The sequence below is a fragment of the Nakamurella sp. GG22 genome (genome assembly GCF_052976845.2).
This window is the reverse complement of record NZ_JBRIIO020000001.1, coordinates 112,658-225,771: the sequence shown is the minus strand read 5'-3', so window position 1 is coordinate 225,771 and position 113,114 is coordinate 112,658. Positions and strand designations below refer to the sequence as shown.

The following is a 113,114-nucleotide window of genomic DNA, read 5'->3' as shown; positions in this document are numbered from 1 at the left end:
ATGTGCGGGCGGGTGACTGGACCGTCGCCCCGATCCCCGACTACCTGAAGGACCGCCGGGTCGAAATCACCGGTCCCACCGACCGCAAGATGACCATCAATGCGCTCAACTCCGGCGCCAAGGTGTGGCTGGCCGACCTCGAGGACGCGAACACCCCTGCCTGGAGCAACGTCATCTCCGGGCAGATCAACCTGCGTGACGCGGTCCGGCGCACCGTCGAACTGGACCAGGACGGGAAGTCGTACCGGCTGAAAGCCGACGCCGAACTCGCGGTCATCGTCCCGCGGCCCCGCGGTTGGCACCTCCCGGAGAAGCACCTGGCCGTCGACGGCGCGCCGCTGGTCGGTGCGCTGGTCGACTTCGGCCTGTACTTCTTCCACAACGCGGAGGAGTTGCTCGCCCGCGGTGCCGGGCCGGCGTTCTACCTGCCGAAGATGGAGTCGCATCTCGAGGCGCGGCTCTGGGCCGAGGTGTTCGCGTTCTCCGAGGAAGCGCTCGGACTGGACCACGGAACGATTCGGGCCACGGTGCTGATCGAGACGATCTGGGCCGCGTTCGAAATGGACGAGATCCTGTACGAGCTGCGCGACTACGCCGCCGGGTTGAACGCCGGCCGCTGGGATTACCTCTTCTCCATCGTGAAGACCTTCCGTGACGCCGGCGATCAGTACGTGCTGCCCGACCGCAACACGATCACCATGGCGGCGCCGTTCATGAAGGCGTACTCCGACCTGCTGGTGGCCACCTGCCACCGTCGCGGTGCCTACGCGATCGGCGGGATGGCGGCGTTCATCCCGTCCCGCAGGGACCCGGAGATCAACGCCGTGGCGTTCGACAAGGTGCGCGCCGACAAGACCCGCGAGGCCGACGCCGGATACGAGGGATCGTGGGTGGCGCACCCCGACCTGGTGCCGATCTGCCAGGAAATCTTCGACGCCGCCCTCGGCGATCGGCACGACCAGCTCGACAAGGTGCTGCCGCCGGTGCATGTCACCGCGAAGGGCCTGCTCGACATCCGGTCGCTGCCGCTCACCGTCACGGCGAAGGGTCTGCGGGACAACATCGAGGTGGCGCTCGAGTACACCGTCAACTGGCTCGCAGGCAGCGGTGCCGTCGGCATCAACAACCTGATGGAGGACGCCGCGACCGCCGAGATCTCACGCTGCCAGGTGTGGCAGTGGCGGCGGAACCGGGTGGTGATGGACAACGGCCGGCGAGTGAGCGCGCCGTTGATCACGATGTTGCTCGACTCGGCCACCGAGCGGTTGGCGGACACCTGGTCGGAGCAGCCACACGGGCGTGAACTGCTCGCCGACGGCCGCAACCTGATCTACGACCTGTGCACCGACGATGCGTTCGTCGACTTCCTGACTGTGCCCGCCTACGAGTTGCTGCCCTGACGGTGCGCGGCTACGGGTTGCTGCCCTGTCGGTGCCATCCGCGACGATGTGCTCGCCCGGCTACCTGATCCCGAGGCGCGGTTCCGGGCCTCCAGCATCGGCCTCGCGGATACCGGGGGTGTGCGTGGCCAGACGGCGGAGCACGACGCGACCCCTTCGCCGAGTCGACGGTGAGCAGGTCGGCGACGGGGTCGGTGGTGTCGGGGACGGCTGGCCGTGGACCATGCCGGCGGTCACCTCACTGGTGGGCAAGGGCCTCGACCTAGGGCCGCTGACCGTCCTGGTGGGAGAGAACGGCTCCGGCAAGTCGACCGTGGTCGGGCCATTGCGATGGCCTACGGGATGTCGCCCGAGGGCGGGTCGACCGGTGCGCGGCACACCACCCGGGAGACCGAATCGGAGCTGTGGCGCTACCTCCGGCTGGTCCGGGGCGCCGGCGCGTCACGGTGGGGATTCTTCCTCCGCGCGGAGACCATGCACGGCTTCTACTCGTACCTGGAGGAGCACCCGGGCGGCGGCGACCCCCAGTTCCACGAGATGTCGCACGGTGAGTCATTCCTGGCGCTGCTCGGTTCCAGCCGGTTCAAGGATGAGGGGCTGTTCGTGCTCGACGAGCCGGAGTCGGCGCTGTCCTTCTCCGGCTGCCTCGCCCTGGTTGCCCTGCTGCACCAACTCACCGTCAAGGGCCACGCCCAGGCCATCATCGCGACGCATTCGCCGCTGGTCGCGTCGGTGCCAGGCGCGAGGGTGTTCGAGCTGGGCGACTGGGGACTACGCGAGACACCCTGGGAGGACCTGGCTCTGGTGCGGAACTGGCGAGCCTTCATGGCGGATCCGGCGGTGTACCTGCGGCACGTCGTCGAGTGATCCCGGGTGAGACTGTGCGGAGAGTCGGCACCCGGCAGTCGTCAGCCGCGCACCGCCATCCGCGCACCGTCAGCCGACAGCCGCGCACCGTCAGTCGTCAGCCGCGCACCGCCATCCGCGCACCGCCAGCCGGCTGCGGTCAGCTGCGCACCCGGTCGAGGAAGGCGATCGTCCGCCGCAGGAGGTCGGCCAGCCGCTGGTCGACAGCGATGCCGGGCGCCGGCCAGACCGAGGCCGTGGCGGCCGGGAGCCGGGCGTACTTCGAGCACGCCAGATCGGCGCAGATGTAGGTACCGACGGTGTTGTCGTTCCGCCCTGCAGCGCCGGCCCGGCGGGCGACGAACAGGGCTACTCCGCCGCCAGAGTGCGTGGACCGGCACAGCGCGCACATGACCGTCTTGTTGGACACCCCCTCGGGTGCCCGCAGAGCCAGACCGCTGAGCCGCTCCCCCTCCCAGGCGACCAGGTACCCGCGCTGCGGCGCCTTCGGGTCGCGCCACCCGAGGTACTCGATGCTGTCCCAATCGAGCTCGGCGAATGCGGCGGGGAAGTTCATCCAGGCGGACTCACCGCGCGAACTGTTGATCATCGAACCGCGGATGTCCGACTGGCTGGCAGGTCTCACTGTGTTGCGCCTTTCCTGACTGCGTGATGACGCCGGCGCCTTGAGGGCCGCCGGGCCAGCAGGCGACGGTACGCCGACCGCATGCGGGCCGTCCGGTCTTTTCCGACCGGGACACTCCGCTGCCGACCCGGCCCGACACGCAATGGACACATGACTGATGCACAATCTCGCGGACCAGCGCCGAGCAGTCCGGTCCGTCGGGTTTGCGGGGCGGACCATCGGCCGCCGGACAGGATGAGCTGCACGACTGGCGACAGTTCCGGACCTCACGGTCCGGTCCCGACGAGGAGGCACCGGTGCACCTGACCCCCGCCGACACCGAGAAGCTGCTGCTGGCCGTCGCCGGCATGGTGGCCCGGGACAGGCTGGCCCGCGGCGTCAAGCTGAACTACCCGGAGACTGTCGCGCTGCTCACCACCTGGGTGATCGAGCGCGCGCGGGACGGCCGAACCGTAACCGACCTGATGAACAGCGGCCGCGAGGTGCTGACCCGCGAGCAGGTGATGGACGGGGTCGCCGAGATGCTGCCCGACGTCCAGGTCGAGGCGACGTTCCCCGACGGCCGCAAGCTCGTCACCATCCACCAGCCGATCGCGTAAGGAGCGTCATGGCTTCCACGTCCTCCAGCGGGCCGGGTGCGATCCGCACCGCCCCGGGCTTCATCGAGCTGAACGCCGACCGCAGCGACGCCGAGCGGATCGAGCTGCTGATCGTGAACACCGGGGACCGGCCCATCCAGATCGGCTCCCACCTGCACCTCCCGGACGCGAACACCGCGCTGGACTTCGACCGGGTGGCCGCGCACGGCTTCCGGCTGGACATTCCTTCCGGTACGTCACGCCGGTTCGAACCCGGCGCATCCCGGTCGGTGGCCGCCGTCGCGTTCAAGGGCCACCGCCGCATCCCCGGGATTCAGATCAAGCCCGCCGCCGAGCAGGAGCTGTAAATGGTGCAGATACCGCGTTCCGAATACGCCGCCCTCTACGGACCGACGGTCGGCGACCAGATCCGGCTCGGCGACACCGACCTGTGGATCGAGGTCGAGCAGGACCTGACCGCCGGCGGCGAGGAGGCGGTCTTCGGCGGCGGCAAGTCGATCAGGGAGTCGATGGCGCAGGGCAGCACGACCCGCGCCGACGGAGCACCGGACACGGTCATCACCAACGCGATCATCCTCGACCACTGGGGAATCGTCCGGGCCGACGTCGGTATCCGCGACGGCCGGATCGTCGCGATCGGCCGGTCCGGCAATCCCGATGTGGCCGACGGTGTGCACCCGCTGCTGCAGATCGGGCCGTCGACCGACGTGGTCTCCGGCGAGGGCAAGATCCTCACCGCGGGCGGCATCGACACCCACGTGCACCTGATCTCGCCGTCACAGATCGTCGAGGCCCTTGCCACCGGGCTGACGACGCTCGGCGGCGGCGGCACCGGGCCGTCAGAGGGCACCAAGGCGACCACCGTGACGCCCGGCGCCTGGCACCTGGAGAAGATCCATCGTTCGATCGACCCCTACCCGATCAACCTGCTGCTGCTCGGCAAGGGCAACACGGTCTCCATGGAGGGGTTGAAGGAGCAGGCGCTGGCCGGGGCCGGTGGCTACAAGGTCCACGAGGACTGGGGCTCCACCCCGGCCGCGATCGACGCCGCCCTGCGCGGTGCCGACGAGTGGGGGCTTCAGGTCGCACTGCACTCCGACTCGCTCAACGAGGCCGGTTATGTCGCATCCACCATCGCGGCGATCGCGGGCCGGTCGATCAGCGCCTTCCACGTCGAGGGCGCCGGGGGCGGGCATTCGCCGGACATCCTGACCCTGGCCGGGCTGCCGAACGTCATCCCCGGGTCGACCAATCCGACGCTGCCGCACACCGTCAACACCGTCGCCGAGCACCTCGACATGCTGATGGTCTGCCACCACCTCAACCCTGCGGTGCCTGAGGACCTCGCCTTCGCCGAGTCCCGGATCCGTGCGACAACCATTGCGGCAGAGGACATCCTGCACGACATGGGGGCGATCTCGCTGACCTCCTCCGATGCGCAGGCGATGGGCCGGATCGGCGAGGTGATCTGCCGGACCTGGCAGGTCGCGCATGTGATGAAGGCCCGCCGCGGCGACATCGGTGGCGGCATGCCCGCGGACAACTTCCGCGCCAAGCGGTACATCGCGAAATACACCATCAACGCGGCGATCTCGCACGGCATAGACGACGAGATCGGCTCCGTCGAGCCGGGCAAGCTCGCCGACCTAGTGCTGTGGGAGCCGAAGTTCTTCGGAATCCGGCCGGCCGTCGTGCTGAAGGGTGGTGGCCTGGTGTGGGGTGCGCTCGGGGATCCGAACGCCTCCATCCCGACACCGCAGCCGGTGCTGATGCGGCCGGCGCTGACCGACACCATCGGCGCGGAGCTGTCCCTGTCGTTCGTCTCCCCGTTCGCCCTGGAGGACGGACTGGGGGAGCGGCTGGGGCTGAAGCGGGGCTTGGCTGCCGTCAAGCCCACCCGCGACGTCGGTAAGGCGCAGATGATCAACAACGAAGCGCTCCCGGACATCGTGATCAAGCCCGAGACGTTCGAGATCAGCATCGACGGCGAGGTGGTCGTCCCCGCCCCCGCCGAGTGGCTGCCCCTGGCCCAGCTGTATGCGATGTTCTGAGCCAGTCCGGGTGATCGAGTTGGCGATTTCCGACCTTCCCCGGCCCCCGGAACGTCGGATATCGCCAACTCGAACCCGGGCGGCACCAGGATTGGGGACAAACCCGAGGGGACGCGTCCGAGCCGCGCGAACATGCGGCATGTCTCCCGAGCCCCGCAAGCCCCTGCCGCCAGTCCTGCGGACGGTTCCGTTCACCGTTGCGCAGGGGAAGTCGCTGGGCCTGGGTGAACGGCGGCTACGCGGGAATGACCTGAACCGGCCCTTCCATGGAGTCCGGGTTGTCCGCAAGAGGGATCTGGCTGAGGACGGGCCGGTCGAACCGCTCGCCCAGGGCCTGGTGGAGCGTTGCAGCGCTCTCCTCGTCGCACTGCCTGCCGGGGCTTTCTTCAGCCACCTGACGGCGGCACGGCTCTGGCCCGTGCCGGTCCCCCCGCCGTTTGGCGCAGAGCAGTTCCACATCGGGATCCGGAGGCCTCTGTACCCGCCGCGCCGGTCCGGAGTCGTCGGGCACCGGCTCTCCGCACCGCACGTTGCGGTCGTTGACCGGGGAGGGCTCCCGGTGGTCGATCCGGCCACCCTCTTCTGCCAGCTTGCTTCGGCGCTGTCGTTGCCTGACCTCGTTGCGGTCGGCGATGCCCTGGTGTTCGAACCCGTGTTCCAGGATTGGCGCGAGGATCGCCCCTGGGTGTCGCTCGGTCAGTTGACGAATCGGGTCGACCTCTTCCGCGGACGTGGCAAGGCCGCCGCGGTGACAGCGCTGAGCCTGATCCGGCCGGGCGCGGAATCCCGGCCGGAAACGCTCCTGCGCCTGGCGATCCTGGGGAATGCGCTGCCCGAACCCGAGCTCAACGTCGATGTCCGAGACGCTGCCGGGAGGTTCATCGGACGTGGAGACCTGGTGTACCGCCGGTGGCGCGTGGTCGTCGAATACGACGGCGATCAGCACCGCGCAACGACGAAGCAATTCGACCGTGACGTGCTGCGCCTGGAGGCGTTCGCGGCCGCCGGGTGGACCGTGGTGCGGGTCCTGGGGCGGTCGTTCTTCGGCGACAGGGACGCGTGCATCGCCCGGATCCGCAGCGCGTTGATCGCGGGGGGATGGCGAGCGTCATGATGACCGATCGAGTTGGCGAAATCCGCCCTTCGTTGGCCCCGGGAACGTCGGATACCGCCAACTCGATTCGGGTGGACAGGGTTTCGGCGGAGGTGATGATGATGCTGCTGGCGGACGCCCGGCTGCCGACAGGGGCACACACGCAGTCGGCGGGGTTGGAGGCGGCACTGCGGGGCGGCATGGCGCCCGTGGACGTCCCGCGGTACATCCGGGCGCGGCTGCGGACCGTCACCGCGGTCGAGGCTGCCGCTGCGGTGATCGCCCGGGTCCGGACCGTCGACGCAAGCCTAGGCCTGACGATGAACGGCATCCCCACCCCGGGCGGCGACCGCATCCCCGCCCCGAGGGATGACCGCACGCCCGCCCAAAGCCGCGACCGCACGCCCGCCCAAAGCCGCGACCGCACGCCCGCCCAAAGCCGCGACCGCACGCCCGCCCAAAGCCGCGACCGCACGCCCGCCCAAAGCCGCGACCGCACCCCCGCCCTGACGAGCCCCGACAACCCCGACCTACCCGCGGCGCTCGCGGCGGTGGACGCGGCGTGGCGGGCGCGGACGATCAGCCCGGCGCTGCGCGAGACGTCGGTCCTGCTCGGCAGGGGCTACGCCCGCCTCGTCCGGCGGCTCTGGCCCGGAAGCCGAGGCGCAGAGGCGTTGTCGGGGATCGGCAAGCCGGGCCGGGCGGTTGTGCTCGGGGTCGCGGCGGCGTTGGCGGGGTTGTCCGCGGCACAGCTGATCCGGCTGATCGGCTACGACGATGTCCAGACCGTCGCCGCCGCCACTCTCAAGCTCGAGCCCCTTGACCCGGTCGTCACCACCGGTTGGGTGATGTCGGCCGCTCCCGAGATCGAGCGACTGGTCGGCGAACTCGCCGCCATCGACGATATTGAACAGATGCCCGCATTCGGTGCGCCGCTGATCGAACAGTGGGCGCAGGTCCATGCCACCACGAGCCAAAGGTTGTTCCGTGCCTGAGAACCCCTCTCCCGCAGTAGAACCCGTCGCGACCCGGCAGACCCTGAGGCTGGGCGTCGCCGGACCCGTGGGCACCGGCAAGTCCTCGCTCATCGCGTTGATCTGCCGCGAACTCGCAGGCGAGCTGAGCCTCGGCGTCATCACCAACGACATCTATACCGACGAGGACGCCCGCTTCCTCCGGTCCGCCGGAGTGCTTGCCCCGGAGCGCATCCGCGCCGTCGAGACGGGGGCCTGTCCGCATACCGCCATCCGCGATGACGTCACTGCGAACCTCCTCGCGGTGGAAGACCTGGAGGCCGACTTCGCGCCGCTCGACATCGTTCTCGTCGAATCCGGCGGGGACAACCTCACCGCCACCTTCTCGCCCGCGCTCGTCGACGCACAGATCTTCGTCCTTGACGTGGCCGGCGGCGGCGACGTCGCACGCAAGGGTGGGCCGGGTATCGGCCGGGCGGACCTGTTGGTGGTGAACAAGACCGACCTGGGCCCGTACGTCGGGGTGGACGTCCCACAGATGGTGGCCGACGGTAAGGCGGCCAGGAACGGCCGGCCGGTGATCGGGCTGTCACGCCTCGACCGGGCGTCCATCGACGACCTGACGTCCTGGGTCCGCTCCGTCCTCCGACTGTTCCGGTCGGGCGGTCACATCGCAGTCGACCCGGGACCGATGGCGCCGCACAGCCACGCGGACGAGGGCGGCGCGGCCTCCGTCCACAGGCACGGCGACGGCCCGCTCCATACCCACGAGCACAAGCAACACGACCACGAGCACGACGAGCACGAGCACAACCGCGCGGAGCATGACCGCACCCCCACCACCGCGTGACGCTGATCCGCGTCCGCGCCGCACCCGGGCGGGCCAGGCTCACCATCACCGATGGCCCGATCGGCGCCCGCGTCATCACGACCGACGACACCGGCGCCCGGGTCGGCCTGGTGGCGACCGAGGCCCTGCTGCTCGGCGGTGATCACATCGAGATCGAGGTCGACGTCGGTCCGGGGGCGTGGCTGGAGTTGGTCGAGACCGCCGGCACCGTCGCCTACGACGCCGAGGGCCGAGCGTCGTCGTGGACGGTGCGAATTCGCATCGGCGACGGCGGGCGGCTGTTCTGGGCGGGCGAGCCGTTCGTCGTCAGCCACGGGGCGAACGTCCGCCGGTCGACGACGATCGAACTCGGCATCGATGCCGTTGCCTGCCTCCGGGAAACGCTGGTGCTGGGCCGGACGGGAGAGGTCGGCGGTGCGCTGGAGTCAACGTTGTCGGTCCGGCAGAACGGCACGCTGCTGATGGCGGAGCACCTCGACCTCACCGGCATCGACGAGCGCGTTCTGCCGGGCATCGTCGGCGACGCCAGGGTGCTGGACACGGTGAGCCTGCTGGGAATGGGGGCGCCCCAGGAGCCGGAACTGGCTGCGGGGAACCGATTCGACCTCGACGGACCCGGCGCCGTGGCACGGTGGCTCGGCGCCGGCTACGCGGCGTCACCGCTGGTCAGCATCAGGACCTCATGGGAAGCAGCCGCCGCCGGTCGGCCCAACAGGCAGGCGGTTGCCGCCGCAATGACCTTGTAACGCGCCAGTCATCACCGGCGTCATCGCGCTCCTTAGATTCACCTCTGATCGGCCCCCGTCATCGGTCCGCGCACTGCGGAGAACCGGAGCAGGTGCCGGTCGGCTGACCGTGCCGGGGTGGTCCGCCGCGACAGCAGCGCCGCAGAACCGGCTCGCACCCATGACGAGCCGCATGACCGACCTGCACGACCGACCAGCATCAGCGACCCAGTAGCCAGGAGCAACCACATGACCTCAGTCGACCCGCAGTCCGCCCGGCAGATCGCCGCCCGCCTGGCCAGCCGGAGGTCGTTCCTGCGGCTGGCCGGGCTCGGCGCCGCGGGCATCGGGCTGGCCGCCTGCGGGTCCGGGACACCGGCGGCGACCAGCTCCACGAGCGCGGCGGCTGGATCCAGCGCCGCCGGATCCAGTGCCGCTGGATCCAGCGCGGCCGCATCGAGCGCCGCAGGATCGGCCGCGTCAACGGCGATCGCTCCCGGCTCGAACGGCGAGATCTCCGTGCAGCTGTCCTGGATCAAGAACATCGAGTTCGGCGGCGAGTACTTCGCCGACTCGAAGGGCTACTACGCCGACGCGGGCTTTTCCAAGGTCGACCTGGTCAGCGGGCCGGTCGACAGTGCCGACGCCCTGGTCGCCGCCGGCAACATCACCGTCGGCATCTCCGCGCCGGACGCGACGGCCCGCTTCATCAGCGAGCAGGGCGCCCCGCTCAAGGTCATCGGCAGCACCTTCCAGAAGAACCCGTTCTGCATCCTCAGCCTCGAGGAGGGCAAGCCGATCAAGACCGTCGCCGACCTGGCCGGCAAGAAGATCGGCATCCAGGCCGGCACGAACCAGCAGATCTTCGACGGCTTCCTGAAGGCGAACAACGTCGACCCGGCCTCGCTCACCCAGGTGGTCGTGCAGTACGAGCCGACGCCGCTCACCGAGGGCAACGTCGACGGCTTCATGGCCTTCCTGACCAACGAGCCGTTCCTGGTGAAGAGCCAGGGATTCAAGCCGGTGACGTTGTCCTTCGCCGAGAACGGCCTGCCGCTCACCTCGGAGACCTTTACCGTGCTGCAGGAGACGATCGACACCAAGCGGGACATGCTCAAGGCCTTCCTGGTCGCCGAGATCCTCGGCTGGACCGACGCGGTCGCCGACCCGGCGGGTGCTGCCAAGCTGGCGGTCGAGGTCTACGGCAAGGACCTCAAGCTGGACCTGGCCGGCCAGACGGAGCAGGCCGAGGCACAGAACGCCCTCATCGTCTCCGAGGACACCAAGGCAAACGGCCTGTTCACCCTGACCGAAGACCTGCAGAACCAGATCATCACTGCGCTGGGCAACATCGGCATCACGATCGCGGCAACGGACCTGTTCGACCTGTCCATGCTGAACGAGATCTATGCCGACAACCCCAGCCTGATCACGGGATGAGCGGCCGATGACCGAGTCACCGAGTGAAACGCTTGCCCCGCAGGCGGTTCTGGAGCCGTCGGCGCCCGTCGCGCGGGACCGCACCGCGATCTCGACGACGGACCCGAGCGCCGAGCCGTGGGCGGCAACCGGCATCGACATCCAGGGCCTGAGCAAGACGTTCAGCCTCGGCAAGAACACGGTCACCGCGCTGTCGGACACGCATCTCGGCACCAAGCAGAATTCGTTCCTGTCACTGCTCGGGCCCTCGGGCTGCGGTAAGTCGACGATTCTGCGGATCCTCGCCGGGCTCGAGACGCCGACCTCGGGCCGGGCGCTGATCAACGGCGAGTCAACCATGCAGATTCAGCGCAACCACGAACTCGGGATCGCATTCCAGGAGGCCGCGCTGCTGCCGTGGCGAACCGTCACGAGCAACATCCGGCTGCCCCTGGAGGTGGCCGGCATCAAGCCGGAGCCCGGTCTGATCGACGACCTGATCTCGCTGGTTGGCTTGAACGGATTCGAGAACGCCAAGCCCGCACAGCTTTCCGGCGGGATGCGGCAACGCGTCGCCATCGCCCGCTGCCTGGTGGTGAAGCCCACCGTCATGCTGCTGGACGAGCCGTTCGGCGCCCTTGACGACATGACCCGTCAGCGATTGAACATCGAGTTGCTGCGGATCTGGACCGAGAAGCCGGCGACGACACTGATGGTGACGCACGGCATTTCGGAGGCGGTGTTCCTGTCCGACGTGGTCGCGGTGATGAGCCCGCGGCCGGGTCGGGTGACCGAGGTGGTGCCGATCGATCTGCCGCGACCGCGGACGCCGGACATGATGCGCGCTCCGGAGTTCCATGCCTACGCCGACCGGCTCTCCGAGATCCTGTTCGGCACGGCCGGCGCTGAACCAACGGCAGCGGAAGCCTGATGACCGACCAGCACCACCGGGGCGACCTCGACGTCGAGATGGATGTCGAGGAGGACAAGGCGCTGCTCGGCGCCCGGGCCTTCTCGGCGCCGACGGCGACCGCGCACCCGGAGGCGACCCGCAAGCGGTGGTGGGACGGTGCCCCGTCCTGGGTGGGCGGACTGATCGGCACCGTGAGCATCATGGTGGTGTGGTGGATCGCGTCGCAGACCCTGTACCAGGAGAGCAACGCGATACCCAGTCCCGGAGAGGTGTTCTCGCTCTTCCTCGACCCGCAGCAGTGGCAGACCACCTGGAACAACGCGTCGTCGACGATCATGGCCGCCGTCCAGGGCTACATCTGGGGCAACCTGGCCGCGATCGCGCTGTCGGTGCTCGTGCTGCTGCTGCCGTTCCTCGCCGAGATCGTCAACCAGATCGCGATCGTCACCTACTGCATCCCGCTGGTGGCGATCGGCCCGATCCTGGTGATCGTCGCCGGTCGGACGTCACCGAACGGCGCGTCGGTGGCGCTGGCGGCACTGAGCGTGTTCTTCACGACCGTGGTCGGCTGCCTGCTCGGCCTGCGGGCGGCTCCCCGGACGAGCCTTGACCTGGTGCGGGCTTACGGCGGGTCGAAATGGACGATGCTGCGCAAGGTACAGCTGATCGCCGCTCTGCCCAGCCTGTTCGCCGCTCTGAAGATCGCCGCCCCTGCAGCGTTTCTCGGTGCGGTCCTGGCGGAATACCTGGGCAGCGGCGGCGACTCGACGATCGGCCGGGCACTGATCGCCGCGCAGACCCAGTCCGACGCGCCGCAGCTGTGGTACCTCGCGCTGGTCTGCGGCGGTATCGCTGGTGTCGGCTTCCTGCTGGTCGGCCTGGTCGCCCGGATCGTCACGCCGTGGACCACCGGCGCCGATGCGCCGGGGTCGTCATGACGGCCGTCCTCGCCCGACCCGACGCTACGGCGGACCCGGTCGCAACGTCGGCGGGATCCGTCGTCGGGCGCCGGGTGCTCACCGCCGTCATCACGGTGGTCGTCGCACTGGTGGTGCTGGTCGGGATCTGGGCCGCTCTGCTGCGGATCTTCGACGTCTCCACGTTCGTCGGCAAGACGCCGATCGACGTCTGGAGCTACCTGTTCTCCGATCAGCCGCCGAAGGGCGTGCGGCCTGCCTCCCTGACGGCGGAGGAAGCGCGGGCGGAGGCGTTCGCGGCGCTCGGCACGACGCTCTTGGACGCCGGCATCGGCTTTGTCAGCGGCATGGTGGCGGCCACCGCGATCGCCGTCGGCTTCGTGCTGTACCGGCCGTTCGAGTTCGCCTTCATGCCGATCGCGATGCTGCTGAGGTCCGTGCCCCTGGTCGCGATGGCGCCGGTGCTGCTGCTGATGTTCGGTCAGGGCAACGTCGGTATCGCCGTCATCGCGGCCATCGTGGTGCTGTTCCCGGCGCTGGTGAACATCGTCGTCGGCCTCCGCGGAGCGTCACCCCAGGCATTGGACGTCGTCAGGGTCAACGGCGGTTCGCCGCTGACCCAGCTGACCAAGGTGCGGATGCCGTCGGCGCTGCCGCAGTTTTTCGCGTCCGTCCGCATTTCGGTGCCGGGCGCGATCGTCGGCGCGATGCTCGCCGAATGGCTGGTCGGGTTCGACGGGATGGGCGGCGTGCTGAGCGGCTACAAGGGCTCGGGGAACTACGGCGGGGTCTGGACGATCGTGGTGTTCGCGGTGATGAGCTCGATCATCCTGTACGCCGTGGCCACCATCATCGAGGCCGCCGTGCTGACCAAGTGGGGACCGAACGCCGGCAAGCAGTGACGGCCGTTCGCATCACAAGAGGCCGCTCGAATTGGTTATAACGGCATACTTCGCCCAGTGTTCAAGGGCCGGACACTGCTGTCGTTCGGGGCTGTCGGTGCGGCGGGTGACAATATCCGGGTGACGATCTCCTCAGTTCCCTCGCCGGCGCCCGTGAACGGCGTCGACCCGACGCGGCCCGATCCCGGTCCGCCTCCCGCGATGGTCGTCACCGACATGGACGGAACGCTGCTCGACGAGACCGGTGACCGGGTCAGCCAGCGCAACATCGATGCACTGCGCCGCGCGCAGGACGCCGGGGCGCGGGTGGTCATTGCCACCGGTCGGCCGGTCTGGTGGCTCGGCCCGGTGATCGAGGCCGGCTTCACCGGGACGGCCGTCTGCATGAACGGCGCCATCGTCTACGACATCGCCGCCGAGCAGATCATCGCGTCGTCGCCGTTGACGGCCGGCACGATGCAGGAGTTCGTGGGTTCCTTGGAGCACCAGACCGACGAGTTCGCCATCGCGGTCGAGCGGCTCGGCTCGACCATCCAGGCGTGCCTCGCCGAGGAGCACTACAACCACCCGTGGGCCTTCGGATACTTCCAGCGGGCCGACCGGTCGGTGCTGCTGTCGGAGCCGGCCGCGAAGCTGCTGGTTCGCGGCACCGGCGATTCACGATCGCTGGCCCTTGCCGCGCGGAGTGCCGCCGCTGACCGCGTGCACATCACCTACTCCACGGACGACGGGCTCATCGAGGTCGCCGCGGCCGGTGTCAACAAGGGCACGGCGCTGGCCGAGCTCGCCGCCGGCTGGGGGATCGACCGCAAGGACGTCATCGCGTTCGGCGACATGCCAAACGATCTCGAGATGCTGCACTGGGCCGGGTTCGGAGTGGCGATGGGCAACGCCCATCCCGATGTGGCGGCCATCGCCACCGAGGTCGGCGCTCACCATCACGAGGACGGGGTGGCGCAGATCCTGGAACGCTGGTTCTGAGTCGGCCCTGGCCGGCGAAGGCGATTCCGCTCAGCCAACAGGGGCCGACGGAAGTCAGTCGAGCGAGCTGAGATCGGGCGGCACATCCACCGCGTGCCGGCGGAGGTCCTCCATCGACACGATGTCCAGCGCCCGCGCGTGCGTCGCGGCCAGCACGACCGGTGCGGCCACGCCGTCCTCGAGGGCCTGCTGCCAGCGCACCGCGACGACGCACCACCGATCGCCCGGCACCAGTCCGGGGAAGCGGTACTGGGGCAGCGGGGTGCTGAGGTCGTTGCCGACCGAACGCTGGTGATCCAGGAACTCGGCAGTCACGACGGCACAGACGACGTGCCGGCCGGCGTCCTCGGGGCCGGTGGCGCACAGCCCATCCCGGTAGAAGCCGGTCAGCGGGTCGATCCCGCACGGCTCGAGCTCATCCCCGAGCACGTTGAGTTCCGTCATCGGGCAAGGGTCCCATGCGCATGTTCACGCGGCCGCCCGGACCGGCCCCCACCGTTGGGCCGCACCGGGAAGGGTCCTATGCGCATGTTCACGCAGCCGCCCGGACCGGCCCCGAGCGTTGGACCGCCATCGCTGACGATGCGAAATGGCCTGCGGCGCAGCCACATCGCCGTGAGGTTGATTGCCGGCCAACCGGTTGCCGCCCGCGAGACCGGTGTAGGTCCTTCGACACTGGACGCCGATCGGCAGTCGGCGCAGGGTTGATGCCGTCGAAAACCCGACGGCGTCCTGACGCAGGCTGCCGGCGGCCGCGCCCGGCCGGTCGCGTGACTGCCGGCCCGCTGCTCGAGGGGAAAGGCGTGACTGTCATGAGCAAGATCGGCGACCACCGCGCGGCCCTGCGGGGTCTGGACAACTGGCTGCCGTACCTCACCGAGTACAGTGGTCTGCCCGGCCCGCGGGGCAATCTCGAGCTGGTCGCCGCCTGCGGTGAGGAGGCTGACCTCGCCAGGGCGCTCGCACTGGTCGCCACCGGAGACGAGTTCGCCTCCGTCTGCGGCGTTGTCGCGCTGGGCAGGTTGTTCGGCGCCGGTGACGACGGGCATCTCGAGCTGCTGTATGGATGTGCTGCGGACGAGCGCTGGCGGGTGCGGGAGGGCGCGGCCATGGCGGTGCAACGTGCCTGCGATGACGACCCGGAGAGGGGATTCCGGCTCGCCGAGGAGTGGGCGACCGATCCGGACCCGTTGGTCAGACGCGCCGCGGTTGCCGCGGTCTGCGAGCCGAGACTGTTGCGGGACAGAGTCTATGCGGGTCGCGCTCTCGATCTTCTCGACCGAATCACCGCGGATCTCGGCCGGATTCCCGCCGCCCAGCGCAGGAACCCGGCGGTGCGGACGCTCCGGCAGGCGCTGGGGTACGGCTGGAGCGTGGTCGTCGCGGCCGACCCGGATGCGGGACTCCCGAGGTTCCAGCGGCTGGAAGCTCTGCAGGACAAGGACATCGACTGGATCGTTCGGGAGAATCGGAAGAAGGCCAGGTTCGCCAAGGCCGTCGCTGCAGTGGGTGAGAAAGGCTGAGGGCTCCCAGTTACACCGTGATGATGTCCACAAGCTCGTCGAGCCCCGCCAGGTCGGATGGGTTGCGGGTGACCAGCGAGGCATCGAACGCCACCGCTGTCGCGGCGATCAACAGATCCATGACCCGCTCTCGGTTGCCGGCCGATGGCCACCACCGCGGCCGCCAGCCGACGTAGTGGCGGGCAACTGTTGTGTCGATCGGCAGCGCGTCGAACGACCGCTCGATTTCGGCTCATCGGCGCAACCTCGGCGGCTAGCGGCCCGTCGGGTTTTCCGCGGAGGTGGAATCGCGGCTCTGCGGTGCCACCGTGGGTTCTGCCGGGGCGGTCCGGATCCGGGCCCGTGCCATGATCGGGACGTGGCGGACATGTCGGTCGGTGAGGTGGCGGGGCGTCTCGGAGTCGCGCCGTCGACCGTCCGGATGTGGGGGTCGCGTTACGGCCTGACGGCCTCGGCGCGGAGCGCCGGTGGGCACCGGAGGTACACCGATGAGGACTTCGACCGGATGCGGCGGATGCAGGAGTCCGTGGTGTCCGGCGTCAACCCGTCGGCCGCCGCCGCGGAGGTGATGAGCGACACCGCGACCGGTCGCGTCACCCCGGGGAACGCGCCGCCCGACAGCGCTGCGCCTGGTGAGACGCCGCCCGATGACACCGCTGCCAGTCCGACCGCATCCGCCGGCCGGCGCGGCGGTCCGGGTGGGTCCGTGCTGGCCGTTCCGGGCGCCAATCGAGAGGTTCGCGGACTCGCCCGGGCAGCCAGCCGGTTGGACGAAGGTGCTGTCACAACAGCGGTTGTCGCCGCACTCCAACGGCAGGGGACCATCGTCACGTGGGACGAACTGCTGCGCCCCGTGCTTGTCGCCGCGGGGGATCACTGGCAACGCACCGGCACCGGTATCGAGGTCGAGCACCTGCTCACCCAAGCCGTGACGACGGCATTCACCAACTACATCACGACGCTTCCGAAACCTACACAAGACTCTCCGGTGGTGGTGGCTGGCAGTCCCCGCGAGGATCATGTCCTCGCCCTGCATGCCGTTCGTGCCGCGCTCGCGGAGCGGGCGGTACCGGTCCGCTTCCTCGGGCCGCGGACACCACTGCCTGCGCTTGCCGCGACGGCCCGGTTGACCCGCGCACCTGCGGTGCTGCTGTGGATGTCCCTGCCGGACAGCGAGACCGCAGCTGGATTGGCAACGGTGCGGGCCGCACATCGGCGACTGGTGCTGTTGATCGGCGGGTCCGGCTGGGCAGGACTGGACACCGGACCGGCCACGCTGTGCCGGAGCCTCGACGAGGCGGTCGCCCTGCTGACCGCCGCCTGGGCACGACGTTCGGGCGGCTCCGGCTCCCCCTGAGGGCGACGCTGAAACTTGCACAAGTTTGACGACGGGGTGCGATCCGGCGTATACCGGACAGTGACCCGCCGAACCATCGGTGAGCGCCCCGAGCGGCTGAAAGGCCGCTTCCCAAAGGGAGTTGTCATGGGCATCGACCAATTCGCCGTGAACATCACGTCCCTCACAGCAGGCCAGTACGACATCGTCTACAACGTGTTCTCGCTCGTGATCGCGTCGATGTTGTTCACTGCGCTCTACCTCGTGATGTCACAGAGACGGGTAGCCCCCCGTTACCGCAATGCCGTCGTCATCTCCGCAATCGTCTGCGGGATCGCGGCGTACCACTACTTCCGGATCTTCACGAACTTCCAGGAGAGCTACCCCGCCGGGGCGACTGTCACGGCCGACCACCAGTTGTCGAACGTGGTCTTCAACGAGGCGTACCGGTACGTCGACTGGCTGTTGACCGTGCCCCTGCTGCTGGTCGAGACGGTGGCCGTCATGGCACTGGCCAGGGCTGCGCAGCGCTCACTGCTGGTGAAGCTGATTCCTGCCGCAACGGCAATGATCGTGCTCGGTTACCCGGGGGAGGTTGCCACCACGGACACCGCCCGGATCATCTGGGGCATCATCGCGACGCTGCCGTTCCTCTACATCGTGTACGTCCTGTTCGTCGAGCTGTCCCGGTCGCTGGACCGGCAGCCCGTTCAGGTGCGCCGGCTGACCAAGCTGTTGCCGGTCATGCTGGTCGTGCTTTGGTGCGTGTACCCCATCGCCTACGCCTTCCCGATCATCGGCGGCGAGTTCTTCGGCGGTGCAGACGGTTTCGTCCTCAGGCAGGTCGGCTACAGCGTTGCCGACATCCTGGCGAAGGCCGCGTTCGGTCTGCTCATCTTCCAGGTCGCCCGCATCAAGAGCAGGATTGACGACCCGGCGACCTACGACGACGAGTTCGCCGCGAAGGCATCGTCCACCGCGATTGCCACCGGCTCTTCCATCGGTTCGGGCAACGGAACCAGCAACGGCTCGGACGTTGCCGACCAGCGGCCGATCCCGGCATGACCGCGCCCGTTCTGGACCGCAGGCTGCGAGCCCACACGTCGAAGAGAGTGAGTGACCTGATGAACACAATCACCATGCAGGACAAGCCCTTCTACGGCCTGACCCTGGATCTTCTCGATTGCGTCCGCGACCACGACTTCCGCACCCTCTCGGCGATGTGCGACGACGACTTTGGCATCGTCGACATCACCACCACCGGCGGGTCCCTGATCATCAGGGACCGCGCCGGCTGGGAGGAGTGGTTCACCGGTCTGTTCGCGCAACTGGATGCCCTGCGTGCGCAGACCTGGTCGGAGATCACCGGTTACGAATCGGTCGTCAGCGGCGACATGGGTTACAGCGTCGTGGATTTCGATCAGACCTTCATCGCCGAGGAGGAGAAGCTGAGGTTCGGCGTCATCGCCACGATCATCTGGAAACGGGTCGACGGCGTGTGGAAGGAATCCCGCTACCACAGCTCACTGGTCGGGGTGGAGAAGATCTGAGCCGCGATCGTCATCGCGGGCGGAATCGTGCTGGGGAGTGCGGCCGCACCGGCATGACGGTCCATATGGACGCCGCCACCTCCGCCCCGGGGTGGCGGCGTCTCCCTTTGCGTCACAAGGGGTGCTGATCCCCACAGCTGCTGATCCCTACAGCTGCTGATCCCTACAGCTGCTGATCCCTACAGCTGCTGATCCCAACAGCTGCTGATCCCTACAGCTGCTGATCCCTACAGCAGTGCCCACGCGTCGGTGAACACCGACCGCAGGATGGACTCGATCTCGTCGAATTCCCGCTGGCCACTGATCAGCGGCGGCGCGACCTGCACCACGGTGTCCCCGCGGTCGTCGGCCCGGCAGTACAGCCCGCGGTCGAACAGCGCGGTGGAGACGAAATCGCGCAGGATGCGCTCGCTCTCCTCCTTGGTGAACGTCGCCTTCGTCGCCTTGTCCTTCACGAGTTCGATGCCGAAGAAGTAGCCGTCACCACGGATGTCGCCGACGATCGGCAGGTCCAGCAGCCGCTCGAGCGTTGCCCGGAAGGCGTTCTCGTTGCGCAGCACGTTCCCGAGCAGGTCCTCACGCTCGAAGATGTCGAGGTTCGCGAGTGCCACGGCGCAGGACACCGGGTGCCCGCCGAAGGTGTAGCCGTGCGGGAAAGTGGTGGTGCCCTTGCTGAACGGTTCGAAGATGCGGTCGGAGATGATGGCCGCACCGAGCGGTGAATAGCCCGATGTCAGGCCCTTCGCGGAGGTGATGATGTCGGGCTGGTAGCCGAACTTCTGCGCGCCGAACATCGTCCCGAGCCGGCCGTAGGCGCAGATCACCTCGTCGGACACCAGCAGGACGTCGTGCTCGTCGCAGATCTCGCGGAGCCGCTCGAAGTAACCCGCCGGCGGCGGGAAGCAACCACCGGCGTTCTGTACCGGCTCGACGAACACCGCGGCCACCGAGTCCGCGCCCTCCATCAGGATCGCCTCCTCGATCTGGTCGGCGGCCCACCGGCCGAACACCTTCTCGTCGTGCGCGACGAGATCGGGTGCCCGGTAGAAGTTGGTGTTCGGCACCCGCACCGAGCCGGGAACCAGCGGCTCGAACGCATGCTTGAACGGCGGGACACCGGTGATCGACAACGCACCCTGGGTGGTGCCGTGATACGCGATGGCCCGGCTGATCACCTTGTACTTGCCGGGCCGGCCGGTCAGCTTGAAGTACTGCTTGGCCAGCTTCCAGGCCGTCTCGACGGACTCGCCGCCGCCGGAGGAGAAGAAGACCTTGTTCAGATCGCCGGGCGCCGCCGCGGCGATCCGGTCGGCGAGCTCGATGGCGGTGGGGTGCGCGTAGGACCAGATGGGGAAGAACGCCAGCTTGCGGGCCTGCGCGGCGGCAGCCTGGGCCAGCTCCTCCCGACCGTGCCCGGCCTGGACGACGAACAGCCCGGACAGCGCGTCGAGGTAGCGCTTGCCGTTGGTGTCCCAGATGTAGCAACCCTCGCCGCGCTCGATGATCGGCACCGGCGTCGTGTCGTAGGAGCCCATCCGGCTGAAATGCAGCCACAGGTGATCGGTGGGCGAGCCTCCCGATCCGGCAGAGCCGGCCCCCGGTTCGGCTGAGGTATCGGCTGAGGCATCGGCGGAGTGTGCGGCGGACGGGAGGGTGGCGGTCATCGGGTTCCCCAGGTGTAGGTCTGCTTGGACAGTTCGAGGTACACGAAGGTCTCCGTCGACCGGACACCCTCGATGGTGCGGATGGCGTGGTTCATGATGTGCAGCAGGTGGCCGTCGTCCTCGCAAATCACCTCGGCGAGCACGTCGAACGAGCCAGCGGTGATCACCACATAGGCCACCTCGTCCAGCGCGGAAACGGCCTGCACCACCGGGTCCAGGTGCCCGTCGACCCTGATGCCGATCATCGCCTGCCGGGTGAAGCCGACATGCAGCGGATTGGTGACGGCCACGATCTGCACCACACCGTCACGGACGAGGCGCTGCACGCGCTGGCGGACCGCTGCCTCGGACAGTCCCACCGACGCCGCGATGGTGGCGTAGGGGCGGCGGCCGTTCTCCTGCAACTGCTCGATGATCTTCTTCGAGACGTCGTCCAGCGGTTGCCGGGCGGTCGGCGCGCCCGGCTCGGCGAGCGGACTGTCGACAGGCATCCGATGCGGCACCTGAGCATCCTGACAGCGCCTGCGATCGTTGCGCAAGGGAATCCGTAGCCGATAGTGTTCCGAACAACGAAATTCGTCGTGTCGATCTCGTGTCCCGCCGGAACGCGTGATGCGGATGGATCGCGAACCCGAGACGTGAAGAGGAACATCCAGTCATGCCCAGATACGGCGCGATGTACGGCCCGGACGTCACCTTCACCGGGGTGCCCCGGTGCGACCTCGCCGATCCGGCGAGCTACGCCGACGCCAGCGCCGTCATCGTCGGTGCCCCGTACGACTCCGGCACCTCCTACCGGTCCGGCGCCAGGATGGGTCCCCTCGCGCTGCGGATCTGTGACTACTCCGAGCACACCGGATCCCGACCGCATCTGTCGCTGCGGGTCGACCCGTTGTTGGACCTCGGGGTGGTCGACGCGGGGGACGTCGAGATGGCGCCCACCGAGACCAAGGCGGCGCTGGACAACCTGCAGGCAGCGGTCTACACGATCGCGGCCGCCGGCAAGATCCCCGTCGTGCTCGGGGGTGACCACACCGTCGCGATGCCCGACATCACCGCCATGGCAGAGCATTTCGGATACGGCCGGATCTCGGTGATCCACTTCGACGCGCACGCCGACACCGGTGACATCCAGTTCGGATCGCTCTACGGACACGGGTTGCCGATGCGCCGGGTGATCGAATCCGGCGCCGTCCGCGGCGACCGTTTCCTGCAGATCGGCCTGCGCGGCTACTGGCCGGAACCGCCCGAGCTGCTGTGGATGGCCGAGCAGGGCATGCGCTGTTACGAGATGGCCGAGATCCAGCGTCGGAGCCTGGACGAGGTGCTGACCGAGGCGATTGCCATCGCGATGGACGACACCGACGGGGTGTACCTGTCGGTCGACATCGACGTCGTCGATCCGGGCACCGCACCAGGCACCGGAACGCCGGAACCGGGAGGGTTGACAGCCCGCGAGCTGCTGGACGCGGTCCGCCGGATCGGTCGGGACGTCCCGCTGGTCGGGCTGGAGATCGTCGAGGTGGCGCCGCCCTACGACCACGCCGACATCACCGCGATCCTCGGCAACCGGGTGGTCCTGGAGACGCTGTCCGGTATCGCACGGCGCCGCGCCGACGCCGCCGACGGCATCAGGTGGGACGAATCGACGCCGGTGATGGCCGGCCGGGTGCAGGCGCTGGCAGAGGGCGTGCACGAGACGGCGGTCACCACCGCGGCCTCCGCGGACGGTTCCGCCGACTCCCGCGAGCACGAGCGCGCCCTGTAGTCGATCCATAGGAAAAGAGCCGCTCCCCACACAGATCTCGTGTGGAGAGCGGCTCACCCCGGCTCCGTACCGCCCCGGATGGCAGCTGCAGCGCTAGACGAAGACGGTGAGCCCCCGCGCGGCGAACTGGTCGCGTGCGCGGGCAATCAGCTCCTCCGTTGGCGGCTCCGTCCCCTCGAGCGGGTACTCGAGGCCGAGTTCGTGCCATTTCGACTTGCCCATCTGATGGAAGGGCAGGATCTCAACGCGTTCGACCACCGGTCTCGAGCCCAGCGACTGCAGGCTCTGGACGTAATCGGCGACGGCGTCGATGTTCTCGACCGCGTCGGTCAGTCCAGGCACCAGCACGTACCGAAGCCAGATCGCGTTGCCCCGCTCGGCCAGCCTGCGGCCGAATTCGAGGGTCGGTGCCAGGCTGCGGCCCGTGACCGTCCGGTAGGTGTCCGGAAGCCCCGATTTGACGTCCAGCAACACCAGATCGGTGTCGTCGAGCATCTCGTCGGTGGCCCGCTTCCCGAGGAAACCGGACGTGTCAAGGGCGGTGTGGATGCCGATCTCCTTGCAGTACCGGAAGATCCGGGCGGCGAAGTTGGCCTGCATGAGCGGTTCCCCGCCGGACAGGGTCACTCCGCCGTGCGCGGCCCGCAGCACGGGTGCGTAGTGGGCGATGCGTTCCCGGATCTCCTGGATGGTGGTGGGCCTGCCGTCACGTTGCTGCCAGGTGTCGGGGTTCTGGCAGTACTGGCAGCGAAGCCCGCAACCCGACAGGAAGATCGTCAGCCGGGTGCCGGGTCCGTCGACCGCCGTCACCAGTTCCCAGGAGTGGACGCTGCCGACGCTCCCGACGTGCTCCGCCTGCAACAGTGCGTGGCGCAACGGGTCCGGTCCGTGGCCCGTGGTGGCGGGCTCGTGGCCGATGGTGGGTAGGCCCAGGGTGACGGTCATGTCCCGTCTCCCCTCCTCGGTACTGGTGATCTGGCGGCCGCCGGGCATTACAGCTTGCCGTGGAAGGTCCGCGACAAGACGTCCAGCTGCTGCTCACGGGTCAGCTTGACGAAGTTCACCGCATACCCGGAAACCCGGATCGTGAGCTGCGGGTACTTCTCCGGATGCTCCATCGCGTCCTCGAGGGTCTCGCGGTTGAGCACGTTGATGTTCATGTGGAAGCCCGACGACACGACGTAGGCATCCAGCACACCGACCAGGTTCGCGGCCTGCTCCGCGGGCGTGTGCCCGAGGCTGGCCGGGATGACCGTCGCGGTGAGCGAGATCCCGTCCTGCGATTCCTCGTACGGCAGCTTGGCAACGCTGAGCGCGCTGGCGAGCATGCCGTGCGTGTCGCGGCCGTTCATCGGGTTGGCGCCCGGGGCGAACGGCTGACCGGCGCGCCGGCCGTCGGGGGTGTTGCCGGTCTTCTTGCCGTAGACCACGTTGGACGTGATCGTCAGGACCGACTGCGTGTGCAGCGCCTTGCGGTACGTGGGCTGCTTGCGGATCTTCTCCATGAACGCGCGGACCACTCCGACGGCGATGGCGTCGACACGGTCGTCGTCGTTGCCGTAGCTCGGGTAGTCGCCGTCGATCAGGTAATCGACGACCAGGCCGGAGTCATCCCGGACCGGGGTGACCTTGGCGTACTTGATGGCGGACAGCGAGTCGGCGACCACGCTCAGGCCGGCGATACCGCAGGCCAGCGTGCGCAGGATCGTCTTGTCGTGCAGGGCCATCTCGATGCGCTCGTAGGCGTACTTGTCGTGCATGAAGTGCACGCAGTTGAGCGCGTCGACGTAGGTCTCGGCGAGCCAGTCCATCGTCTTGTCGAACTTGGCTGCGACGTCGTCGTAGTCCAGCACGTCGCCCGCGACGGGGGCCGCGACCGGCGAGACCTGCTGTCCGGTGATCTCGTCACGCCCGCCGTTGATCGCGTACAGCAGCGTCTTGGCGAGGTTGACCCGTGCGCCGAAGAACTGCATCTGCTTGCCGACCCGCATGGCCGACACGCAGCAGGCGATCGCCGCGTCGTCGCCCCACGAGCTGCGGATGAGCTCGTCGGACTCGTACTGGATGGCGGAGGTGTCGATGGAGACCTTGGCGCAGAACTTCTTGAAGCCCTCCGGCAGCTTGTCGCTCCACAGCACGGTCAGGTTCGGTTCCGGTGCCGGGCCGAGGTTGTACAGGGTCTGCAGCATCCGGAAGGAGCTGCGGGTGACCAGCGGCCGGCCGTCCTCGCCGATACCGGCGATGGACTCGGTGACCCAGGTCGGGTCGCCGGAGAACAACGCGTCGTACTCGGGGGTGCGGAGGAACCGCACGATGCGGAGCTTGATGACGAGGTCGTCGACCAGCTCCTGCGCCCGGGTCTCGGTGATGACGCCCTCGGCCAGGTCGCGCGCGATGAACACGTCGAGGAAGGTCGAGGTGCGGCCCAGCGACATTGCCGCGCCGTTCTGCTCCTTGACCGCGCCGAGGTAGGCGAAGTACAGCCACTGCAGCGCTTCCTGCGCGGTCGCTGCCGGCCGGGAGATGTCGAAGCCGTAGTTGGCGGCCATCTCCTTCAGCTCGCCCAGCGCGCGGATCTGCTCGGAATTCTCCTCGCGGTCACGGATGACGTCCTCGACGGAACGCTCCATGTCCAGCTCCATGCGCTCCAGCTTCTTGCCCTGGATCAGGGCGTCCACGCCGTACAGCGCGACCCGGCGGTAGTCGCCGATGATCCGGCCGCGGCCGTAGGCATCGGGCAGGCCGGTGATGATGTGCGAGCTGCGGGCCGCCCGGACGTTCGGCGGGTAGACGTCGAAGACGCCGGCGTTGTGGGTCTTGCGGTACTTGGTGAAGATCTCCTTCACCGCGGCGTTGGGCTCGTAGCCGTAGGTCTTGAGGGAATCCTCGACCATCCGCCATCCGCCGTTGGGAACGATGGCGCGCTTGAGCGGCGCATCGGTCTGCAGGCCGACGATGAGTTCGTTGTCCTTGTCGATGTAGCCGGGGGCGTGCGCGGTGATCGACGACGGGGTGTCGGCGTCGACGTCGTAGATGCCGCGTTCGCGCTCGACCGGGAACATCGCGGTGAGCTTCGCCCACATGGCCTTGGTGCGGTCGGTTGCGCCCTGCAGGAACGAGTCGTCACCCAGGTAGGGGGTGTAGTTCCGCTGGATGAAGTCGCGGACGTTGATGCCATCCTGCCAGGGGCCGGATACGAACCCCCGCCAGGCGTCGGGGCCGATGGTGTCGGCGAGTTGCGGGTTTGCTGCGATGGTCATTTCTCTCCTCGAAGTTCGGTCGGGCCAGACCGGGCTGGTTATCACGCTAGGTGAGTGGTAATCACCGCGGATGAGGCTTTAGGCCTATTTGTGCTGTGGTCCATGCCACCGTCGGGGCGCGCGCTCACCCGGCAGCGCGCCCTCCGGGGTCGTGCTCAGACCCCTGCGGCGGCCGGAACCAGGGCGTGGCCTTCATGCACGGCGGTCCCGTAGTACGCGGCGGTCATCAGTTCCTTCATGTCGGCGAGCATCGGCATCCGCGGGTTCGCGGGTGCGCACTGGTCGCGGAAGGCGCCCATCGCGAGCACGTCGAGATCACCGATGAAGGTGGCCTCGTCGACGCCCTGGGCGGCGAACGACGCCGGGATGCCGACCTGCGCGCGGAGCCGTTCGACGGCCAGCGCGTAGGACTCGACGCCCTCGGCCGCGGTGGCTGCCGGCAGTCCGAGCATTGCCGCAATCTGCTGGAAACGCTCTGGTGCGACGTAACTCTCGTACTTCGGCCAGCTGGTCAGCTTGGTCGGCACGGTGCCGTTGTAGCGGATCACCAGCGGCAGCAGCGTCGCATTCGTCCGGCCGTGAACCAGGTGGTAGCGCGCACCGATGGTGTGCGCCATCGCGTGCACGATGCCCAGGAACGCGTTGCCGAAGGCCATGCCGGCGATCGATCCGGCGTTGTGCATCTTCTCCCTGGCGGTCACCGTCGTGGGATCACCGGGCAACCCGTTCACCGAGGCGGAGAGGTTCTGGAAGATCAACCGGATCGCGTGCAGCGCCATGCCGTCGGTGAAGTCGTTGGCGTAGACCGAGACGAACGCCTCGGTGGCGTGGGTCAGTGCGTCGAAACCGGAGTCGGCCGCCAGGCTGGCCGGCATCTTCGCGGTCAGCACCGGGTCGACGATGGCCACGGTCGGGGTGAGCGCGTAGTCCGCCAGCGGGTACTTTTTGCCGGTTGTCGGGTCGGTGATGACGGCGAACGGGGTGACCTCGGCGCCGGTGCCCGACGTCGTCGGGATGCAGACCAGCTGGGCCAGGCCGCCGAGGGTGGGGAAGCGGAAGGCGCGCTTGCGGATGTCGTAGAACTTCTCCTTGAGATCAGCGAAGACGACCTCGGGGTGCTCGTAGAGCAGCCACATCACCTTGGCGGCGTCCATCGGCGAACCGCCGCCGAGCGCGATGATGGTGTCCGGGCGGAACTCCCGCATGAGCTCGGCGCCGCGCTGGACGGTGGCGACACTCGGCTCGGGTTCAACAGAGTCGATGATCTGCAGCGCAACGTGTTCCGGTCGCCGGTGCAGCACCTGGATGATCTTGTCGACGAAGCCGAGCTTGGTCATCGTGGTGTCGGTGACGATGGTGATCCGGGAGACGTCCGGCAGGTCGACGAGGTAGCGGATGGCGTTGGGCTCGAAGTACGTCTTGCCGGGGACCTTGAACCACTGCAGGTTGTTGTTCCGCCGGCCGACCTTCTTGATGTTGATCAGATTGACGGCAGAGACGTTGCCCGACACGGAGTTCCGTCCATAGGAGCCGCAGGAGAGGGTGAGCGAGGGGAGGAAGGCGTTGTAGACGTCACCGATCCCGCCGAACGTGGTGGGGGAGTCGCGGATGATCCGCACCGCCTTCACCCGCCGGCCGAACTCGATGGCCAGTGCCTCGTCGGCGGTGTGGATGGCGGCGCTGTGGCCCAGGCCGTCCAGTTCGACCATCTGCTCGGCAAGCGTGATGCCGTGATCGGCGTCGTTCGCTCGCAATACCGCGAGGACCGGGCAGAGCTTCTCCCGGGTCAGCGGCTCATGACGGCCGACGGACGGGACCTCGGCCAGCAGGATCGAGGTCCCGACGGGCACGGTGAAGCCGGCGTGCTCGGCGATCCACTCCGGACTCTTGCCGACGACGTCAGCATTCAGCCGCGCACCGGAGCAGGCTGTGCCACCTGCCTCCGCGCCGAACAGCAGTCGCTCCAGAGCGGTCTTCTCCTCGGGGGAGCAGCGGTGCGCGTGCAGCCGCGCGAACTCGGCCATGGCGTCCTCGTAGATCGGCTCGTCGAGAATGACGGCCTGTTCGGAAGCGCACACCATGCCGTTGTCGAAAGCCTTGGACAGCACGACATCGTTGACCGAGCGTTGCAGTTTCGCGGTCCGCTCGATGAAAGCTGGGACGTTGCCGGCCCCGACACCCAGAGCGGGCTTTCCGCACGAATATGCCGCCTGCACCATGGCGTTGCCGCCGGTGGCCAGAATGACGGCGATTCCCGGATGATTCATCAACGCATTGGTGACGGCGATCGACGGATGCTCGATCCACTGAATGCAGTTCTCCGGCGCGCCGGCGGCGACGGCCGCGTCACGAACGATGCGGGCCGCCATCGCGGACGACTGCTGGGCGTTCGGGTGGAACGCAAAGATGATGGGATTACGGGTCTTCAGGGCGATCAGGCTCTTGAAGACGGCCGTCGACGTCGGATTGGTGACCGGGGTGATGCCGCAGAGCACGCCCACCGGTTCGGCGATCTCGACGATGCCGTCGAGGTCGTCATTGCTGATGACGCCGACGGTGCGCATTCCGTTCAGTGAGTGGGTGATCTGCTCGCTGACGAAGATGTTCTTGGCGGCTTTGTCCTCGAAAACGCCTCTGCCGGTTTCGTTCACGGCGGCCATGGCCAGTTGACCGTGCTGATCGAGGGCGGCGACGCTGGACTTCTTGACGATGTAGTCGATCTCGTCCTGATTGAACCGTGCGTAATCCTGAAGGGCCTGGGTGGCCTTGACGACGAGGGCGTCGATGACGGCTGCGGTGTCGTCCTGCTCGAGTGTTGTTGTGGCTGCTGTGGTCTCGGTGCTGGCTGTTTCGGTGCTGCTCGACTCGGTATTCCGGGGGCGGCGGTGGCCATTCCCGTTTGTCGCCGTCGGTTCGGTGGGGACGGCAAATTCGGCGCTGTCTGTGGTCGGCGCGGGCATGAAGGCTCCTGGTGGCAAGGTGCGGGACGACACTGCGTCATCCCGCCTTCAACGCTAGGGAGTGACGCGCGGATCCACAGGGGCCGAAGGTCCCGGCTTGCGGCTCGGAAAAGGACAAACCGGTCCGGCCGTGCAACGCTGTCCGGTTGCGGCCACCTGCTCGGGTCGGCTTGAGCGGCGCGGGTTCGAGCGGCGCGGGTTCGAGCGGCGCGGGGTTGAGCAGAGTGAGCTCGAGCGGTGCGGGCGGAGCGGCGCGGGTTCGAGCGGCGCGGGGTTGAGCGGCGCGTCAGCGGCCGGCGAACAGGCTCAACGCGAAAGCGACGACCGCGGCGTTGTAAAAGAAGGCCACTGTCGAATGGACCATCACATGCCAGCGCATGCGTGAGGTGGTCACCAGCACGTCCGACACCGAGAACGCCGTCCCGATCGTCACCGCGAAATAGAGATAGTCCACCGGTGACGGGTACTCGGTGGACGGAAAGGTGAGCCCGCCGTTGGCCCGCTGCATGTTCGCGTAGCGCCGGGCGTAACCGGCCTGCAGCAGCATCCACGACATGACCATCGCGATGACGCCCAGGATGTTCAGCAGCACCTGGTACTCATCCGGATTGTCCGACGTGGCGATGTCGACGGCGACGAAGAAACCGATCAGGCTGGACACGATCGCGAAGGCGAAGTTGAAGCGAAACCGGTCGCCGGCGGATGGTGGCGGCTCGGTCAGCGGCGGTCGGCGGCGGCTCCGCCGCAGCGCTATGACGCCGCCACCGACATAGATCAGGGCGAGCAGATCCCAGATCGCGAGGTAGCCCAGCTCGTCCTCGTCGGAGATCAGGATGAAGCCGAGACCAACCAGGATCAAAGCGATCTCGAGCATCCTGGTGATAATCCGCGCGAACAGCAGGAATGCCCGGGAACGGGGTGCGCCCGCGGTCGCACCGCCGCCCCGGGTCGTCATCGGGCTACAGGTACTGCCCGTGACCGGGACCGGACGCGCCGATCCCGTCCGATGAGTCGCCGGCCGACTGACCCGGCGGCAGCGCCCCGCGACGCATCTGCTCGAGCTGAACCCGGGCGGCCATCTGCTGCGCGACCAGTGCGGCCTGCAGTCCGTGAAACACGCCTTCCAGCCAACCGACCAGCTGGGCCTGCGCGATCCGCAGTTCGCCGTCCGACGGGATGGCGTCCTCGGTGAACGGCAGCGACAGCCGCTCGAGTTCGTCGCGCAGCTCCGGCGTCAGCCCTGTTTCGAGCTCCTTGATCGACTTCTCATGGATCGCCTTGAGCCGGGCCCGGCTGGCGTCGTCCAGCGGAGCCGCCCGGACCTCCTCGAGCAGCTGCTTGATCATCGTGCCGATCCGCATGACCTTCGCGGGCTCGCCGATGGCATCGCCCGGGTTGGCCGGCGACTCGGCGTTGCCGCCGCCCTCGGCGCCCTCGTTCTGTGCGTTGGGCATATCCGCGTAGCCGACCGGCTGCCCGTCCGGGCCGATCACCACCACCCGGTGGCTGCTGGGGTCGGTCATCATCCGTTCTCCTTGCTCTTGCTTGCGTCGGTCGCAGCGTTGGTCTGGCTAGCGCTGATCTTGCTTGCGCTGATCTGGCTTGCGCGGGTCGAGCTTGCGCCGGTCTGGTCCGCGCCGGTCGTGCTCGCGGCGGTCCCGGGTTTCGGGACCCGCAACACGATCTTGCCGATGTGTCCGCCGGTCGCCAAACGGCGGTGCGCAGCCTCCGCGTCCGTCACGTCCATCACACAGTCGATGACGGGCCGGATGTCGCCGGACTCGATCCGCGGCCACACCCGTTCCCGGACCGCGGCCACCACCTCAGCCTTGGATCCCGGGCCGCTGACCGGGCGCGACCGCAGGGTGGTGCCGATGATTCCGGCGCGTTTGCGCAACAGTGAGTTGAGATCGAGTTCTGCTTTGGTGCCGCCCTGCATCCCGATGACGATCAACCGGCCGCCGTCCGCGAGGGCGGCGATGTTCCGCTCGAGGTACTTGGCGCCGACGACGTCGAGGATGATGTCAGCGCCCTTCCCGCTGGTCGCCGCGCGGATCTCCTCGACGAAGTCCTGGTTGCCGTAGTCGATGGTGATCGCGGCGCCCAGCTCGCGGCAGAACTCCAACCCCTCCGGACGGGACGCCGTGACCGCAACGGTCGCTCCCTCCCGCCGGGCCACCTGGATCGCCATCGTTCCGATTCCGGATGCGCCGCCGTGGATCAGCACGACCTGCCGCGAATGCAGCTCCGCGGTCATCACCAGGTTCGACCAGACCGTGCACGTCGCCTCCGGCAGCCCCGCCGCATCCACCATGTCAACGCCCTCGGGCACCGGCAGCACCTGCACGGCAGGGACCGCGACCTTCTCGGCGTAGCCCCCGCCGGCGAGCAGCGCACACACCCGGTCGCCGACCTGCCAGCCGAACACCCCGGCACCGAGTCCGCTGACCACCCCGGAACACTCCATACCCAGGATCGGTGACGCTCCGGGCGGTGGCGGGTAGTGCCCGGCGGCCTGTAACAGGTCCGCCCGGTTGACGCCGCTCGCCGCCACGTCGATCAGCACCTCGCCGGGCCCCGGCGCCGGGTCCGGCACCTCCGACCAGCGCAGGGTGGAGCCGGACTCTTTCCGTTCAACGGTGACGGCGAACATCCGTGGAGGGTAACCGGGGCTCCGGTCCGGCCGCCGACCCTTGGCTGCCTGACTGGCCCGCCCCGCGACCTCTGGCCCCGCGCCGCGCCCGGTTAACTCATGCCGGGGCGGGTCCATTCGCCGATTCCGGACCGTTTGCGGACGCTGAGGCATCCCGAAACGGCGAATCGATCGCAGCTGCCGTCAGCGCTGATGCGAATCTGGCGGATCAGGGTCGCCAGCCGCCGGCGATCAGGGCACGGGCGACCCGGTCCATGGCTTCTCGGCGGTCGGCGAAGGTCCGGCCGGTGATCCGCACCACCCGCCAGCCGTGCGCTGCGAAGTCGTCCAGCCGGCGAACGTCGCGGTCGAACTGACGGTTGTCGGTGCGGTGCTGCTCGCCGTCGTACTCAACGACGACCTTCCAGCGCCGATAGACAAGGTCACCGCGTCCGATGAACCGCCCCGCCGGGTCGAGGACCGGCACATTCACCTCTGGTTCGGGCAGGCCGGCCTCCAGGATCGCGAGCCGTAGAAGCGTCTCTGGCCGCGACTCGGCGCCTGGTCTGATCAGGCCAAGCGCCTTCGCCGCTCTTGCCTTCCCGCGTCCACGAAAGCAGTCGACCCGTTCTTGCAGCTGCTCCGGCATGACCCAGGGACGGTCGTCGGACCAGTCCTGGAACACCGGCTGGAGGACCAGGGCGTCACCAATCGCGACCAGGTCTGGCAGCAACAGCATCGACCCGAGCTGACAGAACAGCGTCGCCGGATCGACGACGGGCAGGGTGGAGCGCGCCATGACGACCGCTCGCAGATCGGTCGATTCGTGCCCGACCACCGACGGTCGGCGGGGCGGGCGCTGCGGAGGCCGGACGCTCACATGGATGTGCCTTTCCCAGCCGCGAGTCGGTAAGGGAAGGGGCCACAGTCCGGCCGCGGTGGTGTGAGTGAAGAAGGCGCCAGCAGGCATGGCAACCAACAGGGCGGCGCACCGCCGCATCAGATCCGGGTGGGCTCCGAGCGACGATGCAGGCTCGCCGTCGAGCGCGACACCCGCCCGGTTGCTGGCGGGCGAGCGGACCACTCGGATGCCGTGGAACGGCCGCTCGAGGTCCTTCCCGCGGAGCCGACCCTGCCCGACGCCGATCGAGAGGGCCTGAGCGACGGTGAAGGGAGAGGCCTTCAACGGGAACGGCAGGGGAACCGAGGACTGCGGCATGCCGCATCGTCGCCCGGGGCACTGGCGGAGACCGGCGTTGTCCACATCGGGCCCGATCCATTCGCCGATTTCGGAGCCTTCACGGCCGCGAGCGGATCCGGAAACGGCGAATCGATTGCGTCTTCCGGACTGTTTGTGCAGGCTACGAGCCGTGACGCCCCCTGATCGCAGCCTTGCGGAGTACTGGCCGGTCTTCGGGCTGCGGCTCGCCACCCCGCGGCTGACTCTCACCCCGCTGCAGGACGACGACCTGGTCGAGACGTTCGACGTCATCCTCGCGGGCATCCACCACCCGGACCGGATGCCGTTTGCGTTGGCCTGGACGGACGCGCCGCGGGACGAGCTGGTCGCGAATTCGCTCCGCTTCTACTGGAGCGTCCGGGCGTCGTGCACCCCGCAAGCATGGACGGTCCCGTTCGTCGTCCGCGCTGGCGGCACGGTGATCGGTGTGCAGGACCTGGGCGGTAGCGCCTTCGCCGTGACCAGGACCGTCCGGACCGGGTCATGGCTCGGCTCGGCCCACCAGGGTCAGGGCTTCGGTACCGAGATGCGTTCCGCGGTGGTGCAATTCGCGTTCGACCACCTCAAGGCGCAACGGGCCGAGAGCGGCGCTTTCGTCGACAACCCCGCGTCGCTGCGGATTTCGAGCAAGCTCGGCTACGTCGACAACGGCACCCTGGTCGTCGAGCGCCGGCCGGGCGAGCGGGTCGTCGAGCGACGCCTGACGCTCGATCCCGCAGCCTTCGTTCGGCCCGGCTGGGACGTTCAGGTGCGCGGGCTGCCGGCATGCCGGGCGTTCTTCGGGATCTGACGCCCCGACCCGACCGCCGAGATCGAACAGGCCGCCGACGACCGCCGACCGCCGACCACTGAGGCACGCGACTCCGCCCGGAGCCGACCACCAGAGATCCGGCTGACACACTCGCCCGGTGGGGGCCGAACAACATTCCGACCGGCGCTCCCTCGCCGACCGGATCCCCGCCCCGGTTCTCTTCCTGGCTTCGGGCTTCACTCAGTACGCCGGCGCGGCGCTCGCGGTCGGCCTGTTCACGGTGCTGTCCGCCGCGTCGGTCGCATGGTGGCGGCTGGCCGTGTCGGCGGTGGTGCTGCTGGCCTGGCGGCGGCCGTGGCGGCAGCACTGGACGCGGCGAGAGCTCGCCGGGGCGGCCCTGTTCGGGATCGTGCTGGCGACGATGAACGTCGTCTTCTACATCGCCATCGACTACCTGCCGCTCGGCACAGCGGTCGCCATGGAGTTCCTCGGGCCGGTTGCCGTCGCCGCCGTCACGGGTCGGGGCTGGCGGGATCGGGTCGGCATCGGGCTGGCGGCGTTGGGCGTGGTGCTGCTGGCCGGAGTCCAACTCGAGGGCGGGCTGACCAGGGACGTCGTCATCGGTCTGCTGGCGATCACTGCCTCCGCCGTCGCGTGGGCGGCGTACATCCTGCTCGGCCGGCGGATCGCGGTGAAGCGGGACGGGATCAGTGCCCTCGCGGTCGGGATGACGGCCGGTGCGTTGGTCTACTCGCCGCTGGCCATCGGCGCCATCACCCCGGTGGTCACCGACGCCGGCCGCGCAGCCGCGATCGTCGGGATTGCCGTGTTGAGCTCGGTGATCCCGTACGCCATCGAGCAGGTCGTCCTGCGCCGGGTGACGGCCGCCAGGTTCGCGATCCTGCTCGCCCTGCTACCGGTGACGGCGGCCATCACCGGCGCCGTGCTGCTGTCGCAACAGCCGAGCTGGGCCGAGATCGCGGGCATGGTGCTGGTGTGCGCGGCGATCGTGCTGTCTGCCCGGCCGACGTTCGGCGCGGGCGAGTCGGGACCGGAGAACCCGCTCCCCAGCTGAACGAACGACGATCAATCAGCAGGCGACTCGCGCCCCGAAATCCGCTCCCCAGCTGATCGAACGCGGATCCGTGAGCGCACCCTCGTGCCCGAAGAAGCGGCTTTCCGAGCTGATCGAACGACGGCCGTCAGCCCAGGTTGTCGGTGTCGAAGGTGTTGCAGGAAGCGGGATTCCCGGACTGGTATCCGGTCAGCAACCACTTCTGCCGTTGCGCCGACGAGCCGTGGCTGAACTGCGACGGGTCTACGTTCCGCCCGGAGATCTTCGACTGGATGTAGTCGTCACCGATCGCTCCGGCGGTCTGCACGGCGTTCTGGATGTCGGCCTCGGTGATCTCCGAGATCAGCACCTGCCCGCTGGCGTCCGGCACCCTTGTCGCGTGGTTGGCCCACACTCCCGCGTAGCAATCGGCTTGCAGTTCGAGCCGGACGGCGCCTGACCCGGCGCCGGTCGCCCGCCCGACCCGGTCGCTCGTGCCGAGCAGGTTCTGCACGTGGTGGCCGTACTCATGGGCGAGGACGTAGGCCTGGGTGAACAGCGCGTCGTTGGCGCCGAACTTGGTCCGCAGGTCGTCCCAGAACGAGAGGTCGATGTAGATGAGCTGATCCGGCGGGCAGTAGAACGGGCCCATCCCGGAGCTGCCCTGACCGCAGCCGGTCCCCGTCGACCCGCTGAAGAAGATGGTGTCCGCCTCGCGGTAGGTGGTGCCGGATGCGGCGAGCGCGTCTGCCCAGTAGCCCTGCACCGAGTTGATCACCGCCACGGCGGCACAGTCTTCGTTCGTGTTGGCGTCGGCGCCCGTCCTGCAGGCACTGGAGAGCTGGACATTGTCGACGGTGGTATTGCCGTTGGCTCCCTGTAGCAGCCCGCCGCCGGTGCTGCCGGTGCCGCCACCGCCGCCGCTGATCATGTTGAACAGGACGATTCCCACGACGATCAGCAACCCGAGGCCACCGCCACCGACCGCGAGCCCGCCGCCGCGCCCGCCGGGCATCCGGCCACCGCCGAAACCACCGCCACCGAAGCCGCCGAACCCTCCGCCGCCGCCGCCGCTGCCGCGCCGGTCCTGCACCTGTGAGGTGTCGAGTCGTGCGTTGGGGTTGAACTTCATCCGGTCCTCCGGTGCGCGGTCTGCTGCGTGAAAGCGGCTGTGTCCCTTACCGTCCTGGCGATCGGCAGCTGATGACGGACTGCTTTGTGCCGAAGCAAGGTACCCCGAACGGAGCAGGGTCAACCCGGATGTTCCACCCAGCGTGACGGCAGCCACGTCATTTGCACTCTGGGAAACATTGCGCACTGTGCAATCGGTGTCTAGAGTTCCTCCCATGACCACCCGCGCGGATGTCGCCGAACGGCACGACACGGCGGGCCTGCGTGAGCGCAAGAAGGACGCCACCCGGCGCGCGCTCGCGGAGACCGCCATGGACCTGGCTCACCAACGCGGCTACCACGACGTGACGATCGCGGACATCACGGCCGCCGTCGGTGTCTCTCGGCGCACCTTCTCGAACTACTTCGCCGGCAAGGCGGAATGTGTCGCGGCCGTCGCCGAGGGCTGGTTCGACGACATCGCGCTCTCCATCAGTGATGCCCCCGCCGACCATCCGTTGGATCGGATCCTGTGCGACTCCCTCAGCCGCGTCGCCGCGGACCTGCCCGAGCGGTGGGAGCGGTTCTTCAGCCTGTTCCACGCGGAGCCCGAGCTGAAGGCGGCGGTGCTCGCCTCCGACGAGGTCAACGTCCGGCAGCTGGCGGACGCGATCGCCGACCGCTGCGGCCTGGAGCGGGGAGACATCCGGGCCCGGATGATTGCCGCCTTCGGCAACCTGGCCGGCACCGCCTGCATGGAGCAATGGGTGCTCAGCGGCAGACCGGGCGGACCGCAGGGTTTCACCGACCAACTCTCGCTGGCGTTCTCGATCATCGATCTCCGCTCGCTCGCTGCTCCGGATCCGACGAATTCCTGACGCCCCCGGCGGACCACCCGCCGGGACACCGTCGCGCCAACCGGTCACCGCCGACCACCTGACCATCACCGCATTGCGCAGTCCCCGATTGGGAGAACGACATGGCAACCCTGCTCTACCGTCTCGGCCGCTTCGCGACCCACCGCCGCTGGGCGGTGCTGGGAATCTGGCTCGCGCTGCTCCTCGGACTCGGAGGTACGGCGGCGGCGTTCTCGGGCACGATGACGTCCTCGTTCACCATCCCCGGCACGCAGGCGCAGGCCGCGCTCGACCAGCTCGGCGAGCGGATCCCCGGGGCCGGTGACGCGACCGGCCGCATCGTCTTCGCCGCGCCGGAGGGCCGGACGCTGACCGAACCGCAGTACCAGCAGGCGATCGGCGCCGTCGTCAGCCAGGCCGCCGAGCTGCCGGGGGTCACGAACGTCATCGACCCGTCCACCGGACGGACCGTGTCGCCGGATCAGCGCGTCGCCTTCGCGCAGGCCTTCTTCGCGGGTCAGATCACCGAGATTCCCGAGGCGACGCAGGCTGAGCTCGCCACGATCGCCACCGCGAACGAGGTCGACGGCCTGCAGATCGAACTGGGCGGCGGCGCCGTCGCGCAGGCGCCGGCGATCGGCTCCACCGAAGGCATCGGCGTGATCGTGGCGATGGTCGTGCTGCTGATCACCTTCGGATCGATCGTCGCCGCCGGCCTGCCGATGCTGACGGCGCTGATCGGCGTCGGAACCGGTATGGCGGGCATCCTCTGGGCCTCGAATGTCATCGAGATGTCCAACACCGCACCCATTCTCGCGCTCATGCTCGGCCTGGCGGTCGGCATCGACTACGCCCTGTTCATCGTGTCCCGGCACCGTAGTCAAGTCGCCGCGGGCATGCCCATCGAGGAATCCATCGCCAGGGCGAACGGCACCGCCGGCACCGCGGTCGTCTTCGCCGGCCTGACCGTGCTGATCGCGCTCGCCGGGCTGTCCGTCGTCGGGATCCCGTTCCTGACGGTGATGGGTCTCGCTGCCGCCGGCACGGTCGGCATCTCCGTCGTCATCGCCATCACCCTGCTGCCTGCGCTGCTCGGCTTCGCCGGCGAGAAGGTCCTCCGCAAGAAGGACCGGGCGGCCGCCGCGGCGCTCCGGGCCGAATCCTCCGGACCACACGGCGTGCTCGACCATGCGCATTCGCCGAACCGCTGGATCCGGATGATCACCCGCCGCCCCGCCCTGGTGCTGATTGTGGGCGTGCTCGGGCTGGGCATCATCGCGATCCCGACAATGTCCCTCTACCTGGGCCTGCCCGATGACGGCACCGCCTCGCCGGACACCACCAAGCGCGAGGCCTACGACCTGATCTCGGAGTCGTTCGGGCCGGGCATCAACGGCCCGCTGCTGATCACCGTCGCCGTCGACGATCCCGCCTCGATGGCGACTGTCCTGCCGGCGACCGCTCAGGCCGTCCAGGCCAGCAGCGACGACATCATGATCGCGATCCCCGGTCAGGTCAGCGCGGACGGCACCTTCGGCACGGTCACCGTGGTGCCCAAATCGGGCCCGTCCGATGAGGCCACCCAGCAATTGGTGCACGACCTGCGGGACGGCGCACCGGCGCTCGGGTCCCAGGTCGGTGCGACCCTCGCGGTCACCGGTCTGACGGCCGCCGCGATCGACGTCTCCGACAAGCTCGCCGATGCCCTGCCGGTGTACCTGCTGATCGTGGTCGGCCTGGCCCTGGTACTGCTGCTGTTGATCTTCCGGTCGATCGTCGTGCCGGTGGTCGCCGCACTGGGCTTCCTGCTGACCATCGGCGTCTCGTTCGGCGCCGTCGTCGCGGTGTACCAGTGGGGCTGGCTCGGCGCGATCTTCGGCGTGGACACCCCGGCCCCGATCATCAGCTTCCTGCCGATCCTGCTGATCGGCGTGCTGTTCGGGCTGGCGATGGACTACCAGGTCTTCATGGTGACGGGCATGCGCGAGTCGTACGTGCACGGCGCCGACGCCAAGCGTGCGGTGATCAGCGGCTGGACCGCCGGATCGAGGGTGGTGACGGCCGCCGGGATCATCATGGCGTCGGTCTTCGCCGGCTTCATCCTGGCGCCGGACACGATCATCGCGTCGATCGGTTTCGCGCTGGCGATCGGTGTGTTGGTGGACGCGTTCATCGTCCGGATGACGCTGACCCCGGCCGTGATGACGCTGCTCGACAAGACCGCCTGGTACCTGCCGCGCTGGCTCGGCAAGGTGCTGCCGAACGTCGACATCGAGGGCGAGAAACTGCTGGCCGCGCTGAACTCCGGGGTCGGGATCGGCGCCCCGCGGCCGGCTCTCGCCGGGTCGGTGACGTCGGCGGGCGGTGCCGGTCCTTCGGCGGACGGTGCGGGTGCGTCCGCGGAGGCTGCCGCGAACGGGGGAGCGGCCGACAACGCGGCGCCCGCTCGGGCCGCTGGCAACGGTGCGGCAGCGGATGGTGTCGTAGCGGCTGGCGTTTCGAACGGCGCGCCCGCGGATGGTGCCGCATCGAGTGCCGCAGCGGAGGGCGTCTCGAACGGTGCGGCCCCGAACGGTGCCGCAGCGAACGGTGCCGCAACGGACGGTGTCGCAGCCGGCGGCGTGTCCAACGGTTCGGCGCGCACGGGCCGGCACAGCGCCAGCGCCGCGCACAGTCGGGACGTCGACGGCCGGGAGATCGTCGAGCGTGCGCTGGCCGAGTCCGCCGCGGCAGGTGAGGGCAAGCACCGCTCCTGACCCGCCCGCACCTCCCCGCAGCCCGCCAGCAGCCCGACCCGGACATCGATTCGCCGAAATCGGACCTCTAACCTTAGGTTTGACATCCGATATCGGCGAATCGATCTCGGGGGGCGGCCGGGCTTAAGGTCGTCGTCATGCCCGCCGACGTACCGACGATCATCGCGACCTCCATCGGCTTCGACCCGCGCGGCTTCGACCGCTTCGACCTGTCCGCCGGACCGGTGTTCGACCTCGCCGCGGACCTCTCCGGCGCTGAGGGCACGCCCAAGGTGTGCTTCATCGGAACCGCGACGGGCGACAACCCGGCCGTCATCGCGAGTGTCTATTCGGCGCTCTCTGACCGGTTCCGGCCGAGCCACCTCGAGCTGTTCTCGATGCCGAATCTTGCCGACGTCCGCGGGCATCTGCTGGAGCAGGACGTCATCTGGGTCGGCGGCGGGTCTGTGGCGAACCTGCTGGCGCTGTGGCGGTTGCACGGCTGGGACGAACTGCTGCGGGAGGCGTGGGAGGCGGGCGTCGTGCTCGGCGGCGTATCAGCCGGGTCGATCTGCTGGCACGACAGCGGCACCACCGACTCCTTCGGACCTGAGCTTCGACCTGTGACGAACGGCCTCGGCTTCCTGCCGTACTCCAACGGCGTGCACTACAACTCGGAGCAGCAGCGCCGCCCGCTCTACCACCGGCTCATCGAGAACGGCACCCTGGCCGACGGGTACGCCACCGACGACGGGGTGGGGCTGGTGTATCGCGGAACCGAGATGGTCGAGGCCGTGGCGGACCGGCCCGGCTGCGCCGCCTACAGGGTGAAACGCGGGCCGGACGGGGCGGCGGTCGAGACCGTCATCGAGCCACGCACGCTTCGCTGAGCAGGACGAACCCGCAGGCCCACTAGACTCCTCCGCGGAGGCGTGTCCGAGTGGCCGAAGGAAGCCGCCTTGAAAGCGGCCAGGTGTCAAAAGCCTCGGGGGTTCGAATCCCTCCGCCTCCGCAACGAACTGCCCGGCACGAACTGCCCGGCACGAACTGCCCGGCACGAACTGCCCGACCACGAACTGCTTGCCGACGAGCGGGCAGTCAGGCGCTCCACCGGAGCTGCCGGTAGAGCACGTCCCCACCGGACTCGACGAACCCGGCCGCCAGGAACCAGGCAAGCGCGGGGGTGCCGAACACCGCCGTCACCCGCACATCGCGATTGGTGTCCGCCGCGGCCGCCAGCAGGGCCCGAAGCGCCTCCCGGCCGATGCCGGTGTGCTGATGCTGCGGGTGGATGGCGATGTCCACGATGGTCACGGCCGCGGTCGACGCACCGGCGAGGTCGTCGTCGAGGTCCAGCAGGATCCGGCCGACCCGCTCGCCCGCCCGGCTCAGGCCGAGGTCGCGGCCGCCCGGATGGTCCGCACTGAGTTGCCGGTTGCGGGCGACCAGTTGGGCGTCGATCAGCCGCTGCAGCTGTTTGGCCCGCATGCCGGACTCCGCCCAGTCGTCGGCAAGCAGTGCCCGGTGCACGTCGTCGCCGATGCCGGCGGTGTCGGCCGTCAAGGGCCAGGGCCCGGCTTCAAGTTCCAGCGGCGGCCGGAGCTGTTCGCGCATCGCGCGGAGGACCGCGTCGATGGCCTCGGCATGGGCTGCCGCGGGATCCGGGCGGTCAGCAGGCACGGGTCGCGCCGGGTGTGCGGCCTGCGGTGGTCATGCCCTCATTCTGTCGGGAGCCCGCCGAGCCCGCTGAGGTGGTCCGCGCGGACAAACCGCCGGTCGCAGAACCGGCTCAGCCGCAACAGGATCCGGCCCGTGGATCGCCGCGGCGGCCCGCGTCGTTAGGGTTCCCCGGTGAGTCCGGTCGAGATCATCGCGATATTCCTCGCCGGGATCGGGGCAGGCACCATCAACGCCGTCGTCGGTTCCGGGACATTGGTGACGTTCCCGACCCTGGTCGCGTTCGGCTTCCCCCCGGTCACCGCCACCATGTCCAACGCGATCGGCCTGGTGCCCGGCAGCGCGTCCGGGACGTGGGGGTACCGCCGCGAACTGAAGGGTCAGGGACCGCGGCTGCGCTGGCAGATTCCGGCCTCTTTCCTGGGCGCGGTCTGCGGAGCCTGGCTGCTGCTGCACCTGCCGGAGAGCACGTTCAAGAAGGTCGTTCCGGTCCTGCTCGTTGTCGCGCTGATCCTGGTGGTGGTCCAGCCGGCGCTGCAGCGGTGGGTGCGGCGGCGGGCCGATGCCGCCGGCCGCGACCACGACGTCGTCGGGCGTGGCCGGTTCATCGCGCTGATCATCGGCACGTTCCTGGTGGGCATCTACGGCGGCTACTTCGCCGCCGCGCAGGGCATCCTGCTGATCGGCGTGATGGGCGCGTTGCTGCCGGAAACGATGCAACGGATGAACGGCGCGAAGAACCTCCTGACGCTGGTCGTCAACCTCGTCGCCGCCACCGCCTACACACTGGTGGCGTTCGACCGGATCGCCTGGGGTGCAGTCGGTCTCATCGCCGCCGGATCATTGATCGGGGGCTTCGTCGGCTCTCACTACGGTCGCCGCCTGTCGCCCGTCGCGCTGCGGGCGTGCATCGTCGTTCTCGGGATCATCGCGTTGTGGCGGTTGCTGGCCGTCTGACGCACCGGCAACAAATTCGGCCCGGACGCCCAGCAGCCGGATCGCGCGGTCGTGCTCGAAGCGCTCGAGGACCAGCAGCGCCGCCGATTCCAGGTCTTCGACGGCACTGGTCGGCGCAGGCAGGGTCGCACTGCGGGTGGAGGTGAAGAACGGCGCGAACCGCACCTTGACGGCGACCCGACCGACGCCGCGCCCGTCGGCCACCACATCGTCATGCAGCCGGCGGACCAGGCCGGCAACGGCGTCCCGGACGTCGGACCATTGCGTCAGGTCCTGCTGGAAGGTCGTCTCACGGCTGTGTGAGCGGGCGATCCACGGTTCCCCATTCACCGTGCGCCTGCCCTCCCCGCGGCCCAGGCTGACCAGCCAGGGCCCGATGTTCGGGCCGAACCGTCCCGCCAGCACCGTTGGATCGGCGCCTGCGAGGTCGCGCACGGTCCGCACGCCGAGCTCCGCGAGCTTCCGAGCCGTCTTGCCGCCGATTCCCCACAACGCCGCGGTGGGACGGTCGAACATCACCTCCTCCCAGGTGGCCGCCGTCAGCCGGAACACCCCCGCGGGCTTGGCGAATTCGGTCGCCAGCTTGGCGCGCAGCGTGTTGTCACCGACCCCGATCGAGCAGTGCAGCGCTGTCTCGGTGAGCACCGCGGCCTGGATCTGCCGGGCCAGCGCCTCGGGGTCGCGCGTGTCCGCACCGAGGAAAGCCTCGTCCCAGCCGAGTACCTCGACCACCACGTCGAACGAGCGCAGCACCGCCTGAACCTGGGCGGACGCCTCCTCGTAGGCGGGGTTGTCCGCGGGCAGGAACACCGCGTCCGGACACTTCTTCAGCGCCGTCCGCATCGGCATCCCGGACCGCACGCCGAACTCGCGCGCCGCGTAGGAGGCGGTCGCGACGACCGAACGCTGGGTCGGGTCACCCGCACCGCCGACCACCACCGGAAGCCCGTCGAGTTCGGGATGCCGGAGCAGTTCGACGGCAGCGATGAACTGGTCCATGTCGACGTGCAGCACCCACACGCACCCAGTGTGGTACCCCACCCCGACAGGCGCCGCCGAGATCGCGCGCCGTTGTACAGAGGCGTCTACAGCGGGAACGACCCAGCCGCCGAGAGAAATGCGTCGTTCTCCCCGGGCGCGCCGACCGTCACCCGTACTCCACCCGCCGCGTCCGGGAACGCCCGGACGATGACCTTGTGGTCCTCGGCGTGCGCGGCGAACTGCGCCGCCCGCTCGCGCAGCGGCAGCCAGACGAAGTTTGCCTGCGACGTCGGCACCCCGAAGCCGAACGCGCGCAGGGCAGCCGTCACTCGCTCCCGTTCGGCGACGACCTGCTGCCACCGCGGCGCCAGTTCGTCCTTGGCTGCGAGCGCGGCAAGCGCGGCGGCCTGGCCGAGCGACCCGAGCGCGAACGGGATGGCGACCTTGCGGAGCGCTGTGACGACGTGCGGGTCGCCGACGGCGTACCCGACCCGCAGGCCCGCCAACCCGTACGCCTTCGAGAGGGTGCGCAGCGTCAACACGTTGGGCCGGGCGAGCGCGAACTCGAGGCCGTCCGGGGAGTCGGGTTCGGTGTCGAACTCCCGGTAGGCCTCGTCGACGACCACCAGCACGTCGTCAGGGACGCCGTCGAGGAAGGAGACGAGCTCGGTACGGGTCACCGCTGTCCCGGTCGGGTTGTTCGGCGTGCAGATGAAGATCAGCCGGGTGGCGGGTGTGATCGCAGCCGCGATGGCCGGCAGGTCGAGGGCGTGCCCGTCGGTGACCGGCACCCGAACGGCGGTCGCCCCGGTGATCTGGGTGACGATCGGGTAGGCCTCGAACGAACGCCAGCCGAACAGCACCTCGTCACCCTCGCCGGCCGTCGCCTGGACGAGCTGCTGGCACAGCGCGACCGACCCGTTCCCGGTGACGACGTGCGATTCGGGAGCGCCGGTGTGCCTGGCAAGCGCACTCACCAGCACCTGTGCCCCGTTGTCCGGGTAGCGATTGATGCCCGCCGACTCGTTCGCGACCGCGTCGGCGATGGCCGCGGCGACCGACGGCAGGGTCGGGAAGGACAGCTCGTTCGACGCCAGTTTGATCGCGCCCTGCACGGTCCTGCCGGGGGCGTACGCGGGCAGGGTGTCGAGCGCGGACCGGGTGCGGACCGTCATGGGCTGGGCTCCTGATCTGCTGCGAGGTGCGGGTGCTGCGGCGCCGAGGCGGGTGGCCGTCCAGGCAGTCTCGACCCTAACGGGCGCGCGCGACGCCCACCGCTGACTTCTTCCGGGCTTCTCCCTGGCAGTGCTCGGGCGGGGCGCGCCGCTGCGTGACGGGAGTGCGGCACGGTGTAGGAAAGTCACATGAGCCCGTCTGACGTCGTCCCGGAGGTGCTCTGGCAGCCCGCCCCGGAGCGGGTGGCACGCGCCGCCATCACCGAATTCTCCTCGTTCGTCTCCACCCGAACCGGCCTGCCGATGCCGGACTACCCGACTCTGTGGGACTTCTCCGTCCAAGATCTGCCCGGCTTCTGGTCGGCCGTTGCCGACTACTTCCAGATTCGCTGGCACGACCAGCCGACCGAGGTGCTCCCCGAGGCGGTGATGCCCGGTGCCGACTGGTTCCCGGGCGGGACGCTGAACTACGCCGAGCACGCCTTGTCGGGTCCGCCCGAGTCGTTGTTGGCGGTGGCCGATCCCGCGGTGATCGCGGTCGCGGAGGACGGTAGCGAGAAGCTCGTCACGATCGACGAACTTCGGGCGCAGGTCGGCGCCGCGCAGGCGGGACTCCGCGCGCTCGGCGTCGGTGCCGGGGACAGGGTCGTCGCGCTCGTCCCGAACACCGTCGACGCCCTCGTCGCATTCCTGGCCACGGCGGCCCTGGGCGCGGTGTGGTCGTCCTGCTCGCCGGACTTCGGCGCCCCGTCGGTGATCGACCGGTTCACCCAGATCTCACCCACCGTGCTGATCGCGGTGGACGGATACAGCTACGGCGGCAAGTCCTTCCACGTCACCGAGACGGTGGAGAAGATCCGTGCGGCGCTGCCCTCGCTGGCCGGGGCGGTGCACATCCCCGCGCTCGGCACTCCGACGCCCGACGGGATGCTCAGCTGGGAGCAGCTCACCGCGGAGCCGGCCGAACCGGTGTTCATCCCCGTGCCGTTTTCTGCGCCGCTGTGGGTGCTCTACTCCTCCGGCACCACCGGACTGCCCAAACCGATCGTCCAGTCCGTCGGCGGCATTCTGGTCGAACACCTCAAATCACTGCGCCTGCACTGGGATCTCGGCCCGGGTGACCGGTTCCTGTGGTTCACCACGACCGGCTGGATGATGTGGAACTTCCTCATCGGCGGCCTGCTGGTCGGCGCCACCGTCGTGCTGTACGACGGCAGCCCCGGACACCCCGACCTGAACACGCTGTGGAAGATCGCGGAACGCCACCGGGTCAGCCTGTTCGGCATGTCGGCGCCGTACGTCACCGCGTGCCAGAAGGCGGGTCTGACGCCGTCGACCCAGTTCGACCTCACCTCGATCGCGGCCATCGGATCCACCGGTTCGCCGCTGTCCACCGCGGGCTTCCGCTGGCTGCACGACGAGGTCGGCAGCGGGATCCAGATCGCGTCGTTCTCCGGCGGCACCGACATCTGCACCGGGATCGTCGGCGGGGCGCCGAACATGCCGGTCTGGCTCGGTGAGATCTCCTGTCGGGCACTCGGTGCCAAGGTGGAGTCGTTCTCGCCGACAGGGGAGTCGTTGGTGAACGAGGTGGGCGAGCTGGTCATCACGGCACCGATGCCGTCGATGCCCGTTTTCTTCTGGGGTGATGACGGAACCCGTTTGCACGACTCGTATTTCGCCGACTACCCCGGTGTCTGGCGGCACGGCGACTGGATCCGGATCACCTCCCGTGGGTCCTGCGTGATCGAGGGCCGGTCGGACGCGACCTTGAACCGCGGCGGGGTGCGGATGGGCACCGCGGAGTTCTACCGCGTCGTCGAGTCGGTGCCGCAGGTGATCGACTCTCTCGTTGTCGACACCTCGTCGGCCGCCGGGGAGGGCGATCTCCTGCTGTTCGTGGTGCTCGAGGACGGCACCGACGACCACGCCCCGGTGTTCGCCGAACTCCGCACACTGATCCGCAGCGAGCTGTCGCCCCGGCACGTCCCGGGTGCCATCGTCGCCGTGCCGGCCGTTCCGCACACCATCAACGGCAAGAAGTGCGAGGTCCCGGTGAAACGCATACTGGCCGGAGCGGACGTCGAGTCGGCGGTGTCCAGGGATGCGCTGGCCGATCCGGACGGCTTCGACGCCTTCCTCGACGTGGCCCGCGCTGCACTGGGTAGCCGCGCGTGACGCAGTTCCGCCGCGTCCGTGCCGGTTCTGTCGCCGTCGGTCTGCTCGGTGTCGTTCTGTTCACGAGCGGTTGTGGCACAGGGACTCTCGACTCTGCTGAGAGTTCGTCGGCAGCACCACCGGTGTCCGCATCCTCGTCCGCAGACGGGCCGACCCTCGTGGTGACGGTTCCCGATCTGCTGCCCGGTGGCTCCCCCGGCTCGGCAACCGCCTCTTCGCCGGCGACGAGTGCCGAGCCACCCACTGCGGCCCCGACGTCGGAGGCAGCGGCGGCTCCCGCCACTCAATCCGAGCAGGCCGCGCCGAGCGCGGCGCCGGAGGCCGAATCACCCGCCGCTACGACGGCCGCTGCCCCGGTCGACACGACGGCGGCAGCGGCTGAGCCTCCGCCTGCCGCGCCCGCGGGTGCGGGCCTGAACGTCTCACTGGCCAATTGCGAGGGCTGCATGGTGCTCGCCACCCACCGGGACGTGACCGGCGACCTGTCGGCCGCACTCGTCGGGACCGGCGCGAGGGCAATCCTGCTGTCCGTGGCCGCCGACGGCGGGGCCCGCGGCGTCATCGGCGTGCCGTACGGGGCAGCCTTTCCGGCACCGGAAGGGGGAGTGCTGGCCTGCGCGGCCGGGACATGCGTTGTCGAGGGCCGGCAGCCCGACGGCAGGGCGATCCTGTCCGCGTTCGAGCTGACCGACACCGGTGCCTGGCGCGACGTCTCGGGCGATGACGCCTTCCCGTCGGCGACTGAGAACGGTGCCGTCGTCGACGCCGGCGACCGGCTCGCCATCGCCGTCCAGGATCAGGCGGAGGGTGCGGCCGTGTGGGTGCTGTACGCCTGGGACGGCACCCGATACAGCGTGGTCGGATGCGCCGCGGACGGACCTGCGCCGGCCTCGGCGGACGGAGTTTCGCCGGACGCGTGCCTGTCCTAGCGGGTGCTTCAAGATCGTCACGCAGCACCTTGACCAGCAGCTTTGCTCCGCTGTGCCCCCGCCAGGTAGGGTTACCCGCCGGTGGTCACCCCGTGGGTGGCCCTGGGAAGCGTGCCAGAGCGGCCGAATGGGACACACTGCTAATGTGTTGTGCTCGTAAGGGCACCGAGGGTTCAAATCCCTCCGCTTCCGCGCTGGCCGTGGGCTTCTCGCCCAGGGCCGGTGGCATGGCAGGACGGTTCGCTGAGGCGGATCGGCGGTACTCGAAAGGCCGTTCAGGTCGTTCGAGCAGAACTGAAGAGGCGCCTGTAGCTCAACGGATAGAGCATCTGACTACGGATCAGAAGGTTGGGGGTTCGAATCCCTCCAGGCGCACACATCGCAAGTCTCTGACCTGCAGTGATGGCCGTGATGGCCCTTTGAACGTCCGGAGAAACTCGCCAGTTGGTCACCGGTTGGTCACACAGCCTCGGACGGTCGCCATTGAATGACGCAGCTGGTCGGGCCGTCTGACGGTGAGCAGTTCTGCGCGCTTGGCCTTGACCGGTGTGTCGTTTCCTGGTCGTCACGATCATGTCCTCCCGCCTACTTGCGTGGGGGCCCCATTAAGTGCCGCCTGACAGCCTGCAATTCGAGGGTGTCTCAATGACGCGCCAGTTGCCCTGCGATGGAGGGACTGATGCAGCAATCTGCGCCAATGCAGAGCCGCTCGGAACCGCCCATGCGAGTATCAACAGGATGAATCTCCCTGGGATTGACTCGCGACTCGTGCTGGGGCCGATGTTGCGGTATGTGGACGAGACTTCGGCGACGGTGTGGGTCTGTACTGCGGACGCTGCGACGGTCACCGTCGAACGTGCCGGGAAGCGGTGGAGCGCAAAGACATTCGCCGTGCACGGTCATCACTACGCACTCGTCGTGCTCGACGGCCTCGTGCCGAGCAGCGACGGCTCTTACACAGTTCGTATTGACGACGACGGCGTATGGCCGCTCCCGGGGATGCCGCCGAGCTGCATCCGCACGCTCGACCCGGCCCGCCCGATCCGGTTCGCGTTCGGTAGCTGCCGCACCACAGGCACTCATGACGCACAGGGAACCAAGGTCCACGGTGTGGACGCGCTGCGCACCCTCGGTCTGCTGCTTCGCGATGACCCGCACCCGGAGTGGCCGGACCTCCTGCTGTTCCTCGGCGATCAGGTCTACGCCGACACCACGCCTCACCCGGAGCTCGAGGAATTCATGGCGGCCCGCCGCAGCCTCTCCGAGCCACCGGGTGAGGAAATCAAGGACTTCGTCGAGTACACCGAGCTCTACCGGATCGCCTGGCGCGAGGACGTCATCCGCTGGGTGCTGTCCACTGTGCCTTCCGCGATGATCTTCGACGACCACGACATCCGCGACGACTGGAACACCTCGTGGGCCTGGCGCGACGAGATGCGCGCGACGATGTGGTGGCAGGAGCGGATCGTGTCCGGGCTGGCGTCGTACTGGGTCTACCAGCACATCGGTAATCTGGCGCCGCGCGACCTGGCGGAGGACGAGGTGTGGCGACTGGTCGCCGACCATGCAGCGTCAGGGGCGACGGATGAGTTGGACGTCACCGCCGACCTCGACGCGCTGGCCACTCGCGCCGACGCCCATCCCGACACCTACAGGTGGAGCTACGCGCGGACCCTGGGTGAGTGCGCTCTGGTGGTGATCGACTCCCGTGCGGCCCGGGAACTTCGTCCGGACGCCCGATCGATGCTCGATGCCGAGGAGATGGCGTGGGTCGACCGAACGCTGCAGGGCGGTGTGCGCCACCTGTTCATCGGCACGTCGCTGCCCTTCCTTCTCCCGCCGGGCCTGCACGACTTCGAGGCGATGAGCGAGGTCATGGCACAAGGGGGCTACGGACGGCGGATCATGCGGGCCGGCGAGGTCCTGCGCCAGACCATCGATCTCGAGCACTGGGCCGCCTTCAACAAAGGGTTCGACGAACTCTTCGAGCTTGTCATGAAGGTCGCGCGCGGCGAGCGCGGAACGGCGCCGCACACCATCACGTTCCTATCGGGCGACGTGCACCACTCCTACCTCGCCGAGGTCATGCGGCCGGCATCCCTCGGATCCCGCTCCCGCATCGTCCAAGCGGTGTGCTCCCCCATCCGCAACCCGATGCCCCGACCCGTTCGGGCGCTCATCCCCCTGTTCGCCAGGTCGCTCGTCCGGCCCATGCACCGGGTGGCCGCAGACTCGACCCGCGTGCCGGACGTGCTCTACCCGTGGAACGTGACCCACGGGCCCTGGTTCGACAACAACCTGGCGATCTGCCGGGTGGGCGACTCCGCGCTCGAGCTTTCCTGGGTCACCGGCGTCGTCGAGGACAACTACGCACGACCGCGGCTCCAGCAGGTCTCCGCCATCCGCCTCGAGCCGCTGCCCGCGGTGCCACCGCGCCCGGCCGGGGGTTCCGTGGCAGAAACGGGGGCAGCGTGACACCGGCGAGTTCCACCGTCAAGGCCCTTTCGCCGCTCCGAACAGGTGCGGCGTTCCCCGGTGGGGCGACGAGGGGAACGTGATCAACCCGTGTCGTCAGTGCCCCAGGAACCACCGCCACTTGTCGGTGTGCCCACTGCTCGACCGCCGATGAGCATCGGCGCCGATATCCTTGCGGCAGCAATCGGTGCCGGCGCCGTGGTGGTCGGGGCCACCCAGCGGCTGACCCGCTCGGCGGGGCGAGTGGTGGGGCCACTGGCTGATCTACTGAGTCCCATCGGTCGCTCACTGCTCAGTCCGCCGGGAATTCCGGCCGCAGCCACCCCGGAGCTCGCCCTGCGCCGGCTCGTCTCGCAGGGCACGGACATCCTGCAGCGCACAGAGCGTGCGCTGAACACCGCTTTGGGCGAGGTGGTGCCTGTGGTGACCGACGCCGTGCTGGACCGAGTCGGAATCACCGACCTGGTGCTGGAGCGGGTCGACCTCCTGCGCATCGTCGAGGCCGTGCTCGACCAGCTGGACCTGACCGAGGTGGTGCTGCAGCGCGTCGACCTCGATCGCGTCATCGCCGCCGCCGATCTGGATGCGGCAGCGGGCCGCCTCGACGTGGATGCCGTGGCCGCGCGACTCGATGTGGACGCGGCCGCGGCGCGGCTCGACCTGGACGCCCTGGCCTCCCGCTTCGACGTGGATGCCGTGGCCGCGCGACTCGATGTGGACGCGGTGGCCGCCCGTGTGGACGTTGACGCAGTCGCGGCACGGCTCGACGTCGGCGCCCTGGCCGCCCGCTTCGGTCCGGCGGCTTTCGCCAACCTCGTCCTTGAGGCCGTCGACCTACCCGACAACGTCATCTCCTCGACCGGAGCCGCGGTCGGAGAGGCGGTGCGGTGGGCCGGGAAACAGGGCACGGGAGCCTACGTCCAAGTTGTGCGCGTAGCGGAGCGGGTCCCGCTGCGCCGCCGAGAATCCGAGACCGAGGTCGACGGCTGACAGGCGCTGAAGAGCAACGCCGCGCCGGGGTCACCGTGGACGATATGAACGGTCAGTTCGAAGTCGGGATTCGCCGACCAACTCGCCACCGAAGGCCCGCTCGCCTGACCCCAACTGGTTGATCCACCCCGACGTTGTCGCCACAATCTTTGAGCTGGACACGGCCCGGGATTCGGTGACCCGCGCCGCCGTCATAGGCAGGCTGACGGCCGATGCCCGGCGAGCCGCCTACGACGGAATGCGCAACCCCGATCTCCAGGCAAAGCAGGGGGGTTGATGCCCGCCGTCATCTACTCGAAGGCGTTGCCCCGTCGGACCGCCGGTCAGGAAGGCGATTTGCAGCTGGGCTCCCCGCTTCTTCGCGAGGTAGACGGCCAAGATCACCAGCGCGCCGGGTTCACCGCGGACCCGAGAAACCAACAGAAATGATCGCAGGACCGCCACGAAGGGCATGTTCAGACGACCGTTCCGCCCTTTGCTCCGCTTTGTCCGTATCATAAGCAGGTCGCGGTGCGGACCATGGTCACAACTCGTGCTCACGACTCTCACCTCTACCGGCGGCGACGCAACCGCTGGAGACCCGCGCCGCGCCACGAGAGGATGTCAACAATGCCGGACGAACAATTCAGCCCCGACGACGATCAGCTGGGACCGATGGATTACGTAGCCGTCGAGTTCCCTGGCGGACGTATCACCGGTGATGGCTTCGGGATCCTGCTGGACCTGGTCGACCGCGGGTTCGTCCGGATTCTGGATTTAGAGTTCGTCACCCGGACACCGGAGGGTGACATTGAAATTATCGACGTCCCCGCGCTGGATACCGAACCGGGGTTGGACCTGACGCCCTTCGCGGGAGTGTCGTCCGGGATCCTGGATCGGGCTGATCTGGATGAGGTCGGTGGCAATATCAGCCCGGGCAGTGTCGCGGCGGCGCTGATCTACGAGGAGCTGGTCGTCCTTCCGGTGCTCGCCGCCTGGCAGCGCAGCGGAGCCCGGATCGTCACCGAAGGACACATCTCCCCCGAGGAGATCCTGCTTGCCCTGGACGCCACCGAACCAGCCTGATCGGGCACTCGAAAACCGAAGCAACAATACAAGATGGGAATCAGCGATGGGCCTTTTCAAAACCGCCGCCAAGGTCGCCGTGGCGAGCTCGGTACATGGCCGTGTGCAGCGGCGCCAACAATCCCGATGGGCGGCACAGGATCAGGCCGCCGTCCAGCAGGCAGCGCCGGTCCACCACGCTCCGCCGCCACGACCCGCCAGCCCGCCGCCCGCGGGCGATAGCAATCAAATGTTCGCCCAACTCAAACAGCTCGGTGAGCTGCGTGACGCAGGCGTGCTGACCGACCACGAGTTCGAGGCGCAGAAGGCACGAATACTGGCCCGCTGAGGGCAATAGGCATCGGCTCGGACAGGCGCGGCTTCGGCGTGTCACAACGTGTTCCTTGCTCCCTCAGCCGACTCCCGCTTCACGCTGCACAATCCCAGTGGAGCACTGAGTGAGGCAAATTCTCTCATTGTTCCCTTGCCAACGCGGGGTCGATCGCGGTTCAGCTGCTTACAGTCGTCCTTGTCATCCTGGTAAGGCCTATTACGCGCCGTAATGGCGGCGCGAGGATCACATCGGTGGGCATTCTCCTCTATCCGGCGGTATGTCACGCCTTACCCTCGGCATTGCTGGAAACCAGTGTTGGATCGCGAAGGACTCGATTAGGATTGAAAAACGGCTCTTCGATCGCGATAGCCCAGCGTGAGGCCGAGCGGCGCGCGATGCAGGTCAGAACAGCGTTGCCGTCGACGGCTCGATGACTTCAGCCGATTGACGCCTAGGGACCAGAGCGGCGGCAGCCTCTGCGGCCTGATGGCCAACGCCTTCAAGCAGATGTCCGTAGATGTCAGCCGTGACGCTGATGGAGCTGTGGCCGAGCCGCTTGGACACGACCTCGATGGGCACGCCGGCGGCGATACCCAGCGATGCCGCTCCGTGGCGAAGATCGTGAAGTCGGATCATCCGCAGTGGCGCGAGTCCGCTGGAGGTCTGCACGGATGTCTCGGCGACGATCGACGCGAACCGATGTGTGACAACGGTGGGGTAGAGCGGCAGGCCGTCCTCACGGGCGAATACCAGCCCATGGTCGGTGTAAGCGCCGCCCCAGTCACCCTTTTCGGCGTCTTGGGCAGCGCGGTGACTCCGCAACTGATCCGCGGTTTGCCGGTCCATCTCGACGACCCTTAGGCCGGCAGTCGTCTTGGGCTCGCGCCAGGCAACCTTGTGCTCGTTGCCGCACCACAGACACGCAGCGGTGTACCCCTGGACCAGCTGGCGCCGAACAACAAGGCGGCGGGTGATGAAGTCGACGTCGTCCCAGCGCACCGCGAGACGTGCAACGGCGCGTGACAATGTCTCGGCCGACAACCGTGCCCTGCGGCTGGTGCGGATCTTGGGTCAGAGTGCCATCGCGCGGCCGAGTTCCGACGTGGTGCGGCACAGCGTGCAGGCACCGGGCCTGGGAGCAGAGACGGGCGGCGGCGTCCGGATTGAGCGCCAAAGAAGTCGTCGAGCGGGTCGTTGAACGCGTGGTTACGGTCACCGTCCGTACTCCCGCACTTCCGCCCCCAAAGGTCAGTGCTGTGCGGCCAAAGCCGCGTGCACCTTCAAGAGCCGACGAGTGGATACACCTGCTGTCCGAACTCACGCGGCAGGTCGACGCGGGTCGCGTGTACGCCCGAGACCTGCCTGCCATAGACACTGCAGTCCGCGCGGTCGAGCAAGCGCTGGCTCGTCGCCACCCGCGATCTTGAACAAGTGGAAGGGATGGCCGCGGCGCAGTGCCCTCACTGGAGGGCGCCCGGTTCAGGCTGGTGAGTGGCCGCTCGAACTACCCTGGCCGCGGACGAAGACCGGCAGCTGGGGGAGGACGTTTGCCGCCACGTCGACGATGTCACCCGCCCGCAGGATGCCTTCCCCAACGTCATCATCGCTGAGGGTGGCGCCCGGCGACGGGTAGGCGATGCGGTTCCGGGTCACCCGAAGACGGTCGTATGACCGGAGCACCTTCGCGTGAACCCCGAGTTGGGCTCGCACGGCTTTGATGGGGGCGATGTGGCCGCCCTTGGTTGTCGGCCGCAGTCCCTGGGTCGCCAACAGCGCGGTCACCGACAGCCGAGCGGCCTTGTACAGCGCGTCGAATGCAATCTCCAGATCCGTGTCCTGGAGGAGATCTGCCGTTGCCAGGTGCTTGCGTGCCTTGTCGATCAAGGTCTGCGCAAACTCTGCGTTGGGTGCCACCTGCTCCAGATCGCCGGCGTCGAGCATGGCCAGGATTGTCTCCCTGCCGATTGCCCAGCTCATGCGGCTGACCCGCCGGGGGTGTAGTCGGGGCTTGCGATCGAAACCACGGGGCGGCTGACGACTGTGGCAAGGAACGGGTCGGCCGCGGGATCGGACCAGCGGTCAACGGAGACGAACGTGGGATTGACCTCCCGATGCAGGAGCCGCCCCGCGTCGCTGAGTCGGTCATGGACGTCGTCGCGGTCGGGGGACCCGACGATCAGGACGTCGATGTCATTCGGCAGCGGTCCTGGTTCGCCGTGGTACCTGGCTGCCCATGATCCGTAGAGGAACGCCTCCGAGATGCCGTCGACCTCTGCCAGTTGTTGGCCGATGACGTACTGCGGCCCGTAGGCGATCATCACCAGGTCCCGCAGTGGCCGGGTTGCTGGGTTGTCATCGTTCCGCTCGATAAGACGCGCCCGGCCAACTCGACGCGAGGTCAGCACCCCGGTCCGAACGAGCCGCTCGACCTCGCGGTGGACGGTCGACTCAGGCGCCTGGACGGTTTGGGCCAAACCGGCAATGGTGAGTGCGTCAGTGCCGAGAAGGACGGCTGCCAGCAGTCTGCCCTGCAGATGAGAGCGGAAGATCGGCGCCAGCGCCGGTGACTCCGTTCTCATATGGTTGACGTTATCATCAACTAAGTGAGAACGAGATGAATTGGTGCGAGGCATGGGCTTCTTCTGCGCAACTGCGCCATCGAATGGAAGGAGCTTCCAGTCGCTGGGCGTCAGTTAGTCGATGTCTACCCCGTAGTCCCTGGCTAGGCCCGCCAGCCCGTCGGACCAGCCCTGTACAACCGCTCGCAGGCGCCAGTTGCTATTGCGTAGGTAGATCTCGCCCCAGACCAGCGCGCTCACGCGGGTGGTGTCAGCCGGGCTGAAACGCAAATCCACCCCATCGCCGGATTGGTGGAGCACCGCGGTCGCATCTGCCATGGCGTCCCTGTCGGTGCTGACGATGAGGACCACGCGCTCGCAGCGCGGGGGTAATTGGTCGGTGGTGACCGTTGCGCTGTTGGCGGTCAATGTCACTGAGCCGTCGGCGCTCCGGAGATTGTTGTAGAAGATGAAGTCCTCGTCCCGATCAACGCGTCCGTTTGCCCCGACCAAGAGGACGGACAGATCCGCGTGGCTCGCGAGCAAGTTGACTCGCAATTGCTGCTGCACGAGTGGCACGTTCTGGCCGGCGACCAATTCCTGCAATTCAGGGATAGGTGCGAGAGGCGTAACTGCCTCGGATGCTGCGGCATCTTTCGCCGGTGGGTACGCGCTAGTGGACCGTTCGGGTCGGGCCCCCGATGAGGCGACCTAGTCAGTCGGCGGCTGCAGGCGGATGGATGGCGGGTTGGCGGCCAGTGCGTGGTTGGCGTTCCTTAACAACCACTCCTGCGGCAGGTCGGCGGCTTGGGTGCCGTGCACGCGAACCTCGACGTTGAGCCGATTGCCGCGCACAATTGCGGGTGTTGCGCACAGCCGACCCTGGTCCGCCAGGGCGCGAACGACCGGCAGGAACTTCTTGCTCATCGCCGGGGTCATCGCTCCGACGCGCAACCCGTCTATCCGGACCTCGACTAGCTCCCGGACCGACTTGGGAAGCTGCTCGTGAAGCTCGTGCAGGGTGGCGTGCACCCAGCCTTCACCGGAGTCGGTCAGCACCGATTCGAAAACTGTCAACGGCACCCCGTCAGTCTTGATTTTCACCGAACCGCCCATCGGCAGCATGGCATGGGGGCCTGGGGGAGGCGGTTCAGCGGAACCAGCAAGTGGGGTTCAGGAAGGGCCAGGGTGATCCGGCAGTTCACTTTGCCGGTGTCGACCTCCCGCAGCTCACCCCGGCGGTCGAACTGATACTCGATCTCTGCGCCGGCCCAGAGCCGCGTCTGCGTCCGGACCACGAACCCTCGGGTGGCCAGGTGATCCAGGGTCGCGCGGTAGCGAGCGGCGTCTTCGGCCGGCAGATGGCCGACGTGCTGGCCGCGAACCTCGACGCGGACCGGGTTGCGATCATGCCTGTTGTTCGGTTCGCGAATCAATGACGCTTGTTCGGTCAATTCGACACCCGCTGCCGGCAGCTTCCGGGGGAAGAAAGGTCGCCAGGCTTTGGCATGGTAATACTCCCCGGCTACCTCCTGGTTGCACCAGGAGGTCCGTATCCACACGTCTAACGGTGCCAGTGCCTTCAACTACCAATCCCCCAATGTGTGGAACCACTTCGTGCAGCGGCGTCGTCTGTCAAGGATCACCGACGGCTCAACGTCGCAATCAGACTTTTAGCTTCTCACTGCTAACTTGCGTCATCCTAGAAGGACCAGGCCCCAGACCAGCCGTGCACCAGCCGCCACGGCCCACTGCCACCGGCAGGCGACGATCCCCGCAGGGAATGCCGCTTTCCGAGCCCGCAGAGCGCGGGTGAGATAGTCGCAAACGAAATGCGACCCGCCACAACGTTGCTGCGTGAGACGGACAGCTGGAGCCAGTCAGCGGAGGGTGTCTTGGTGGACAGCGCCCCGATAGATGATCTTGATGTTGGTCACCGATTGGTCACAGAGCTTGCGGCAGAGCCTGGATTCACCCCGACCCTGCCGACACCAATCAGGCCGCTGACCTGCACAGATACGGACCTCCCGGTTTCGGCCAAACCCCCAAACACCCCGTTCTCGTCTCTACGGATCAGAAGGTTGGGGGTTCGAATCCCTCCAGGCGCACTTCTCGCAGGTCCCTGACCTGCGCAAATAGCTCCCGACGCCCGGAACGCAGAGGCGACACCGGCTTCGACGGAATCTTCAGCGATGTTCTTCCCGGCCCGGGGACGGGTGCGACACCGACGGGTCTCAGTGTTACACTCCGGTATGCCCACTGCCCGGCCCCGGCACTACGTCACAGAGTCGGATGAACTAGCGGCTGCATTAGACGCGGCAGCAATGAGGTGGCCCGGAGTACCCCGCTCACAGCTTCTGGTCCGGCTGGCTTTGATCGCCGCGCATGCCGAGGAACAGGCGTCCCAGACCCGCCGGGATCATCGACGGGAAGCGGTGAACCGGCACGCCGGTGCGCTCACCGGTGTGTACGAAGACGGCTACCTGAACACGCTGCGGCAGGACTGGCCCGCGTGATCGTCCTGGACGCCAGTGTGCTCATCGCCTACCTCAACCGCGACGACGCCCACTCGGAGCAGGCCCGGTGGTTGCTCGCGGAAGCGGCCGGCAAGGACACCGAGCTGGTGGTCAATCCGGTGACCCTGGCCGAGGTACTCGTCGCCCCCACCCGAGTTGGCCGGCAGGACGAGGTGTTGCGGGTCATGGCGGATGTGGGGGTTCGGGTGGCTCAGTTCCCGACCGACGCCCCCTCGGTGCTGGCCCGTTTGCGCTGCACCGGGCTGAAGATGCCGGACTGCTGCGTCCTGCTCACGGCACTGGAACAGCGGGCGGCCCTGGCTTCGTTCGATGAGCGGCTCCGCCGCGCGGCCGCCGATCTCGACCTTCGGTTGGTGTCAGGCAGGCCGGCGTCGTCGCCCGAGAGTTAGGCAACCACTTCACGGTGCGGCCGGCGCCGCCTTCGAAGACGAGAAGTGGTGTCGCGACCGGCCGCAATTACTTGAGGGTAGTCCAGCATTCTCTGTCGTACGGATCTGGCTAGACACACAGTCTTTCGAGACCGGGGCATTTCCTGTCTATTTGCACAGCGCCACCCCTGGCGACCGGACGCACCCCGCGTCAGCCCGCATCCGGTTGCTTGCAGGTTCGATGGCTTCACCGTCCGGATGACCAACAGACGTTGCCTTCTTCACGGACCGGGCACGCAGGTTCTCGTCCTCCGCGCCCGGCACGCGATCCGCGTCCGCAAGCCCGGTGATGATGGCCGGCAGCTCACCCTGCAGGGTGGAGTCGGTCCCCCCATGCGGCGCCGCTGACTTTGTGCGGTCGTGGCACCAGCCGGAGGGCACGACCCAGGCCGCGGCCAGAGTAGAGTCGGCCGGTCGGAAGGTGTGAGCGTCCCTGGTGCGGACAGGGTCGCCGGCCCAGCGGGTGATCATCCGTTCCCGACCTGCAGGAAACCAGCGCCCGTCAGTCACGGCAGCCCGGGAACGCCCGGGTTCCTCAGCCATGTATCGCCACTGGAGTCTCCGCTCGGTGTCCCGCGGCAAAAGGAAGGAGGCACCATGACCACGACCGTCCCGGGTCCAACGGGAGAGGTCGACAGCAGCTACCGCGACGCCACCGCGGTCACCGAGGCAGCCCGGCGTCGGTCCTTCGCGGTGATCTCCCATCCCGACGCGGGCAAGTCGACACTCACCGAGGCGCTGGCGTTGCACGCGCGCGTCATCGGCCAGGCGGGGGCGGTGCACGGCAAAGCGGGGCGCCGCGGGACGGTGTCCGACTGGATGGAAATGGAACGCTCGCGCGGGATCTCCATCACCAGCGCTGCGTTGCAGTTCGCTTATCGCGACCACGTCGTCAATCTGCTCGACACCCCGGGACACGCGGACTTCTCGGAGGACACCTACCGGGTGCTGGCCGCGGTGGACAGCGCCGTGATGCTGATCGACGCGGCGAAGGGCCTTGAACCGCAGACCCTGAAACTTGCCGAGGTGTGCCGGCTGCGCGGCATCCCGATGATCACTGTGATCAACAAATGGGATCGCCCAGGGCGGGAACCGCTCGAACTGCTCGATGAGATCACGCAGCGACTCGGCCTGGACGTCATGCCTCTGACCTGGCCGGTGGGTATCGCCGGTGACTTCCACGGGCTACTGGACCGCAGCACCGGTGACTTCCTCAAGCTCACCCGGACCCCAGGCGGGGCCACCATCGCCGAGGAAGAAGTGCTGACCCCCGGCCAGGCCGCCGTCGAACAACCGGAGGCATGGCCGGTCGCCGTCGAAGAGCATGACCTGCTCACCGAATCCGGCATGAACTTCGACGAAAAGGCTTACCGCGCCGGGCGGGCGACCCCCGTGCTCTTCGGCGCTGCGGTGTTGAATTTCGGTGTCCGGCACCTGGTGGACACGCTGATAGGAATCGCCCCCGCACCCTCCGAGCGGGCAGACGCCGACGGCCGATCGCATCCGTTGGATGCCCCGTTCTCCGGGTTCGTCTTCAAGATCCAAGCCGGAATGGACGCCGCGCACCGCGACCATGTGGCGTTCGTGCGCGTCTGCTCAGGCACCTTTCACCGTGGCATCGTCGTCACGCACGCAGCGACCGGAAAGCCCTTTGCCACGAAATACGCGCAGGCCCTTTTCGGACGGGACCGCACGACCCTGGAAACCGCGTACCCCGGAGACGTCATCGGTCTGGTCAACGCAGGCGCCCTCGCCGTCGGCGACACCCTGTACGTCGACCAACCGGTGAAATTCCCGCAGATCCCGCAGTTCGCACCCGAGCATTTCGCTGTCGCCCGCGCGCAGGACAGTGGTCGCTACAAACAGTTTCGCCGCGGCGTGCTCCAGCTCGAACAGGAAGGTGTCGTTCAAGTCCTGCGCTCGGAGCGCCGCGGGGACCAGGCGCCGGTATTCGCAGCTGTCGGCCCCATGCAATTCGAGGTCGCCGGCCACCGCATGGAACACGAATTTAACGCCCCGATCACGTTGGAACGTCTTGATTACAGCGTCGCCCGGCAGACCGATGCCACGACCGCTGCTGTGTTGGGCGGTGAGAGCGGCACCGAGGTCCTTTCCCGCACCGATGGCGCCCTCATTGCCCTGTTCACCACGTCCTGGCGGCTGCACAACATTCAGCAGAAACACACTGCCGCCGTGCTGCAGTCGTTGCCCGCGGGCGGCGACTGATCCCGTCGGTTCCTTCCCCTGTTTGGTCAGCTCCCGTTGGACCGGGTCCGCGCCGCCCCTTCTGACCGGCGAGACTGATGCCATGTGCGTCAACGACAAACGCCCGACCGCGTCGTGAGAGCGATCGTCTACGACGAGTTCGGTGGTCCGCTCGCCGTGCGGGACGTGCCGGACCCCGTCGCAGCGGCGGGAGGTGCGGTCATCCGGGTCGCGGCATCCGGACTGTGCCGCAGTGACTGGCACGCCTGGGCCGGACATGACGACACCGTTCACCTCCCGCACGTGCCGGGGCACGAGTTCGTCGGGACCATCGAGTCTCTCGGCGCGGGAGTGCACGGCTGGACGGTCGGTGATCGGGTCACGGCGCCCTTCGTCTGCGGCTGTGGGACGTGTGAATGGTGCCTCCAAGGCGACGCACAGGTCTGCCCGAATCAGACCCAGCCGGGGTTCACGGACTGGGGTTCCCACGCAGAGCGTGTCGTCATCCGGGCTGCGGATGTCAATTTCGTCGCCGTCCCCGCTGATATCCCGGACGAGGCCGCCGCGAGCCTCGGCTGCCGCTTCGCGACCGCGTTCCGGGCCGTCCGCGCACGGGCGGCCGTTCGGGCCGGCGAGTGGGTGGCCATCTTCGGTGCCGGCGGTGTCGGGCTGAGCGCGGTGATGATCGCAGCCGCGGTGGGGGCTCGGGTCATCGCCGTCGATCCGAATCCGGACGCGTTGGCACTGGCCACCCGCGTGGGTGCACTCCAAGGCTTGGCCGCATCGCCGTCCGTTCCGGCATCGATCAGCGACATCACCGGGGGTGGAGCACATGTCGCTGTCGATGCCGTGGGCTCCGCGTCAACGAGTGCTGCGGCGATCAACTCGTTGCGGCGCCGCGGACGGTATGTGCAGATCGGACTGCTGTCGGTCGATCAGCATCCCAGGGTGCCGTGGGACAGGGTCATCGGCTGGGAATTGGACATCCTCGGCAGTCACGGCATGGCCGCGCGCGACTATGCCGACATGCTGGTCCTGGTCAAGGGCGGATCGCTGCGGCCGCAGGAACTCGTCGGTCGTATCGTGACCCTGGAGAAGGGCGCCGAGTTGTTGCCGCAGTCGGCGACCGCTGCGTCGACCGGAATGACGGTTGTGCGGCCGGGATGACACTTGCCGGAAGCGGATCGGGCGTCAACTGGTCTCCGCGAAACCGATGCCCAGCAACCTGGGTAGCGGTTGCGCTTCGTCAAGCGCACCGTGGCTCAGGTCGGGCACCGCGGGCTCGGATCCGTCGCGGTATGTGATCGGGCCTGTTCCAGCCGCTGTTCGACCCGATCGGCGGCTGCCAGGAGGTACGGGACGCGGTCGACCCTGGCCCGGGCGTTCGGCGAATCCGGCCCGTGGCGAGTGATCGCTTCAGTGATCCGGTAGGGCACCGTCATCCGTCGACCGTTCGGCCCGACCGTCTGGTCGGCGTAGGTCAACGCGTCCGACACCGGGCTGTCCTCGAAGTCGAACTGAGTCATCTTCAAATCGAAGCCGCGCTCTCCCGGAACGAACCGGGCACCGGAGTGATGGACGACGAGGTTGACCAATCGCTCATCCCATCCCTTGCGTCGCAGGTACAGCCCACCATCCAGTGGGTGAAAACCGGTGTCCTGCAATGCGGGTGCATACCCGATGTCGTGCAGCCACGCCGCGGCGATCAACAGCGGCCCGTCCTTCTGCGACACCGCCGGTAGCAGTTCCTCGGCCCGTTTCGCGACGCCCTGGGTGTGACGCCACCGCTCGGCAGACTTTTTCCGCAGCAGCTTCTTGGCCAACCGGCGGGCGTTCACGACCAACGCCGCATCGGGTTCCGCGACATCACTGCCCGCCAAGCCTGTCATCACGAACGGCCCCTCTGCTGCGTCTGCGCAGTCGTTCGGGTTGACCGACGACAGCCGCAATGTATCGGCCTGCTGGGCTGTTGATCTCGGCGGCTCCTGGAGCAACGAGTCCCAGGCGTCGACGACCTCCATGGTGCGCAGATGTGCCCGTGCCCCGGTGGGGGTTGACCGGCTCGAGGAGATCCGCCGCGACTTGCCAGAAGAAGATGAACGGGTTCAATACCGTCTCGCTCGCGCAGGGCGGGCGACTACCTCACGGTCAACTGGTAGGTCGCACGGGTTGTGAACGGTCCGGGCGGGTAGCTGCCACCGAAGGTCACCTTGTGGTGTCCCGCGCAGAGCGGTGCGATCACTGCCCAGTAGCCGTCAGAGACGGAGTTGGTCGCAGCCGTCGCCGGCACGCCGAAGATATTGCCTTCCGTCACACTGAACGTGAAGAGTCCCGTCTGGACGCGGAACCTCCCGACATTTCCCACTCGGACGCCATCGATGATCAAGAACTGGTCGTCGAAGTCGTCGGCGATCCCCTGTGCGCATTGCCGCAGTTCCCAGTATTCCGTTCCATTTCCTTCGACGGTCGAGCACTCGATGTTGATCATGGGGATCAGCAGCGACTTGCCGGCCGGGACGGTGCAATGGCGGGTGGCTTTCCCACCGGTTGTACCGGCGAGGAACACCACCGAGTCCGTCCCCAGGTCGCACCGCTCGAATGAATCAGGACCGGCGGTCATGAACGTCTGCCACCACAGCTCGGTCAGCTGCGGCGCGGGCGGTCGGACCGCAACGCTCGGGCCGACAGGCGGCCGAGAGTGCTGAGGAGTGCCGGCACCCGCTGAACCAGCAGTCAGCACCAGTCCCGCAACGATGACGCAGATGGTCAGGAGTGAACGTCGCATGGCACGAATCCTTTCCGCGTTCGACACCTTCCGGGAGAAGGCAGCCGGCCCCCGGCAGTCGCCGAATTGAGCGGTTCACCACGTGACCGCCGACGATAGAAAGGGACAAAGCGGACCCTATCGATACAGCAATTGACCGTCAAATCGGGGTGGGGGGCTGCCGATATCCAAGGTCATCGCAGATTCGGAATCGGCGTTATCCGCGCTTTCATGTGTTTCGTTGGCAAAGAACTCAGGATGACTCGAGACCCAGGTGACGCTCCAGGCTGTCCAGGACGAGAGCGAGCCCGAATTCGAACTCATCGGCGTAGTGATAATCCTTGCCGGCAACCTGTTCGGTGACCATCTCCACGAGATGTGGATATCTCTCCGCCGGTAACAGCTCCCTGATCGTGTCGACGAACTGCTCGACAGTCTCACCCGCCTCGATGGGCAGGTTCAGTTCGGTCAGAACGAAGCCGTACACATACGCGTCGATGGCCGAGAAGGCATGTGACGCAAGAGCAACCGAGAAGCCATTGGTCCGCAAATTCTCCAGCACCGTGTCGTGGTGGCGCAGCAGGGCCGGACCGGGCGAGCGGCGCGACTCGATGAGCCCCAACGACCAGGAATGCCGGGCGAAGGCCCGGCGTGCCGACCCCGCGCGGTCGGCCATCGCCTGCCGCCAGAGATGAGTCGGCGCCGGCAACTCGATCTGGGTGAACACCCAGTCCGCCAGGCCGTCGAGCAGCGCCGCCTTACCGGAAATGTGGTGGTAGAGGGACATCGCCTCGACCCCGAGTTCCTTGCCGACACTGCGCATGCTGACGTGGTCGATGCCGCTCCGGTCGGCGACTGCGACTGCCGCGTCGATGATGCGCGCTGGAGTCAGTGCCGGTCGCCGGGTCATCGCTTGGCCTCTCGAACAGGTTGCCGTCTTACGTCCGTAAGGTTACTGTCTCTCCAACAGACTTACACTCGTAAGGAGAAGAATGAAGGCAGCGCTGGTCGATCACTACGGCGCACCGGACGTCGTCCGTGTCGCGGAAGTCCCTCGGCCCGACCCGGGTGCTGACGAGGTACTGGTGCGGGTGGCGGCGACCGCGGTCACCTCTGCGGATTCCCGCATCAGGGGCGGCCGGTTTCCCGACGGCTTCGGGTTTCTGGCACGACTGGCATTCGGCCTCAGCGGCCCCCGGCGTCGGGTGCTGGGCAGCACGTTCTCCGGCGTGGTGGAGACGGTCGGCGCGCGGGTCCACGGCTTCGTCCCGGGCGACGAGGTCTGCGGGATGACCGGTGCGAAACTCGGTGCCCACGCGCAGTACGTCGCCGGCAGGGCAACCAGGCTCGCGAGCAAACCGCCTGCGGTCAGCCATGACGACGCCGCCGGAGTGCTCTTCGGGGGTACGACGGCACTGTTCTTCCTGCGGGACAAGGCATCGGTTCGACGCGGCACCTCGGTGCTCGTGAACGGCGCATCAGGGGCGGTGGGGACCAACGCGGTGCAACTCGCCAGGCACCTCGGCGCCACCGTCACCGGCGTGACGAGTTCGGCCAACGCCGCCCTTGTCACCGGACTGGGTGCGGACCGGATCATCGACCACGCCGTGTATGACGTCACCACCGTCGCGGAAAGGTTCGATGTGGTGCTGGATACGGTCGGCAACCTCTCTCCCGCCTCGGGCCGGCGACTGCTCGGTCCGGACGGCATCCTGGTTCTTGCCGTGGCGAGTTTCAGGGACACCCTGTTCGCGCGAGGCAATGTCGTCGCGGGCAGCGCCCCGGAGCGGGTGGCGGACTTCGACCTTCTCCTCCGACTGGTGGCTGATGGCGAGATCACCGTCGTGATGGATCAGAGCTGTGGACTGGACGGGATTGTCGATGCCTATCGCCGGGTGGACGGTGGGCACAAGGTCGGCAATATCGTGATGCACCCATAGTCATCGGCTCGGTCGGCTCCATCGGCTCGGTCGGCTCCATCGGCCACAGGTGCGGACGGGTATCGGCGGGAACGCTGTTTCAGCGCTCGCCGACAGGGCGGGCGTACCCTCACCGGGCAAGACCTGCTCGACACCGACGGCATGCGCAGCAACCGAATGGAGCACGGAATGCCCACCCCGAAGGACGCCGCATGACACAGCTCAGCCTTGGCGTGATGGCCCGCTCCCTGAAAGAGAACGAGCGCCGGCACCCGCTCCATCCGCATCACTTCGATCGCATTCCTGTCGCCTCGCGCGACACCATCTATCTCGAGCACGGCTATGGCGAGGACTTCGGCCTCACCGACGACCAGCTGAAGGAAAAGGTGGCCGGCTTCCGTACGCGCGAGCAACTCATCGCCGAATGCGACATCATCCTGCAGCCCAAACCGATGATCAGCGACATCGCCGAATTGCGCACCGGCCAGACCTTCTGGGGGTGGCCGCACTGCGTTCAGGACCGGGACCTGACACAGATCGCGATCGACAAACGGCTCACACTGATCGCCTTCGAGGCGATGAACCATTGGAACCGGGACGGCAGCTTCAACCTGCACGTCTTCCACAAGAACAATGAACTGGCCGGCTACTGCTCCGTTCTGCAGGCCATGCAGCTCGCCGGTGGGACCGGTGCGTACGGACCCCGATTGAGCGCGGTCGTGATCGGATTCGGTGCGACCGCCCGGGGCGCTGTGTCGGCGCTGAATGCGCTGAACGTGTACGACGTCGACGTCCTCACACATCGTGCCGTTGCGGCCGTCGGCGCCCCGATCCATACCGCCCGGATGGTGCATTTCGACGACGACAGTCCCGGGCAGGTGAGCCGCGCGGTGACGGACGACGGCAGCGTGCCGTTGACGGAGTTTCTTGCCGGACACGACATCATCGTCAACTGTGTGCTGCAGGACCCGAACGCGCCGCTCATGTTCATGACGAACGACGATCTTCCGGACATGAAGGCCGGCACCCTGGTGGTCGACGTCTCCTGCGACGAGGGCATGGGATTCAGCTGGGCCCGCCCGACGACGTTCGAGGACCCGACATTCGTCGTCGGTGACAATGTTCTCTACTACGCGGTCGACCACAGCCCGTCATACCTCTGGAATTCTGCGACCTGGGAGATCAGCGAGGCATTGATTCCGTTTCTCGGCACCGTCCTCGAGGGTGGTGACGCGTGGGACGCCGACCCCACCATTCGCAGGTCGATCGAGATCCGGGACGGCGTCATCCAGAACCCCGCCATCCTTGCCTTCCAGCATCGGGCCAAGGAGTACCCGCACACGGAAATGTCGTCGTAGCAGGGTCCCGGGGACGCCCTCAGCTGTTGGGGCAGCCGGACGTTCGGACGTCATCGCGGGTGAGCCATTGCGTGCCTGTCGAGTCCATCATCGACACCCGCAGGCTGACGCATCCGTCCCGGGACGGCACGACGACAGGCCCGGCGTCGATCGGGTAGGCGTTCCAATCGAAGTCGCACGAATTGTCGTCGCCGCAGAGGGTGAGGGCCAAGTGCGTCCGCGTTCCGGCCAGCGGACTCCCGGCGGGTTTGACCAACTTGGCGCAGGCCTGCTTCTTGTCGACGCTGTAGTAGAGCCGGAGCTCGGCGACCTCTTCCCCGTTGACGTCGTACGGCCAGCCATCCGTCTGGACGGCGCCATCGACCGCGACGTTGCACCGCCCCATCTGTGTGGCGGGCAGCACAATCGGCTTCCCGTCCCCGGTGATGTCGTTGGGCATGCCTGCGGTGTCGGGTGCGCCGGTCGGCACGGATGTCGTTGCCGCTGCGGTCGTTCCGTCACCGGCCCCGGTGTTGTCCCAGGGGCGCACGACGACGAGGGCGATCGTCGCCGCCACCACGAGTCCCGCGACGGCGATGGCCAGAACGCGCCCGCGGGTGCGCTGTCCGTTGCTGCTCGCCGGTGCTGGTTCGTCCTGCCGGTCGCCGCGGGCAGAAAGCCGGGCGGGCAATCGGTGGCCCAGCGCCGCGCAGGTCTGCCGGAACCGCGTCTCGAATTCGGTCGCATCGGCGGGGCGGTCGTCGGGGTTCACCGAGGCCGCCTCTGTCAGGAGTTGGTCGAGTTCGGCCGGCAGGTCGGAACCCAGCAGCTCTCGGATGGTCGTTGCCGCCGAATAGACATCGGTGACCGTAGAGGGAGCGGCGTCACCGGACAGGAGTTCGGGAGCGACATAACCCGGCGTTCCCGCCGCGTTGTCGTCAGTGAAGCCCTCACTGTCCAGGACCAGGCCGAGATCGCACAGTTTGGCGCGACCGCCCTCGGCCAGTACGTTCGCCGGTTTGACGTCCCGGTGCAGCATTCCGTGCGAGTGCATCGCGGCGAGGCCCGCCAACAAGTCGGCGGAGAGCACCAGCCGCTGCGGCAAGGGTGTCGTTCCCGCCTCCACGACGTGGCGCAGGGATTCCCCGTGCCGTTCCATGCCGATCCAGGGCAGGCCGTCGGGCGCGTTCTCCTCGGCCCACGAGTAGGTGACGATGTGGCCGCTCACCGCGTTGAGCGCGACGTACCGCCGGACCTCACGTCGGAACCGTTCACGCTCCGCGTCGTCGGCGAGCGGACGACGCCACACCTTGAGGGCGAACTCGCGACCGTCCAGGACGTGACGCACCGGCCAGACGACCGCGGTGGTACCGGTTCCCAGGGGCGCCCCGATCGCGTCGAACCGGTCCGGGAGCCACGTCGCCGCGGTCGGCTCGGCGACACCCGTCGTCGGCACAAGGCCGTCGTCGGCCCCTGCTCGCGGGGCGGGTTCCGATGGCAGGGTGGCGCCGTCCGCCCCTGCTCGCGAGGTGGGTTTCGATGGCAGGGTGGCGTCGTCCGGTGACGTCCCACGGTCGTCAGTCATGGCCGCCCGGGGAGTCCGCCCGGGTCTTGTCGGGCAACCGCGGAACGGCAAACTTGTTACGGGAGACCAGGATCCGGGCCACCGCTTCCGCGACTGTCTCGTCCGGGAGACGGCCACCCGGCAGCGCGCCGATCTGCGCCTCGTAGTGGTCGCAGAGTCTTTCCACCCTGCGCCGGGCCACCCGCTCGCTCCAGCCCGTCCGGGCGGCAATCTCCGAGTACGTTGCCACGCCGCTCCGACCGGCCAGCATCGGTGCGCACAGCGCCTCGGCCGCGTCCCGGTGCTGCTCCGGGATGTTCTCCACCTGGATCGTCGGGCCCCCGCTGGGAGATTTCTCGATCGGCCGGATGACGATCGACCAGGTCCCCGTGCTCGGGGCGGTGACGGTGCAGCGCGGGACCGGGGCCGAGCACGCGTGGCCGGGATCGCTGCGGATTCTGGCGGGCAGCACGTGCGTCGCCTTGGCGCCGGACACGACGAGCTCGTGGACCGCCGACAGATTGCGAACCCACATCTGGCCCTCGGAGCACCAGAACTCGCCCGCGACCTTGGACAATGCCCTCCGGTTCACCTCCTCCCACACCGGGATCTGGCACGCGTCGTCGTCCCTCCCGAACCGCATTCGGGTGCCGTTCCAAAAGAAATATCCCTCATCCGCATATTCGACGACAAACAGTGCGCCGTCGGTCTGCGATGCCGGAGAAACAGTCGCGTCGGGTCCATCGGATACCCGTCGATTGACCGATTCAGGCATCGAGCCGCCTCCCCATTCCCGCCACCGTTGCGAGAAATCCCGGGCGTTACCCCGCCCTGATGACTGCCCGCCGGCGCTGCTGGACCACCTACCTGGCCCGATCCTTGCAGAGTGCGGAGCAAACACGGCACCGAGCGCGGGACACACGGAGCCGCCCGCCGCGGGGGCGGCGGGCGGCTTTGCGTGCTTGGTGCTGCGTGCTTGGTACTGCGCGCTGAGTACTGGGTGCTGCGTGCTTGGTGCTGGGTGCTGGGTGCTGCAACGGTCAGGACGTCAGCACGATGCTGCTGTAGTACGACTTGAGGATGGCGGCGTACTTCTTGCCGGCCGCAGCCTGGTCGCGGGTCCCGTACTGGGACATCCAGTTGCCGTCGACCCATGCGCCGCAGGCCGTCTTCGTGGCGCAGTAATGCGCCTGCAGGATCTTCCCGCTGCGCGTCATCCGGGTGTTCCAGGTGCGGTCCACCGCCGCGCTCGTCGATGCCTTCGCCGACCCCGGACGGTAAACCTGGCTGCCGGTGTCGTCACGCACGTCGTAGCACTTCCCGCTGGCTGTGGTGCGGGTCGAATGGAGGGCCCAGTACCAGGCGAAACTCTTGACGGCCATTGCGCCCGCGTCGAGGGAGGCCGCGGGCCAGCTGGAAATCCACTCGTTGGGCAGCACGTTCTTCACGTAGGTCTTGAATGCGACCCGCTCGACGCGGCCGGTGCTGACGCGGTAGACCAGGATGGATGTCGGCAGCACGCTGTTGGTGCCGTCGGTCTTGCAGCCGGTCGGCGCTGATGTCAAAAGCTTGTGCGAAGCATTGTTGTTCTTCAGCGTCGCGTTCAGGTTGCCTTTCGCTCCCGCCGCGAAATCCTGATGGGCGCCTGCGTAATTGCTGTTGAAATAGACCCGTACCGTCTTTCCCGTGCGGTTCCACACCGATGCGGCGTGGTTCTTGACGCAGAAACCCTTGCCGTTGCCGGCGCCCTTGAACTCATAGCAGCTCGGTTGGGTTGCGCCGTAATCGTCGAGAGAACCGGTGAAGTCGGAGATCGACCCCGCCTCATTGCTGTTGTAGTAATAACAGAACTCACCACTGTTGCATTGCCCGTCCCGGGACGCCGCCGACGCCGGCGCTGCGACGGCGACAACGCCGACCAGCGCCATCGCCATTGCCGCAGCGATGGCGGCAAGTCTTCTCCAGAGTTTCATGATGTGACCCCGTTCGGAATGTCGGAATGGGAGAGGAAACCGCGTGGTGAGCCCGCACGCCGCACATGGTCGTGCGGCAGGTGCTGCGCCGGCGCGGTCAAAGCCGATCTGGAAGGGCAGCTTTCGCGTGCCGCCCGGCGGTCGCAAGGGCAGCCCCTGCCCTTGTCCGCGGCCGCATTTTCCGGCGACTCTGCTCGCGACAGACAGCTCGTCGGGCTCGCAACTGGACCTGCACCGCACGCCGGACCGAATCGGCCGCGGCGGGTCTTCAACCATCGAAAGGCGGCCAACCATGACCGACACGACCCTGATCCGCACCACCCTGATCGACGACACCCTGATCGACGACACCCTGATCGACGACACCAAGCCGACGCGCACGACCCACCGGACGTGGCGATCCCGCCTCGTCCCCGCCCACCGGGTGAGGGCCGTCGTGGCGGCTGCCGGGCTGCTGGCGGCCGGCGTCCTGATGCCCGCGACCCCGGCCTTCGCGGCATCCCGTGACGGGCACTGCGACGCGGGCGAGTTCTGCCTCTACTACAACAGCAACCAGGCCGGCTCGGTGTCGGACTTCACCGGCTCGATCTCCGATTATGGTTCGACCCAGCCCTCCTGTTACGACTTCAAGGGCGCCGGGAATGGCAAGGGTGTCTGCGTCAAGAACAATGCGGCATCGGTGTGGAACCGGACATCCGGGCCGGTCACGGTCTTTTTCAACAGCGGTTACGGCGGCGCGAGCCAGAAGATCGCCGCCGGCGGCAAGGCCAACCTCTCCTCGGCCCTCAAGAACGAGAACGCCTCGCACAAGTTCGGGGCGGTGACCGGCAGGACGAACATGTCCTCCGGGCTCTACGGACTCAGCGGCGGTCGCATCACCTGCGGCTTCGACGGATACGTCAACACTCCCGGTCGTCACGAGGGAATCGATATCGCCCGAGGCATCGGTTCCCCGGTTCGCGCCCTGGTCGCCGGGAAGGTCGTCAACATCGTCCGCGGCGCGAGCGGCGGCGGCGGTCTGTCCACCATCGCGGTTTACAACTCCACCTACGACAAGACGATCGTGTACCTGCATTCCGCCCCGTTGTCCGGTCTTTCCGTCGGACAGAACATCAGCAAGGGTCAGAAGATCGCGACCGAATCGTGGCGGGGTATCTCGTCCAGCGGCAGTGCCCACACCCATGTCGAGATGCGCTTGGGTAAGCGCACTCTCGCGGCGAAGAGTGTCGGTGATTCGCACCTGGACAACCCGAACCCGACGTCGTTCTGGAATGCGCGCGGCTACACCGTGAAGTAGCCCATCCCGTTACGGGAACCGGGAATGCGCTGCGGAGGCGGGCCACCATGGCCCGCCTCCGCCTCTGCATGCTCGGTCGGCATCGCTCCGCCCGTCAGCAATGTCGGGCCGCCTGTCGGTGAATATTTGTTGCGCCAACCGACACGGCCGGGACATCCAGGCGAAACTTCACGTGCCTAACGTCGGCCTCTCACCGCAGCGCAGAGGTCAGGGAGACACGATGCCGGAAGCCGACAGCCGTGAAGCAGCCGAAGTTCTCGAATCCGGCATCGGCCGACGGGACCTGCTCCGTGCGGCGGCCGTCATCGGGGGTGCGGCCACCGTCACCGGGTTGCCGGTGGCAGCCGCAGCGGCGTCACCCCTGGAGGTAGCGGGACGATCGGGGACGACCGGCGACCGTGATCGGCTGGAGATCCTGCAGCCGGGCACGGGCCGGATCACCGGTGACCACTATTTGAGCGCTGATCCCGACGAGGTGCTTTGGGGCTACGTTCCGGCGATCGGTGCGACCCCCGTGATGGAGATGGCGTCGGGGGAGACCGTCACCATCGACGCCCTCTCGCACGAGGGGATCCTGGAGGACCAGGGCCGCGACCCCGTGTCGTATTTCGGCGGGAAGGGCGTCAGGCGCCGCGCGGTGCTGAACGATGCAGTTGAGGTGGCCGCGGAATACGACAGGACGCCGCGGAACTTCGACGTCGACGGCCCGCACGTCGTCCTGGGACCGATCTACGTCAAGGGCGCCCGTCAGGGTGACGTGTTGAAGGTCGAGACCCTCGCAGCGGTGCCCCGTGTCCCGTATGGCGTCGTGTCCAGCAGGCACGGCAAAGGCGCGCTCGCGCAGGGCGCCGGCGGCACCGCCCCGGCAGGCATCACCCTCGCCGAGGTCATGCCGCCCGTTGCCACGGACGGTCGGTCGACCGGCGATCCGACCCGTTACGGCAACGTCTCCGTCTTCACCCCGGTGGAACAGCAGCGGGGCAGGTACTACGGGGTGATGGATCGCCGGCGCGGCGGATCTGTTCGGTTTCCGCTCAACCCGTTCATGGGGATGATGGGCGTCGCGTCGGCCCCGGCGCCGAAACTCGATGCGCCCGAGGTCAACTCGATCCCTCCCACCCTCGGCGGCGGTAATATCGACATCGGCCTGCTCGGCCCCGGATCGACGTTCTACCTACCGGTGTTCGACGACGGCGCACTCTTTTACGTCGGTGATCCCCACATGGCGATGGGGGACGGCGAGGTTGCGCTCACCGCGATGGAAGGGTCCATCAGGGCCACGTTCCGGCTCACCGTCTGCAAGCCCGGCAAGCGAGGCGTCCCCTCGGTCGCGTACCGGTATCCGTTCGCCGAGGACTCGAGATCATGGATCCCGATTGGGCTCTCCGATCCGAACGGCATCATCGACGGCCAGATCAACGACCTCGACATCGCCATGCGACGGGCTGTCGTCAATGCTCTGGACTTCCTGCAGCACGACCTCGGTATGGACAGGGACATTGCCTATGCCTACCTGTCGGCGGCCGGTGACTTCGTGATCTCACAGGTCGTCGACCGGACGGTGGGGGTGCACGGCGTGATCAGCAAGTCGCACTTCCACTGACGGACTTTCTAGACTCTGCGCATGCAGATCCGCCCCGCGGAACCGGACGACTGGTCGGCCATCTGGCCGTTTCTCTCGGAGATCCTCGCCGCCGGCGAGACCTATTGCTGGCCGCGGAACACCAGCGAGTCCGACGCCCGGACATGGTGGATGGGGAAACCCGGCGGACAGGTCTATGTCGCAGTGGCCGAGGACGGGACCGTCCTGGGCTCGGCGGAGATGCACCCGAATCAGCCGGCAGCGGGCTCGCACGTCGCCAATGCCGGATTCATGGTGTCGACGTCGGCAGCCGGTCGCGGAGTCGGCCGAGCCCTGGCCGAGCACCTGCTCGGGGAAGCGAGACACCTCGGCTACCGCGCCATGCAGTTCAATGCCGTCGTCGAGACGAACACTCGCGCCGTCGGGCTGTGGCAGTCGCTCGGGTTCACCATCCTGGCGACGGTGCCGGAAGCGTTCGCGCACCCCGAGGAAGGCCTCGTCGGTGTTCACATCATGTACCGCACGCTCTGAGATTCCCTCCACCACGAACCGTTGCTCACGACTAACCGTTCGTGCATACTTACCGATGTGTCCGCTGCGCTGGTCCTCGATGCGCTCGGTCATCCATCTCGCCGCCTGATCCTGGAAACTCTCCGGCCCGGGCCCCTGCCCGTTGGGGTCCTTGCCGAACGGCTGCCGATTTCCCGGCCGGCGGTGTCCCAGCATCTTCGGGTGCTCAAGCAGGCCTCCCTCGTCAAGGAAACCGTGATCGGGACGAGGCACGAGTACCGGCTCGACGCAACGGGTCTGCAGGATGTCCGTCGTTACCTCGAGCAGTTCTGGGATACCGCGTTGAGTGCCTTCGTCGCATTGGCCGAAGTCGAGGCGGCCGCTGCCGAACAGGACGCCGCGCAACCCCCGCCCATCATCGAGTCCGACCCAAGGGGAAACACATGACAACAGAATCCGCACACGACATCGCCGTCCGCCGCTCGGTACTCGTTCCGCTGCCGCCGGACCGCGCCTTCGCGTTGTTCACCGTCCGGATGGCAGCCTTCTGGCCGCCCTCACACAGCATCGGCGACGTGCCCATCGCTGACGTCGTGATCGAACCCCGAGTGGGCGGGCGGTGGTTCGAACGTGGGGTCGACGGCAGCGAATGCGACTGGGGGCGGATCGCTGCCTGGGACCCGCCGAACAGGGTCGTCCTGCTCTGGCAACTGGGCGTCGACTGGCGGCTCGATCCTGATCTGGAGACCGAGGTCGAGGTGACGTTCACCCCAATCCGCCCCGGCGAGACCGAAGTCGAATTGGTGCATCACCACCTCGAACGATTCGGCGATGAGACCGAATCCATGCGTAGCGTCTTCGACGCAACCGACGGCTGGGAGTCCATCCTTGCCGGGTTCGTCGCAATGGCTGACGGTGATCGATCCTGATCGCCCAAGGCGTGACGTACGCAGGCACAGCAGCGATCTCGTCGGAGCGGCGCTGACCCGGCAGCCCGGCCCTGGTGATTCCTCAGGCGTCACAGCAAAGGCACAGTCGGCGAACAGCTTCGCGCTTGGTCCGGGTTCCACAGTGAGTTGACCACCATGGAATCCCGACCGAGGAGAATCACGTGCGCAACGTTCAGCAGGACCGTCCGACGTATCAGGGCCGCCCATTGCCCCGGCCGGCGGACGAGGTCGTCGATCAGGGACTCGCATTCGATGTCGCCACGCTGATGGGCCGGCGGCAGATGCTGCGGACGATCGGGCTGGGCGCGGCGGCACTGGGCCTGGCAGCCTGTGGCGGCGGGTCCGACACCGGTGCTGCGACCACGGCGGCCGCCTCGTCGACGGCCGCCTCGACGGCGGCCGCGGCGACGGGATCATCGTCGACATCGGTTGCCTCAGCTGAGATCCCGGACGAGACCGCCGGCCCGTACCCCGGTGACGGCTCGAACGGGCCGGATGTGCTGGAGCAGTCCGGCATTGTCCGCAGCGACCTGCGATCGAGCTTCGGCGAGTCGAGTGGCACTGCCGCGGGAATCCCGATGACGCTGAAACTGTCGATCACCGACCTCGCGAACGGTGGAGTGCCGTTTGCCGGGGTCGCCGTGTATGTGTGGCACTGCAATCGCGACGGGGCGTATTCCATGTATTCGTCCGGTGTCGAGGACCAGAATTATCTCCGCGGCGTCCAGGTTGCCGGCGCAGATGGGCAAGTCACGTTCACCAGTATCTTCCCGGCCTGTTACAGCGGTCGATGGCCGCACATTCATTTCGAGGTCTATCCCGATCAGGCGAGCATCACCGATGTGTCCACCGTCATGGCGACATCGCAGGTCGCACTTCCGAAGGACGCCTGCGATGCCGCCTATGCGGCGACCGGGTACGAGGCCTCCGTGCAGAGCCTGGCGCAGGTCAGCCTGGCCGGCGACAACGTCTTCGGTGACGACGGGGGAGCGAGCCAGCTGGGATCGGTGACGGGCGACCCGACCAACGGGTACACCGTCAGCCTGGCCGTCGGCGTGGACACCACGACGACTCCGACAGGCGGCGGTGCTCCGGGTGGCGGTGCTCCGGGGCGGTGACCATGGTGCGGTGATCATGGTGCGGTGTTCCGGGGGCCGAAACCAGGGGGTGGAGCTCAGGGTGGTGCACGCCGACGGGCGCGCGTCCCGGCGGCTAGGCTGGCCGCGCGGTCGCCCGTCGAGAGCGGCTGCCCCGGAACGATCCCACTCGTGGAAAGAGTCGTCATGGCAGATCAACCCGACGTCGCCGAGATCGCCCAAACGCTGGCCATCATCGAGGACCGGGATCCGGCACGCACGGATGTCTCCCGTTTCGACAGCGATCATTCGGTGTTGCTGGACATGCGCGACAGAGTCGCCGGCCTCGTGGTGCAGCAGCGGACCGACGGGGCCGAATCGGACGGGTCGGACGTTTCTCCGCTGCTCGACCGGATCGAGAACGCGATCGACAACAACCGCGCGAAGCGGGAGTTGGCAGCTGCCGGCCGTTTCCAGGCCTGACATCCCGGGGGTGAACCGGCGCTGCTCTCGACAGTGGTTCTCGCCGCTCGGATCCAGCCGGGCACGCCCGGTCCCGCGGGCGGGTCGAGTGTCGTTTCAGCAGGGACTTTCGGACCGGGGACCCTGCTGGTGTGGCAGTGGGCGGTTCGTGTCAGGGCCGGACAGTAAGGTCACCGGGCAATGCCGTGCATGCGTCGGCGAGAGCGGCAACGGCCCGGGTGATCGCGCGCTCGTTCAGCGCGGCGAAGCCGAAGATCAGCGCCGGCGGCCCGGGCGTGATGCGGTGCGGTGCGAGACCGTTGACGGCCACTCCCCGCGCCGCTGCGGCTCGCACGACAGCGTCTTCATCGGCACCCGCCGGGAGGTGAGCGATCAGGTGCAACCCCGCCGACACTCCAGACGGGCGAAGCCCGGGAAGTTGATCGGACAGGGCACGCAACAGGGCATCCCGGCGGCCTCGGTAGATCGGGCGCATTCGTCTCAGGTGCCGGTCGTATTCGCCGCGGACCAGGAAGTCCGCGAACGTCAGCTGGTCCAGCACCGGCGAGCCGCGGTCTGCCTGGACCTTCGCCGCGGCCAGTGCGTCGACCAAGCGGTCCGGCGCGATGATCCACCCGAGCCGTAATCCTGGCGCGAGCGTCTTGCTGGCCGACCCGATGTAGAGCACGCGATCGGGAGCCAGTCCGTGCAGAGCTCCGACAGGTGTCTGCGTGTAACGGAACTCGGCGTCGTAGTCGTCTTCGATGATGAGCCGGTCGGCCTGCTCCGCCCACGACACCAACCGGGTACGCGACTCGGGGGAGAGGACCGCTCCCGTCAACTGGTGGGCGGGGGTGACCAGGACCGCCTGCGCACCACTGCGCTCGAGGGCGTCCACGTCGACACCGGCTTCGGTCACAGGGATACCGACGACCTCCATGCCCCTGGCCGCGGCCGCGGAACGCACGTCCTCGAACGACGGGTCCTCAACCGCCAAACGCCGGACTCCGGCCGCCCACAGGACCTGCGTCGCGAGGGCGAACCCCTGCGCGAACCCGTTGCAGATCAACATCTTCTCGGGGTCCGCCCACGTGCCGCGCACCCGGTTGAGGTAATCGGCAAGGGCGTTACGAAGCTCCGGCGCACCTCTGCCGTCGAGGTAGATGAACCGCTCCGACGGGGTGTCGTTGATCGCCCGCCTTGCCGACCGCAGCCATGCGGCACGGGGAAACTGTGTCACGTCGGGCCGGCCGTAGAGCATGTCGAATGTGGGCCGCTGCGTCACCGCGACCGGGGTGCTCGGAGACAGCGGACTCGCCGGTGCCCCGCCGATGGAAGCGACAGTGGTCGACCCGCCGGCCCGCGTCAGCAGGTACCCCTCCGCCACCAGCTGCTCATATGCCTCCACGATCACACCGCGGGAGACGCCCAGGTCGGCGGCCAGGCTCCGCGACGACGGAACCGGAGTCCCGTGCCGGAGCCGCCGCGAGCGGATCGCATCGCGGATCGCGGTCTCCACCTGCCGGTGCAGGGGCGCTCCGGCGTCGCGGTCCAACGGCACCAGCAGTTCCACGCCGCTGACAGAACTGGTCCTGATTTCGGTCATCGAACTGGACCTTACCGGCGGACCAGTGGGCTGTCAGGGTGAACATCACCAGGGAGTCCGAACGTCCGAGCCGGAGGCACGTCATGCGAATCAGATCCATCAATCGTCTGCAGCAACGGCTGTCCGACCGACGGGGCATCCGTCAGTTCGAGAACGCGATGTTGAGGTCGGAACCACATGTCCGCGCCGAGTTGCGGGCGGCCGCGGTGCGTTCGTCAGACCGAGAGGGTCGGAGGACATGACGCAGCAGGCGGCCGTCGCCGAGGCCTTCTGCCGCCATCGCTTCTCCGAGGCCTACCCGCAGCTCGCGGACGACGTGCGGTGGGTGATGGTCGGCGGCGCCACGCTGACCGGGAAACAGGAGGTGATCGCGGCCTGCGAGCGGACCCTCGAGGAACTCACAGCGGTGACGACCCGATTCCGAAGGTTCCGTGTCATCGAGGCCGCCGACTCCGTCGTTGTCGACTCGATCAGCGAGTATCGGGAGCCCAGTGGAGTGCTGTCGGTCGTCGCGTCCTGCGACATCTTCGATTTCACTGACGGCCGGATCACCGAGATCACCTCGTACACAGTGGAACTCACCGAGCCAGCCGCCGCCGAATAGCGGCGGCGCAGGGTCGTCGGGCGGCCGGCTAGCCCGGTCCGCGGTCCACACGCACCAGCGGTGGACCTGCGCGGATCACACCGGAGCGGGATGGCTTCCCGCCGGGCTGGTGTGGATCGACGCCGCGGTCAGCCGTCGGACATCGGTCAGCAGTCGATGCTCCGCGTGGTGGGCGATCTCGTGCGCCTCGGTCAGCGACAGGGTCGGATCGACCTCGATGTCGGCGTCCGCCTGCAGTGTGTGCCCGAGCCAACGAAGTCGGAGGTCGCGGACAGTGCGCACCCCCGGGGTGCCGAGCAGGCTGGATTCGGCGGCGTCGACGGTGGCCGGATCGACGCCGTCCATCAACCGCCGGAACACGTCCCGGGTCGCCGACCGCAACACCAACAGGATCGCGAAGGCGATGACGAGGCCGATGATCGGGTCTGCCGCAGGCCAACCCAGCGCGACACCGCCCGCGCCGGCAACCACCGCCAGCGACGTCAGGCCGTCCGTCCGTGCATGCAGCCCATCGGCGACGAGCGCGGCGGATCCGATCTGCCGGCCGACGCGGATGCGGTACAGCGCAACGAGTTCGTTGCCTGCGAATCCGATCAGCCCGGCCACGGCCACCCACCCGAGGTGTTCGATCGGGGCGGGATCGATCAACCGCCGGATCGCCTCCCACCCCGCGATGACCGCGGAAAGAGCGATCATCGCGACGATGAACAGGCCGGCAAGATCTTCCGCGCGCCCGTAGCCGTAGGTGTAGCGGCGTGACGCCCGGCGCCGCGTCAGCGCGAACGCGATCCACAACGGGATGGCGGTCAATGCATCCGAGAAGTTGTGGACCGTATCGGCCAGCAGTGCGACCGACCCGCTGATGGCGACGACCGCCAACTGGAGCATGGCGGTGACGCCGAGGGCGACCAAGCTGATCTTGACCGCGCGGATGCCGTGCGCGCTGCCCTCGAGTTCGGAGTCCACGGAGTCCGCGCTGTCGTGGCTGTGCGGCCGGAACACCGAGAGCAGAACGCCTTTCAGGCCGGTCGGGTGGTCGTGGGAATGGTGGTCGTGGGAATGGCTGTCGCCGGAATGGGCGTGGGAATGGCCGTGATCGTGCGAATGGCCGTGGCCGGAATGGGCGTGGGAATGGCCGTGATCGTGGGAATGGCCGTGGCCGGAACGAGCGTGCAAATTGCTGTCGTCGGAATGGCCGTCAGACCCCGAGTGGTCGCGGTCGTGTCCCGGGTGCTGGTGCTCGGAACGGTCAGCGGGGTGACGCGTCATGGTCGCCCGCCGGCCGTTCGCCGTGCGACGCGGCTGTCCTGCATTGCGCCCGCGTCGACCGCGGTGACGGACGCGCGGTGGTGGGCAGGAATGGACGGACCGGCGTGCTCGGCGTTGTGGACGGCGTCGATGATCAGTTGACGCACGTGGTCGTTCTCGAGTTGGTAGAAGATCTGGGTGCCCTCGCGACGGGTGCGGACCAGCCGGGCCATCCGCAGCTTCGCCAGATGCTGGGACACCGACGGACCGGGTTTGCCGATGGTGTCGGCCAGCTCGTTGACCGACATCTCCCTGTCGATCAGCGCCCACAGGATCTGGACCCGGGTGCCGTCGGCCAGCATGCGGAACACCTCGACGGCCAGAGCTACCTGGTCCGCCGGTAGCGCACGCGTCTCTTCAGCACTATCTGCATTCATGCGCAGATAATAGCAACTCGGGCCGGTCGAACGCTCAGCCGACCTGGAGGACGCCCATCATCCCGAGGTCCTCGTGGTCGAGAACGTGGCAGTGATAGACGGTGCGGCCGGCGTACCGGTCGAACCTGATCCGGACGACGGTGCTGCTCCGTGCGGGGACCGTGACGACGTCCTGCCAGGTCGGGGATTCGACGTGCGTCCCGTCGATCCGGACCACCTGCATCGGCCAGACATGGAGATGGAACGGGTGGTCCATCTCACTGGTGTTGATGATCGTCCACTCCTCGACGGCGCCCCTGGCAGCACGCTGATCAACCCGGTCGGGATCGAAGTGCCGGTCGTCGATGGTGAACGAAAACGGCGACGATTCCGCCATGTCCATGCCCATGGCCAGCGTGAGCGTCCGTCGCTCGACCACATCCGCCCCGCGAATCCGCGGAACCCTGGGCGAGGTGGGAGCGGGGGCGGGTTCGCCGGATGGTGGGGCGTCACCGGTCACGGTGAGGACGGCAAGATCAATGGGTGCCGGGTGAGCCGAAGCGCCTCCCATGCCGCCGCCTCCCATGCCGCCGGATCCCATGCCTCCGGATCCCATGCCGCCGGATCCCATGCCTCCGGATCCCATGCCTCCGGATCCCATGCCTCCGGATCCCATGCCGGGCATGCCCATCCCCGGGGCGACCCGGTCGTACGGCACGGCCTGCAACGTGCTCGACCCAGGCCTGATGTCGACCAGAAGGTCCGCGCGATTGCCCGGTGCGAGCAGCACCTGGGTGACGTCATACGGCTCTTCGAGCGGCAGGTCGATGCCGAGCAGGAGCAGGTCCTGCCCGTCCAACCGCAGGTGCAGGTAGCGGGAGACGCAGGCGTTGACGATCCGCCAGCGTTCCCGGGTGCCCGCAACGGCGGTCAGCTCGGGGCGGAGCTGACCATTGATCAGGACCAGTTCGCCCTCGCGGCCAAAACGACGCTGCATGGCCGAGACGGGCGGTACGGTCCCGTCGCCGTCGAGGGTGAGGTCCGAGATGACCAGGACCCGTTCGGTGTCCGCCGGCACGGTGTCGCCGATGATGATCGCCCCGTACAGGCCGCCGTAGACCTGATCGGCGACCATCCCGTGGTGGTGCGGGTGGTACCAGAATGTCCCGGTCGGATGGTCGGTCGGGATGCGGTAGTCGTAGTGGAAGGTCTCACCCGGTTGCACGACGACGAAGGGGTTGTCGCTGTTGCCGTTCGGCGAGACCTGCAGTCCGTGGGTGTGCAGGTTGGTCGGCTCGTCCAGTCCGTTGACCAGGTCGATGCCGAGATGGTCACCCGGCATCAGGTGCAGGGTCGGGCCGGGAACGCCGCCGTTGTAGCGCAGGGTCGTCGCCGACCGTCCGGCGAGCAGGCCCGTTCCCATTCCCGCTTCGAGACGAACGTCCAGCGACCCTCGCCGGCTGCTGATGATGTCGGGCTGCAGCAAGGTCGCTGGTCCCGCCTGGTCCGGCGTCTTCATGTCCGCCCACGCCAATCCGGCGCCGCCGGCGGCGAGCCCCGCGGCGCCCAGTCCGACCAGCTGCAATGCCCGCCGGCGACTCATCTTCGGCATCGCGAATCACCGCCCTCGCCATACTTCATCGTGCGCACCGGGTAGGGAGGGCGGCAAGGGTCGAACGACCCGGTCCTGGCGGGATGGCGCACTTTGTCCGGCTCGAGCCTGCTGGTCGCGGTGAACGCGTTGCTGCTCAAGCGACTTCGGCTTCCCATGCCACCGACCGGGCCGCGCGGTCAGCCGCGGAGGGCGCCCACAGCCAGTGCGACGTCATCCGCCGTCGAGTAGAGGTGGAAGGCGACCCGGACTCTGCCCGCCCGCATCCCGAATCGCACACCCGCCGCCGTCAGCCGTTCCACGGCGGCGGGTTCGGCGGGGACGCTGACGATGGCCGAGTTGGATGGCTGCTGACCGAGTTCGGTCAGGAATCGATTCGCCAGCCCGACGTTGTGCCGCCCGATCGCCTCGACGCCGACGGTCGCCAGCACCTGGAGCGCCGGCGCCGTCCCCACCCAGCAATGCCAGGCCGGCGAGATGTCGAAGCGCCGCGCGTCCCGCGAGAGCCGCACCGGCAGCCCGTAATACGAGTCGTGCACGGACTCACCGGCAAACCAGCCGGCGGCAAGGGGTGTGAGCCGTTCGGCGAAGGCGGGGTGACGATCGGCGAGGTCGCGGTGATGTGCCAGGAAGGCTGTGCCACGGGGACTGCACAGCCACTTGTAGGCGCCGCAGACAAGCAGGTCGACGCTGTCGGCGTCGAACGGCAGCCAACCGATGGCCTGTGTCGCGTCGACAACGGTGACCGCGCCGACCTCCCGGGCGGCGCGGCCGATCGCCGCTGAATCCGCGACCTCGCCCGTCGCTGATTGAACCGCCGAGTACGCGACGACGTCGACGTCCGGGGTGATGGCCTCGGCGAGCCGGTTCGCGGGCGCCGACCGGACGGTCACCCCACGGTCGGCGTGCACGCCCCACGGGAAGACGTTCGAGGTGAACTCCACATCCGGGACCAGGACGACACCCCCGTCGGGCACCGCATTCGCCGCCGGGGCCAGCAGCTGGGAGACGGCGGCGCCGGTGGCCACCGTCGCCGGGTCCCCCCCCACCAGCGCGGCGAACAGCCGCCGTGACTCCTCGACGGAATCGGCCCACGGCTCCCAGCTCGTGCGGCCGGCCCGCCAGTCATTCTGGGCGGCCTGCAGGGCATCCCATCCCGGGCGCGGCGGCACGCCGTAGGACGACGTGTTGAGGTAGCCGGGGTCGACGTCCCAGAGGGTCGCGGCCTTTGACAGGTCGGCGGGGAGGTCAGGTGCCGATGGCTGCTCGGCCGGAACAGCAGTCATGGGAGCCAGTCAAGCAGCACCGTCCGTCATCCCGTCAGCCGGCGAACTCACGCACGGGCACGCCCCGGGCACCGGCCGGTACCCGGAACAACGAACCCGCCAACGGGTCCTGGCCGTCCTCGAGCCCCTCGCGGGACGTGGTGATGAACAGCTCGTCGAGGTTGTCACCGCCCAGCGTGCAGGCCGTGACGTTGGTGGCCGGAACGCGGACGACCTCGTCCAGCACGCCGCCGTCGGAGTAGTGCAGAACCTTGCTCCCGCCGTAGACGGCCACCCACACCCCGCCCTCGCTGTCCACGGTCAACCCGTCCGGCATGCCCTCACCGTCCGGGATACGGGCGAAGGTCCGCCTGCCGGTCAGCCCGGACTGCGGGTCGTAGTCGAAGACATCGACGGCGCCGGTCGGGGTGTCGACGTAGTAGGCGAGCGAGCCGTCCGGGCTCCACTCGAGTCCGTTTGACACAGTGACGTCCTCGAGGACGACCTCCACGGTGCCGCCCGGGTCGAGCCGGTAGAGCTTGCCGGCGCCGGGCTGCTGGTCGTACGCCATCGATCCGCAGTAGAAACGGCCGTCCGGGTCGCAGCCGCCTTCGTTCATCCGTGCCTTGTCGTGGTCCCACAGGTGATCGAGAACGGTGATGCTGCCGTTGGTTTCCTCGAAGGCGAACCCTCGCTCGACCGCGATGACGGCGCCACCGGTGCGCCGCGGACGGACCACGGCGGCGATCGTCCCGACGTGCCGGCGCTGCACCTCACCGTCCGTCAGCGACAGGATGTCGCCGGCGAACATGTCCACCCAGCGCAGGCCGCCCCACCTCGGCGACCACACCGGGCCCTCACCGTGGAACGTCACCGGGTCGGTCACCTGTTCGGCCTCGAGCGTCATGCCCGCGATTGTGCACGGTCGATCACGCCGGGTGGCCTTCGGGTTCAGGGCTGCCGAGCGGTCGGCCGGAGGGGTACCGCGGTGGCCGGGCGAAGGCTGACCGCTGCGATCAACGGCAGGGACGTCATATCCGTTTCCAGCCGGAACGCCTGCAGGATGGTCGCGAGCACCAGCGGCGCCTCGAGCAGCGCCAACTGCATCCCGACGCAGGTGTGCGGACCGGCCCCGAACGGAATCCAGGCGTGGCGGTGACCGCCGGGTGATGTGCCCTGCGGAACGTCGAACCTGGTGGGATCGAAGACATCCGGATCCGGCCACACCCGGGACGATCTGTGCACCACGAACGGCGAGATCACCACATCCGCGCCGGCGGGGATGCGATATCCGCCGATCACGTCCTCCCGTTCGACATGCCGCCCGATGCTGTGGGCCGACGGGTAGAGCCGCATGGTCTCCCGCACCGCGCGGTCGGTCCAGGTCAGTCGGGCGATGTCCGCGGCTGTCGGCGGCCGATCGCCCAGCACCTCGTCGATCTCCTGCTGAAGCTGTTGCTGCCAGTGCTCCGAGCGGGAGAGCTCGAACAGCGCGCAGGCCAGTGCCGTGGCGGTGGTCTCGTGCCCGGCGAGCATGAAGATCAAGATCTGGTCGGCGACCTCCTGGTCGCTGAGCCGGTCGGCCGCGTTCTCGTCGTCGCGCGCGCTCAACAGCAGACCGAGCATGTCCTGGGTCGGTTCGGCGGTCGGCCGCGCACGCCGCGCGGCAACGATGTCGGCGACAACGCGACGAATGTCGGCCACGCCCGCCGCCAGCTTCCGGTTGCCCGGCGTCGGTGCCCACATCGGCAATGCATGGGGCATGAGTCCGCGGCGCAGCAGTGCCTCGTTGACGAAGGAGGCGACCATGATGCGCGGAATCGCGTTGGTCATGTCGGCGCCGAAAAGAATTCGGCCGATGATCCGCGAGGTGACGCCGATCATCTCCGCATGAGCGTCGACAATGCCGCCGTTCGCGGCGACGTCCGCCCATCTTTCCTTCAGGCTCGAGGCCTCGTCCATCATGATTTCCGCGTATTCCCCGGTGATCCGGCGGGGCGTGAAAACCGGAGCCAGAAAGCGGCGCTGACGACGCCATTGCTCCCCTTCACTGGTCAGCATCCCGTTTCCGAGCGCGGTGCGGACGACGCCGTAGGTGGAGGTCCGCTTGGTGTAGAGGTCCGGCTGTCCCAGCACCTGGGTGACGGCGTCGGGTGAGCAGACGCTGTAGAAAACCCGCCGCCACCCCGGCGGGCCGGCGCTGATCCGGGCGACGTCACCGACCTCCCGGCTCGCGCGGAGGACGGTGCCGAGGAAGTCCCGTTGGAGTTCGACCGCCGCGCCGATGACGGGCGCGCTGCGCAGGGCCGGTACCTGCCTGGGCTGCTTTTCCAGCAGTTGTTCACCCATCGCGTCCCCCCGTGCCGAGAGCTCTCGTCCCAGCTTCGCATGCGCCCTTTCCAGCACCAAGGGTGAATGGGAACCTGTTGATCCGGTCGTGGCTCAGGGGGTGCGGCGGCGGAGGGTGCCCGCGCCCAGGGCGATCAGCGCGACGACGAAGCCGGCGACAACGGCAACGTCGCGGAGCACATCCGCGGTGCCGTTCGGGTCGGCGGTGATGGTCTGCATCGCATCGACGGCATACGACAGCGGCAGGACATTCGAGATCCATTGCAGCACATCAGGAAGTTGATCCCGCGGCACCAGTAAGCCGCACAACAGGAATTGCGGCAGAACGAATGCGGGAAGGAACTGGACCGCCTGGAATTCGGTGGCAGCGAACGCCGACAGGAACAATCCCAGCGCGGTCCCGAGTATCGCGTCGACCACGGCGACGAGCAGCAGCAGCCAGGCCGCACCGGCAACGTCGAGACCCAGCACCAGGAGCGCGAACGCCGAGGCCACCGAGGCCTGCACCGCCGCCAGCAGGCCGAACGCCAGCGCGTAGCCGCCGATCAGATCGCCCTTGGCGAGCGGCATCGCCAGCAGTCGTTCCAACGTGCCGGACTGCCGCTCGCGCAACGTTGCGATGCTGGTGACCAGGAACATCGTCAGGAACGGGAAGATGCCGAGCAGCGGCGCGCCGATCGCGTCGAACACAGGGGTGTTCAGATAGATCCAGGCGAGCAGGCCCATCAGGACGCACGGCACGACGAGCAGCAGCACCACGGTGCGCCGGTCGTGCCGGATCTGCGCCAGCACCCGGCCCGCGGTCGCGAAGGTGAGCGTGGCGGTCATGACGACTGTCCTTCCGCTGCGGCAGTTCCGGTGTTCGCCGACGGGGGAGTCGTCGGTTGATCCGCGGCCGCCGCCCGGTCGACAAGCGTCAGGAAGGCCTGATCCGCGTCGGTGGTCCCGGTCGCGGCGAAGACCCCGGCCAGGGTATCGTCCGCCAGCACGGCTCCCGCCCGCATCAGCAGCAGCCGATCGCAGCGGACCGCCTCGTCCATGACGTGGCTGGACACCAGCAGCGTGACCCCGCTCTCGGACAGCGTGCGGAAGATTGCCCACAGATCGCGGCGCAGCACGGGGTCGAGCCCGACTGTCGGTTCGTCGAGGACCAGCACGTCCGGCGTGCCGACCAGCGCCGCGGCGAGGGACACCCGGGAGATCTGCCCGCCGGAGAGGTTGCCGGCGCGTGCGGTCGCGTGATCGGTCAGGTCCACCAGCCCGAGCAACCTGGTGACCTCGTCATCGAGTCCCTTGCGCGGAATCCCGATCACCTGCGCGAAGTAGCGCAGGTTCTGCGCGATGGTCAGGTCCTGGTACACGCTGGGCGCCTGGGTGAGGTAACCGATCCGCGACCTCAGGCCCGCACTGCCGGCCGCCTCGCCGAGGACCTCGACGGTGCCGGACGCCACATTCTGGACCCCGACGATCGAACGCATCAGCGTCGTCTTGCCGCACCCGCTGGGTCCGAGCAACCCGACCAGCTGGCCGGTCGGAACTGTCAGCGACAGGTCGTGGATCACCGGTCGCCCGCCGCGCACCACCCGCAGGTGATCGATGCGGATGGCGGCGTCCCCACGATGACGAGGCATGTGATGAAACTAGCGCCGGCCACCCTGCGGGGGCTTCTTCAGCGGTTGTCCTTGCGGGCCTGACGGCGGGCTCCCGCCGCCGCCGACGAAGCGTTGCGCTTCTTGCGGGCCGGGGTCTTCGGGCGCTTGTCGGCGGCCCGGTCGGCCGGTCGGGTGCCGGCCTTGCCCTTCGGTGCGCTCGACCGGACTCTTGGATCGCCGCTGACGGCGCTCGCAGCCGCCAGTCGTTCGACCCGCAACGCTGTCGCACTGCGCCGGGCGACGGTCGCAAGGCGGCGGCTGACCCTGGCCAGGGCGTCCTCGAGTGCCTCCGCGCGGTCCCTGTTGCGTTGATTCGACGGTCGCGCGCCACCCCTGGTGCCGGTGGACTGCACGCGCTCCGCCGCGCTGCGCCGGTAGTTCTTGGAATGCTTGTTCCGTGCCCGTCGCACCCGGGCGTGAAGGTCGAGAAGTTCATCCTCGTCAAGGGTTTCCATGTTGCGGCGCTTCGTCTCGATCAGCAGGGCGGCGTCCTTCTCGCTCAGCGACCGCAGTACCGACTGCTTCATGACGAATCCCTCTCGACGTTGAACGACAGAAATACACCGTAACGCCCAAAATGCCGCGCTGCCGAGCCCGGTCGGCAGTCCGTCGGTTCCTCAGTGGGACACGGGACACGGGACACGGGACACGGGACACGGGACACGGTACGCCGGACGCCGGTGCGGTGACGGCTCGCTGCAACGCCTGTCGTCACGAACCAACCTCCGCGGCCGTTGGTTCGTCACCACAGAGGTTGTTCCGACACGTCGGCAGACGCCTCCTCGACGCCTGCCGAAATCTCCCGAGGATTGCCGCAACGCTCCGGACGTCGCACCCTCGACGGTGGGCGGGACCAGGAAAATCCCGTTTCGGGGGTAGACTGAGGCCAACTAAGGAGAAACTATGTCCGTCGAGACGATGAGCCGCAGAATCAGCACCATAGAGCAAACCTGGAAGGACGCCACGCAGGTCGGGCGCGAAGGTTATGTCGAGGAATTGTCAGAGATTTCAACCGGTCTGGGATCGGTGACCGGCCCGGAGGCGGAAAGAGCAGAATGGCTGACGCGCCGGCTGAATAGAGTCGTCCGCAATATCGACGCGGCGAAGTAGCCTTTCTTCCAGCAATAGCTGGCACGATTTTCAGCGGGCCCGTGCAATGCGCGCGGGTACCGCTTTCATTTTTCTTGGTACCGCCGGCTCGGTGATATTCGGCCCGAGCCCGGGCCGCTCGAGCGCACCGGATCCAGCGTGGCCTCCGCCGGACTGGGCGTCGCGGTCGAATCGTGGTCCACGGGCGTTTGTCGTCTCCGGAACCCGCCCGGACCGGCATCGGGCGCGGATTGCGGATCTTCCGCACGCACCGACATCGTTCGGACCGGGATATGGGCGGACGTCGAGATGCTCACCGCAGCAACCGATCTCGCCCGTGACGCCGGCGCATCCGCCTTCACTGCCATCGGTGGCCGGAGCGTCATAGCATCGGCAGTCGGTGGTCCTGAATTGACGCGGTCTCGGGTCCATCGACGACCTGTCAGTGAGATGGCTGGCGCCACCCCGTTAGGGTGCTGACTCAGGCACGGACGGCGGGGCCGTCCCACGATCGGGTCAGGGGCATCGATGATCTTCATCACCGGCACGTTCAAGGCCAGGCCCGAGTACGTGGAGGGCCGGCTGGAGATCCCGGCCGGCGACTGACACCACCGCACCGTGGCACGACGCCGGAAAGCGGGTCTTCCCGCTGCTGTGTTCCAGGCCTTCCTACCGCCTGTTGCAAGGAAGAAGCGCCGTCGCCCCGCGCCGGCGACCGTCGCCCGCCCCAGGTCCCTGCGGAGCGCACCACTCGGGACACCGTCCCGCCCGGCCGCCTCTCGCTCGCCTGCCGCCATTGGCAAGGGCAGTTGGCGGCACGGGAGATTCACCGGTGCGGCCGGGTCACGCGCGTACCGCCTCTACGTCCCCCGAGGGATCCGTCGCACGGCGAAGGTGCCGTTGCTGGTCGCGCTGCACGGATGCGGGCAGGACGGCCTCGATTTCGCCGCCGGCACCCGGTTCAACGACCTCGCGGACCGGCACCAGTTCGTGGTGGTCTACCCGGAGCAGAGCGGCACCCACAACGGCCAACGCTGCTGGAACTGGTTCCGGCCGGCGCACCAATCCAGGGGAGCGGGGGAGCCCGCGATCATTGCCGGGATCGTCCGCAAGGTCGTGCAGGAGGCTTCGCCGTGGCGGATCGACCCGTCCCGGATCTACGTCGCCGGCATCTCCGCGGGGGGCGCGATGGCGGTCGTGCTCGCCGCGACCTATCCCGAGCTCTTCGCGGCGGTGGGGGTGCATTCCGCCCCGCCGTACCGGTCGGCGTCCGGTCCGGCCAACGCGCTCGCAGCGATGCGCGGCGCCGGCACCCTCACTGCGGCCGAACACGGTCCGCTGCAACCGATGCCGCCGATGGTGGTCTTCCAGGGCACGGCCGACAGCACCGTCCGGGCGACCAACGGGCAGCGGGTCGCGGACCAGTGGTTGACGTCCCGGACGGGCCCAGGAGGGGCCGGTGGGCCCCAGCCCGGAGGGCGTGCACATCCGCCGGTCGGTGCACATCCGCCGGTCGGTCCGCATCCGCCGGTCGGTCCACATCCGCCGGTCGGTCCACCCAGGACCACGACGGCTGTGCCGGTCCGGCCGGTTTCCGCCCGGAGCCGGCGCGGCTACCGGGTCAGCAGGTGGTACGCCGGGGGACGCAAAGTGCTCGAGTTGTGGCTCGTCGAGGGCCTGGGCCATGCCTGGTCAGGCGGATCCGCAGCCGGCTCCTACAGCGATCAGCGGGGACCGCGGGCGAGCACGGAGATGTGGAAGTTCTTCGCATCGCACCGGTCCACGACAGCGGATGCCGAACTCGCCGGGTAGGTCAGCCGGCGCGTGAGGCCACGAGCCTGTCGATGCTCGCACGCAGTGCCTCCTGCTGGGCCGTCAGCGCCTGGATCTGCGTCGTGAGGGCGGCGACCGTGTCGCTCAGAGATGTCACCTCATCCACCATCTCGTCCTCGGAGGCGACGCCAGCGTGCTGGTCCGCGTCGTCATCACCCGCGTCGTCATCACCCGCGTCGTCATCGCGCGCGTCGGTCATCGTCTGCGCGGCCGCGTCCGGTGCAGCGTCGACGCTTTGCCCGTCCGTCGCCTCCGCTGCCGGAGCCCCGGACATCGACATGGCGCGCTTGAGCCGGAGTCGGCGTTGCTTGCGGGCTTCGGCGCGGTCTGCCTTTGCCTGATCGTCGCGCGCCTGTTCCTTGCGGCTCACGAACCAGGCCGCGACGGTTGCCGAGACCGTGCCGATGAGGCCGATCCCGACGACCATGATCACCGAGGCGATCAGCCGCCCGATATGGGTCACCGGATACGTGTCGCCGTAGCCGACGGTGGTCGTGGTGACGATCGCCCACCAGAACGCCACACCCAGGCTGGTGATGTTGGCGTTCGGCGCGCCCGATTCCACCCGCCACTCCAGGACGGCGCCGCTGACCACCACGACGACGACGATCGTGAACAAGGAGCCTGCGATCTTTTCCATGGAGATCGTCCGGAAGGACTTCCGCAGCAGCAGGACGACGCGAACCACCCGGAGCATGGGCAGCAGTACCATCACCAGGTCCAGCTTGTGTGTGCGGATGAACGGCCAGCGCTCCGGGGAAAGAACGAGCCGGACGATGTAGTCGACGGCGAACGCCAGCCAGATCAGCAGCGACACCGCCGTGGTCCAAGGCTGAAACCATGACGGCCCGTTGTCCACCAGTCGCTCCCCGAGGAAGTCGACCAGAAAGACCAGCGCCAGCACGTCCAACGGGCGGGTCGTCGCCGCGACCCACTTCCGGTATAGCTCGGCCCGGCGCTGCGTGCGCCGGCGTTTCGGCGCTTCCGGCGTGATGACGTGTGCAGCGGTGCTCGTGTCGGTCACTTTTCCTCCAGGGCTCTGCGCACATCGTGCGTGCCCGCGACAATCCACTCAAATCGTTGCGAAGGTATTGCCGGATCGGCAGGGGCTAAGTAGAGTAAGACCATGCCGGGTGCGAATGTCCAGTTGACGCGGGCCACACGTGGGGTGCTCGTGGAACTGGTCGCCGATCCGGCGGCGGAGCACCACGTGACGCAGTTGGTCACCGGGACAGGGCTCTCGGCCGGGGAGATCTACCCGGTGCTTGCGAGGCTGGAAGCCGTTCACTGGTTGGAAAGCGGCTGGGACCCACCGACAACCAAACAGCAGGGCTGGCCGCGTCGACGGCACTACCGGCTCAGTGCCGATGGCCTGGCGATGGCCCGGGGCGCACTTGCGAGTGCCGCCGCAGTTCCCCGCGGGCGATTGCGGCCCGCTGCAGACACAGCCTGACAAGGCTGTCCCCCATCGTTGCGGCCGGAGCTCCCTCGGACTTCGGCCTCCGCTCGAGAGGCGTGACTGTGATGGATGTCGTCGAGGATCCGACCCTGCAGAGCCATTGGCGGTGCCGGCTGGGCCGTCATCACTATCGGCAGGTGCAGGACGACAACCCCGAGATGCGCGGGCACTCGTACCTGCGGTGCGATCGTTGCGGCAAACCGAAGGATCCCCCGGAGTACGGCAAGCCGAGTTGGCAAAACGTGTTCCCCGGTTTCTGAGCAACTTTCCGCCGCCATGATCGGACCCCGGCCCCACCTCCCCGCGCGATTGCTGCTCGGGGTTGTGGTGCTGGTGCTGCCGGCGGCATCGAGGGACCGCTACCGGGAGGAGTTCCGGTCGGAGCTGGCCGAACTCGGGGGGATGTCGCAGGTCTTCCAGGCCGGGACGTTGCTGGTTGGGTCGTTCTCACTGCGCAAGGCTTTGCGTCAGGTGGACGTCATCGAGGATCTGACAGTGGGAAAGAGCTGGCGCTGCCGGCTCGGACGTCATCACTATCTGCCGGCGCAGGACGACAACCCCGAGATGCGGGGGCGTCATTACTTGCGTTGCGACCGTTGTGGCAAGCCGAAGGACAAGGACGAATACGGTCCCATGCCGGGGACAGCCCTTGGTGTCGCGGGCGTGTGATTGTCGGCGCGCTGCATCTGAAGCTCCAACTACCCGAAGGCGTCGGCCGCCACGCCATCCTGCATTTCATGACGTGAAGGGTTGAACCGGTGATCGGTCCGCAACCGCAGCCGTTCGCAAGAATCCTTCTGGCGGTGGTCATCCGCGTACTTCCGGCGGCGTCGAGGGACCGCTACCGGGAGGAGTTCCGGGCGGAGCTCGCCGAATTGTCGTGGTCATCGCAGGTCTTCCAGGCGGGGACGTTGCTGGTGGGGTCGTTCTCGTTGCGCAAGGCGTTGCGCCAGGTGGACGTCATCGATGACTTGACCGTGACCAAGAGCTGGCGGTGCAGGCTCAGGCTTCATCACTACCTGCCGGTGCAGGACGACAACCCGGAGATGCGAGGTCGCGCGTACCTGCGGTGCGATCGGTGTGGCAAGCCCAAAGATCCGCCGGAATACGGCGCGCCCCCGCCAACGGGGATGGCCTTCAACGGAACTGTTGGTGGAGGCGGTTGATCCGTTGACCGGTCCGCAGCGGCATCCGCCGTCCAGCCGACCAGCTACGTAGCATAAGACCGTGCCCGACTCCCAGCCCCGCATGACGCAGACGACCCAGGCCGTCCTGCGGGCCCTGCTGGATCGCCGCACCGAGGACGTGTACGGGCTGGAGATCTGCGGGGCCACCGGTCTGCCGAGCGGGACCGTGCACCCGATCCTGGCCCGCTTCGAGGCGCTGGGCTGGCTACGGTCTTCGTGGGAAGAGGTCGACCCACGCGAAAAGGGCCGCCCCCGCCGCCGGTACTACCGGCTGACTGCGGATGGGGCGGCCCTTGCGAGTGATGCCCTGGCGAAGGCCTATCAGGCCCGAACCAGGATCATCACCCGACTTCGTCCTGCCGGCGAGCTGTCATAGGTCGACCGGCAGAGGTTGGTGACGCTATTTGTGCAGCGCCGGGATGATCATGTAGACGCCATACACGGCGATCGCTCCGGCGAGTGCGAGGAAAAGGTACCCGGCGGCGGTGGTCAGAATGGCGGCCGCTCCGCCCTTCGCCCGGTTGGACGAACTCAATGCTCCGACGCCGAGTGAGAACAGGCTCACGATGCCGATCGCACCTACCAGGGTCACCAGGGCGACGAGCCCGAGAGCGTCCCATTTGATTGTCATGACTGCGGACCCTTCGAGGACGTGTCGGTGCTGACCGGCTGATGGCTGGCGGTGGGCTGGGAGATGATGATGGGGGTGATGCCGTCGGCAGACGGTGCGCCGGCCATTGCCAGCTCCTCGTCCTTCGAGCGGCCCAGTTTCACCTTGACGACGACGTCATCGGTGACGTTGTGCGAGGTGACGGCGGTACGGCGGGAGATCTTCACGATCACAGCGGTTCCGGCGATCAGCGCAGCGAGAACGATGATGACGCCGATGGTGCCCCGCAGTGCGATCGCGGAGGCGATGCCGCCGAAGATCGCGGCAGCAGGAAGAGTGAGCAGCCAGCCGTAGAACATCTTGCGTGCCGTCCCCCAGCGCACCTTCTTGATGTTCCGGCCGGCACCGCTACCGATGACCGAGCCGGAGCACACCTGGGTGGTGGAGAGACCGAAGCCCATGTGAGCGGAGGCGAGGATCGCGACCGTCGATGTGGTCTCGGCGGCGAAGCCCTGTGCGGGATGCAGATCGACCAGGCCCTTGCCCATCGTCCGCATGATCCGCCAGCCGCCGGAGTAAGTGCCCGCACCGATCGCCAGGCCGGCTGCTGCGATGACCCAGGTCTGTGGACCGCTACCGGCTGCCTGGTAGCCGCCGGTGATCAGCACCAGGGTGATGACGCCCATGGTCTTCTGTCCGTCGGAGGTGCCGTGGGCGAGCGCGATCATCGAACCCGAGATCGTCTGCGCCCGGCGGTACCAGCCGGCGGCCGGCTCGTCATCGGCCCGCTTGAAAAACTTCCCGATCAGGAAGATCGCCGTCGCGGCTGCGAGGCCGGCCACCAGCGGCGCCATCACGGCGGGGAGCAGGATCTTCGAGACGATGACCGAGGGGTTCACGCCGGAGATGCCCGCCCCGACGAGAACGGCGCCGATCAGCCCGCCGAACAACGCGTGCGACGAGCTGGACGGGAGTCCGAACAACCAGGTGGTCAGGTTCCACAGGATCGCAGCGACCAGTCCGGCGAAGATCATCGTCGGGGTGATGAACGCGTCGTTGACCATGCCACCGGAGATCGTCTTGGCCACCTCCGTGGAGAGGAAGGCGCCGACGACGTTGAGGATCGCGGCGATCAGCACCGCGGTGCGAGGCCGGAGTGCACCGGTCGCAACGGAGGTGGCCATCGCGTTCGCACTGTCGTGGAAGCCGTTGGTGAAGTCGAAGAACAGGGCGGTCACAACCACGATCGAGACGATGAAAAGGGTGGTTGTCATGGAGTACCCGCCAGCCACTCGAAGTGCGTCATGGTCGCTTCTATCCACCGTTTCTGGGTTGAGGCCGAGGGTGCGGGACTCGTTAATACTCTGTTCATGACCACTGTCCGTACAGGGTCCTTTGTCCCGTTTCAGTCCCGTTCCGTCACCGTATCCCTGGCGGGTCATCCCGTCATTACCCGATCAGGATCAGGTCGACCACCGTCCACAACGATCGCCCGCCCACACTCATTCCTGCGTTGTGCGAGAGCCGATCTCGACGTAATGAGGGTTGTACATCACCCCGAGAATGTTGTCGAACGGATCGATGACGGCCGCCGTGACGAAATCGTCACCACGGTCCGTCACAGGCTGGAATTCGGTTGCTCCGCGTGACACCAACGAGGCGAGCGCGGCAGCGACGTCATCGACGTGCCAGTACACGACCGCACCTCCCGGCGCCCCCGGTTCGCCGGCGGGGGCGTAGCGGCGGTCGATGATGCCCAGCTCGTCCTCGTCGCGGCCGATCCGGAACTCGATGTAACCGGGCATCTGGAAGTAGGCATCGATACCCAGGAGATCGGTGTACCACTGCCGCGCCGCCTCGAGGTCGGCTGCGTAGAAGGAGATGGTGGCCAGGCCCTGCAACATGGCGGTTCCTTTCTTCGAACCCGGCGACTTTCGCCGATATTGCACAGCATTCCGGCCAAAGTGCTCACGTCATGAGCACTTTGCAGGAGAGAATTCCGCCATGCGCGCGGACCGGTTGGTGGCAGTGCTGCTGCTGATGCAGTCCAGAGGCCGGGTGACCGCCGCCCAGCTTGCGGCCGAACTCGAGGTGTCGACCGCGACCGCCCGCCGCGATCTGGAGGCACTGTCCGCAGCCGGCGTCCCCGTCTACCCGCAACCGGGCCGCGGCGGCGGATGGTCGCTGGTCGGCGGTGCGCGGACCGATCTCACCGGGTTGACCGCCCCCGAGGCCAGGGCGTTGTTCCTGCTCGTCGGACCGGCCGCCGCGCTGTCACCACAGGCGAAAGCGGCGCTCCGCAAGCTGGTCCGGGCACTTCCCGACACCTTCAGGGCGGACGCCGAGGCCGCGTCGGACGCTGTCGTCATCGACCCGGCCGGTTGGGGCGAGCGTGATCGTCCCCGGACGGCGCTGGTGGACGCGTTGCAGGAGGGCGTGGTTCGCAGGCGCAAGCTGCGGCTGACGTACACCAACCGGGCCGGCCGCCGGTCCGAGAGAACGGTCGATCCGCTCGGCCTCGTCGACAAGGACGAGACCTGGTATCTGCTGGCAGGGACCAACAAGGGTCAACGGACCTTCCGGGTGGACCGGGTCGTCGAAGTGGTCCTCACCGATGTCCCCGCGGACCGGCCGGCCGATTTCCAGCTCTCGGAAGCCTGGGACCGGGTCGTCGACGAGATCGAACTGCGTCGCTCGACGGACTCGGCAACGGTGCTGATCCAGCAGCGGTTCGCCGGTGTGCTGCGGTCGCAGTTCGGGCGGCACTGCGTCGTGCTGGGGTCGCTGCCCGACGGCCGCACCAGGATCCGGGTGGCCGCTCCGACTCCGTTGATGATCGCGCAGCAGCTTGCGGGCTGGGGCGACCTCGTCGAGGTGGAGGAGTCCGCGGCGGTTCGGGCGCAGCTCGCCCGCCTCGGCGCCGAGCTCGTCGACCGCAACGCCGTCCCGCAGGAACAGCGGTGACCCCGAGGGACCGACGGACGCTCAGTTCGACGGGCGATGCGCGGCCCGGTGCTGCTGCGGGCTGATGCCGCGCACCCTCTTGAAGGCCGAACTGAGCGCGAAGGGATTCGCGTACCCGACCTGACGCGCGACCGATGCCAGGGTGGCCTCGGGCTCCAGCAGCAGATCGGCCGCCAGGTCCAGCCGCCAGGTGGTCAGGAACGTCATCGGCGGCTGGCCGGCCAGCTCGCCGAACCTGCGGGCGAACACCGCCCGTGAGACACCCGTCGCGGCAGCCAGATTCCCCACCGTCCACGGTCGCGACGGCGCGTTCTGCATCAGCCGCACCGCCTTTCCGACGACGGGATCCGTCGTCGCCCGATACCAGCCCGGCTCGTCCGCCCCGTGCCCGGCGAACCACTCACGCAACCCGGCGACCAGCAGCAGGTCGAGCAGGCGGTCGAGGACTGCCTCCTGGCCCGGCCGGTCGAAGGTCGCTTCACGTTCGACGAGCGCGACCAGCGGCTGGTCCCACTGGTCCGCTCGCAGCGTCACCAACGGAGGCAGCGCAGCGAACAGATGCCGCCCGATCTCATGGTGCTGGGTGTAGGTACCGGTGATCATCACGACCTGACCCGCGGGATCGTTTCCCCAGGTCCGCATCCCGAGGCTCGCGATGTCCACCAGTTCGTGCCCGTCCACCGTCGTGCAGCGTTGCCCGGGATGGATCACCGCCTGCGGGGCGATGCCCTCCTCGCTGGCGATCGTGTACGCGTCGGGTCCACGCAGCACGGCGACGTCGCCGGGCCGGAGAACGTCGGCGGGCGCCGAGTCCGGCTGGATGTGCGCGGAGCCGGCGGCCATCGCGACCACCGTGAGCGGCGCCCGGTCCTGGATCCGGAGCGACCACGGCGGGCGCATCACCGACCGCAACACGAATGCGCCGCGGGCGCGGGGGCCGTCCAGCAGGCCGACGACGGAGTCCATTCGGTGAGCGTAGACGCGGACGTATGTTTTCAAGCGTCCTGGCCATGGATCGTCTTGCACTCGGCCGGTGGAATGTCTTCATGGACGCTCACCGGACCCACAGGACAACGACTCTCGTACTCGGCGGAACCGGCCGCACCGGCCGTCGGGTGATGGAACGGCTGCACGGCCGCGGCGTGCCGACCCGGGTCGGTTCGCGCCGCGGCGACCCGCCCTTCGACTGGCACGACGCCGCAACCTGGGACCGGGTGCTCGACGGCGTACGCGCCGTGTACCTCTGCTACCACCCCGACCTCGCCGTTCCGGGCGCCGCCGACACCGTTGGCGCATTCGCCCGGTCCGCTGTCGGTGCCGGTGTCTCCCGGAGGGTGCTGCTGGCCGGCCGAGGGGAGGAGGAAGCCGAACGCGCGGAAGATCTCGTCCGTGCGGCGGCCAGCGGTACGCACGCCACGGTCACCGTGGTGCGGGCGAGCTGGTTCGCGCAGAACTTCAGCGAGGGGTTCTTCCGCGACGACCTGCTCGCCGGGGAACTCGCCGTCCCGGTCGGGGATGTTCTGGAACCTTTCGTCGACGTCGACGATGTCGGCGATGTGGCGGCCGCAGCACTGACCGACGACCGGCACGCCGGCCGGGTGTACGACGTGACGGGTCCGCGGCTGATCACGTTCGGTCAGGCGGTCGCCGAGATCGCAGCCGCCACCGGTATTCCTGCCCGAACCCGCGCCGTTGCCCTCGACGAGTACACCGCGGCCATGGCTGCCGCCGGCGTGCCGCCGGAGGTGACAGAGCTGATGGCCTACCTGTTCACCGACGTCCTGGACGGGCGGAACAGCGTCATCGGCGACGGGGTCGAGCGCGCGCTCGGCCGGCCCGCCCGCGATTTCTGTGACTTCGTCAGGCGCGCCGCGGCGGCCGGCGGCTGGGATGACAAGCCTGCAGTCGTGCGATGAGCACAGCAGCGCAGTCCGTCCTTGTCACGGTGACGGCGTTGGGCAGCGCAACCGTGGGTGGCGTCTTCTTCGCCTTCGACGCGTTCGTCCTGCACGCCCTGGCCGCTCTCCCGGACGGTCGCGGCGCGCAGGCGATGCGCTCGATCAACGTCTCCGCCGTGCGGCCGGCACTGATGATCGCGTTGTTCGGCACCGCGGCGCTGGCCGTCGGGGTCGGCGTGCTTGCCGTGCAGGCCGACGACAGCATGCGTGGGGTGCTGCTCGGTGCCGGCGCGGCCGCCTACCTGTTCGGGACGCTGCTGACCACCATGGTGCGGAACGTGCCGCTGAACAATGCGCTCGCGGCGGCGGACGGTGCTGCCGGCTGGGCCGGCTATCTCGTGCGGTGGAGGAGGGCGAACCGGCTCAGGATGGTGTTCGCCATCGCCGCGGCGGCGGTCCTGCTGGCCGGGCTGCTGCGCTGATGTCGATGGCGCTGGCGTCGGTCGTTGTCCACAATCCCGCGCGGGGCCCGGTTGCTGTCGGCGCCTGGTCCTACGCTGCGTGTCGTGCGGGTGGTCGGGTCGCTCCCGGTCATCCCCGCGCATCGGGGTTCCGGACCGGAATCCGGCACCGAGAAGGAGATCACCGTGTCGACCACGACGTTGAACGAGCGCGCCGAGCAGCACCTCCGCGCGCTGGTCGGCTCGGAATCCGCAACCCTGCGGGACGACCAGTGGACCGCGATCGAGGCGCTGGTGGCCGGCCGCCGGCGCGCCCTGGTCGTCCAGCGCACCGGTTGGGGGAAGTCGGCGGTGTACTTCGTCGCCACCGCTCTGCTCCGCGAGCAGGGCGCGGGCCCGACGGTGATCATCTCCCCGTTGCTCGCACTGATGCGCAACCAGATCGCGGCCGCCGAGCGCGCCGGGATCCGGGCGGTGACGATCAACTCGGCCAACGCGGAGCAGTGGCGCACGGTCTATGCGCAGGTCCGTGGAGGCGAGGTCGACGTGCTGCTGGTCTCCCCGGAGCGCCTGAACAACCCAGGGTTCCGTGACGAGGTGCTACCCGAGGTGGCCGCGACGGCCGGTCTGGTCGTCATCGACGAGGCGCATTGCATCTCGGACTGGGGCCACGATTTCCGTCCCGACTACCGCCGCATCCGCACCCTGCTCGAGGAACTGCCGGACGGCATCCCCGTTCTCGCGACGACGGCGACGGCCAATCAGCGGGTGGCCAGGGACGTCGCCGAGCAACTGTCCATCTCGTCCGCCCACCACCACGGCGGCGACGCGGACGCCGCGGCACACGGAGTGGAGACGCTGGTGCTGCGCGGCCCGCTCGACCGGACGTCGTTGCACCTGGGCGTGGTCCGCTTACCCGATCAACCCACCCGGCTCGCCTGGCTGGCGGACTATCTCGCCAGGACAACGGGTTCCGGGATCGTGTACTGCCTGACGGTCGCCGCGACCGAGCAGGTGGCCGAACACCTCCGCGCCCGCGGGTTGCCGGTGGCGGCCTATTCGGGGCGCACCGATCCGACGGAACGGGCGCAGGCCGAGGACGACCTGTTGGCCGGCCGGATCAAGGCCCTGATCGCCACATCGGCGCTCGGAATGGGTTTCGACAAGCCCGATCTCGCGTTCGTCGTGCACCTCGGTGCGCCTCCGTCGCCGATCGCGTACTACCAGCAGGTGGGCCGTGCCGGTCGCGCCGTCGACCGTGCCGAGGTGGTGCTGCTGCCGGGCACGGACGACGTCGACATCTGGAACTACTTCGGATCGCTCGGGTTTCCATCGGAGACCGATGTTCGTTCCACGCTGGACGAACTGGCGGCGGAGGGCGAGCCGATGTCGGTACCGGCACTGGAGCCGCGGGTCTCACTGCGACGATCGCGGCTGGAGATGATGCTCAAGGTGCTCGATGTGGACGGCGCCGTGCGCAGGGTAAAGGGCGGCTGGACGGTGACCGGGCAGCCGTGGGCGTACGACGCGGAACGGTACGACCGGGTCAGTGCGGCGCGTGACGTCGAGCAGCGCGCGATGCTCGAGTACATCAGCACCGACGGATGCCGGATGAGCTTTCTGCGCGAGCAGCTCGACGACCCGGCACCCGACCCGTGCGGACGGTGCGACAACTGCGGCGGGCTGAGCCTGCCGTCTGCGGTCGACCAGCAGTCGATCGTCGCGGCAAAGGCGGAACTCGAGGTGCCCGGCGTCGCCGTCGAACCGAGAGCGCAATGGCCATCGGCGATGTCGGCGCTCGGCGTCGCGCTGTCCGGGCGGATCCCTGCTGCCGAGAAGGCGGCGCCCGGCCGTGCCGTCGGTCGGCTGGACGGTATCGGGTGGGGCTCGGCGCTGCGCGAGCTGCTGGCGCACGGCGCGCCCGATGGTGAGGTTCCCGTGCCGCTGCGGCACGCGGCGGTTCAGGTGCTCGACAGCTGGCTGCCCGCCGACGACCGTCGGCTTGACGGTGTCGCCTACATCGGGTCGAGCAGCAGGCCGGAACTGGTGCGCCACCTCGCGACAGGCCTGGCGCGCTATCGGGGGGTGCCCGTGCTGTCGACGTTCCAGGTCGTCGACGACCGCCCCAGCACCACCGCGACAAACTCCGCGCGGCGGCTGGCGGAGGTACTCGGCAGGTTCCGGCTGGCCGATCCTGCCGCCGTCGCCGGTCAGCGTGTGCTGCTGGTCGACGACAGCACCGACACCGGTTGGACGCTGACGGTGGCCGCGCGGGAACTGCGCAAAGCCGGTGCGGTAGAGGTCTTTCCGTTCGTGCTGGCCGTTCGCTGACGGCTGTTCTCGGCGCTCGGCACGGTCGGCGGAGACCGGTCACCGGGGTCCGCCCCCGGCCGATGAGTTTCCTGCGTCGTATCGGTCGTCATGACCGGACCGGATGTCGGTGGGCTGTGTTGTACTAGCCGCCATCCGGGCCGAACCCAGTCCCGGCTCGCGGAGAGGCAGCACCGACCTGATGCCCACGCATGATGATCCGCCCCCACCATTTACCGGCGGTGTTCGCTGATGGCGGCCGCCGTCGAGGTCTCCGACCTGGTCAAGACGTTCAAGGAGACGACCGCGCTGGCCGGCGTCGATCTCGCGGTGCCGGAGGGCACCGTGCTCGGTTTGCTCGGTCCCAACGGGGCCGGCAAGACGACGGTCGTCCGGATCCTGTCCACGCTGCTCAAGGCCGACAGCGGCCGGGCGACGGTGTTCGGCCATGACGTGCTGACCGACCCGGACGCGGTGCGCAGCATCATCGGGCTGACCGGTCAGTACGCGGCAGTCGACGAATACCTGACCGGCTCGGAGAACCTGGAGATGGTCGGCCGGCTCTACCGGCTGGCCAAGGCCGACGCCCGGGAGCGTGCGGCGAACCTGCTGGACCGGTTCGACCTGTCGGACGCCGCCGGCCGGATCGTGAAGACCTACTCCGGCGGTATGCGGCGACGGCTGGACATCGCGGCGTCGCTGATCGCCCGCCCGCGGGTGCTCTTCCTGGACGAACCGACGACGGGCCTGGATCCGCGCAGCCGGATCGGCATGTGGGAGTTCATCGCCTCGCTGGTCGCCGACGGCACGACCATCCTGCTCACCACCCAGTACCTCGAGGAGGCGGACCGGCTGGCTGACTCCATCGTGGTGATCGACCACGGCAAGGTGATCGCCCGGGGCACCGCCGACGAGCTGAAGGCGCAGGTGGGTGGGCACCGGCTGGAGTTCACCGTCACCGATGCGGCCGCTCTGCCCGTCGTTCTCGAGCGGCTCCGGGAGCTTGCGATCGACACCCCGGTGGTCGACGAACAGGCGAGGTCGCTCACCATCCCGGTGCGCGGCGGCGCCGACGTGCTCCGGGATGCACTGCGCCGGCTGGACGGTGCCGGCGTCGACATCATCGACGTGGGTTTGCGCAGACCGGATCTGGACGACGTGTTCCTGGCACTGACCGGTCATGCGTCCGAGGCTCCAACGGGCGCGGCCGAGGAGCCGGTACCGGACCAGGGGAAGGGAGCGCGGTCATGAGCACGCTGGCACAGGCTGTCTCGGACGGCGCCGTCATCACCAAACGCAACCTGCTGAAGATCAAACGGGTCCCGGACCTGCTGGTGTTCGCGACCCTGTCACCGATCATGTTCGTGCTGCTGTTCGCGTTCATCTTCGGTAGTGCCATCCCGCTCCCCGGGGTGGACTACAAGGAATTCCTGATGGCGGGGATCTTCACCCAGACGGTCATCTTCGGCGCGACGATCACCGGCACAAGCCTGGCCGAGGACCTGCAGAAGGGCCTCATCGACCGCTTCCGGTCGCTACCGATGGCACGGTCGGCCGTGCTGGTCGGACGCACCACCGCGGACATCGGCAACAACGTCGTCGTCATCATCGTCATGTCCATCACCGGTCTGCTGGTCGGCTGGCGGATCCGCACCTCGGTGTTCGAAGCGTTGCTCGCCTTCGTGCTGCTGCTCCTGTTCGCCTATTCGATCAGCTGGGTGATGGCCGTCGTCGGCCTGTCGGTGAAGTCGCCCGAGGTGGTCAACAACGCCTCGTTCATCATCATCTTCCCGATCACCTTCATCGCGAACACCTTCGTCCCGACCGACAACTTCCCGCCCGCGTTGAAGACCTTCGCCGACTGGAATCCGGTGTCGTCGGTGACACTCGCCGCCCGCGAGCTGTTCGGGAACACCAGTCCGGCGTTGCCACCGCCCGACGTGTGGCCGGCTCAGCACCCGGTGGTCTACTCGCTGATCTGGATCGTCATCCTGCTGGTGATCTTCGTGCCGTTGGCCATCCGGAGGTACGAGTCGGCCGCCGCCCGCTGACGTCACGGGCCAGCCGCCGTGAGCTGGGATCTCGGGTCAGCCGCCGCGAGCTGAGTTCTCAGCCGGGGTGCGCCTCCCGGTGCGCCTGCGCGAGATCGACGTAGTGGATGGCGTTCTGCAACACGCCGTGGCGCTCCTCGGCGGTCAGCTCGCGGCGCACCTTGCCGGGAACGCCGGCCACCAGCGAACCGTCGGGCACCCGGGTTCCCTCCAGCACCACCGCGCCCGCGGCGACCATTGACCCGGTTCCGATCACGGCGCCGTTGAGGACGACAGCGCCCATCCCGATCAGGCAGTGGTCCTCGACGGTGCAGCCGTGCAGCACGGCGGCGTGGCCGACGCTCACCCCGGCGCCGATCACCGTCGGGAAGTCCGGATCGGCGTGCACCACGACGTTGTCCTGCAGGTTGGTCCCGGCACCGATCGAGATGCTGCTGGTGTCGCCGCGGACGACCGCGCCGTAGAACACACCGGTGCGGGCCCCGATCGTGACCCGCCCGATCACCCTGGCGGTGGGTGCCACCCACGCGGTCGCGTCCACCTCGGGGGTGGCGCCACCGAACGAGAGGTGCTGGGACATGGGCTCACTCCGATTTCCGTTGGGCCGCTCCGAACTGGACCGCTCTGTCTTGGACCGCTCCGTCTTCGAGCGCGGAACGACGAAGTCGATCAGCCGGCTGCGGCCGCTGCCGAGCGACGCCCACTCGTCGTCGACGGCCAGGACCGCGATCGCCGACGTGGGAAACTTCTTCCGGACCGATTCCAGCGCCTCGGTATCCGAACCGGGACCCGCGAGTTGTTCGGCCAGCGCAGGAATGCCCGGTCCGTGACCGACCAGCAACACGGTCCGGTCGTCGGCGGGCAGGGTGCTGATGATCTCCGCGATCTCCTCGGGGTACGCCTCGTAGACGTCGCCGACGAAATCGACCGGCACCGTCGCCGACTCACCTGCCGCCAGGCCGGTCGCCGCGAGCGTCTGCCTGGTGCGGGTGGCGGTCGAACACACCACCCGGTCGATGCCGGGCAGGTTGTCGACGATCCACCTGCCGGCCAGCGCGGCCTGGCTGACGCCGCGCGGCGCCAGCGGCCGGTCGTGGTCCTCGACCCCGTGCGGGTACGCGGACTTCCCGTGCCGCAGCAGGATCAGCGTTCGGGTCCCGGTGCGGTCGTGCGATCCCGATCCATCAGGCGGCATCGCCCCATCCAACCGTCGCGGCGTCCACCGTGGCGCATCGGGTGTCCGCCGGGTGACCGCCGCGCGGGCGCGTCCGGCGATCCGGCGCAGGAACCGTCGCGGTCGCCACCGGTACCTCACCGGTCGTCGTGGTCGTCCCGGGGAGCGGACGGGTCCGCCGACGGCTTCCGCGGCGGGAGTTGGCCGTCCAGCGGTGTCGCCCCCGCCGTGGCCGGCTGGTCGATCTGCTCACGCACATACCGCGCGATGACCTGCAGGACCGCGACCGCCGGAACGGCCAGGAATGCCCCGATGATGCCGAACAGGGTCCCGCCGAGTGCCACCGCGGCCAGGACGACCGCAGGATGGATCTTCAGGGTGCGGCCGACCAGCATCGGCTGCATCACGTTGCCCTCGAGTTGCTGCACCAGCAGCACGATGCCGAGCACGGCCAGGGCGATCCACGGGCCGCCGGAAACCAGTGCCACCAGGACCGCGATGCCGCCGGCGACGAACGCTCCGACGATGGGGACGAAGCCGCCGAAGAACGTCAGGACGGCGATGGGGAGCGCGAACGGCACCCCGAGCAACCAGACGCCCATGCCGATGAAAAAACCGTCGACGAAGGCGACGGCGGCCTGCGACCAGACGTACTGACCCAGGGCCGTCCACACCCTGTCCGCCACCACCTCGGCGTGCCTGCCCGTGGTCGAACCGATCCAGGTCCGCAGCCACGGCAGGAACCGAGGGCCGTCCTTGAGGAAGAAGAAGCAGAGCACCAGGGCAAGCACCAGGGTGACGATCGCCGAGCCGATGGCCCCGAGGCTGCCGATCACCACGCCGGCGATCTGCTGGCTGTTGCTCTTCAACTGGTTGATGCCCTGCTCCACCAACCCGCCGAGCGCATCCGGCCCGAGGTTCAACGGTGGGCCCGCCAGCCAACTCTGCAGCGAGCTCAGACCTTCCGACGCCTGGTTGACGAGATCTTGCGCCTGTCCCGTCACCTGGGGTGCGAGCACCGCGATCAGCCCGCCCACCACCGCGAACAGGCCGACCACGGCGATCAGCGACGCGAGCGCCGGGGGCAGCTTCCGGCGCAGGAACCGCACCGGCGGCCACAGCACCGTGGCCAGCAGCAGCCCCAACAGGATCGGCAGCAGCACGCTCCAGAACTCGCCGAGTACCTGCCACAGCACCCAGAGGCCGAGGCCGATGACGAGCAACCGGACGGTCCAGCGGGACCAATCGATCACTGCATGCTGGAGCCGCCGGGACACCTGCGAGCGGCCGAGGACCGCGCCTTCAGCCTCCGGAACGGGGTCGGCCGGCCCGCCGATGGCATCGGCGATGTCACCGGAGTCCAGCAGATCGGCGTCGACGGCACCAGAACCGGCCGCGTCGCGGTTCGGCGGGCCGTCTGTCTTGCGTCTTCGAGCTGACCAGTTGCCGGCCATCAGGACTCCTCTCGTGCCGGACCTGGATCGCCGCGGCACAACTATCCTTCCCCGCCGACGGGCCGGTAAGCGTGCACGCCGAGCCGGTCACATCCCGGAAAAGGCCCGACTGGGCGCGACCGATGGGCCGCAATGCTGTCTGATGTCCGGGTGCACTCGGTGGAGCTGACCGTCGACGAGCGGACCGACCGCCTCGTCCGCGACCAGTGGAACCTGCTGGCCCACGCCGGACTGCCGAGCCAGGCCAGGCACAAGGGCGCGTCGAACCGGCCGCACATCACGATGGCGTTGACCGCCACGATGACCCCTGACGTGGCCGCTGCCCTCGGGTCGACGTTTGCGGGTTTGCCGATCCCGGTGACGGTGGGCGGCCTGGTCGTCTTCGGTGGCCGCCGCTTTGTGCTTGCCCGCCTCGCGGTGCCGTCGATCGAGCTCCTGCGGCTGCAACGCAGCGCGATGGGCGCCCTGATCGACCCGGTCGACCCGCACGAGACGTTCGGACCGGGAGCCTGGACCCCGCACATCACCCTTGCCCGCCGGCTGACCGCCCAGCAGCTCGCCGATGCGCTGACCGAGCTCGGCGAGGTCCGGCCGATCCGCGGTGCGCTGGTGCGGGCCCGGCGCTGGGACATGTCGGCCAAGCAGGAGCAGTGGATCGAGTCGCCGGAGCCGGTCGAACCCCCGTCCTGAAAGGCCGCTCCGAAAAAGGCGCTCTGAAAAAGGCGACTCTGAAAATGGCGACCGGGCGCCGCCAGGAGCGGACCTATCCTTGAGCGCGACATGACCGACACCCCAGCGAGCGCTACCGCAGCGACCGCTACCCCGATGACCGTGACGGCCGACCTCACGGCTCGCCTGACCGACGTCACTACCCTGGACGAACGCCGGCTGCGGCGTCGGCTCCGCGGCGCACGGCGGATCTCCGACGACGGCAAACGGCGCCGCGCACTGGCCGATGTCGAGCGGCAGATCAGCGCCGCGGAGGCGCGTTTCGCGCGGCGTCAGGCGGCGGTCCCCACACTGCGGTACCCACCCGAGTTGCCGGTCTCCGAGCGGGTCGACGACCTCGCGGCCGCGATCGCCGCCCATCAGGTGGTCATCGTGGCCGGCGAGACGGGATCGGGGAAATCGACCCAGCTGCCGAAGATCTGCCTTCAGGTCGGCCGGGGGGTCCGGGGCACCATCGGGCACACCCAGCCGCGACGGATCGCCGCACGCGCACTCGCCGAACGGATCGCGGAGGAGACCGGGACCGTGGTCGGCGGCGCGGTGGGCTACGCGATCCGCTTCGGCGACCACACCGGCCCGGACACCCTGGTCAAGTTGATGACCGACGGCATCCTGCTCAACGAAATCGGCCGGGACCGGATGCTGACGGCCTACGACACGATCATCATCGACGAGGCGCACGAGCGGAGCCTCAACATCGATTTCCTGCTCGGCTACCTCAAGGAGCTGCTGCCCCGCCGGCCCGACCTGAAGTTGATCATCACCTCGGCCACCATCGACCCGCAGCGGTTCTCCCGGCACTTCGGCGACGCACCGATCGTCGAGGTCTCCGGTCGCACTTACCCGGTCGAGATCCGTTACCGCCCCTTCGGGGTCGACGACCAGGCTGATCCGGAGATGCCGGATGACGAGGACGGCGAGCAGGACGCGGACGGTCGCCGGCACGGCGAGTCCCGACCCGTCGCCGGCCGGGACGGTGACCGGCCCGGCGGTCCCGGCCGTCAGCAACGCGGTAATCGGCCCACCGCCGGCAACGCCGCCGCCCGAGCCAGAGAGGACGCCGTCGACCAGGCGCAGGCGATCTGCTCCGCCGCCGACGAGCTGATGGCTGCCGGCGACGGCGACATCCTGGTATTCCTCTCCGGCGAACGCGAGATCACCGACACCGCCGAGGTTCTGCGCGGACATCTGGCGGGCCGCCGGGGAACGACCGAGGTCCTCCCGCTGTACGGCAGGCTGTCCGCCGCCGACCAGCACAAGGTGTTCTCCCGGCACACCGGCCGGCGGATCGTGCTGGCCACCAACGTCGCCGAGACGTCACTGACGGTCCCCGGTGTCCGCTACGTCATCGACCCCGGTACCGCCCGGATCTCCCGGTACTCGCCGCGGAGCAAGGTGCAGCGGCTGCCGATCGAACCGATCTCACAGGCGTCGGCCGGTCAGCGGGCCGGGCGCTGCGGCCGGGTGGCGGACGGTATCTGCATCCGGCTGTACTCCGAGGAGGACTTCCTCAGCCGGCCCGAGTACACGGACCCGGAGATCGCCAGGACGTCGTTGGCGTCGGTCATCCTGCAGATGGCCTCGCTGGACCTGGGTGACATCTCGGTGTTCCCCTTCCTCGATCCGCCTGACCGGCGCCAGATCCACGACGGCGTCACCGTTCTCACCGAGCTCGGCGCACTGACCGAAACAGGTGACGAGCGACCGAAGCTGACCCCGGTCGGCCGCTCCATGGCAGGGTTGCCGCTGGATCCGCGGTTGGCCAGGATCTTGGTGGAGGGCAGCAGGCTCGGCTGCCTGCGCGAGGTCCTGGTCATCGTGGCGGCGCTGTCCATCGTCGACGTGCGGGAGTACCCGCTCGAGGAACGGGACAAGGCAACGGCCGCGCACTCCCGGTTCGTCGATCCGCAATCGGACTTCAGCGCCCTGCTGGGGCTGTGGGTCTATCTGGAGGAACAGGGAAAGGCGCTTTCCGGCAACGCCTTCCGGAAGATGTGCCGGCGCGAGTACCTGAACTACCTGCGGATCAGGGAATGGCAGGACTTGCACACCCAACTGAGGCAGTTGCTGCGCGGCATGCGGATGGAGCTCGACGCTCCGGCGAGCGCGCCGCCGGCCGGTGCCGGGCCGGGGACTGCGGCAGGCAAGGACCGGGTGGCCGCGCCGGCCACCTCGCAACCGAAGAACGGGGCGGCCGCGCCGACCACCTCGCAACCGAAGAACGGGGCGGCCGCGCCGGCCAAGGGCGGCCGGGGCTCCCTCGCCGTCGAGGTGGACACGCCGAAGGTGCACACCGCGCTGCTGGCCGGGCTGCTGTCGCACATCGGACTACGCAAGGAAACCGGTCGCGAGTACCAGGGCACCCGCGGCGTCAGCTTCGTGATCTGGCCGGGATCTTCGTTGGCGCGGTCCGCCCCGCAGTTGGTGGTGGCCGCCGAACTGGTGGAGACCAGCCGGCTGTGGGGCCGGATCTGCGCTCGGGTTGAACCCGGCTGGATAGAGCAGGTCGGTGGAGACCTTCTACGGCGCAGTTACTCGGAACCGCGGTGGAACGCCAAGCGGGCGAGCGTCGAGGCGACGGAGAAGGTCCAGCTGCTCGGCGTGCCGATCGTCGCGGCGCGCACCGTGCAGTTCGACCGGATCGACCCGGAACTGTCCAGGGAACTGTTCATCCGGCATGCACTGGTGGAACGCGACTGGACGACGCGGCACCGGTTCTTCACGCAGAACCAGCAGGCCATGGACGACGTCGCCGCGTGGGAGGACCGCACCCGCCGGCGGGACATCGTGGTGGACGACGAGACGCTCTTCGCGCTCTACGACGCGCGGATCCCGCCGGAGGTGACGTCGGGGCGGCACTTCGATTCCTGGTGGAAGAAGGCCGCGCGGGCCACGCCCGACCTCATGACGTTCACCACCGAGATGCTGATCGCCGCCGGCAGCGAACGGTTCGACACCGCTGCCTTCCCGGACCGCTTCGACGCCGGCGGTGTCGACCTGGAGCTCGGGTACGTGTTCGACCCTGGCCGCCGCGATGACGGGGTCACCGTGACGATCCCGTTGGCGGTCCTGGCGCGGGTGGACCCGACGGCGTTCGAACGGCAGATCCCTGGTCTGCGCGCCGATCTCGCGGTCGCCTTGATCCGGTCGTTGCCGAAGACGTTGCGCCGCAACTTCGTCCCGGTCCCCGACTTCGCCCGGGCAGCGCTGAGCCGGATGGAACAGCAACCGGCAGCGACCGACGCATCGATGCCGGCCCAGCTCGCCGCCACCCTGACCGCGCTGACCGGCGTGGTCGTCAGGGAGTCCGACTTCGACCTGGAGAAGGTGCCCGACCATTTGCGGATGACGTTCGCGGTCGTCGACGACGACGGCCGGAAGGTGGCCGACGGCAAGGATCTTTCGGTCCTGCAGGATTCGCTGCGGTCCGATACCCGGAAGGCTGTCGCGAAGGCGTCGGGCACCGTCGAACGGACCGGGCTGACGGCGTTCCCGCCGACCGGCATCCAGCGGACCGTGACGACCGAGGTCGCCGGGCACGAGGTGACCGGGTTCCCCGCGCTGGTCGACGAGGGCGGGACGGTCGGCGTCACGGTGTTCACCTCGGTGGCCGATCAGGCCAGGTCGATGCGCGCCGGCACCCGCCGGTTGCTGGTGCGGGAGATGCCCAGTCCGCTGGCTCAGCTGCGCCAGTCGTTGAGCCGGTCGCAGCTCCTGACATTCGCCGCGACGCCCCACGGGACGGTCGGTGAGCTGGTCGCCGATGCCACCGAAGCCGCGGTGGACGCACTGCTGGACTGGGCCGGCGGACCGGCCTGGGATCCGGCGGCGTTCGCAGCTCTCGCTGCCAAGATCCGGCCGCACCTGAACAAGGCGGTGCGGGACATCGTCGTCGCCGCCGAGCAGGTGCTCCGTGCCGCGGACCTTGCCTCCCGGGCGATCGAGACCGCGGCGAGCGGACCCGGAGGTACTGCGATTGCCGATCTCGTCGCCGACATGCATGGTCAGCTGGCCGCGGCGCTGGCTCCCGGTTTCATCACCAGGACCGGTGCGGCCGCGCTACCCGACCTCAACCGCCGGCTGCAGGCGCTCGCCGTCCGCGCCGAGCGCGTCGTCGACGCGCCGGCCAGGGACCGCGAACGGCTCGCCGAGATCGCCGCCCTGCGGAACGAGATCGACGACGCCGTGGTCGCCCTGCCGCCGGAGCGGCAGGGCGACCGTGACGTCATCGCGGTCCGTGCGCTGCTGGACGAGTACCGGGTGGCGCTGTTCGCGCAGCCGATGCGGACCTCCGTGCCCGTGTCGGCGAAGCGCATCCGTGCCGCCCTGGCCGCGCTGCGTCGCTGATCGGGGACTTCGGCCGACACGCCAGACGGCGGCCGGCACGCTCAGACGGCGGCCGGCACGCTCGGCCGGCGGCCGACCGTCGGACGGCGGCCGACCCGCTCGGCCGGCGGCCGACCGTCGGCCGGAAGCCGAACCTGTCAGACGGAAGCCGGCGGCGGGTTCGGGGTGCTGGGCGGCGGCGGGTTGGGGGTGGCGCTCGGCGGCGGAGTGGGCGTGGTGGGCGGGGGCGGGGTGCCGCCGTCCTTGCCTGCCGCCTTGTCCACGAGCCCCTTGAGCTTGGCCTCGATCGGGTCGACCTTGTCGTGGCCGACCTTATTGCCGGCAAACCCGCCGGCCTTGGTGATGCCTTCCTGGATCTTGTCGGAATGCTCCGTCAGCAGGCCTTGTGCCTTGTCCCGGAGTTGCTTGAAATCGACCATTGCCGGCTCCTCTGTCATTACTCGGTTTCGCAGTTGTCCGGTGTGCCCGGTCCGACGAACTAACGCGCGGGCACCGTTGTCAGTTCCGGGTCGGCGGTGCCGGGCAGCCGATTGAGCGGACCGGGTGACGTCACCGCAGCCGGTAGGACAGCCGCGGGATGTCGACGACGAACCCGTGCCGGTCAACCGTCATGGTGTGCTCACCCGCCGGGCCGGCGTGTCGGAGGGTCGCCCCCTCCTCGGTCAGTGCCAGGGTCCGGAAGGTGTACTTCACCGGCGTCACCTTGAGCGCCGGGACGCTGATCTCAGCCACGCACAGGGTCTCCTCCCCGATGCGCAGGTGCAGGCCGAGCCTGCGGATCGCCAGGGAGGTGGTGAGAAGGCTTGCGGTGAGGTCGGTGTCGTGGCAGGCATCGATGCCGGGCGTAGTCGCGGCGTGCCCGGCACTGTCCAGCCAGGGTCCGCCCGGCGTCCTTGTCAACGCGAGTCCCCGCTCGGCGAGCACGGAATCGCTGTGCGCCGTCATCCTCCTGGTGCGCCCTGCGGCGTCACACAGCACCGAGTACGACGCGCCAAGACTGTGCCGGCCGACGACGACCAGATAGCCGCTGGCCCGCAGGCCGCGCTCGGTCAGCACGACCCTGACGGTCTCCAGGCGGCGCCCATCGTCGGACGACCAGGACAGCAGTCGGGTTGAGCCGTAAGGACTGCTCACGCTGCGTATCGTATATGCGTCGTGATGAACCATTCAGTAACGATTCAGATCCGGTCGGCCCCATGAGGTCAACCCGGTTGACGGCGCCGGTGCCTCGCCAGCAGGCTGGCGCGCGTGGGTCATCTCGAGTTCAACGGCGTCGCGTTCAGCCTGCCCGACGGCCGGCCGCTGCTGGCCGACGTGACGTTCCGGGTCGCCGCCGGTCAGGTCACCGCCCTGATCGGGCCCAACGGCACCGGCAAGACCACCCTGCTCCGGATCGCGGCCGGCGACGTCGAACCCGATGACGGCGGGGTCGGCCGCTCCGGCTCGCTGGCCGTCATGTCGCAGTTCATCGGCGCGGTGCGCGACGAGTCGACGGTGCGGGACCTGCTGCTGTCCGTCTCACCGGAGCCCGTCCGTGCCGCTGCGGCGGCAGTCGATGCCGCCGAGCTCGAGATGATGGCGGACGAATCGGATCCGGTCGCGCTGCGGTACGCGCAGACCCTCGCCGATTGGGCCGACGTCGACGGCTACGCGCACGAGACCGCTTTCGACGTCGCCACCGTCGCGGCTCTGGGGGTGCCGTACGACAGGGCCAAATACCGCGCCGTGACGAGTCTGTCCGGCGGGGAGCAGAAGCGGCTGGTGCTGGAACTGCTGCTCGCCGGCCCCGCCGAGGTGCTGCTGCTCGACGAGCCCGACAACTACCTCGACGTCCCGGCGAAGCAGTGGCTCGAGCAGAAGCTGGCCGCGACGACGAAGGCCGTGCTGCTGGTGTCGCACGACCGGGAGCTGCTGTCGCGGGCTGCCACCCGCATCGTCACCCTCGAACCCGGTGCGGCGGGCGCGGTCTCGTGGGTGCACGGCGGGTCGTTCGAGACGTACCGTGCGGCCAGGGACGACCGGAATTCGCGGCTGGAGGAACTCCGCCGCCGCTGGGACGAGGAGCGGGCGAAGCTCAAGGCCCTGGTGCTGATGTACAAGACGAAGGCAGCGTTCAACGACGGCCTGGCGTCCCGGTACCAGGCCGCGCAGACCAGGCTGGCCAAGTTCGAGGCCGCCGGGCCACCGCAGGCGGTGCCGCTGACGCAGAAGGTGACGATGCGGCTGGCCGGCGGCCGGACGGCCAAGCGGGCGATCGTCTGCCGGGACCTCGAACTGACCGGGCTGATGAAACCGTTTGACCTCGAGGTGTTCTACGGCGACAGGGTGGCCGTGCTGGGCTCGAACGGCTCGGGAAAGTCGCACTTCCTGCGGCTGCTGGCCCGCGGCGGGTCCGATCCCGACATCGAGCACCAGCCCGTCTCCGACGACGTCGTCGACCCGGTGCCGCACACCGGCACCGCCACTCTCGGCTCCAGGGTGCGGCCCGGATTCTTCCGCCAGACACACGCCCACGGCGAACTCGCCGGCCGAACCCTGTTGGACATCCTGCACCGCGGCGACCGGCACCGGGCCGGCATGGGCCGCGAACAGGCTGCGCGGGCGCTCGACCGTTACGGCCTGGCCCGCGCAGGGGAGCAGACCTTCGACACGCTCTCCGGCGGGCAGCAGGCGCGGCTGCAGATCCTGCTGCTCGAGCTCTCCGGGGCGACCCTGATGCTGCTCGACGAGCCGACCGACAACCTCGACCTGCATTCGGCGGAGGCGCTCGAGGTGGCGCTCGAGGCATTCGCCGGCACCGTCGTCGCCGTCACCCATGACCGTGCGTTCGCCAAGACGTTCGACGCGTTCCTGCTGTTCGGTGAGGACGGCAGCGTCCGGCAGTCCGACGAACCGGACTGGGCGATGAGCAGGGTGCGGCGCGAGAGGTGACCGACGGGCCACCGGCCCGTGTCACGATGTGCGGGTGAGCGTGCGACCCCGTGAGGATTCCGGCTTCCCGACGGGTGGGGCAGCCAGCGCCGGCGCGCGCCGGAACGGGCCCGAACGCACCGACATCCCGCCGTTCGCCGGCCTGATCCGCGGTGGCATCGGGTTCGCCGTGCTGCTCGCGGCAGCGGCCGTCGTCGCGGCGGTCGTGGGCACCGGGGCCACCGATCTCCCGCCGGTGACAGGCCTGGTGGAGCCCGGTCCGATCGTGCAGTTCGGGATCCCAGTCGCCCGCACGTTGCTGGACGTCTTCGCTGTCACGGCGGCCGGGGTCGCGATCCTGGCCAGACTGGTGGGGTTCGACGATCCGGCTCGAACCGAGCCGGTAATGCGGAAAGCGCGGCTGACCGGGCTGTGGGCGTCGGTCGGCTGGACGGCGATGGCCCTGCTGTCCATCGTGCTGCTGACGGCCGAGCTGAACCCCGGCAGCATTCCTGGCCCATCGTCGATCTGGGCGTACGTCTCCAACATTCCCGCGGGCAAGGGGCTGTTGCTGTCCGCCGCGTGCGGGTTGGCCTCCGTGCTGCTGGCGCGGCTGAGCCTGCGTCATGGGGAGAACGTGCCGGCCGAACTGCGGGCCGGGGTCGCGTTGTTCGGGTTGCTGCCCCTCCCGCTCACCGGGCACGCCTCCGCGTGGGCTTACCACGACCTGTCGATGGTCGTGATGGAGCTGCACGTCGTGACGGCCAGCGCCTGGGCCGGCGCCCTCGGTGCGGTGATCATCTTCCTGGCTGCCCGGCCCAGGCTGCTGGCCGAGGCCATGCCGCGGTACTCACGGCTGGCCACCTGGTGCGTCATCGTCGTCGGGATCTCCGGCATCTTCACCGGGCTGCTGGAGCTGGCGCTTTCTCCCATCACCTCGCTGCCCGGCTCGCTGGTCACCACCCGATTCGGCGTGTTGGTGCTGGCCAAGGCCGTGCTGATGGCGGTGGTCGCGGTCATCGCCATCGTCGTCCGGACCCGGCTGCTGCCCGCGGTCGCCGCCGGCCGGCGCACGGCGATCGTGGTCTGGTGCGGCTGGGAACTCATCGTGCTGGCCCTCGCCTTCGGCGTCGCGGTGGTGCTCACCCGGGCGTCCGTCACCCCGTTCTGATCGCCCCGTCGCCATCGGTGGCGAAAGCCTGCGTGACCGCGGCGAACCGCTCCACCT

At 68.4% G+C, this 113,114-nt stretch carries 109 protein-coding genes, 3 tRNA genes and 3 pseudogenes (2 of these 115 running past the window's edge); 65 read left to right on the top strand and 50 right to left on the bottom strand.

Translation table 11 applies throughout. The features are described 5' to 3' along the window. Both aceB and ACVBEQ_RS01115 read left to right on the top strand, forming a co-directional pair. Window positions 1–1,400, top strand: the 3' portion of a protein-coding gene (gene aceB / locus ACVBEQ_RS01120) for a malate synthase A (protein ID WP_447151809.1). 154 nt of this gene lie to the left of the window's left edge; the window shows 1,400 of its 1,554 coding nt (coding positions 155–1,554); its start codon lies beyond the left edge, outside the window; its stop codon occupies window positions 1,398–1,400. A 330-nt stretch (window positions 1,401–1,730) separates the two neighbouring features. After that, entirely contained in the window at window positions 1,731–2,267 is a 537-nt protein-coding gene (locus ACVBEQ_RS01115; RefSeq protein WP_447151563.1) for an AAA family ATPase, read from the top strand. 139 nt (window positions 2,268–2,406) lie between these two features. Here ACVBEQ_RS01115 and ACVBEQ_RS01110 read toward each other — a convergent pair whose 3' ends face one another. Then, the gene (locus ACVBEQ_RS01110; RefSeq protein WP_447151562.1) at window positions 2,407–2,892 is read right to left on the bottom strand and encodes an FBP domain-containing protein; all 486 of its coding nucleotides are present in this window, start codon (window positions 2,890–2,892) and stop codon (window positions 2,407–2,409) included. 296 nt (window positions 2,893–3,188) lie between these two features. Here ACVBEQ_RS01110 and ACVBEQ_RS01105 point away from each other — a divergent pair, with 296 nt between their 5' ends. From ACVBEQ_RS01105 to ACVBEQ_RS01050, 12 genes are all read left to right on the top strand, one after another. Next, the gene (locus tag ACVBEQ_RS01105) at window positions 3,189–3,491 is read left to right on the top strand and encodes an urease subunit gamma (RefSeq protein ID WP_447151561.1); all 303 of its coding nucleotides are present in this window, start codon (window positions 3,189–3,191) and stop codon (window positions 3,489–3,491) included. 8 nt (window positions 3,492–3,499) lie between these two features. Beyond that, window positions 3,500–3,838 (top strand): urease subunit beta, encoded by a 339-nt coding sequence (gene ureB, locus ACVBEQ_RS01100; RefSeq protein ID WP_447151560.1) that lies wholly within the window; start codon window positions 3,500–3,502, stop codon window positions 3,836–3,838. Continuing rightward, window positions 3,839–5,542 (top strand): urease subunit alpha, encoded by a 1,704-nt coding sequence (locus ACVBEQ_RS01095; protein WP_447151559.1) that lies wholly within the window; start codon window positions 3,839–3,841, stop codon window positions 5,540–5,542. A gap of 139 nt (window positions 5,543–5,681) precedes the next feature. Continuing rightward, a complete protein-coding gene (locus ACVBEQ_RS01090) occupies window positions 5,682–6,656 on the top strand; it encodes an endonuclease domain-containing protein (RefSeq protein WP_447151558.1) in 975 nt (324 codons plus the stop codon). Further along, window positions 6,656–7,630 carry an urease accessory protein UreF gene (locus ACVBEQ_RS01085; protein ID WP_447151557.1) on the top strand — a complete coding sequence of 325 codons (975 nt, stop codon included), beginning with the start codon at window positions 6,656–6,658 and terminating at the stop codon, window positions 7,628–7,630. The genes ACVBEQ_RS01090 and ACVBEQ_RS01085 overlap by 1 nt, the downstream gene beginning before the upstream one ends. Then, window positions 7,623–8,459, top strand: a complete 837-nt coding sequence (gene ureG, locus ACVBEQ_RS01080) for an urease accessory protein UreG (RefSeq protein WP_447151556.1) — start codon at window positions 7,623–7,625, stop codon at window positions 8,457–8,459. The genes ACVBEQ_RS01085 and ureG overlap by 8 nt, the downstream gene beginning before the upstream one ends. Then, on the top strand, window positions 8,456–9,205 hold the full coding sequence (locus ACVBEQ_RS01075) for an urease accessory protein UreD (protein WP_447151555.1): 750 nt from the start codon (window positions 8,456–8,458) through the stop codon (window positions 9,203–9,205). The genes ureG and ACVBEQ_RS01075 overlap by 4 nt, the downstream gene beginning before the upstream one ends. A 228-nt stretch (window positions 9,206–9,433) precedes the next feature. Beyond that, on the top strand, window positions 9,434–10,624 hold the full coding sequence (locus ACVBEQ_RS01070) for an ABC transporter substrate-binding protein (RefSeq protein ID WP_447151554.1): 1,191 nt from the start codon (window positions 9,434–9,436) through the stop codon (window positions 10,622–10,624). Between the two features lie 7 nt (window positions 10,625–10,631). Further along, window positions 10,632–11,534, top strand: a complete 903-nt coding sequence (locus ACVBEQ_RS01065; RefSeq protein ID WP_447151553.1) for an ABC transporter ATP-binding protein — start codon at window positions 10,632–10,634, stop codon at window positions 11,532–11,534. Continuing rightward, a complete protein-coding gene (locus ACVBEQ_RS01060) occupies window positions 11,534–12,454 on the top strand; it encodes an ABC transporter permease (RefSeq protein ID WP_447151552.1) in 921 nt (306 codons plus the stop codon). The genes ACVBEQ_RS01065 and ACVBEQ_RS01060 overlap by 1 nt, the downstream gene beginning before the upstream one ends. Further along, complete coding sequence (locus tag ACVBEQ_RS01055; RefSeq protein WP_447151551.1) at window positions 12,451–13,335, top strand: ABC transporter permease; 885 nt, start codon at window positions 12,451–12,453, stop codon at window positions 13,333–13,335. The genes ACVBEQ_RS01060 and ACVBEQ_RS01055 overlap by 4 nt, the downstream gene beginning before the upstream one ends. A 120-nt stretch (window positions 13,336–13,455) precedes the next feature. Beyond that, window positions 13,456–14,316 (top strand): HAD family hydrolase, encoded by an 861-nt coding sequence (locus ACVBEQ_RS01050; RefSeq protein ID WP_447151550.1) that lies wholly within the window; start codon window positions 13,456–13,458, stop codon window positions 14,314–14,316. A 54-nt stretch (window positions 14,317–14,370) separates the two neighbouring features. Here the strand turns inward: ACVBEQ_RS01050 and ACVBEQ_RS01045 are convergent, their stop codons facing one another. Continuing rightward, a complete protein-coding gene (locus ACVBEQ_RS01045) occupies window positions 14,371–14,760 on the bottom strand; it encodes a DUF2237 family protein (protein WP_447151549.1) in 390 nt (129 codons plus the stop codon). 368 nt (window positions 14,761–15,128) lie between these two features. Here ACVBEQ_RS01045 and ACVBEQ_RS01040 point away from each other — a divergent pair, with 368 nt between their 5' ends. From ACVBEQ_RS01040 to ACVBEQ_RS01025, 4 genes are all read left to right on the top strand, one after another. Continuing rightward, window positions 15,129–15,839 carry a HEAT repeat domain-containing protein gene (locus tag ACVBEQ_RS01040; protein WP_447151548.1) on the top strand — a complete coding sequence of 237 codons (711 nt, stop codon included), beginning with the start codon at window positions 15,129–15,131 and terminating at the stop codon, window positions 15,837–15,839. 367 nt (window positions 15,840–16,206) lie between these two features. Further along, a complete protein-coding gene (locus ACVBEQ_RS01035; RefSeq protein WP_447151808.1) occupies window positions 16,207–17,196 on the top strand; it encodes a MerR family transcriptional regulator in 990 nt (329 codons plus the stop codon). Window positions 17,197–17,322: 126 nt separating this feature from the next. Continuing rightward, window positions 17,323–18,240, top strand: a complete 918-nt coding sequence (locus ACVBEQ_RS01030; protein WP_447151547.1) for a bacteriorhodopsin-like — start codon at window positions 17,323–17,325, stop codon at window positions 18,238–18,240. Window positions 18,241–18,299: 59 nt separating this feature from the next. Beyond that, window positions 18,300–18,725: a nuclear transport factor 2 family protein gene (locus ACVBEQ_RS01025; RefSeq protein ID WP_447151546.1), complete on the top strand. Its 426-nt coding sequence runs from the start codon at window positions 18,300–18,302 to the stop codon at window positions 18,723–18,725. A gap of 227 nt (window positions 18,726–18,952) precedes the next feature. Here the strand turns inward: ACVBEQ_RS01025 and ACVBEQ_RS01020 are convergent, their stop codons facing one another. Together ACVBEQ_RS01020 and ACVBEQ_RS01015 are read right to left on the bottom strand one after the other, a co-directional pair. Then, window positions 18,953–20,260 (bottom strand): aspartate aminotransferase family protein, encoded by a 1,308-nt coding sequence (locus ACVBEQ_RS01020; protein WP_447151807.1) that lies wholly within the window; start codon window positions 20,258–20,260, stop codon window positions 18,953–18,955. 125 nt (window positions 20,261–20,385) lie between these two features. After that, window positions 20,386–20,880, bottom strand: coding sequence for an Lrp/AsnC family transcriptional regulator (locus ACVBEQ_RS01015; RefSeq protein ID WP_447151545.1), 495 nt, complete (start codon window positions 20,878–20,880; stop codon window positions 20,386–20,388). Window positions 20,881–21,047: 167 nt separating this feature from the next. On the opposite strand from ACVBEQ_RS01015, the gene speB reads away from it, so the two are divergent. Beyond that, window positions 21,048–22,157, top strand: coding sequence for an agmatinase (speB, locus tag ACVBEQ_RS01010; RefSeq protein WP_447151544.1), 1,110 nt, complete (start codon window positions 21,048–21,050; stop codon window positions 22,155–22,157). 93 nt (window positions 22,158–22,250) lie between these two features. On the opposite strand, the gene pflA is transcribed toward speB, so the two are convergent. The 7 genes from pflA to ACVBEQ_RS00975 all read right to left on the bottom strand — a co-directional run bounded on the left by pflA (window position 22,251) and on the right by ACVBEQ_RS00975 (window position 32,228). Beyond that, window positions 22,251–23,102 (bottom strand): pyruvate formate-lyase-activating protein, encoded by an 852-nt coding sequence (gene pflA, locus ACVBEQ_RS01005; protein WP_447151543.1) that lies wholly within the window; start codon window positions 23,100–23,102, stop codon window positions 22,251–22,253. A gap of 47 nt (window positions 23,103–23,149) precedes the next feature. After that, entirely contained in the window at window positions 23,150–25,417 is a 2,268-nt protein-coding gene (gene pflB / locus ACVBEQ_RS01000; RefSeq protein WP_447151542.1) for a formate C-acetyltransferase, read from the bottom strand. A 155-nt stretch (window positions 25,418–25,572) separates the two neighbouring features. Continuing rightward, window positions 25,573–28,377 carry a bifunctional acetaldehyde-CoA/alcohol dehydrogenase gene (gene adhE / locus ACVBEQ_RS00995; RefSeq protein WP_447151541.1) on the bottom strand — a complete coding sequence of 935 codons (2,805 nt, stop codon included), beginning with the start codon at window positions 28,375–28,377 and terminating at the stop codon, window positions 25,573–25,575. A 286-nt stretch (window positions 28,378–28,663) separates the two neighbouring features. Then, a complete protein-coding gene (locus ACVBEQ_RS00990) occupies window positions 28,664–29,332 on the bottom strand; it encodes a DUF1345 domain-containing protein (RefSeq protein ID WP_447151540.1) in 669 nt (222 codons plus the stop codon). Window positions 29,333–29,336: 4 nt separating this feature from the next. After that, window positions 29,337–29,900, bottom strand: coding sequence for a bacterial proteasome activator family protein (locus tag ACVBEQ_RS00985; protein WP_447151539.1), 564 nt, complete (start codon window positions 29,898–29,900; stop codon window positions 29,337–29,339). Further along, on the bottom strand, window positions 29,900–31,030 hold the full coding sequence (locus ACVBEQ_RS00980; RefSeq protein ID WP_447151538.1) for an NAD(P)H-quinone oxidoreductase: 1,131 nt from the start codon (window positions 31,028–31,030) through the stop codon (window positions 29,900–29,902). The genes ACVBEQ_RS00985 and ACVBEQ_RS00980 overlap by 1 nt, the downstream gene beginning before the upstream one ends. A gap of 208 nt (window positions 31,031–31,238) precedes the next feature. Next, complete coding sequence (locus tag ACVBEQ_RS00975) at window positions 31,239–32,228, bottom strand: endonuclease domain-containing protein (protein ID WP_447151537.1); 990 nt, start codon at window positions 32,226–32,228, stop codon at window positions 31,239–31,241. Window positions 32,229–32,379: 151 nt separating this feature from the next. Between ACVBEQ_RS00975 and ACVBEQ_RS00970 the strand changes: the two genes are divergently transcribed. Together ACVBEQ_RS00970 and ACVBEQ_RS00965 are read left to right on the top strand one after the other, a co-directional pair. After that, complete coding sequence (locus ACVBEQ_RS00970; RefSeq protein ID WP_447151536.1) at window positions 32,380–33,039, top strand: GNAT family N-acetyltransferase; 660 nt, start codon at window positions 32,380–32,382, stop codon at window positions 33,037–33,039. Between the two features lie 118 nt (window positions 33,040–33,157). Beyond that, window positions 33,158–34,075: an EamA family transporter gene (locus ACVBEQ_RS00965; RefSeq protein ID WP_447151535.1), complete on the top strand. Its 918-nt coding sequence runs from the start codon at window positions 33,158–33,160 to the stop codon at window positions 34,073–34,075. Between the two features lie 127 nt (window positions 34,076–34,202). On the opposite strand, the gene ypfJ is transcribed toward ACVBEQ_RS00965, so the two are convergent. Further along, window positions 34,203–35,186: a KPN_02809 family neutral zinc metallopeptidase gene (gene ypfJ, locus ACVBEQ_RS00960; protein WP_447151534.1), complete on the bottom strand. Its 984-nt coding sequence runs from the start codon at window positions 35,184–35,186 to the stop codon at window positions 34,203–34,205. Between the two features lie 214 nt (window positions 35,187–35,400). Here ypfJ and ACVBEQ_RS00955 point away from each other — a divergent pair, with 214 nt between their 5' ends. From ACVBEQ_RS00955 to ACVBEQ_RS00940, 4 genes are all read left to right on the top strand, one after another. Further along, on the top strand, window positions 35,401–36,042 hold the full coding sequence (locus tag ACVBEQ_RS00955; protein ID WP_447151533.1) for a TetR/AcrR family transcriptional regulator: 642 nt from the start codon (window positions 35,401–35,403) through the stop codon (window positions 36,040–36,042). A gap of 101 nt (window positions 36,043–36,143) precedes the next feature. Continuing rightward, entirely contained in the window at window positions 36,144–38,777 is a 2,634-nt protein-coding gene (locus ACVBEQ_RS00950; RefSeq protein WP_447151532.1) for an MMPL family transporter, read from the top strand. 137 nt (window positions 38,778–38,914) lie between these two features. After that, window positions 38,915–39,646: a Type 1 glutamine amidotransferase-like domain-containing protein gene (locus tag ACVBEQ_RS00945; protein WP_447151531.1), complete on the top strand. Its 732-nt coding sequence runs from the start codon at window positions 38,915–38,917 to the stop codon at window positions 39,644–39,646. 36 nt (window positions 39,647–39,682) lie between these two features. Continuing rightward, a tRNA-Ser gene (locus ACVBEQ_RS00940) sits at window positions 39,683–39,768 on the top strand. 86 nt (window positions 39,769–39,854) lie between these two features. Here the strand turns inward: ACVBEQ_RS00940 and ACVBEQ_RS00935 are convergent. Beyond that, the gene (locus tag ACVBEQ_RS00935; protein WP_447151530.1) at window positions 39,855–40,436 is read right to left on the bottom strand and encodes a GNAT family N-acetyltransferase; all 582 of its coding nucleotides are present in this window, start codon (window positions 40,434–40,436) and stop codon (window positions 39,855–39,857) included. A gap of 171 nt (window positions 40,437–40,607) precedes the next feature. On the opposite strand from ACVBEQ_RS00935, the gene ACVBEQ_RS00930 reads away from it, so the two are divergent. Next, a complete protein-coding gene (locus ACVBEQ_RS00930) occupies window positions 40,608–41,390 on the top strand; it encodes a sulfite exporter TauE/SafE family protein (RefSeq protein WP_447151529.1) in 783 nt (260 codons plus the stop codon). On the opposite strand, the gene ACVBEQ_RS00925 is transcribed toward ACVBEQ_RS00930, so the two are convergent. Further along, complete coding sequence (locus ACVBEQ_RS00925) at window positions 41,274–42,410, bottom strand: DNA polymerase IV (protein WP_447151528.1); 1,137 nt, start codon at window positions 42,408–42,410, stop codon at window positions 41,274–41,276. The genes ACVBEQ_RS00930 and ACVBEQ_RS00925 overlap by 117 nt on opposite strands. Before the next feature lie 65 nt (window positions 42,411–42,475). Further along, on the bottom strand, window positions 42,476–43,546 hold the full coding sequence (gene hisC, locus ACVBEQ_RS00920) for a histidinol-phosphate transaminase (protein ID WP_447151527.1): 1,071 nt from the start codon (window positions 43,544–43,546) through the stop codon (window positions 42,476–42,478). A gap of 189 nt (window positions 43,547–43,735) precedes the next feature. Here hisC and ACVBEQ_RS00915 point away from each other — a divergent pair, with 189 nt between their 5' ends. The 7 genes from ACVBEQ_RS00915 to ACVBEQ_RS00885 all read left to right on the top strand — a co-directional run bounded on the left by ACVBEQ_RS00915 (window position 43,736) and on the right by ACVBEQ_RS00885 (window position 51,183). After that, window positions 43,736–45,724 carry an acetoacetate--CoA ligase gene (locus tag ACVBEQ_RS00915; RefSeq protein WP_447151526.1) on the top strand — a complete coding sequence of 663 codons (1,989 nt, stop codon included), beginning with the start codon at window positions 43,736–43,738 and terminating at the stop codon, window positions 45,722–45,724. Window positions 45,725–45,846: 122 nt separating this feature from the next. Further along, window positions 45,847–46,653: a hypothetical protein gene (locus ACVBEQ_RS00910; protein ID WP_447151525.1), complete on the top strand. Its 807-nt coding sequence runs from the start codon at window positions 45,847–45,849 to the stop codon at window positions 46,651–46,653. Window positions 46,654–46,758: 105 nt separating this feature from the next. Beyond that, a tRNA-Ser gene (locus ACVBEQ_RS00905) sits at window positions 46,759–46,845 on the top strand. 110 nt (window positions 46,846–46,955) lie between these two features. Then, window positions 46,956–47,028, top strand: a tRNA-Arg gene (locus ACVBEQ_RS00900). Between the two features lie 363 nt (window positions 47,029–47,391). After that, window positions 47,392–49,128 carry an alkaline phosphatase D family protein gene (locus tag ACVBEQ_RS00895; protein WP_447151524.1) on the top strand — a complete coding sequence of 579 codons (1,737 nt, stop codon included), beginning with the start codon at window positions 47,392–47,394 and terminating at the stop codon, window positions 49,126–49,128. A 129-nt stretch (window positions 49,129–49,257) separates the two neighbouring features. Then, window positions 49,258–50,118, top strand: coding sequence for a hypothetical protein (locus tag ACVBEQ_RS00890; protein WP_447151523.1), 861 nt, complete (start codon window positions 49,258–49,260; stop codon window positions 50,116–50,118). A 609-nt stretch (window positions 50,119–50,727) separates the two neighbouring features. Next, complete coding sequence (locus ACVBEQ_RS00885) at window positions 50,728–51,183, top strand: DUF6325 family protein (RefSeq protein WP_447151522.1); 456 nt, start codon at window positions 50,728–50,730, stop codon at window positions 51,181–51,183. Window positions 51,184–51,223: 40 nt separating this feature from the next. Here the strand turns inward: ACVBEQ_RS00885 and ACVBEQ_RS00880 are convergent, their stop codons facing one another. Beyond that, on the bottom strand, window positions 51,224–51,472 hold the full coding sequence (locus ACVBEQ_RS00880; protein ID WP_447151824.1) for a hypothetical protein: 249 nt from the start codon (window positions 51,470–51,472) through the stop codon (window positions 51,224–51,226). Between ACVBEQ_RS00880 and ACVBEQ_RS00875 the strand changes: the two genes are divergently transcribed. Continuing rightward, window positions 51,458–51,511 (top strand): hypothetical protein, encoded by a 54-nt coding sequence (locus ACVBEQ_RS00875; RefSeq protein WP_447151806.1) that lies wholly within the window; start codon window positions 51,458–51,460, stop codon window positions 51,509–51,511. The genes ACVBEQ_RS00880 and ACVBEQ_RS00875 overlap by 15 nt on opposite strands. A gap of 387 nt (window positions 51,512–51,898) precedes the next feature. Here ACVBEQ_RS00875 and ACVBEQ_RS00870 read toward each other — a convergent pair whose 3' ends face one another. From ACVBEQ_RS00870 to ACVBEQ_RS00845, 6 genes are all read right to left on the bottom strand, one after another. Then, window positions 51,899–52,537, bottom strand: a complete 639-nt coding sequence (locus ACVBEQ_RS00870) for a site-specific integrase (RefSeq protein ID WP_447151521.1) — start codon at window positions 52,535–52,537, stop codon at window positions 51,899–51,901. A 438-nt stretch (window positions 52,538–52,975) separates the two neighbouring features. Next, window positions 52,976–53,473, bottom strand: a complete 498-nt coding sequence (locus ACVBEQ_RS00865; protein WP_447151520.1) for a HEPN domain-containing protein — start codon at window positions 53,471–53,473, stop codon at window positions 52,976–52,978. After that, window positions 53,470–54,075 (bottom strand): ArsR family transcriptional regulator, encoded by a 606-nt coding sequence (locus ACVBEQ_RS00860; protein WP_447151519.1) that lies wholly within the window; start codon window positions 54,073–54,075, stop codon window positions 53,470–53,472. The genes ACVBEQ_RS00865 and ACVBEQ_RS00860 overlap by 4 nt, the downstream gene beginning before the upstream one ends. A 114-nt stretch (window positions 54,076–54,189) precedes the next feature. Further along, window positions 54,190–54,624, bottom strand: coding sequence for a TerD family protein (locus ACVBEQ_RS00855; RefSeq protein WP_447151518.1), 435 nt, complete (start codon window positions 54,622–54,624; stop codon window positions 54,190–54,192). Between the two features lie 141 nt (window positions 54,625–54,765). Next, window positions 54,766–55,158 carry a hypothetical protein gene (locus ACVBEQ_RS00850; protein ID WP_447151517.1) on the bottom strand — a complete coding sequence of 131 codons (393 nt, stop codon included), beginning with the start codon at window positions 55,156–55,158 and terminating at the stop codon, window positions 54,766–54,768. After that, window positions 55,155–55,508, bottom strand: a complete 354-nt coding sequence (locus tag ACVBEQ_RS00845; protein ID WP_447151516.1) for an HIRAN domain-containing protein — start codon at window positions 55,506–55,508, stop codon at window positions 55,155–55,157. Before ACVBEQ_RS00845 ends, ACVBEQ_RS00850 begins: the two co-directional genes overlap by 4 nt. Window positions 55,509–56,378: 870 nt before the next feature. On the opposite strand from ACVBEQ_RS00845, the gene ACVBEQ_RS00840 reads away from it, so the two are divergent. From ACVBEQ_RS00840 to ACVBEQ_RS00825, 4 genes are all read left to right on the top strand, one after another. After that, window positions 56,379–56,570 (top strand): hypothetical protein, encoded by a 192-nt coding sequence (locus ACVBEQ_RS00840; protein WP_447151515.1) that lies wholly within the window; start codon window positions 56,379–56,381, stop codon window positions 56,568–56,570. Next, window positions 56,567–56,980, top strand: coding sequence for a type II toxin-antitoxin system VapC family toxin (locus ACVBEQ_RS00835; RefSeq protein ID WP_447151514.1), 414 nt, complete (start codon window positions 56,567–56,569; stop codon window positions 56,978–56,980). Before ACVBEQ_RS00840 ends, ACVBEQ_RS00835 begins: the two co-directional genes overlap by 4 nt. A gap of 636 nt (window positions 56,981–57,616) precedes the next feature. After that, entirely contained in the window at window positions 57,617–59,245 is a 1,629-nt protein-coding gene (locus ACVBEQ_RS00830; protein ID WP_447151513.1) for a peptide chain release factor 3, read from the top strand. Between the two features lie 114 nt (window positions 59,246–59,359). Then, window positions 59,360–60,391, top strand: a complete 1,032-nt coding sequence (locus ACVBEQ_RS00825) for an alcohol dehydrogenase catalytic domain-containing protein (protein WP_447151512.1) — start codon at window positions 59,360–59,362, stop codon at window positions 60,389–60,391. 95 nt (window positions 60,392–60,486) lie between these two features. Here ACVBEQ_RS00825 and ACVBEQ_RS00820 read toward each other — a convergent pair whose 3' ends face one another. The 3 genes from ACVBEQ_RS00820 to ACVBEQ_RS00810 all read right to left on the bottom strand — a co-directional run bounded on the left by ACVBEQ_RS00820 (window position 60,487) and on the right by ACVBEQ_RS00810 (window position 62,898). Then, window positions 60,487–61,245, bottom strand: coding sequence for an HD domain-containing protein (locus ACVBEQ_RS00820; RefSeq protein ID WP_447151511.1), 759 nt, complete (start codon window positions 61,243–61,245; stop codon window positions 60,487–60,489). A 116-nt stretch (window positions 61,246–61,361) separates the two neighbouring features. Continuing rightward, entirely contained in the window at window positions 61,362–61,793 is a 432-nt protein-coding gene (locus tag ACVBEQ_RS00815; protein WP_447151510.1) for a hypothetical protein, read from the bottom strand. 448 nt (window positions 61,794–62,241) lie between these two features. Continuing rightward, window positions 62,242–62,898, bottom strand: coding sequence for a TetR/AcrR family transcriptional regulator (locus ACVBEQ_RS00810; RefSeq protein ID WP_447151509.1), 657 nt, complete (start codon window positions 62,896–62,898; stop codon window positions 62,242–62,244). A gap of 82 nt (window positions 62,899–62,980) precedes the next feature. Here ACVBEQ_RS00810 and ACVBEQ_RS00805 point away from each other — a divergent pair, with 82 nt between their 5' ends. Next, window positions 62,981–63,928, top strand: coding sequence for an NAD(P)-dependent alcohol dehydrogenase (locus ACVBEQ_RS00805; RefSeq protein ID WP_447151508.1), 948 nt, complete (start codon window positions 62,981–62,983; stop codon window positions 63,926–63,928). Window positions 63,929–64,119: 191 nt separating this feature from the next. After that, window positions 64,120–65,265, top strand: a complete 1,146-nt coding sequence (locus ACVBEQ_RS00800; protein ID WP_447151507.1) for a N(5)-(carboxyethyl)ornithine synthase — start codon at window positions 64,120–64,122, stop codon at window positions 65,263–65,265. 19 nt (window positions 65,266–65,284) lie between these two features. Here the strand turns inward: ACVBEQ_RS00800 and ACVBEQ_RS00795 are convergent, their stop codons facing one another. The 4 genes and pseudogenes from ACVBEQ_RS00795 to ACVBEQ_RS00780 form a co-directional block, all read right to left on the bottom strand. Beyond that, window positions 65,285–66,829 carry a protein kinase domain-containing protein gene (locus tag ACVBEQ_RS00795; RefSeq protein WP_447151506.1) on the bottom strand — a complete coding sequence of 515 codons (1,545 nt, stop codon included), beginning with the start codon at window positions 66,827–66,829 and terminating at the stop codon, window positions 65,285–65,287. Beyond that, entirely contained in the window at window positions 66,822–67,583 is a 762-nt protein-coding gene (locus ACVBEQ_RS00790) for a hypothetical protein (protein ID WP_447151505.1), read from the bottom strand. The genes ACVBEQ_RS00795 and ACVBEQ_RS00790 overlap by 8 nt, the downstream gene beginning before the upstream one ends. Before the next feature lie 265 nt (window positions 67,584–67,848). Then, window positions 67,849–68,283, bottom strand: a pseudogene (locus ACVBEQ_RS00785) (SpoIID/LytB domain-containing protein); the annotation flags it as partial. A 93-nt stretch (window positions 68,284–68,376) separates the two neighbouring features. Further along, window positions 68,377–68,742: pseudogene (locus ACVBEQ_RS00780) on the bottom strand (peptidase inhibitor family I36 protein); the annotation flags it as partial. Between the two features lie 511 nt (window positions 68,743–69,253). Here ACVBEQ_RS00780 and ACVBEQ_RS00775 point away from each other — a divergent pair. The 7 genes from ACVBEQ_RS00775 (at window position 69,254) to ACVBEQ_RS00745 (ending at window position 74,679) form a co-directional block, all read left to right on the top strand. Beyond that, window positions 69,254–70,078 (top strand): peptidase inhibitor family I36 protein, encoded by an 825-nt coding sequence (locus ACVBEQ_RS00775; RefSeq protein WP_447151805.1) that lies wholly within the window; start codon window positions 69,254–69,256, stop codon window positions 70,076–70,078. Window positions 70,079–70,298: 220 nt separating this feature from the next. Continuing rightward, window positions 70,299–71,681, top strand: a complete 1,383-nt coding sequence (locus ACVBEQ_RS00770) for an acetamidase/formamidase family protein (RefSeq protein WP_447151504.1) — start codon at window positions 70,299–70,301, stop codon at window positions 71,679–71,681. 21 nt (window positions 71,682–71,702) lie between these two features. Further along, window positions 71,703–72,191 (top strand): GNAT family N-acetyltransferase, encoded by a 489-nt coding sequence (locus ACVBEQ_RS00765; protein WP_447151503.1) that lies wholly within the window; start codon window positions 71,703–71,705, stop codon window positions 72,189–72,191. A 57-nt stretch (window positions 72,192–72,248) separates the two neighbouring features. Then, a complete protein-coding gene (locus ACVBEQ_RS00760) occupies window positions 72,249–72,617 on the top strand; it encodes an ArsR/SmtB family transcription factor (protein WP_447151502.1) in 369 nt (122 codons plus the stop codon). Further along, on the top strand, window positions 72,614–73,099 hold the full coding sequence (locus tag ACVBEQ_RS00755; protein WP_447151501.1) for an SRPBCC family protein: 486 nt from the start codon (window positions 72,614–72,616) through the stop codon (window positions 73,097–73,099). The genes ACVBEQ_RS00760 and ACVBEQ_RS00755 overlap by 4 nt, the downstream gene beginning before the upstream one ends. A 182-nt stretch (window positions 73,100–73,281) precedes the next feature. After that, the gene (locus ACVBEQ_RS00750) at window positions 73,282–74,238 is read left to right on the top strand and encodes a dioxygenase family protein (protein WP_447151500.1); all 957 of its coding nucleotides are present in this window, start codon (window positions 73,282–73,284) and stop codon (window positions 74,236–74,238) included. 165 nt (window positions 74,239–74,403) lie between these two features. Next, window positions 74,404–74,679 (top strand): hypothetical protein, encoded by a 276-nt coding sequence (locus ACVBEQ_RS00745; RefSeq protein WP_447151499.1) that lies wholly within the window; start codon window positions 74,404–74,406, stop codon window positions 74,677–74,679. Between the two features lie 151 nt (window positions 74,680–74,830). Here ACVBEQ_RS00745 and pdxR read toward each other — a convergent pair whose 3' ends face one another. Next, window positions 74,831–76,264 carry a MocR-like pyridoxine biosynthesis transcription factor PdxR gene (gene pdxR, locus ACVBEQ_RS00740; RefSeq protein WP_447151498.1) on the bottom strand — a complete coding sequence of 478 codons (1,434 nt, stop codon included), beginning with the start codon at window positions 76,262–76,264 and terminating at the stop codon, window positions 74,831–74,833. 238 nt (window positions 76,265–76,502) lie between these two features. Between pdxR and ACVBEQ_RS00735 the strand changes: the two genes are divergently transcribed. Next, a complete protein-coding gene (locus ACVBEQ_RS00735; protein WP_447151497.1) occupies window positions 76,503–76,868 on the top strand; it encodes a nuclear transport factor 2 family protein in 366 nt (121 codons plus the stop codon). Between the two features lie 75 nt (window positions 76,869–76,943). On the opposite strand, the gene ACVBEQ_RS00730 is transcribed toward ACVBEQ_RS00735, so the two are convergent. The 9 genes from ACVBEQ_RS00730 to ACVBEQ_RS00690 form a co-directional block, all read right to left on the bottom strand. Beyond that, the gene (locus tag ACVBEQ_RS00730; RefSeq protein ID WP_473163153.1) at window positions 76,944–78,137 is read right to left on the bottom strand and encodes a cation diffusion facilitator family transporter; all 1,194 of its coding nucleotides are present in this window, start codon (window positions 78,135–78,137) and stop codon (window positions 76,944–76,946) included. After that, on the bottom strand, window positions 78,134–78,553 hold the full coding sequence (locus tag ACVBEQ_RS00725; protein ID WP_447151495.1) for an ArsR/SmtB family transcription factor: 420 nt from the start codon (window positions 78,551–78,553) through the stop codon (window positions 78,134–78,136). The genes ACVBEQ_RS00730 and ACVBEQ_RS00725 overlap by 4 nt, the downstream gene beginning before the upstream one ends. A 34-nt stretch (window positions 78,554–78,587) precedes the next feature. Continuing rightward, window positions 78,588–80,144 (bottom strand): multicopper oxidase family protein, encoded by a 1,557-nt coding sequence (locus ACVBEQ_RS00720; protein WP_447151494.1) that lies wholly within the window; start codon window positions 80,142–80,144, stop codon window positions 78,588–78,590. A gap of 179 nt (window positions 80,145–80,323) precedes the next feature. Further along, window positions 80,324–81,430 carry an aminotransferase class V-fold PLP-dependent enzyme gene (locus ACVBEQ_RS00715; RefSeq protein WP_447151493.1) on the bottom strand — a complete coding sequence of 369 codons (1,107 nt, stop codon included), beginning with the start codon at window positions 81,428–81,430 and terminating at the stop codon, window positions 80,324–80,326. A 34-nt stretch (window positions 81,431–81,464) separates the two neighbouring features. Next, window positions 81,465–82,316, bottom strand: a complete 852-nt coding sequence (locus ACVBEQ_RS00710; protein ID WP_447151492.1) for an SMP-30/gluconolactonase/LRE family protein — start codon at window positions 82,314–82,316, stop codon at window positions 81,465–81,467. 44 nt (window positions 82,317–82,360) lie between these two features. Then, the gene (locus ACVBEQ_RS00705; RefSeq protein ID WP_447151491.1) at window positions 82,361–83,758 is read right to left on the bottom strand and encodes a cytochrome P450; all 1,398 of its coding nucleotides are present in this window, start codon (window positions 83,756–83,758) and stop codon (window positions 82,361–82,363) included. A 93-nt stretch (window positions 83,759–83,851) separates the two neighbouring features. Further along, entirely contained in the window at window positions 83,852–84,586 is a 735-nt protein-coding gene (locus ACVBEQ_RS00700) for an ABC transporter permease (protein WP_447151490.1), read from the bottom strand. Next, the gene (locus ACVBEQ_RS00695; protein WP_447151489.1) at window positions 84,583–85,389 is read right to left on the bottom strand and encodes an ABC transporter ATP-binding protein; all 807 of its coding nucleotides are present in this window, start codon (window positions 85,387–85,389) and stop codon (window positions 84,583–84,585) included. The genes ACVBEQ_RS00700 and ACVBEQ_RS00695 overlap by 4 nt, the downstream gene beginning before the upstream one ends. Window positions 85,390–85,427: 38 nt before the next feature. After that, entirely contained in the window at window positions 85,428–85,937 is a 510-nt protein-coding gene (locus ACVBEQ_RS00690) for a hypothetical protein (protein ID WP_447151488.1), read from the bottom strand. 376 nt (window positions 85,938–86,313) lie between these two features. Here ACVBEQ_RS00690 and ACVBEQ_RS00685 point away from each other — a divergent pair, with 376 nt between their 5' ends. Continuing rightward, entirely contained in the window at window positions 86,314–86,520 is a 207-nt protein-coding gene (locus ACVBEQ_RS00685; protein ID WP_447151487.1) for a hypothetical protein, read from the top strand. Window positions 86,521–87,117: 597 nt separating this feature from the next. After that, window positions 87,118–88,311, top strand: a complete 1,194-nt coding sequence (locus ACVBEQ_RS00680) for an extracellular catalytic domain type 1 short-chain-length polyhydroxyalkanoate depolymerase (RefSeq protein WP_447151486.1) — start codon at window positions 87,118–87,120, stop codon at window positions 88,309–88,311. A 1-nt stretch (window position 88,312) separates the two neighbouring features. Here ACVBEQ_RS00680 and ACVBEQ_RS00675 read toward each other — a convergent pair whose 3' ends face one another. Then, window positions 88,313–89,356 (bottom strand): potassium channel family protein, encoded by a 1,044-nt coding sequence (locus ACVBEQ_RS00675; protein ID WP_447151485.1) that lies wholly within the window; start codon window positions 89,354–89,356, stop codon window positions 88,313–88,315. Between the two features lie 102 nt (window positions 89,357–89,458). On the opposite strand from ACVBEQ_RS00675, the gene ACVBEQ_RS00670 reads away from it, so the two are divergent. From ACVBEQ_RS00670 to ACVBEQ_RS00650, 5 genes are all read left to right on the top strand, one after another. Continuing rightward, window positions 89,459–89,785 carry a PadR family transcriptional regulator gene (locus ACVBEQ_RS00670; RefSeq protein WP_447151484.1) on the top strand — a complete coding sequence of 109 codons (327 nt, stop codon included), beginning with the start codon at window positions 89,459–89,461 and terminating at the stop codon, window positions 89,783–89,785. Between the two features lie 62 nt (window positions 89,786–89,847). Next, window positions 89,848–90,051 carry a hypothetical protein gene (locus ACVBEQ_RS00665; RefSeq protein ID WP_447151483.1) on the top strand — a complete coding sequence of 68 codons (204 nt, stop codon included), beginning with the start codon at window positions 89,848–89,850 and terminating at the stop codon, window positions 90,049–90,051. Window positions 90,052–90,067: 16 nt separating this feature from the next. Beyond that, window positions 90,068–90,460 carry a hypothetical protein gene (locus ACVBEQ_RS00660; protein ID WP_447151482.1) on the top strand — a complete coding sequence of 131 codons (393 nt, stop codon included), beginning with the start codon at window positions 90,068–90,070 and terminating at the stop codon, window positions 90,458–90,460. An 89-nt stretch (window positions 90,461–90,549) separates the two neighbouring features. Then, a complete protein-coding gene (locus tag ACVBEQ_RS00655) occupies window positions 90,550–90,957 on the top strand; it encodes a hypothetical protein (RefSeq protein WP_447151481.1) in 408 nt (135 codons plus the stop codon). A gap of 61 nt (window positions 90,958–91,018) precedes the next feature. Beyond that, on the top strand, window positions 91,019–91,354 hold the full coding sequence (locus ACVBEQ_RS00650) for a PadR family transcriptional regulator (protein ID WP_447151480.1): 336 nt from the start codon (window positions 91,019–91,021) through the stop codon (window positions 91,352–91,354). 24 nt (window positions 91,355–91,378) lie between these two features. On the opposite strand, the gene ACVBEQ_RS00645 is transcribed toward ACVBEQ_RS00650, so the two are convergent. From ACVBEQ_RS00645 to ACVBEQ_RS00635, 3 genes are all read right to left on the bottom strand, one after another. Further along, window positions 91,379–91,609 (bottom strand): hypothetical protein, encoded by a 231-nt coding sequence (locus ACVBEQ_RS00645; protein ID WP_447151479.1) that lies wholly within the window; start codon window positions 91,607–91,609, stop codon window positions 91,379–91,381. Then, window positions 91,606–92,862 carry an inorganic phosphate transporter gene (locus ACVBEQ_RS00640; RefSeq protein WP_447151478.1) on the bottom strand — a complete coding sequence of 419 codons (1,257 nt, stop codon included), beginning with the start codon at window positions 92,860–92,862 and terminating at the stop codon, window positions 91,606–91,608. The genes ACVBEQ_RS00645 and ACVBEQ_RS00640 overlap by 4 nt, the downstream gene beginning before the upstream one ends. A gap of 228 nt (window positions 92,863–93,090) precedes the next feature. Further along, window positions 93,091–93,492: a VOC family protein gene (locus tag ACVBEQ_RS00635; RefSeq protein WP_447151477.1), complete on the bottom strand. Its 402-nt coding sequence runs from the start codon at window positions 93,490–93,492 to the stop codon at window positions 93,091–93,093. 100 nt (window positions 93,493–93,592) lie between these two features. Between ACVBEQ_RS00635 and ACVBEQ_RS00630 the strand changes: the two genes are divergently transcribed. Further along, entirely contained in the window at window positions 93,593–94,552 is a 960-nt protein-coding gene (locus tag ACVBEQ_RS00630; protein ID WP_447151476.1) for a helix-turn-helix transcriptional regulator, read from the top strand. Between the two features lie 21 nt (window positions 94,553–94,573). Here the strand turns inward: ACVBEQ_RS00630 and ACVBEQ_RS00625 are convergent, their stop codons facing one another. After that, entirely contained in the window at window positions 94,574–95,518 is a 945-nt protein-coding gene (locus tag ACVBEQ_RS00625) for an AraC family transcriptional regulator (protein WP_447151475.1), read from the bottom strand. A 44-nt stretch (window positions 95,519–95,562) separates the two neighbouring features. Here ACVBEQ_RS00625 and ACVBEQ_RS00620 point away from each other — a divergent pair, with 44 nt between their 5' ends. The 5 genes from ACVBEQ_RS00620 (at window position 95,563) to ACVBEQ_RS00600 (ending at window position 101,272) form a co-directional block, all read left to right on the top strand. Beyond that, window positions 95,563–96,468, top strand: coding sequence for a Rossmann-fold NAD(P)-binding domain-containing protein (locus ACVBEQ_RS00620; RefSeq protein WP_447151474.1), 906 nt, complete (start codon window positions 95,563–95,565; stop codon window positions 96,466–96,468). Further along, on the top strand, window positions 96,465–96,932 hold the full coding sequence (locus ACVBEQ_RS00615; RefSeq protein ID WP_447151473.1) for an anthrone oxygenase family protein: 468 nt from the start codon (window positions 96,465–96,467) through the stop codon (window positions 96,930–96,932). The genes ACVBEQ_RS00620 and ACVBEQ_RS00615 overlap by 4 nt, the downstream gene beginning before the upstream one ends. 165 nt (window positions 96,933–97,097) lie before the next feature. Beyond that, window positions 97,098–99,242: a RecQ family ATP-dependent DNA helicase gene (locus tag ACVBEQ_RS00610; protein WP_447151804.1), complete on the top strand. Its 2,145-nt coding sequence runs from the start codon at window positions 97,098–97,100 to the stop codon at window positions 99,240–99,242. A gap of 231 nt (window positions 99,243–99,473) precedes the next feature. Then, window positions 99,474–100,472, top strand: coding sequence for an ATP-binding cassette domain-containing protein (locus ACVBEQ_RS00605; protein ID WP_447151472.1), 999 nt, complete (start codon window positions 99,474–99,476; stop codon window positions 100,470–100,472). Further along, window positions 100,469–101,272, top strand: coding sequence for an ABC transporter permease (locus ACVBEQ_RS00600; protein WP_447151471.1), 804 nt, complete (start codon window positions 100,469–100,471; stop codon window positions 101,270–101,272). The genes ACVBEQ_RS00605 and ACVBEQ_RS00600 overlap by 4 nt, the downstream gene beginning before the upstream one ends. A gap of 58 nt (window positions 101,273–101,330) precedes the next feature. Here the strand turns inward: ACVBEQ_RS00600 and ACVBEQ_RS00595 are convergent, their stop codons facing one another. The 3 genes and pseudogenes from ACVBEQ_RS00595 to ACVBEQ_RS00585 all read right to left on the bottom strand — a co-directional run bounded on the left by ACVBEQ_RS00595 (window position 101,331) and on the right by ACVBEQ_RS00585 (window position 103,900). After that, window positions 101,331–101,852: a gamma carbonic anhydrase family protein gene (locus ACVBEQ_RS00595; RefSeq protein WP_447151803.1), complete on the bottom strand. Its 522-nt coding sequence runs from the start codon at window positions 101,850–101,852 to the stop codon at window positions 101,331–101,333. Window positions 101,853–102,230: 378 nt separating this feature from the next. Next, window positions 102,231–102,467: pseudogene (locus ACVBEQ_RS00590) on the bottom strand (SixA phosphatase family protein); the annotation flags it as partial. 116 nt (window positions 102,468–102,583) lie between these two features. Continuing rightward, window positions 102,584–103,900: an AI-2E family transporter gene (locus tag ACVBEQ_RS00585; protein ID WP_447151470.1), complete on the bottom strand. Its 1,317-nt coding sequence runs from the start codon at window positions 103,898–103,900 to the stop codon at window positions 102,584–102,586. 132 nt (window positions 103,901–104,032) lie between these two features. Between ACVBEQ_RS00585 and ACVBEQ_RS00580 the strand changes: the two genes are divergently transcribed. After that, on the top strand, window positions 104,033–104,590 hold the full coding sequence (locus tag ACVBEQ_RS00580; protein WP_447151469.1) for a 2'-5' RNA ligase family protein: 558 nt from the start codon (window positions 104,033–104,035) through the stop codon (window positions 104,588–104,590). A 90-nt stretch (window positions 104,591–104,680) separates the two neighbouring features. Continuing rightward, window positions 104,681–108,976, top strand: a complete 4,296-nt coding sequence (locus ACVBEQ_RS00575; protein ID WP_447151468.1) for a DUF3418 domain-containing protein — start codon at window positions 104,681–104,683, stop codon at window positions 108,974–108,976. Between the two features lie 137 nt (window positions 108,977–109,113). Here the strand turns inward: ACVBEQ_RS00575 and ACVBEQ_RS00570 are convergent, their stop codons facing one another. After that, a complete protein-coding gene (locus tag ACVBEQ_RS00570) occupies window positions 109,114–109,395 on the bottom strand; it encodes an antitoxin (RefSeq protein ID WP_447151467.1) in 282 nt (93 codons plus the stop codon). Window positions 109,396–109,525: 130 nt separating this feature from the next. Beyond that, on the bottom strand, window positions 109,526–110,110 hold the full coding sequence (locus ACVBEQ_RS00565; RefSeq protein ID WP_447151466.1) for a putative glycolipid-binding domain-containing protein: 585 nt from the start codon (window positions 110,108–110,110) through the stop codon (window positions 109,526–109,528). 114 nt (window positions 110,111–110,224) lie between these two features. Here ACVBEQ_RS00565 and ACVBEQ_RS00560 point away from each other — a divergent pair, with 114 nt between their 5' ends. Both ACVBEQ_RS00560 and ACVBEQ_RS00555 read left to right on the top strand, forming a co-directional pair. Next, window positions 110,225–111,907 (top strand): ABC-F family ATP-binding cassette domain-containing protein, encoded by a 1,683-nt coding sequence (locus ACVBEQ_RS00560; protein WP_447151465.1) that lies wholly within the window; start codon window positions 110,225–110,227, stop codon window positions 111,905–111,907. Between the two features lie 34 nt (window positions 111,908–111,941). Beyond that, window positions 111,942–113,057, top strand: coding sequence for a copper resistance D family protein (locus ACVBEQ_RS00555; RefSeq protein WP_447151464.1), 1,116 nt, complete (start codon window positions 111,942–111,944; stop codon window positions 113,055–113,057). Here the strand turns inward: ACVBEQ_RS00555 and ACVBEQ_RS00550 are convergent. After that, window positions 113,044–113,114 carry the final stretch of an LLM class flavin-dependent oxidoreductase gene (locus tag ACVBEQ_RS00550; protein WP_447151463.1) on the bottom strand. The gene runs 1,423 nt beyond the window's last position, so only the last 71 of its 1,494 coding nucleotides appear in the window; its start codon lies beyond the right edge, outside the window; the stop codon is at window positions 113,044–113,046. The genes ACVBEQ_RS00555 and ACVBEQ_RS00550 overlap by 14 nt on opposite strands.

Coding starts and splice junctions, on each gene's coding strand:
- ACVBEQ_RS00700 (WP_447151490.1), bottom strand. CDS start 84,586: ATGACCGCCACGCTCACCTTCGCGACCGCGGGCCGGGTGCTGGCGCAG.
- ACVBEQ_RS01015 (WP_447151545.1), bottom strand. CDS start 20,880: ATGCCTGTCGACAGTCCGCTCGCCGAGCCGGGCGCGCCGACCGCCCGG.
- ACVBEQ_RS00820 (WP_447151511.1), bottom strand. CDS start 61,245: ATGGAGGTCGTCGACGCCTGGGACTCGTTGCTCCAGGAGCCGCCGAGA.
- adhE (WP_447151541.1), bottom strand. CDS start 28,377: ATGCCCGCGCCGACCACAGACAGCGCCGAATTTGCCGTCCCCACCGAA.
- ACVBEQ_RS00795 (WP_447151506.1), bottom strand. CDS start 66,829: ATGACTGACGACCGTGGGACGTCACCGGACGACGCCACCCTGCCATCG.
- ACVBEQ_RS00860 (WP_447151519.1), bottom strand. CDS start 54,075: ATGAGAACGGAGTCACCGGCGCTGGCGCCGATCTTCCGCTCTCATCTG.
- pflB (WP_447151542.1), bottom strand. CDS start 25,417: ATGACCATCGCAGCAAACCCGCAACTCGCCGACACCATCGGCCCCGAC.
- ACVBEQ_RS00730 (WP_473163153.1), bottom strand. CDS start 78,137: ATGACGCGTCACCCCGCTGACCGTTCCGAGCACCAGCACCCGGGACAC.
- ACVBEQ_RS00975 (WP_447151537.1), bottom strand. CDS start 32,228: ATGCCGCAGTCCTCGGTTCCCCTGCCGTTCCCGTTGAAGGCCTCTCCC.
- ACVBEQ_RS01115 (WP_447151563.1), top strand. CDS start 1,731: ATGGCCTACGGGATGTCGCCCGAGGGCGGGTCGACCGGTGCGCGGCAC.
- ACVBEQ_RS00690 (WP_447151488.1), bottom strand. CDS start 85,937: ATGAAGCAGTCGGTACTGCGGTCGCTGAGCGAGAAGGACGCCGCCCTG.
- ACVBEQ_RS00885 (WP_447151522.1), top strand. CDS start 50,728: ATGCCGGACGAACAATTCAGCCCCGACGACGATCAGCTGGGACCGATG.
- ACVBEQ_RS01020 (WP_447151807.1), bottom strand. CDS start 20,260: ATGGGCTCCTACGACACGACGCCGGTGCCGATCATCGAGCGCGGCGAG.
- ACVBEQ_RS00990 (WP_447151540.1), bottom strand. CDS start 29,332: ATGACGACCCGGGGCGGCGGTGCGACCGCGGGCGCACCCCGTTCCCGG.
- ACVBEQ_RS00605 (WP_447151472.1), top strand. CDS start 99,474: ATGGCGGCCGCCGTCGAGGTCTCCGACCTGGTCAAGACGTTCAAGGAG.
- ACVBEQ_RS00955 (WP_447151533.1), top strand. CDS start 35,401: ATGACCACCCGCGCGGATGTCGCCGAACGGCACGACACGGCGGGCCTG.
- ACVBEQ_RS00810 (WP_447151509.1), bottom strand. CDS start 62,898: ATGACCCGGCGACCGGCACTGACTCCAGCGCGCATCATCGACGCGGCA.
- ypfJ (WP_447151534.1), bottom strand. CDS start 35,186: ATGAAGTTCAACCCCAACGCACGACTCGACACCTCACAGGTGCAGGAC.
- ACVBEQ_RS01040 (WP_447151548.1), top strand. CDS start 15,129: ATGAGCAAGATCGGCGACCACCGCGCGGCCCTGCGGGGTCTGGACAAC.
- ACVBEQ_RS00660 (WP_447151482.1), top strand. CDS start 90,068: ATGATCGGACCCCGGCCCCACCTCCCCGCGCGATTGCTGCTCGGGGTT.
- ACVBEQ_RS00800 (WP_447151507.1), top strand. CDS start 64,120: ATGACACAGCTCAGCCTTGGCGTGATGGCCCGCTCCCTGAAAGAGAAC.
- pdxR (WP_447151498.1), bottom strand. CDS start 76,264: ATGACCGAAATCAGGACCAGTTCTGTCAGCGGCGTGGAACTGCTGGTG.
- ACVBEQ_RS01025 (WP_447151546.1), top strand. CDS start 18,300: ATGAACACAATCACCATGCAGGACAAGCCCTTCTACGGCCTGACCCTG.
- pflA (WP_447151543.1), bottom strand. CDS start 23,102: ATGACCGTCACCCTGGGCCTACCCACCATCGGCCACGAGCCCGCCACC.
- ACVBEQ_RS00770 (WP_447151504.1), top strand. CDS start 70,299: ATGCCGGAAGCCGACAGCCGTGAAGCAGCCGAAGTTCTCGAATCCGGC.
- ACVBEQ_RS01030 (WP_447151547.1), top strand. CDS start 17,323: ATGGGCATCGACCAATTCGCCGTGAACATCACGTCCCTCACAGCAGGC.
- ACVBEQ_RS01060 (WP_447151552.1), top strand. CDS start 11,534: ATGACCGACCAGCACCACCGGGGCGACCTCGACGTCGAGATGGATGTC.
- ACVBEQ_RS01090 (WP_447151558.1), top strand. CDS start 5,682: ATGTCTCCCGAGCCCCGCAAGCCCCTGCCGCCAGTCCTGCGGACGGTT.
- ACVBEQ_RS01070 (WP_447151554.1), top strand. CDS start 9,434: ATGACCTCAGTCGACCCGCAGTCCGCCCGGCAGATCGCCGCCCGCCTG.
- ACVBEQ_RS00625 (WP_447151475.1), bottom strand. CDS start 95,518: ATGGACTCCGTCGTCGGCCTGCTGGACGGCCCCCGCGCCCGCGGCGCA.
- ACVBEQ_RS00725 (WP_447151495.1), bottom strand. CDS start 78,553: ATGAATGCAGATAGTGCTGAAGAGACGCGTGCGCTACCGGCGGACCAG.
- ACVBEQ_RS00585 (WP_447151470.1), bottom strand. CDS start 103,900: ATGGCCGGCAACTGGTCAGCTCGAAGACGCAAGACAGACGGCCCGCCG.
- ACVBEQ_RS00645 (WP_447151479.1), bottom strand. CDS start 91,609: ATGACAATCAAATGGGACGCTCTCGGGCTCGTCGCCCTGGTGACCCTG.
- ACVBEQ_RS00670 (WP_447151484.1), top strand. CDS start 89,459: ATGCCGGGTGCGAATGTCCAGTTGACGCGGGCCACACGTGGGGTGCTC.
- ACVBEQ_RS00915 (WP_447151526.1), top strand. CDS start 43,736: ATGAGCCCGTCTGACGTCGTCCCGGAGGTGCTCTGGCAGCCCGCCCCG.
- ACVBEQ_RS00575 (WP_447151468.1), top strand. CDS start 104,681: ATGACCGACACCCCAGCGAGCGCTACCGCAGCGACCGCTACCCCGATG.
- ACVBEQ_RS00790 (WP_447151505.1), bottom strand. CDS start 67,583: ATGCCTGAATCGGTCAATCGACGGGTATCCGATGGACCCGACGCGACT.
- ACVBEQ_RS00685 (WP_447151487.1), top strand. CDS start 86,314: ATGTCCGTCGAGACGATGAGCCGCAGAATCAGCACCATAGAGCAAACC.
- ACVBEQ_RS00830 (WP_447151513.1), top strand. CDS start 57,617: ATGACCACGACCGTCCCGGGTCCAACGGGAGAGGTCGACAGCAGCTAC.
- ACVBEQ_RS00580 (WP_447151469.1), top strand. CDS start 104,033: ATGCTGTCTGATGTCCGGGTGCACTCGGTGGAGCTGACCGTCGACGAG.
- ACVBEQ_RS01065 (WP_447151553.1), top strand. CDS start 10,632: ATGACCGAGTCACCGAGTGAAACGCTTGCCCCGCAGGCGGTTCTGGAG.
- ACVBEQ_RS00720 (WP_447151494.1), bottom strand. CDS start 80,144: ATGCCGAAGATGAGTCGCCGGCGGGCATTGCAGCTGGTCGGACTGGGC.
- ACVBEQ_RS00755 (WP_447151501.1), top strand. CDS start 72,614: ATGACAACAGAATCCGCACACGACATCGCCGTCCGCCGCTCGGTACTC.
- ACVBEQ_RS00635 (WP_447151477.1), bottom strand. CDS start 93,492: ATGTTGCAGGGCCTGGCCACCATCTCCTTCTACGCAGCCGACCTCGAG.
- ACVBEQ_RS00945 (WP_447151531.1), top strand. CDS start 38,915: ATGCCCGCCGACGTACCGACGATCATCGCGACCTCCATCGGCTTCGAC.
- ACVBEQ_RS00745 (WP_447151499.1), top strand. CDS start 74,404: ATGGCAGATCAACCCGACGTCGCCGAGATCGCCCAAACGCTGGCCATC.
- ACVBEQ_RS00600 (WP_447151471.1), top strand. CDS start 100,469: ATGAGCACGCTGGCACAGGCTGTCTCGGACGGCGCCGTCATCACCAAA.
- ACVBEQ_RS00980 (WP_447151538.1), bottom strand. CDS start 31,030: ATGTTCGCCGTCACCGTTGAACGGAAAGAGTCCGGCTCCACCCTGCGC.
- ACVBEQ_RS00630 (WP_447151476.1), top strand. CDS start 93,593: ATGCGCGCGGACCGGTTGGTGGCAGTGCTGCTGCTGATGCAGTCCAGA.
- ACVBEQ_RS00695 (WP_447151489.1), bottom strand. CDS start 85,389: ATGCCTCGTCATCGTGGGGACGCCGCCATCCGCATCGATCACCTGCGG.
- ACVBEQ_RS00895 (WP_447151524.1), top strand. CDS start 47,392: ATGAATCTCCCTGGGATTGACTCGCGACTCGTGCTGGGGCCGATGTTG.
- ACVBEQ_RS00865 (WP_447151520.1), bottom strand. CDS start 53,473: ATGAGCTGGGCAATCGGCAGGGAGACAATCCTGGCCATGCTCGACGCC.
- ACVBEQ_RS00840 (WP_447151515.1), top strand. CDS start 56,379: ATGAGGTGGCCCGGAGTACCCCGCTCACAGCTTCTGGTCCGGCTGGCT.
- ACVBEQ_RS00735 (WP_447151497.1), top strand. CDS start 76,503: ATGACGCAGCAGGCGGCCGTCGCCGAGGCCTTCTGCCGCCATCGCTTC.
- ACVBEQ_RS00620 (WP_447151474.1), top strand. CDS start 95,563: ATGGATCGTCTTGCACTCGGCCGGTGGAATGTCTTCATGGACGCTCAC.
- ACVBEQ_RS00705 (WP_447151491.1), bottom strand. CDS start 83,758: ATGGGTGAACAACTGCTGGAAAAGCAGCCCAGGCAGGTACCGGCCCTG.
- hisC (WP_447151527.1), bottom strand. CDS start 43,546: ATGACGGTCCGCACCCGGTCCGCGCTCGACACCCTGCCCGCGTACGCC.
- ACVBEQ_RS01035 (WP_447151808.1), top strand. CDS start 16,207: ATGTCGGTCGGTGAGGTGGCGGGGCGTCTCGGAGTCGCGCCGTCGACC.
- ACVBEQ_RS00985 (WP_447151539.1), bottom strand. CDS start 29,900: ATGACCGACCCCAGCAGCCACCGGGTGGTGGTGATCGGCCCGGACGGG.
- ACVBEQ_RS00640 (WP_447151478.1), bottom strand. CDS start 92,862: ATGACAACCACCCTTTTCATCGTCTCGATCGTGGTTGTGACCGCCCTG.
- ACVBEQ_RS00615 (WP_447151473.1), top strand. CDS start 96,465: ATGAGCACAGCAGCGCAGTCCGTCCTTGTCACGGTGACGGCGTTGGGC.
- ACVBEQ_RS01055 (WP_447151551.1), top strand. CDS start 12,451: ATGACGGCCGTCCTCGCCCGACCCGACGCTACGGCGGACCCGGTCGCA.
- speB (WP_447151544.1), top strand. CDS start 21,048: ATGCCCAGATACGGCGCGATGTACGGCCCGGACGTCACCTTCACCGGG.
- ACVBEQ_RS00570 (WP_447151467.1), bottom strand. CDS start 109,395: ATGGTCGATTTCAAGCAACTCCGGGACAAGGCACAAGGCCTGCTGACG.
- ACVBEQ_RS00595 (WP_447151803.1), bottom strand. CDS start 101,852: ATGTCCCAGCACCTCTCGTTCGGTGGCGCCACCCCCGAGGTGGACGCG.
- ACVBEQ_RS01095 (WP_447151559.1), top strand. CDS start 3,839: ATGGTGCAGATACCGCGTTCCGAATACGCCGCCCTCTACGGACCGACG.
- ACVBEQ_RS00775 (WP_447151805.1), top strand. CDS start 69,254: ATGCCCGCGACCCCGGCCTTCGCGGCATCCCGTGACGGGCACTGCGAC.
- ureB (WP_447151560.1), top strand. CDS start 3,500: ATGGCTTCCACGTCCTCCAGCGGGCCGGGTGCGATCCGCACCGCCCCG.
- ACVBEQ_RS00715 (WP_447151493.1), bottom strand. CDS start 81,430: ATGACTGCTGTTCCGGCCGAGCAGCCATCGGCACCTGACCTCCCCGCC.
- ACVBEQ_RS00710 (WP_447151492.1), bottom strand. CDS start 82,316: ATGACGCTCGAGGCCGAACAGGTGACCGACCCGGTGACGTTCCACGGT.
- ACVBEQ_RS01085 (WP_447151557.1), top strand. CDS start 6,656: ATGACCGATCGAGTTGGCGAAATCCGCCCTTCGTTGGCCCCGGGAACG.
- ACVBEQ_RS00765 (WP_447151503.1), top strand. CDS start 71,703: ATGCAGATCCGCCCCGCGGAACCGGACGACTGGTCGGCCATCTGGCCG.
- ACVBEQ_RS00950 (WP_447151532.1), top strand. CDS start 36,144: ATGGCAACCCTGCTCTACCGTCTCGGCCGCTTCGCGACCCACCGCCGC.
- ACVBEQ_RS00805 (WP_447151508.1), top strand. CDS start 62,981: ATGAAGGCAGCGCTGGTCGATCACTACGGCGCACCGGACGTCGTCCGT.
- ACVBEQ_RS01045 (WP_447151549.1), bottom strand. CDS start 14,760: ATGACGGAACTCAACGTGCTCGGGGATGAGCTCGAGCCGTGCGGGATC.